We start from the raw sequence: 112525 nt of genomic DNA on the forward strand, positions 1-112525 counted from the left end.
CCGCTCGCCCATCATCGCCTCGTCCCTCCATCCGCAAGGACAACTGAATCAGGACTTCGGCCCAACAGCAACGCCGACTTTTTCAACGGAATCGACCCAAAGCGGATGTTGCAAGGCTGAGTTGGATTCGTCTGACATGGGGTGGGAAGCGGACTGGCGGCTCCAGGCCAATAAGTTGCGAGGTCAGCCATGGCGTGACGTCGCAGTCAGTGACGACCGCCAGCGAAGCTCAGAGGCCACTACGGCAACATCGGCTGGGGGGATTTTCGCTAGTCCCATAAGGTTGAAAATGAATGCCCCAAGACCTTGGATCCGCATAACGGATGGTTTGATGTCGGTTGGCCCAAATGCAACTTCACCGCCAACGTTTACCAGGCCTCGGTTGTATAGGTCATAACACTCATAAAGAACCTGCATAAGGTTCAGCGGGAATTCTCCCACATCTCGGTAGGCGCTGCTCCTAAGATTGTGCTGCGCAAGGCCAGAAAACAATGAGAGTAGACAGAGCTGCCTGTAGGTGAGAGCCTCCGCTGCTTTGACTATCTGATGAGCAAGTTGACCGTTTACCGAATTATCGAACGCCACATTCGTCAGCAGGTTCGCCATGTAAGGCAATTTTTTTTCTTCGGCTTCTCTCTGCGCCTTCAGGAGAATGCTTTCCGCCACCTCTTCTGCATCTGGCCTACCATCTGGCTTTGCGTCAAAAAAACCGTCGTCTCGAATTTGCTCCCCAGCCTGAACGCGTTCTTTGATTTTGGATGCCGACAAGGCAAGAACTCCGCCTACACGCACCTTCTCGCGCGGTCCCAAAAAACGACCAGCGATTTCCTCGCCGATGTGGCTAAGGGCCATCGCAGCCAATGCACCGCCTGCTCCCAGGGCGGCGGCACCCACTGGGCCCGCAGCCAGGAAGCCTAATGCTCCCCCGACAGCGCCACCAGCAATTTCGGCGCCACCCGAAATCAGCGAACGTAGGGGATGCCGATCTCTGGTCGCTTCATCACGCGTGTGCCCATCATCCATTCGAATCCCCATCCCATACAGCATTATTGCACGGAAGCTTTTGGGCTTCCGCAACACATCTTCTAACGCCCGAAATGGGGTCGGATGCAGAACGGCGGTTATCTGCAATGCGGCAGCCAAAACCGGCCAGTCCGCTCCCGGCCCCAAACCGGCCATTCGTCGTCGTCGCAGCTAACTTCTGCTTTTGGCGCGAACCAGCCCGATCGCCACCGCGCGCGACCGGCGGACCGCACGTCGCCCATAAGCCAGGCGCCGGCCAGGTGTCCGGAGAGACGACCGTCTCGATCCCCACCGTGAGCGCGGGCCGCGCCGCGGCCGAGATCGGCGAGCGCGGGCGCCCGGCGGTTCCGGGCTGAAGCCGGCTGGCGGCGACCGCGTCTTCGCCAGCGGGAAAACAGCGCCTCGCGCGCACTGGTCGTCGGCCGGGAGCCCGGCGCCCCTCCCGCAGCCCTCCCAACCACGACCTCCCCCCCTCACCGCGCGGACACGAAGCGCTCCAGTTTGCCGAGGGTTTGCTGGCCGAGTTCGACGGCGCCGAAGCCCTTGGCCTGCTGGAATTCGGCCTCGGTGCTGAACACCATGCCCAAAGTCACCTTGGTCGCGCCGTCCTGGTCCTCCAGCGCGGCCCAGGCGTCGGCGTGTTTCGGGCCGTTCTCGCCCCAGAGCAGCGCGTAGCGGATACGCTCCTCGGGGCGGACCTCGATATAGCGATGGTGGTTCGGGTAGATTGTGCCGTCCGGCCCGATCATGTCGAACAGCCATTCGCCGCCGGTCCGCAGGTCGATCCGCGCGGTGCGGCAGGAAAACCCCTCCGGCCCCCACCATTGCGGCAGCGTCTCGGCGTTCATCCAGGTGTTCCAGACGATGGTGCGCGGCGCGCGGATCACGCGCTCGAGCAGCATCGTCCGCCGCGCCACGCCGGCGAGAGTGTCCAGGCCGGCGCCGAAGCCCTGCCGGTAGCCGGCCGCGCTGTCCGCCGTCAGCGAAGAGAGCTGCACCGTCACGACCAGCCGGCTGCGATCCTGCGTGCCGGAGAAGGCGGCCGTCACCAGCGCCGCCGCTTGCGTGACGCCCTCGGACGAGATCACCTCGTAATTCACGCTGCGCAGCCCCGGCTGCAAATCGAGCCAGCCGCAATCGCAGCGGACATCGGGCCGACCCTCGACCTTGCAGAGCGAGACTTCTCGCCCGCCGACTCTGGTGTCGGCCTCCAGGAACTCCACGGTGACGGACGGCGTCGGCGCCGCCCAGACCGCGCGCGCGGCGGGGGCGGTCCAGGCCGACCACAGGACGGAGACGGGCACGGCCACGTCGCGCGCGAAGGTCAGCGTCGCAAAGCGGCCCTGCGCAGGATCGGGCGCCGCATGACTCTCATCCGGATTGAAGTTCGACGTCATCGCGGACCCTCCTTCATTGCCTTCATCGCCATGGCCTCCAACCGGTCGAGGCGGGAGTCCCAGAGCGCGCGCTGGTCATCGAGCCAGGTCCGGACCGGCCGCAGCGCCTCGGGCACGATCGCGCAGGTGCGCACCCGGCCATCCTTGGAACTGGCGATCAGGCCCGCTTCCTCCAGCACCGCCAGATGCCGCATCACCGTGGGCAAGCGTAGGCCGGTGGGTTCCGACAGGTCCGTCACCCGCGCCGCGCCTTCCGCCAGCCGGGTCAGGATCGACCGGCGGGTCGGATCGGCCAGCGCGTGGAAGAGCCGCGAGAGTTGGGGATCATGCTTAGCCATATTGCTAACTATCACCCGGCGCCCCGGCGGCGCAAGCAACACTTCGTCAATCTGCTAAGTGTTCGCGCACCGGCCGGCGGGCACGGTCCGCATGCGCAAACTCCGCCAGATCCCGCCGCCGCCCCCCGCTGCGCGCCTCAGGATCCGCCTGCTATGCTGGCGCGGCTCAGGGGCCGGCGATTCGCGGCGGGGCGAGGTGGAGCGGGTGAGGCCGGGGGAGCCCGGCGGCAAGGGCGTCGGCGGCGCGGCGCAGGGTGGTGACAGTGGTCCGATTCGAGAATGTCGGCTTGCGCTACGGCATGGGGCCGGAGGTGCTGAAGGACGTCACCTTCGGCATCGAGCCGAACTCGTTCCAGTTCCTCACCGGCCCGTCCGGCGCCGGCAAGACCACCTTGATGCGCCTGCTCTTCCTCTCGCTGCGGCCGACGCGCGGGCTGATCACTTTGTTCGGGCGCGACGTCTCCTCGCTCGATCCCGACGAGGTGGCGGTGATCCGCCGGCGGATCGGCATCGTGTTCCAGGATTTCCGCCTCCTCGACCATCTCACCACTTATGAGAATGTCTCGCTGCCGCTGCGCATTCTCGGCAAGGAGGAGCCGAGCTATCGCGGCGAGGTCTCCGAAATCCTGCACTGGGTCGGCCTCGGCGACCGCATGCACGTTCTGCCGCCGGTGCTGTCGGGCGGCGAGAAGCAGCGCGCCGCGATCGCCCGGGCGCTGATCGGCCGGCCGGAATTCCTGCTCGCCGACGAACCCACCGGCAATGTCGACCCGACCTTGGCGCGCCGCCTGCTGCGCCTGTTCGTCGAATTGAACAAATCCGGCACTTCGGTTCTGCTCGCCACCCACGATATCGCGCTGATGGACCAGTTCGACGCCCGCCGCCTCGTGATCGCCGACGGACGCCTCTATGTCTATGATTGACCCTGCCCGCCTCGATGCCGATCCGCCCGCCCGGCCGCGCCGCGCCGGGCCGCGCGGCCTGACGCCGATCGTGCCCCGCGCCACCGTGGCGGGGCGCGCTTTGGTGGCGGTGGTGGCGATCATGACCTTCCTCGCCGGCCTCACCATCGGCTCGGTGATGGCGGTGCGCGCCACCGCCCAGGCCTGGCGCAGCGACGTCGCCCGCGAGGTGACGATCCAGATCCGCGCCGGCGACCCGGCGGCGGTGGCGGCCCAGGTCAAGCTCGCGAGCGAGCTCGCGGCGCAGACGCCGGGGATCTCGGCCGCCAATGTCCTGACCGAAGACGAGACCGCCCGGCTGCTGGAGCCCTGGCTCGGCACCGGGCTCGATCTGTCGAGCCTGCCGGTGCCGCGCATCATCGTACTGCGGCTCGATCCCGCCGCCGCGCCCGACCTCACGCGGCTGCGCCGCACTTTGACCGACCGGATCCCCACCGCCACGCTCGACGACCATCGCGGCTGGTCGCGCCGGCTCGGCGCGGTGGCGGAAGGCGTGGTCGTGACCGGGCTCGGCCTGCTCCTCCTGGTCGCGACGGCGACCATTCTCTCGGTGGTGTTCGCCACCCGCGCGGCGGTCGCCACCAACCGCACCGTGGTCGAGGTGCTGCATTTCGTCGGCGCCCGCGACGGCTTCATCGCGGCGCAGTTCCAGCGCCACTTCCTGCGCGTCGGGGCCGAAGGCGGGGCGATCGGCGGGGCGGCGGCCGCCGCTCTGTTCCTGGCGGTGGCGCTGCTGCCGCGGTTCGGCGTCGGCGGCGATCCCGAGGCGCCCTCGGTCTTCACCTGGCTGCATCCCGGCCCCTGGGGCTTTGCCGGGATCGCGGCGGCGGTGGTGCTGATGGCCTGCGTCACCGCTTTGACCTCGCGCCTCACCGTCTACCGCACCCTGCGCGCGATCACATGAGCCCGGCCGGCCCGGCCGGCGGCAGGGATTTGGTCACCAAACCCCGCTGCGGCCGTGAAAAAATGGATTTTCCTCGCCACCGCCGCAATCCGCCTGCATGGTGAAGCGATGACGTCGCCGAGCGGAGCGTACGGACGAAGCGAAAAGCAAGGCGGGCCGAAGCGGCGGCGCCGCCCCTTGCTGCGTGCCGCGGCCTGGACCTTCGGCGGGCTGTTCGTCCTCGCCGGGGCGCTCTTCGTCGGCGGCTTCGTCGCCTTCACGTTCACCATCGCCAGCCGCGAGCCGGTCGCGCCGAAGCGCGCCGACGCCATCGTGGTGCTCACCGGGGGCGCCTCGCGCGTCGCCGACGGGGTGCAGCTCCTGGCCGAGGGACGGGGCCAGCGGCTGCTGATTTCCGGCGTCAACCGCGCCACCTCGGCCGACGAGCTGCGCCGCACGCTGCCCGCGGGCGAGGCGTTTCTCGATTGCTGCGTCGATCTCGGCAAGAAGGCGCTCAACACCTGGGGCAATGCGATCGAGGCGGCGGAATGGGTGCGCAGCCGGCGCTTCCGCTCGCTGGTGGTCGTCACCTCGGCCTATCACATGCCGCGCGCGCTGTTCGAACTCGGGCGGGCGCTGCCGGACGTCGAGCTGATCGCCTATCCCGTCGTCACCGACCGCATGCAGGATTCCGACTGGTGGACCGAGCCGCAGACCGCCAAGCTGCTGCTGAAGGAATATGTAAAATACATGATGGCGCAGGCGAAGATCCGCCCGCTCCAGGCGGTCGCCCCGGTGGCGCCGGCGGAGGACCCCGCGCGCGGTGCCGGGCCCAAGCCGTCGCCGGGGCCGCAGGCCGCAGCGCACTGAGATAGTGCCCGAGCCGGAAACGCGCTATCCAGACGCGCCTTTCACCGGCGCCGCCCGACGGGGACCGCTCTTGATCCTGCTGCGATCCATCCTGTTCCAGATCCTGTTCTACGCCGTGACGGTGGTCTACGGCATCGTGCTGCTGCCGCTTCTGGTCGCGCCGCGGCGCTGGCTGTGGCGCGGCGTGCTGCTCTGGATCCGCTCCACCCTCCTCGTTCTGCGCGTGACGACCGGCATCCGCACCGAGATCACCGGGCGCGCGCACATTCCCCGCGGCCCGCTTTTGGTCGCCGCCAAGCACCAATCGGCCTGGGAGACCCTGGCGCTCCTGCTGCTGTTCGACGACCCGACCTTCATCCTCAAGCGCGAGCTGACCTGGATCCCGATCTTCGGCTGGTATCTCGCCCGCGCCGGCATGATTCCGGTGGACCGCGGGGCGCGCGCGCAGGCCTTGAAGACGATGGGCGAGCGCGCCGCCGCCGAACTCGCCAAAGGCCGCCAGATCCTGATCTTTCCCGAGGGCACGCGGCGCCCGCCGGGCGCCCCGCCGCAATACAAGTTCGGCGTCGCCCATCTCTATGCCAGCCTCGGCGTGCCCTGCCTGCCGATCGCCCACAATGCCGGCCTGTTCTGGCCGCGGCGGCGGGCGCTTCGGCCCGGCACGATCCGCGCCGAGATCCTGCCGGCGATCCCGCCCGGCCTGCCCAAGGGCGTGTTCGCGGCCCGGCTGGAGCGCGAAATCGAGGCCGCCAGCACCCGGCTTCTGGCCGAGGGGCGGGCCGAGCTCGGAGAGACCGGCGGGCCGGCGGATTTATCCCCGTTTTCCAGCCCTGTGGAAAAGTCTTGATCGACTTCGGACCCTGTTCTAGTTTCGTTCTCATGAACGCGACTGATTCGTTTCTCGTCCCCTTGTCCGATGCGGGTCGGCTGTCCGGCCTGAAGGGCGGACCGCTCGGCCCCCGCTTCCGATTCTGGCGCGACCAGGACGGACGGCGCCACGTGTTTTCCGTCTACGATCCCGCCGAGGCGCCGGACTATTCCGACGCCCTGGCCGTGGTGGCGCGGCGTACCCCCGCCGGTCCGATCGCCCTCTGGGCGGGACCGACCGGCGCGCCCGCGCGGCGCGCCGCGGCACGTTTCCTGGCGGAGGAAATCCACGTCCATGTGTTCGGCGACGACCCGCCGGAGACGCTGCGCGCGCTGCTCGACCCGACGCTGCGCGGCGCCGGACGGCCCGACGCGCCGCGGCACGATGCAGTGTCCGGCGATGCCGCCTCGGCCGATCCGTCCCGCCGCCGCCCGGCGTGCGATCCGGCATCGCCCGCCTTCCACCGCTTCATCCCGCCGAGCCGCCGCCACGCGGCGTGAGCCGCGTCCCGCCGCGACTTATCCACATTTCGGCAGGTTCGGGCCTCACTCGTGCCCGGCCCGGAGCCGGTGGGCGATCCAGCCGAGGCCGGGATCGGCGAGGCCCATGGCGGAGAGCGTCCCGACGGTCTCCAGCACGTAATCGCGGTTCGGCCCCGATTTGCCGTGGGCCCGCCGGACCAGAGCGAACTGCGCCTCGAGATCGAGGCCCCGGGCATATTGCGGATGCGCGCGGTCGACCAGATAGACCACCGCCGGTGCCGCGCGCCGGGTGCCGTCGAGCAAATGGATGCGCCGGACCGCTTCGCGATAGACGCCGGAGATCTGTTCCCGCGCGGTGAGATAAGCATGGGTCTGCGGCCAGTCGGCGGCATCGACCCGATAGGCGATGCCGCGGCACGATCCCCCGAGGTCGAGCCCGAGCACCAGGCCCGGCTGCTCGGCGGTGCCACGGTGGTGGAAGGAATAGACGCACAGCGCCCGGTGACCACCGATCAGCCGCGCCTCCACACGCTCCGCATAGGCGAAGCCGGGATTCCACATCAGGGATCCATAGCCGAATACCCAGGTATCGGGGGCGGCATGCGGGGCGGGGTCGGAGGTCACGCTGCCATGCATTGACAAGAAGGCCGATCCCGTCGCCTAACAGGGCCGAACCCCCTTCGCAAGCCGTCCGGACACGCGCATGATTGAGACCAAGGCCCCGGCACGCCGCAGTGCGCCCTGGGTGATCGCCGTTCCCCTCCTTCTGGTGCTGATGCTCGCGGTGTGCTGGTGCGGCCTGTGGTTCTACGCCGCCGCCCACGCCGAACGCGAGATCGAGGCCTGGATGGCGCGCGAGAAGCTGGTGGGCCGGGAATGGGGCTGCGGCGAGCGGCGGCTCACCGGCTTCCCCTTCCGCTTCGAGCTGATCTGCACCGCGCCGACGCTGCTCACCCGCGGCGGCGATCCGCTGCGGATCACGGCGGCCTCGGCGCATCTCGTCGCGCAGGTCTGGTCGCCCAATCACATCATCGCCGAATTCGCCGCCCCGATGCAGATCGAGGACACCGCCACCGGCAAGCTCTATCGCGCCAGCTGGTCGCTCCTGCAGATGAGCGCGATCGGCGATATGAGCGGCAACCCCCATCGCATCTCGCTGTCCGCCGACCAGATTTCCGCGGACCTGCTGCCGGGGGCCGGCGCGGCGCCGGTTCCGGCCTTCACCGCCAAGCATTTCGAGGCCCACGCCCGGCGTGCCCCGGCTGCCGGCGGCCCCGAGGGGATCGACTATGCCGTCGGCCTGGTGGACGGCGACACGCCGGCCCTCGCCCAAGCCGGCGGCAGCGGGCCGATCAATCTCACCGTGCAGGGCACCGTCACGGCACTGACCGATCTGCGGCCGATGCCGGTCGCCGAGCGAATCCGCGCCTGGGCGCAGGAGGGCGGCAAATTCCGGCTCGACCGGTTCCAGCTCACGACGCCGAAGGCGGCCCTGTCCGCCTCCGGCGCGGTCTCGGTCGATCCGCAGGGCCGGCTGAACGGCACCGTCAATCTCGGCTTTTCCGGGGTCGACGAGCTGTTGAAGAATCTCGCCCGCAGCGGCGTGATCGCCCCCGAACTCGCGCCGGTGATCGGCGCGCTGGCGCTCGCCGGGAAGTCCGGCGACGTCGCCGGGCGGCAGGGCACCACCTTCGCATTGACCTTGAAGGACGGCACGCTCCAGCTCGGCAAGTTTCCGGTCGGCATCATCCCGCCGCTGTTCTAGCCCGGTCCGATCAGGCCCCGAGGCGGCGGGGTTATTCCGCCGCGCCGGGGGCGGGGCGGCGTCCGAAGTCCGGCGCCGCGGTCTCCTGACCCATCTCGATGATCGACCGGCGGATCGCCCGGGTCCGGGTGAAATGCGCGAACAGCGCTTCGCCGTCGCCATAGCGGATCGCCCGCTGGAGCGCCGAGAGGTCCTCGGTGAAGCGGCCGAGCATTTCCAGCACCGCCTCCCGATTGGTGAGGAACACGTCCCGCCACATGGTCGGGTCCGAGGCCGCGATGCGGGTGAAGTCGCGGAAGCCGCCGGCGGAGAATTTGATCACCTCGGAGGTCAGCGTCTCCTCGAGATGGGCGGCGGTGCCGACGATGTTGTAGGCGATGAGATGCGGCACATGGCTGGTGATGGCGAGCACGAGATCGTGGTGCCGCGCGGTCATCGCCTCGACATTCGCGCCCATGCCGCGCCACAAAGCGGCGAGGCGTTCGACCGCCTCCGGGTCCGCCCCCTCGGGCGGAGTGAGGATGCACCAGCGATTCTCGAACAAAGCGGCAAAGCCGGCCTCCGGTCCGGAAAATTCGGTGCCCGCCACCGGATGGGCGGGAATAAGATGCGCGTGCGGCGGCACGAAGGGGGCCATCGCCTCCAGCACCGCACCCTTCACCGAGCCCACGTCCGAGAGGATGGCGCCGGGCTTCAGCTCCGGCCCGACCTCGGCCGCGACCGCGCCGGACGCGCAGACCGGGACGCAGGCGATCACCAGATCGGCGTCCCGCGCCGCTTCGGCGGCGGTCTCGGCAACCACGTCGGCAAAGCCGAGCAGGCGCACGCGGGCGCGCACGCCGGGATCGGCGTCGCTGACCACGACCGTGTCGGCCAGCCCCTTCTCGCGCGCCGCGCGGGCGATCGAGGAGCCGATCAGGCCGGCACCGATGACGGCGAGGCGGGAGATCCGCGCCGCGCTCACGTCGCGCCCCCCACAAGCAGATCCGCGAACGCCCGGACGACGAGATTGTTCGCCTCCTCCGAGCCGACCGTGATGCGCAGCGCCGCCGGCAGGCCATAGGCGCCGACCGGGCGGGCGATCAGGCCGCGTGCCGTCAGGAAGCGGTCGGCGGCGGCACGGGCCTCCGGATCGGGGAAGTGGACCAGCACGAAATTGGTCACCGACGGCGTCACCGGCAGGCCGAGCGCGCGCAGCCCCGCGCTCAGCTTGGGCAGCCAATGGGCGTTGTGGGCCACCGCCCGCGCGACATGGTCGTGATCGGCGATCGCCGCGGCGCCGGCGGCGATCGCCGGGCCGGTCACGTTGAACGGCCCGCGCACCCGGTTGAGGGCATCGATCACCGGCGCCGGCCCGACCGCCCAGCCGAGGCGCAGCGCGGCGAGGCCATGGATCTTGGAGAAGGTGCGGGTCATCAGCACGTTCGGCGCCGCGAGTGCGAGCGCGAGGCCGGGATCGTAATCGGCCCGCGTGAGATATTCGCAATAGGCCGCGTCGAGCACGAGCAGCACGCGCGCCGGCAAAGCGGCGTGCAGCCGCAGCACCTCGGCATAAGGCAGATAGGTGCCGGTCGGATTGTTGGGATTGGCGAGGAAGACGACGCGGGTGCGCGGCGTGACGCAGGCGAGGATCGCATCGACCTCGGCGGTGTGGTCGCGCTCCGCCGCCACCACCGGCGTCGCGCCGGCGGCGAGCGTCGCGATCCGGTAGACCAGAAACCCGAACTGGGTGAAGACGCATTCGTCGCCCGGCCCGAGATAGGCCCGCGCGGCGAGCGCCAGCAATTCGTCCGAGCCGGCGCCGCAGACGATGCGGTCGGGATCGATGCCGTGGACGGCGCCGATCGCCGCGCGCAGCACCGCCGCGCTGCCATCCGGATAGTCCTGAAGGAACGGGGCGCAGGCGAGATAGGCATCCCGCGCGCGCGGGCTCGGCCCCAGCGGCGTCTCGTTCGAGGACAGCTTGAACACCTTGGCGACGCCCGGCGCCTGGCTGCGGCCCGGCACATAGGCATCGATGGCCAGCACGCCCGGCCGCGGCACGGGCGCGGCGGGGCGGGGATGATCGCGCAGCAATGCGGACATTCGGAAACTCCACCAATTCCACGGCCGGTCCGCGCCGGAAGGGGCGGCGCCCACGCGCGAACCGTCGCTCGTCATAAGTCCAGAACCGGACCCGAACCGCGTCAGGCGGCGTCGGCACCGAAGCGATAGGGCTCGGCATGGCTGCCGACCCGGACCGCGCCTTCGATCTGCGCCCCCGCTTCAGCCAAAGCGGCGAGCGCGGCGTCGCACGCGCCGGCCTGGACCGAGAGGAGCAGCGACGGGGCGAGGCCGCGCGCGGCGGCAATCAGGGTGCCGCGTCCGCCGAGCACGGCGGCGGCGCGCGCGCTCCAGCCGCTGGCGCGCACGCTCCACACCTCGATCTCGGTGACGGCGGCGTCGGCGATCGGGTGGCTCACCACGAACACGGGCAGGCCGGCGGGATGGTCGGCGCGCTCGACGAAGGGCAGCCGGGCGATGATCTTGGGCGCGTCCGCGCCTTCGAGGGCATGCCACCAGGCCGCGCCAGCAGGGAGCTGGGCGGCCGGCAGGAGGCCGAGATCGCCGCGCGAGGCGGCGACCGCCTCGATCACGCCGCGCGGTCCCATATGCGGGACGAAGGGGGTGGTGAAGCCGAAATGGAACCGCGCGCTGTCGCGCATGGTCGGCTCTCCGGCGGAGAGGTCGGCATGCACGGCGTAGGGCGCCTGGACGTAAGTGAAGGTCGAGATGATGACGCGCCAGATGCTCTCGACGGTGTCGAGCGGCAGCAAGCCGCCATGGCGATCGACCAGACGCCGCATCATGGCCGCCTCGCGCGCCGGGCGGAAGGCCGAACCGCCTTCGCCGCCCTGGCTGCGCTTCACCGCCACCAGCCGATCGATGATCTCGCCGCGCTCCATCAGGAGGCGGTGCATATGTTCGTCGATGCGGTCGATTTCGGCGCGCAGGGCGGCGAGATCGGGAGGGGAGGGGGGCGCGTTCATGGGATCAATCAGCCGGGCCGTTCCTGTAGCCTCCAAACGCGCCGGAACCAAGGTTTTTGTGCGTAAAGGCCGGGATCGGGCGCGCGCCGCGCCGTTGACACGGCCTTTGCGGGCTTCCCAATATCCCGCCGGCAGCGGCGGGAGGCGGCGAGATGGGGCAGGACGAAGCGGAGACCGAGGCGCGCTGGACGCCGGTCGTGGCGAGCCGCGCGGACCTGCCCGCCATCCATGCGCTCTACGAGACCATCTGGGGACCCGGCCGAAGCCGCGCCTATCTCGACTGGAAGCTGTTCGGCGCGCCCTTCGACCCGCTGCCGCCGGTGATCGCGCTGGACGGGACGCGCTGCGTCGGGGTCTATGCCGCCCTCGCCACGCCGCTGGTGCTGGACGGCGCGAAGGTGATGGGCTGCCAGTCGGTCGACACCATGACCCATCCCGACTTCCGGCGGCAGAACATGTCGGTGACGCTCGCCAAGGTCTGCTACGCGGCGGCGGAGGCGCGCGGCTTCAAGCTGGTCTACGGCATGCCGAACGAGAATTCCTACCCGATGTTCACCAAGAAGCTGGGCTGGACCCATGCCGACGAGGTGCAGCGCTGGGTCCGCCCTTTGGCCGCGCCGGCCCGCCTGCCCGGGCTTCTCGCCCGGCCGGTGTCCGCGCTGATGACCGGCTATGCCCGCGCCGGGCGGGATCCGCAGGCGCAGGTGCGGCGGGTCGAGGCGTCGACGCGCTTCGTCGTCCCGGCCGGCCCGCCGCCCGCCGCGCGCTGCCATGTCGACAAGTCGCCCGCCTGGTTCGCCTGGCGCTATGCCGCCGAACCGGACGGCGCCTATGAACAAATGATTTTCGGCGATCCCGACGCGCCCGATGCGCTGATCGTGTTCGAGGAGATCCGCGAGGCCGGCGCGGCCCCGGTCCTGCTGGTCCAGGAATGGCTGGCGGTCACCGCCAAGCACCGACTGCGGGCGATCAAGGCGCTGGCGGCACTCGCGGCCGCGCGTGGCTGCGCCTCCGTGGTGGTCTATACCAATGACCCACAGGCCGGCGTCCTGCTGCGCGGCGCGCTGTTCTTTCCCCGCGGCGGCATGCCGCTCGGGGTCGCGGGCTTCGGCCCGCGCGCCGACGCCGCGCCGCTCGGCAAGGGCGAATTGGTGGTGCTCGGCGGCGACAAGGACTAAACCGCCCTCGCACCCCCGGACCCGACCATGCCCGCCCCCCGCCTCTCGCCGCGCACCGCGACCCGGATCGGCCTTTCCGCCATCCTGCTCTGGTCGACCCTCGCGCTCGCCACCGCCGCGAGCGGGCGCGTGCCGCCCTTCCTCCTCACCGCACTGACCTTCGGCATTGCCGGCCTCGCGGGGTTGGCGATCGCGCTGCCGCGCGACGGTCTCGCGATCCTGCGCCAGTCGCCCGCCGCGTGGCTGCATGGGGTCGGCGGCCTGTTCGGCTTTCACTTCCTCTATTTCACCGCGCTCAAGCTGGCGCCGCCCGCCGAAGCGGGGCTGATCTGCTATCTCTGGCCGCTGCTGATCGTGCTGTTCTCCGCCGCGCTGCCGGGCGGCGGCCTGAGGCCGGCGCACGTTTTCGGCGCCCTTGCCGGCCTCGCGGGGGTGGCGACGTTGCTCGCCGGCAAAGGGGGGCTTTCGGGCTTCAGCCTCGCTTTCGTGCCGGGCTATCTCGCGGCATTGGGGGCGGCCTTGGTGTGGGCGGTCTATTCGGTCGCCTCGCGCTGGTTCCAGGCGGTGCCGACCGGCGCCGTCGCGGGCTTCTGCCTCGGCACCGCGGCGCTGGCGGTGCCGTGCCATCTCGCGCTGGAGCCGACGCTCTGGCCCGCCGGACCGGCGGAATGGGGCGCGGTCGCGGCGCTCGGGCTCGGCCCGGTCGGGCTCGCTTTCTATGTCTGGGACGTCGGCATGAAGCAGGGCGACGTCCGCTTTCTCGGCGTCGCCGCTTATGCCGCGCCGGTCCTCTCGACCCTGCTTTTGGTCGCGTTCGGCTATGCGCAGGCGCATTGGACGCTCGCCGCCGCCTGCCTGCTGATCGTCGGCGGGGCCGGGCTCGCGACCCGCGCGGCACCGCGCGACTTGTCAGAGCCAGGCTGAGGCTTTAGCACTCCGCGCCAAACACGATGCCGGCAGGGGCCGGCGCACGAGGAAAGTCCGATGGCGACTCACAAGCTCCTCCTTCTCCCCGGCGACGGCATCGGTCCGGAGGTCATGGCGCAGGTCAAACGCGTGGTGGCCTGGCTCGACCAGGAAGGCCTCGCATCCTTCGCGGTGGAAGAGGATCTGGTGGGCGGCTGCGCTTACGACGCGCACGGCGCGGCGATCTCGGAAGCGGCGATGGCGAAGGCGAAGGCCGCCGACGCCATCCTGCTCGGCGCCGTGGGCGGCCCGAAATGGGCGAACGTGCCCTATGAGGCGCGCCCCGAAGCGGGCCTGCTCCGCCTGCGCAAGGATCTCGCTCTGTTCGCCAATCTGCGCCCGGCTCTGTGCTATCCGGCGCTCGCCGACGCCTCGTCGCTGAAGCGCGAAATGGTCGAGGGGCTGGACATCCTGATCGTCCGCGAACTCACGGGCGGGGTCTATTTCGGCGAACCGAAGACGATCCTCGACCTCGGCAACGGCCAGAAGCGGGCGATCGACACCCAGGTCTACGACACCTACGAGATCGACCGCATCGCCCGCGTCGCCTTCGATCTGGCGCGCACCCGGCGCAACAAGGTGACCTCGTCCGAGAAGCACAATGTGATGCGCTCGGGCGTGCTCTGGAAGGAGGTCGTCACCGCGGTCCACGCCCAGGACTATGGCGACGTCGAACTCGAGCACCAGCTCGCCGATTCGCTGGCGATGCAGCTCGTCCGCTGGCCCAAGCAGTTCGACGTGATCGTGACCGACAATCTGTTCGGCGACATCCTCTCCGACATCGCGGCGATGCTGACCGGCTCGCTCGGCATGCTGCCCTCGGCCTCGCTCGGCGCGGTCGACGCCCAGACCGGCCGCCGCGCCGCGCTCTACGAGCCGGTGCACGGCTCGGCCCCCGACATTGCCGGACGCGGCATCGCCAATCCGATCGCCATGATCGGCTCGCTCGCCATGGCGCTGCGCTATTCCTTCGGCATGGGCGCGGTGGCGGACCGCATCGAGGCGGCGATCGCCGGGGTTCTGGCCGCGGGCAAGCGCACCAGCGACATCCGCACCGCGGGCGCGTCCGTGATCGGAACCGAGGAGATGGGCTCGGCGATCCTGTCCGAACTCGGCAAGGTCGACGCCTGACGGCGAAGGTCCTGCCCGACCGCGCGAGGGCACGATGAGCGACACGCCGCGGACGGCGCCGGCCCCGGAAGGTCCGGCCAGCCGCCTCGAGGTCGAACGGGTTCTCGGCGGGGGCGAGGGCCCGGTGCGCTTCGTCGGCTGGATGCTGGCGGGGGCGGATCTCAGCCGGCTCGATCTCGACGGCAGCGTGTTCGAGCGCTGCCGCGCGGCGCAGGTCGATTTTTCGCAGGCGCGGCTGACCGAGGCGCGCTTCCTGTCCTGCGATCTCAACAATAGCCGCTGGACCGGCGCGCGCCTGTCTTCGGCGGACTTCGCGGACTGCAAGCTCACCGGCGCGGTGATGGGCGACATCCAGGCGCTCGACCTGAAAATAGCGCGCTGCCTCCTGGTCAGCGCGCAGATGCCGGGCATGTCCTTCTATCGCTGCGCGCTGGACGGCGTCGATTTCGAGGATGCCGACCTGCGCAAGGCGGATTTTCGCGAGGCGGTGCTCACCGGATGCAGCCTGCGGGGCGCGAACATCGTCGATGCGCGCTTCGAGCGCACCGATCTGCGGGGTGCCGATCTCGGCGAATTGCGGCTCGCCGACGCCTCGAAATTCAAGGGCGCCATCATTTCCAAACACCAGGCCGCCCAGCTGCTCGCCGGGCTCGGCCTCAAGGTGGTGTGACCCCGGACGGGCCGAGCCCGTCCGGCGCCGCGCGGCTCAGCGGCCGACGAACACCTGGTCGAGGATTCCCCCCGAAGCGAACTGCTCGGCCTGGACCTTCGGCCAGCCGCCGAACACGTCCTCCACCGTCACCAGCCGGACCTCGGGAAACTGGCCGGGAAACTGGTCCATCACCTGCTTGTTGGTGACGCGGTGGAAGGCCTTCACCGCGACGGTCTGGCCGGCCGGGGTGTAGAGGAAGTCGAGATAGGCGGTGGCGAGCGGCCGCGAGCCGCGCTTGTCGACCACCTTGTCGACCACGGCGACGGGGAATTCCGCGAGCAGGCTCATCGACGGCACGACGGTCTTCACGCCGCGGTCCTTATAGACCAGCTCGATGGCGCGGGTCTCGGCCTCGAAGGTCACCAGCACGTCGCCGGTCTCGCGCTCGACGAACGTCGTGGTGGAGCCGCGTCCGCCGGTGTCGAACACCGGGACATTGGCGAGCAGCTTCTTCACGAAGGCCTGGGCCTTCGCCTGATCGCCTTTGTTCTGCTCCAGCGCATAGGCATAGGCGGCGAGATAGGTGTAGCGGGCATTGCCGGAGGTCTTGGGATTGGGGAAGACCACCTTCACGTCGTCGCGGACGAGGTCGCTCCAATCCTTGATGTTCTTGGGGTTTCCGGCGCGCACCAGGAAAGCGGGGAAGGAATAATAAGGCGAAGCGTTGTTGGGGAATTTTTTCTGCCAGTCCTTGGCGACGTAACCGGCCTTGGCGAGCACGTCGACGTCCAGCACCTGATTGAAGGTGACGACGTCGGCTTCCAGCCCCTCGATGATGGCGCGGGCCTGGCGCGAGGTGCCGGCATGGCTCTGATTGATCGTCACCTCCTGACCGGTCTTCTGCTTCCAGGCCGGGATGAATTCGGCATTTTCCGCGGCGAACAATTCCCGCGCGATGTCGTAGGACACGTTCAGCAGGGAATTCGGGCCCTTATAGTCGGACTGGGCGAAGGCGAAGCCCGGCGCCATCAAGGCGGCGAGGCCGAGGGTTGAAAAGGCGCGGCGGGTCAGCATCGGGCTCTCCTAATTACGTCATAATTACGTAATTTATATTATTCTACGAGCCACTGTTATCATGCGCGCCGGCGCGTTTCAAATCGGGATGCCGGGCGAGAGGGGGAACCTCACCGGCGCACGGGCGCCCGCGCGCGGGCGGTGCCGCGCGTGGGCGCATTCCCTGTCGGTGCGAAAGAGCGGCCGGGGCGCATCCCGGCCGGGCGGCCGTCAGGCGGCGGTCTTCTTGTTCTGGCGGTTGGTCACCAGATCGTCGACCACGCCCGGATCGGCGAGGGTGGAGGTGTCGCCGAGATTTTCGAACTGGTCCTCGGCGATTTTGCGCAGAATGCGGCGCATAATCTTGCCCGAGCGGGTCTTGGGCAGGCCGGGGGCGAACTGGATCAGATCGGGCGAGGCGATCGGGCCGATCTCCTTGCGCACCCAGGCGACCAGCTCCTTGCGCAGCTCCTCGCTGGGTTGGACGTCCGCCATCAGCGTGACATAGGCATAGATGCCTTGACCCTTGATGTCGTGGGGGAAGCCGACCACGGCGGCTTCGGACACGTTCGGGTGGGCGACCAGCGCACTCTCCACCTCGGCGGTCCCCATGCGGTGGCCAGACACGTTGATGACGTCGTCGACGCGCCCAGTGATCCAGTAATAGCCGTCGGCATCGCGGCGGCAGCCGTCGCCGGTGAAATATTTCCCCGGATAGGTCGCGAAATAGGTCTGCTCGAAGCGCTCATGGTCGCCATAGACCGTGCGCATCTGGCCCGGCCAGCTGTCGGCGATCACGAGATTGCCCTCGGTCGCGCCGTCGAGCACCTTGCCTTCGGCATCCACCACCTCCGGCTTCACGCCGAAGAAGGGATGGGTCGCCGAACCGGGCTTGAGCGCCGTGGCACCGGGAAGCGGCGTGATCAGGATGCCGCCGGTCTCGGTCTGCCACCAGGTGTCGACGATCGGGCAGCGGCCCTCGCCGACCACGCGGTGATACCATTCCCACGCCTCGGGATTGATCGGCTCGCCGACCGAGCCCAGCAGGCGGAGCGAGGCGCGCGAGGTCTTGCGCACCGGCTCCTCCCCGCTCTGCATCAGCGCGCGGATCGCGGTCGGGGCGGTGTAGAAGATGTTGACCTGGTGCTTGTCGATCACCTCCCAGAAGCGGGAGACGCTGGGATAATTCGGGACGCCCTCGAACATCAGCGTGGTCGCGCCGTTCGCGAGCGGGCCATAGACGATGTAGGAATGCCCCGTCACCCAGCCGACATCGGCGGTGCACCAATAGACGTCGCCTTCGTGATAATCGAAGACATATTGGTGCGTCATCGAGGCATAGACCAGATAGCCGCCGGTCGTGTGCAGCACGCCCTTCGGCTTTCCGGTCGAGCCCGACGTGTAGAGGATGAACAGCGGATCCTCCGCATTCATGTGCTCTGCCGGGCATTCGTCGCTCACGAGGTCGGCCGCCTCATGGTACCAGACGTCGCGGATCGGCTCCATATTCACCGCCCCGCCGGTCCGGCGCACGACGATGACATGGTCGACGCCGCCGCCGAGCCGCTCGATCGCGGCATCGACGTTCGCCTTCAAAGGCACCTTTCGGCCGCCGCGCAGGCCTTCGTCGGCGGTGATGATGCAACGGCTCTCGCAATCCGAGATGCGCCCGGCGAGGCTGTCGGGCGAGAAGCCGCCGAACACCACCGAATGGATCGCCCCGAGCCGCGCGCAGGCGAGCATGGCATAGGCCGCCTCGGGGATCATCGGCATGTAGATGGTGACGCGGTCGCCCTTCTGCACGTCGCGGTTGCGCAGGACATTGGCGAATTTGTTCACCTCGGCAGCAAGTTCGCCATAGGTGATCGTCTTCGATTCGGAGGGATTGTCGCCTTCCCAGATGATCGCCACCTGATCGGCGCGTTCGGCGAGATGACGATCGATGCAATTATAAGCGACGTTGGTGATGCCGTCCTCGAACCATTTGATCGAGACCTGGCCCGGGATGAAGGAGGTGTTCTTCACCGTGGTGAAGGGGGAGAACCAATGGATCCTTTTGCCGTGCTCGGCCCAGAAGCCGTCGGGATCGGCGACCGAGGCCTGATACATCGCGGCATATTCGTCGGCATCGAGGAAAGCGCGGGCTGCCCACTCGGCCGGAACGGGATAGGTCTTGTCGGACATGGGTCGTCTCCCCTCTTTGCATAGACGGGCCGCGCGCCGGCCACCGCCCCTTGGTTGCCGAGATTATGGTCAGCGGCCCGAGGCTCCACAAGGCGCCGCGAGCCAGACTTTGGGCGAAGGCGGGGCCGTTCCGGCGCGGTCCTCTTGCCGCACCCGGCGCGATGTCCGGCGCCCATCGCACCTTTTATAAAGGGACCGGTCCGCACGACGGGAACGCCGCATGATCCTCTGGCTCCGCATTCTGATGGTCGCCGCCGGCCTGTTCGGCGCCAGCGGCGTCGCCGCCGCGGCCGTCTCGGCCCACCTTGTGGGCGGCGCCTCGCTCGCGACCGCCGCGACCTTTCTCATGATCCACGCCGCAGCGCTCGCCGGCCTCTGCGCGCTCGCGCTGCATATCGGGCGCGGCCGCACCGCCCTCCTCGTCGGGGCGAGCGCCATCGCCGTCGGCACCATCCTGTTCTCGGGGGATCTCGCGCTGCGCGCCTTGATGGAAATCAAGCTGCTGTGGGGTACCGCCCCGACCGGTGGCAGCCTGATGATCGCCGGCTGGCTGGTGGCCGCGTTTGGCGGCGCGCGCCTCGCCCGGCGCTGACGCGGCGGGCCTTATTTTCCTGCGGAAACGATCGAGTTTCCGCAGGAAACGATCGGTGCGCCGGGACTGAGTCTACATGCGGAGCTTGGCATTCTCGCCGAGGTCGGCGCGCTTTTCCTGCAGGATCGCGGTCGCCATCTTGACCCCGGTCACCAGGCTGTTGTCGCCCTTCCAGATCTCGGCCTGATCCGGCGTCACCTTGATCAGGCGTGCATTGGGGTCCTCCGGGCCGCCCGGGAAGAAGGCTTCCATCGCCGAGGACCAGATCTCCTTCAGCTTCGCCACGTCGCGGACCACCTCGGCGGTGCCGGACACCGACAGATAGAAGCGGTCGTTCGGCTCGGCATAGGCGATGCAGACCTGCGGATCGCGTTCGATCTCGTCATCCTTGGCGGAGCGGACATCGGTGACGAACCAGACGACGCCGTCCGCCGGCTTCGCGACCGGCGCCATCGGGCGCGCGCGCAGCCGGCCGCCATCGCGGTCGATGAGCATGCAGGCGTGGCGCGCCGCCATTTCGTGCCAAATGTCCTGAACGTCCATGAAAGCACCTCTCCGCTTCGCCCCGCCCCGTCAGGCAACGGTACAGGCGCGGTGCGGTTCCCTTACAGGCCGCGCGGGCGCCAGACGCAGGTGTGCTTGATCTCCATGTCCTCGAGGTCGCGCGTCACCGGGACCCGGTATTCGGCGAGCATTTCCAGCCGGTCCTTGGGCAGATAGGTGCGGCCGGGATCACCGATCAGCACCGTCGCGCCGCGCCGCGCGAGCGCGCCGAGCCAGGCCGCGACGCGGCCCGCAAGGTCGCGCTCATAGCAGATATCGGCGGCGAGGATGACGTCCCAGCCGGCATCGCTGCCGACCAGGTCCCGCGTCTCGGTCTCCAGCGCCACCGCGTTCGCCGCCGCATTGAGTGCGATCGCGCCGTGCGCGAACCGGTCGATGTCGGCGCAGACCACCCGCGCCGCGCCGGCTTTGGCGGCGGCGATGCCGACCAGCCCCGAGCCGGATGCAAAATCCAGCACCACCCGCCCGGCCACCAGATCCGGCCGGTCCAGCACATAGCGCGCCAGCGCCTGCCCGCCGGCCCAGGCGAAGGCCCAGAAGGGCGGCGGCAGGCCCAGCTCTCCCAATTCCTCCTCGGTGCGGTGCCACAGGGGAACCGCCTCGTCGGCGACGTGGAGGCGGATCTCCGGCACCAGCGGCACGGGCCGCAGCCGCGTTTCGGCTTGGATGAAAGTGCGCGGATCAGGCCCCACTACATCGCGCCATAGGCGAGGATCATCTCCCATTCGGCGTCCGTGACCGGCTGGACCGAAAGGCGGGAGAATTTGACCAGCGCCATCTCTGACAGCCGCGGATCGCCCTTGATCGTCTCGAGCGTGACGGGGGTCTTCAGCGGCCGCACCGCCTTCAGGTCGACCATGACGAACTTGCCGCTCGGGTCGGAGGGGTCGGGATAGGCCGTGCGGATCACCTCGACGAGGCCGACGATCTCCTTGCCCTCGTTGGAATGATAGAAGAAGCCCTGCTCGCCGACCTTCATCGCCATGAGATTGAGCTTGGCGGAATGGTTGCGCACCCCGTCCCAATGGGTACCGCCGGCCCCGGCGGCGACCTGCTGGTCCCAGGACCATTTTTCCGGCTCGGACTTGTAAAGCCAATGGGCCATCCCGGCCTCCTCCCCTGCGGCGACCCCCGCCTTTAGCGAGGCCATGGCGGTCTTGGCAAGGGACCGTCTTCGAAACCGCTGCGGCGCCGCGGGCCCGGGCCTTCCACCCGGCGGAGCGGCGCAGTAGGGTCCCGCCGCGCGGGATGCCGGGCCGCTTCGCCCGGCGATCGCGCCAGGGAGGATTTCATGGTCTTTGAAATTGCGCAGCTCACCATCAAGGACGGCGAGGACGCCGCGTTCGAGGCCGGCGCCAAGAAGGCGGTGCCGCTGTTCCAGCGCGCCAAGGGCTGTCTCGGCATGCGCGTCGAGCGCTCGATCGAGCATCCGCAGAATTACACGCTGATCGTGGAATGGGAGACGGTCGAGGACCACATGGTCCATTTCCGCAATTCGGCGGATTTCCAGGAATGGCGCGCGCTGGTCGGCGGCACCTTCGCCGCCCCGCCGCAGGTGCATCATACGACCGTCGCGCTGGACGGCTTCTGACCCTGCGGGGTCCCGCGGGCCGTGCCGGAGGGGCGGCCCGCGGGCTCAGACCGCCGCGTCTCAGCGCGTGGGGACGGGTTTCTCGCCGCGATAATCGTAGAAGCCGCGCTGGGTCTTCCGGCCGAGCCACCCGGCCTCGACATATTTCACCAGAAGCGGGCAGGGGCGGTATTTGCTGTCCGCCAGCCCCTCGTGCAGCACCTGCATGATGGCGAGGCAGGTGTCGAGGCCGATGAAATCGGCGAGCTGGAGCGGCCCCATCGGATGGTTGGCGCCGAGCTTCATCGCCCGGTCGATCGCATCCACCGAGCCGACGCCCTCATAAAGGGTGTAGATCGCCTCGTTGATCATCGGCAGCAGGATGCGGTTGACGATGAAGGCGGGAAAATCCTCCGCCACCGCATAGGTCTTGTTCAGCCGGGTGACGAACTTCTTGGACAGTTCGAACGTGTCGTCGTCGGTGGCGATGCCGCGCACCAGCTCCACCAGCTCCATGAGCGGCACCGGATTCATGAAATGAATGCCGATGAAGCGCTCGGGCCGGTCGGTCGACGCGGCGAGGCGGGTGATGGAAATCGACGAGGTGTTGCTGGCGAGCAGCGCGTCCGGACGCAGAGCGGCGCACAGATCGGAGAAGATCTTGCGCTTCACCTCCTCGCGCTCGGTCGCCGATTCGATCACGAGGTCGCATTCGGCGAGGCCGTCGATGGTCGTCACGCCCGAGATCCGGGCGAGCGCCTGCTGCCGGTCCTCCTCGGTGACGGTGCCCTTCGCCACCTGCTTCGCCATATTGCCGTTGATGGTCGCGAGCCCGGAACGGACGCGGTCCGGATCGGCATCGTTGAGCATCACGTCATAGCCGGCCAAAGCGCAGACATGGGCGATGCCGTTGCCCATCTGACCGGCCCCGATCACCCCGACCTTCTTGATCTCGAGCGGCATGATGCTCTCGTCTTTCGCCTGCTTGAGGGCTCGCGGTGCCGTCAGCCCTTGACCTTGGCGATTTCCGCCTGGAACTCCGGCACCACCGAGAACAGATCGCCCACCAGGCCGTAATCGGCAACCTGGAAAATCGGCGCCTCCTCGTCCTTGTTGATGGCGACGATGACCTTGGAATCCTTCATGCCGGCGAGATGCTGGATGGCGCCGGAAATGCCCACGGCGACATACAGCTCGGGCGCCACGACCTTGCCGGTCTGGCCGACCTGGAGGTCGTTCGGCGCATAGCCGGCATCCACCGCGGCGCGCGAGGCGCCGACCGCCGCGCCCAGCGCGTCGGCGAGCGGCTCGATCACCTCGCTGAACTTCTCCTTCGACTGCAGCGCGCGGCCACCCGAGACGATGATCCGCGCTGCGGTCAGTTCCGGCCGGGTGGAGGCCGAGAGCGCCTCCTCGACGAAGGCGGAGACGCCGGGATCCTCGCCGGCCGAAGCCGGCTCCACGGGCGCCGATCCACCCTCGCCGGTCGCGGCGAAGGAGGCGGTGCGCACCGTGATCACCTTCTTGGCCTCGGCGCTCTGCACCGTCTGGATCGCATTGCCGGCATAGATCGGCCGCTCGAACGTGTCGGGCGAGACCACTTTGACGATGTCGGAAATCTGCATCACGTCGAGCAGCGCGGCGACCCGCGGCAAAACGTTCTTCACCATCGCCGTGGAGGGGCCGACGATCGCGTCATAGCCGCCGGCAAGGCCGACGATCAGGGCGGCGAGCGGCTCGGCGAGGCGGTTGGCATAAATCGGGCCGTCGGCCAGCAGCACCTTTTCCACGCCCGAGAGCTTGGCGGCCGCATCGGCGACGGCGGCGGCATCGGCGCCCGCGACCAGCACATGCACCGGCGCGCCCAAGGCGGCGGCGGCGGTCAGGGCCTTGGCGGTGACGCCGTTGAGGGTCTTGTTGTCGTGTTCGGCGATCAGCAGCGTCGTCATCAGATCACCCCAGCCTCGTCCTTCAGCTTCGCCACCAGCTCGGCGGGCGAGCTGACCTTCACGCCCGCCGTGCGGCCGGACGGTTCGGACGTCTTCAGCACCTTCAGGCGCGGCGTCACGTCCACCCCGTAGCTGTCGGGGGATTTTTCGTCGATCGGCTTCTTCTTCGCCTTCATGATGTTCGGCAGCGACGCGTAGCGCGGCTCGTTGAGGCGCAAATCGGTCGTGACGATGGCGGGCAAAGTGAGCTTCACGGTCTGCGCCCCGCCATCGATCTCGCGGGTCACCAGCGCGGCGTCCGCCTCGAGCACGACCTTGGAGGCGAAGGTGCCCTGGCCCCAGCCGAGCAGCGCCGCCAGCATCTGGCCGGTCTGGTTGGCGTCGTCGTCGATCGCCTGCTTGCCGAGGATGACGAGATCGGGCTTTTCGTCACCGACCACGCCCTTCAGAATTTTCGCGACCGCGAGCGGCTCGGTCCCGGCCTCGGTCTTCACCAGGATCCCCCGGTCGGCGCCCATCGCGAGGGCGGTGCGCAGCGTCTCGGACGCCTGGGCGGGGCCGATCGACACAACGACCACTTCGGTCGCCTTGCCGGCCTCCTTGAGCCGCAGCGCCTCTTCGACGGCGATCTCGTCGAACGGGTTCATCGACATCTTGACGTTGGCGAGTTCGACGCCCGACCCGTCGCTCTTCACCCGCACCTTGACGTTATAGTCGACGACTCGTTTGACGGGGACGAGGATCTTCATGCGGGCGCGCTCCCCTGGACCGGCTCTCTGGCGACAAGGCTTCGAACAAGGCTCCGGGAAGGACTCCCGAAGCGCGTTTGCCGCGGCGGAACCCGCAGCGCAGCAAACCTTGGGGGCGGCACCCTAGGAGTGCCCCCCGACCCTGTCAACGCCGAAGCCGACGCCCGATCCCGCCGGCCGGCGGGGACCGCTCACCGCTCCCGGAACGAGTGGGTCAGTGCGTCGGTCAGCGGCCGGGTGAGGTAGGACATGACGCTGCGCTCGCCGGTGTTGAACACGACTTCGGCAGGCATTCCGGGCCGCAGCCGCACCTTCATGTCGTCGGGAATGTCGGTCTGGCTCACCGCCACGACCGCCTGATAATAAGGCTGGTGCGTGGTCTCGTCGATGAGGCGGTCGGGGGAGATGGTGCGCAATTCGCCGAGGATCAGCGGCGTGGTGCGCGAATGGAACGCGGGAAAGCGCACCTCGACGCTCTGGACGCCATTGTGCAGCCGGTCGATGTCGGTGGTCGGCACCTGCGCGTCGACGATCAGTTCCGCGTTCTGCGGCACGATTTCGAGCAAGGTGTCGCCGGGCCGCACCACGGCGCCCACGGTGTAGATCTTGGGATTGATGTTCTGGACCACGCCGGCCCGTGGGGCGCGAATGTCGATGCGCTTCAGCACATTCTCGGAAATGTTCAGCTTTTCCTTCAGGTCGCTGATTTTCTGCCGGGTCTCGACGATGAGCTGCGCGACCTCTTCCTGCTGCTTCTGGGTGAGCTGCTGAATCTGCATGCGCATTTCGCCGATGGTCGCCTGCGCCTTCGCACCGTCGGCGATGTTGCGGCCGACCACGCCTTCGAGGCGTGCCTTCTCACGCTGGAGCTGGGCGAGGCGGGGCTTGGAGACGAGACCGCGGTCGCTCAGCTTCTGGATGCCCTGCAGCTCGTCCTCGATGAAATAGAGCTGCCGGTCGACCGAGGCGCGCTCGCGGCTGAGGCCGTCGATCTCGGTTTCGGCCTGCTCGATTCGGTTCTTCAGGATGCCGACCTGGCCATCCAGCGAGGCCTTGCGGTCCCGGAACTGCGCCTGCTGGTCGGAGATCGCCGCGCGCACCACGGGGTCGACGCTGCGCGCCATGAGACCCGCCGGAAAGACCACCGTGTCGGCCATCGCCCGCTCGGCCTCGAGCCGGGCCTCCTGGGCGAGCTGGACGTCGAGCTGAGCCCGCACGGAATCGAAATTGGCGAGCGAACTCGTCGGATCGAGCCGGAACAAGACCTGCCCCTCCGAGACCTGCTGGCCGTCGCGCACCAGGATCTCGGCGACGATGCCGCCTTCCAGATGCTGCACCACCTGGCGCCGGCTCTCCACCGATACCACGCCGGTCGCGATCACTGCGCTGTCGATCGAGGCGAGCGCCGCCCAGCCGCCGAACACGCCGAAAGTGAGGACGATGAGCCCGTAGCCCAAAGTCGCGACGCGGCGAAAATCGGCGTTGGGGACCGGCGCCGGAAGGCCGGAGGCGGGATCGGCGATCGCCGCTTCGCCGGGCGCGGCCGGGAGCAGCGCATCCTTCAGGCCCACGAGCCGCTGGCGCGCCGCCTGGACGAGCGGCCCGGCGGAGTGCGGCACCCGATCGGCGAGCGCGCCCTTCAGATCGGCGAGACGCTGCACCGGGGTTCTGGTTGGCTGGCTCATGTCACGCCTCCACCGTCGCGCCTTCGGGCCGGCCCGCGACGCGCGCGGGCCCGCCGCCTTCGGGTTTCACCAGACGCGGCCCCAGCACCTTGGCCAGCACCTCGTCCCGCGGCCCGAAGCCGTGGACGGTGCCCTCGTTGAGCAGCAGGATCATGTCGCACAGGCCGAGGCTGTTGGTCTTGTGCGTCACCAGGATGACGGTCGAGCCGGCCTTCTTGAGCGCCAGCACGGCGGCGCCGAGCGCCTGCTCGCCGGCCGCGTCCAGGCTGGCATTCGGCTCGTCGAGCACGATCAGCTTCGGCTTGGCGTAGATCGCCCGCGCCAGGGCGACCCGCTGGCGCTGGCCGCCGGACAGCGAGGCGCCGGCCTCGCCGATATCGGTGTTGTAGCCCTGCGGCAGGCGCTGGATCATTTCGTGGACGCCCGCCATCTGGGCCGCCTCGACGATCGCCGCCTCGTCCCGCTCGCCGAAGCGGGCGATATTGTCGGCGATCGTGCCGGCGAACAATTCGACGTCCTGCGGCAGATAGCCGAGCGAGCGGCCGAGCTGCTCGGGATCCCAATGCGAGAGTTCCGACCCGTCGAGCCGCACCGCACCCGCGCTCGGCGGCCAGACGCCGACCAGAACGCGGGCGAGGCTCGATTTCCCGGCCGCGCTCGGGCCGATCACGCCGAGCGTGGTGCCCGGCGGCACCGCGAACGACACGCCGCGCAGCACCGGAACGTCGCGCCCCGGCGCGTGGACGACGAGATTTTCGACCGAGAGGGCGCCGGCGGGATCCGGCAGGCGCATGCGGGGGGCGGGCGCCGGCGTCATGCGCATCAGCTCCTGCACCCGGCGATAGGCCGAGCGGGCCGAGACGATGCCCTTCCAATTGCCGATCGCGGTCTCGATCGGCTGGATGCAGCGGCCGACCACGATCGACGCCGCGATCATCATGCCCGGCGTGATCTCGCGCTCGATCGCGAGATAGGCGCCGACGCCGAGGATCACGCTCTGCATGAAGACGCGGTTGAACTTGGTGGCGGACACCAGGAAGGCCGCCCGGTCGGCGGCGAGCCCCTGCCAGCCGAGCGCGGCGCCGCGATGCTGGCCCCAGCGCTGGCGGAGCTGGCGCACCATGCCCATGGCCTGCAGCACCTCGGCATTGCGGAAGGTGGTCACGGCATGGTTGTTGGCGCTGATGTTCGCCTTGGTGGCGCGGTCGAGGATCGCCCGCGTGGCGCGGTCATTGGCATAAGCCAGCACGCCGGAAATCACGCAGCTCAGCACCGCCAGGATGCCGTAGACCGGGTGCAGCAGGGTCGCGAAGATGATGTAGATCGGCACCCAGGGCACGTCGCAGCAGGAGATCAGCCCCGGTCCGGCGAAGAAGTCGCGCACCGTGTCGACGTCGCGCAGTGCCTGGACATGGCTCGGCGAGGGCCGCCGCAGGGAGGCGCGCTGCACCGCATCGAAGGCGTGCTCCTTGATGCTGTCGTCGAACTTCACGCCGGCACGCACCAGGAGTTGGGTGCGGAACGCCTCCAGCGCCGAGGCCACCATGTAGAGAATGGCCACGATCAAGGTCAGCAGGACCAGGGTCTGAATGCTCCGGCTGGACAGCACCCGGTCATAGACCTGCATCATGTAGATCGAGCCGGTCAGGCCCAGAATATTGATGAAGAACGAGAAGGCGATGACCGTCCACATCGCCGGCTTGACCGCCCGGACGGCGAGGTCGAGGGGCGTGGGCGGCAGCGCGCCGTGGATCTGCGAAGCCGCGATCGGCTGTGTCATGGTCATTCCGCCCCCGAGGCCGCCCCCCGCGAGGCGTCGGTCTTCCTTCGGTCCCTCGCTTGTCGCCGCAAACCGGCCGACGTGCAAGTGTTGCACCGCCCACCTTCGGCGGGGATGCCGAATACTCCGTGAAGACGGCACGAATCTCGCCTGTGCCGGCACGCAACACCCCCCGCCCCTCTGCGACTTTTGCGCGATCTTAAGCGCGGTCACACGCCGTTCGGGCGTCGCAAGGGCCTTCGCACCTGCGAAAAACATTCTAGACTGGAAGTGTCTTTGGCGATCGGGGAGAGCGGCCCATGTCGAGCGCGGTCTGGGCGGCGGTCGAGCCGGCGGAAGAATCGAGCGAGAAGGATCGGCCGCTGCGGGACGACATCCGCCGCCTCGGCCGGCTGCTCGGCGACACCGTCCGCGCCCAGGAGGGCGAGGCGGTCTACCATCTGGTGGAGATCATTCGCCGCACCTCGATCCGCTTCCACCGCGACGCCGATGAGGGGGCGCGGCACGAGCTCGAAACCATACTCGGCGAATTGTCGCCGGACGTGGCGGTGCAGATCGTCCGCGCCTTCAGCTATTTCTCGCACCTCGCCAATATCGCCGAGGACGTGCACCACACGCGCCGCAACCGGGCCCACGAGATCGCCGGCTCGGCGCCGCGCCGCGGCACCGTGGCCGACGCTTTCGCCCGCGCCGCCGACGCCCGGCTGCCCGCATCGCAGCTGCGCGACTTTTTCGCCGGGGCGCTGATCAGCCCGGTTCTCACCGCCCATCCCACCGAAGTGCGCCGCAAGAGCACGCTGAACCGCGAGATGGAGATCGCCGAACTCCTCGACCGCGCCGAACGGATCCGGGCGACGCCCCGCGAGGCGCAGGCGCAGGACGCGCAATTGCGCCGCGCCATCCTCACGCTCTGGCAGACCGCACTGCTGCGCCGGATCAAGCTGACCGTGATGGACGAGGTGACGAACGGCCTGTCCTATTACGACTACACCTTCCTGGAGGAAGTCCCCCGCCTGCTCTGCGCCGTCGAGGACAAGCTCGCGGCGCTGGACGGCGGGGAGACGGCCGAGCTTCCCTCCTTCCTGCGCATCGGGTCCTGGATCGGCGGCGACCGCGACGGCAATCCCTTCGTCACGGCCGATATCCTCGGCAAGACGGTCGAAATGCACCGCGAGCGGGCGATGCGCTTCTACCGCGAACAGACGGCCGCCCTCGCCGCCGAACTGTCCCTCGCCGGCCGGCTGGTCACGGTGTCCGACGGCGTGAAGGCGCTGATGGCGACATCGCCGGATCAGAGCATGATCCTGCGCGAGGAGCCCTACCGGCTGGCTCTCTCCGTGGTGACGACGCGGCTCGATCGGACCGCCGCCGCGCTGCGCGGCGAGGCCGGTCCGATCCCGGACGGTCTCGGCCCCTACCCCTCCGCCGCCGCCTTCAAGGCCGATCTCGACCTCATCGCGCGCTCGCTCGAGGCGCACGGCTCGCGCGTCCTCGCCCATGGCCGGCTGCGCCAGTTGCGGCGCGCCGCGGGCTGTTTCGGCTTCCATCTCGCCGCGGTGGACCTGCGGCAGAATTCCGAGGTGCATGCGCGCACCGTCGCCGAACTGTTCGAGGCGGTGGCGCCGGGCACCGCTTATGAGACCCTGGAGGAAGAGGCGCGGATCGCGCTCCTGACCGAGGAACTCGCGACCGCCCGGCCGCTCGCCTCCCCCTTCGTCGCTTATTCCGAGGAGACGCGCGACGAACTCGCAATCTTCGCCGCCGCCGCCCGGGCCCATGCGGCGCTCGGCGAAGCGGTGATCCCGAACTGCATCATCTCCAAGGCCGAGGGCGTCTCGGACATGCTGGAGGCGGCGCTGCTGCTGAAGGAGGCCGGGCTGGTGCGGCGCGGGGCCGCCGCGCTCAACATCGTGCCGCTGTTCGAGACCATCGAGGATCTGCGGGCCTGCGGTCCCGTCATGGACCGGCTGTTCGAGATCCCGGCCTACCGCGCGCTGGTGGACAGCCGCGGCGGCGTCCAGGAGGTCATGCTCGGCTATTCCGACAGCAACAAGGACGGCGGCTTCGTCACATCCGGCTGGGAGCTGTACAAAGCCGAGATCGGCCTCGTGGAGGTGTTCCGGCGCCATGGCGTGACGCTGCGCCTGTTCCATGGCCGCGGCGGCTCGGTCGGGCGCGGCGGGGGACCGAGCTTCGACGCCATCCTCGCCCAGCCCGGCGGCGCCGTGAACGGCCAGATCCGCGTCACCGAACAGGGCGAGATCATCTCGTCCAAATATTCCAATCCCGAGGTCGGGCGGCGCAATCTCGAAATCCTGGTGTCAGCGACCCTCGAAGCGACCCTGCTTCAGCCCGGCGAGACCGTGCCGCGCGCCGATTTTCTCGGCGCGATGGAGGCCCTGTCGCAATCCGCCTTCGCGGCCTATCGCGGGCTCGTCTACGAGACGCCCGGCTTCGAGGACTATTTCTGGGGCTCGACGGTGATTTCGGAGATCGCGACGCTGAATATCGGCTCGCGCCCGGCCTCGCGGAAGAAGACCCGCGCGATCACCGCGCTGCGCGCCATTCCCTGGGTGTTCTCCTGGGCGCAGTGCCGGCTGATGCTGCCGGCCTGGTACGGCTTCGGCACCGCGGTCGACGCCTTTCTCGCCGACCGGCCGGGCGGGATGGCGGAACTCAAGGCGATGTACCGCGACTGGCCGTTCTTCCGCACCCTCCTGTCCAACATGGACATGGTGCTCTCGAAAAGCTCGCTGGCGGTGGCGTCGCGCTATGCCGAGCTGGTGGAGGACGCCGATCTGCGCACGCGCATCTTCTCGCGCATCACGCAGGAATACGAGACCTCGGTCGCTCGCCTGCTCGAAATCATGGGCCAGACCCGGCTGCTTGAGGGCAATGCCCTGCTCGACCGCTCGATCCGCAACCGCTTTCCCTATCTCGATCCGCTCAACCACGTGCAGATCGAGCTTTTGAAGGCGCACCGCGCGAACCAGGCCGCCGGCACCCCGCGGCCCGACCTCGACGACAAGGTGCTGCACGGCATCCAGCTCACGATCAACGGCATTTCGGCCGGCCTGCGCAACAGTGGGTGAGCCGTCGGCCCACCCGCCTCGGCGCGGTCCGCAGCCCCGGGGGCAAGCGAGACGATCCGCGCCTTGCCTCGCCGGGCGCGATCTTCTATGACGCCCCCTTAACGGCCCCGGACCAAACCGGGGCTTTGCTTTGTTCGCGCGGCGTCGCCCCCGAGGGGAAGACGCGCCGCGCCCGACGGAGGACCCCGCGGTGGCCAACGTGGTCGTGGTCGGCTCGCAATGGGGCGACGAAGGCAAGGGCAAGATCGTCGACTGGCTGTCGGAGCAAGCCGACGTGGTCGTGCGATTCCAGGGCGGCCACAATGCCGGCCATACCCTGGTCGTGAACGGCGCCGTCTATAAACTCTCTTTGCTGCCGTCCGGCGTGGTGCGGCCGGGCAAGCTTTCGGTCATCGGCAATGGCGTGGTCCTGGACCCGCAGGCGCTCGTGGACGAGCTGGACCGGCTCGCCAAACAGGGCGTGGTGGTGGGACCGGAGCGCCTGCGCATCGCCGAGACCACCCCGCTCATCCTGCCGGTACACCGCGAACTGGACGCTCTGCGCGAGAATGCGGCGAGCCCGGAGACCCGCATCGGCACGACGCGGCGCGGCATCGGCCCCGCCTATGAGGACAAGGTCGGCCGCCGTGCCATCCGGCTGGTGGACCTTTCCGACATGTCCACTTTGCCCGCCAAGGTGGAGCGCCTGCTCACCCACCACAATCTGTTGCGGCGCGGCCTCGGCCTGCCCGAGGTCGACCCCGCGGCGCTGATCGCGGAGCTGGAAGCCCTGGCGCCCAAGGTCCTGCCCTTCATGGACCGGGTGTGGGAGCTGCTGGACACCGCCCGGCGCGCCGGCAAGCGCATCCTGTTCGAGGGCGCGCAGGGCTCGCTGCTCGACATCGACCACGGCACCTATCCCTATGTGACCTCCTCCAACACGGTGGCGGCGGCCGCGGCGAGCGGATCGGGCGTCGGTCCCGGGGCGCTCGATTACGTGCTGGGCATCACCAAGGCCTATACGACCCGCGTCGGCGAAGGCCCCTTCCCCACCGAACTGACCGATGCGGTCGGACAGACGCTCGGCACGGTCGGCCGCGAGTTCGGCGTCGTGACGGGCCGTCCGCGCCGCTGCGGCTGGTTCGATGCGGTCCTGGTGCGCCAGACCGTGAAGACCTGCGGCATTCACGGCATCGCCCTCACCAAGCTCGACGTGCTGGACGGGTTCGACGAGGTGAAGGTGTGCGTCGGCTACCGGCTCGACGGGCGGGTCATCGATTATCTCCCGGCCGAGGGCGGCGCCCAGACGCGCGTGGAGCCGATCTACGAGACCATTCCCGGCTGGCGCGAATCCACCGCCGGGGCGCGCTCGTGGGCCGATCTTCCGGCCGGGGCGGTGAAATATGTCCGCTGGGTCGAGGAACTCATCGGCTGCCCCGTGGCGATTCTCTCGACGAGCCCGGAACGGGACGACACGATTCTCGTGCAAAATCCGTTTCAGGCTTAACCAAGGCTTTTCCATTTCGGATTCACCCTCGCTCGATGGCTGATTATTACCCGCTCCTGGTCCGTGCGATCGCCGGCCTCCCCCAGAATACGGGCGAGACGCGCCGGGTCGTGTTCGACCGGGCGCGGGCCGCGCTCCTGAAGCAATTGCGCGGCGTCGAGCCGCCTTTGCCGGAGGGCGAGATCGCCCGCGAGCGGCAGTCGCTCGAAGACGCGATCCATCGGATCGAGGCGGACTATGTCCCCGCCGAACAGCCGCCGGATTCGGACCAGCCGGCGGCCGAGGACCCATCGCCCCTGCCCGAGCCCGCGGCGCCGGACGTGACGCCGGCGGCCCCGCCGCCGGTCGGCCCTGCGGAGGCGTCGCCGCCGGATGCGATTGCCGAGCGCGATGTCGCCGTGCCCGAAGCGAAAGCGCCCGAGGCCGCCGAGCGGGACAGCATCGCCGACCACGAGACGCCCAGCCACCAGAAGGCCAACGAGGACCTCGAGGACGCGGCCGACGCCGCGACGGAGACCCCGTCGGATCAGCGCCCGACCCTCGGCCGCGGCAAGGCCGGAGGGCGCGGCGAGCGGCCGCGCGTTCCCGGCGAGCGGGACGTCCGCGCCCCGGCCTGGCGGCGCGCCGTGCTGCCGCTCCTTCTCCTCGCCGTTCTGGTCGCCGGCGGCGCCTATGCGGTGATGAACCGCGAAGCTTTGTTCGGCGAGGCCGGCCGCGAGAGCGCGAGCGCGCCCGCGCAGCCCGCCGCGCCCGAACCCGCCAAGACCGCAGAACAGCCCAAGAGCGCCGACCGCGTGGCGCAGGCCGATGGCAGCGACGTCCGGCGCGCCCCCACGGCCACGCCGCGCGCCGCCGCGACGACGCAGCGCGCCTTCCTGTTCGAAGAAGCGGCGGGCGGAGCCCAGGGCCTCCAGACCTACGAAGGCTCGGTGAGCTGGAAGACCGAGACCTTCGCCGCCGGTCCCGGCCTGCCGCCGGACGTCGGCATCCGCGCCGACATCCAGGTTCCCGGCCGGCTCTCGGCGACCTTCACCTTGCGGCGCAACACCGATCCGGCGCTGCCCGCCTCGCACACGATCGAGATCAGCTTCAACCTGCCGCAGGATTTCGCCTATGGCGGCATCAACAATGTCCCCGGCATCCGCATGAAGCAGACCGAGAGCGCCCAGGGGGCGCCGCTCGCCGGCCTCTCGGTGCGCGTCAGCCCGACCTATTTCCTGGTCGGCCTGTCGGCGGTGCCGGCCGACCGCGAGCGCAATCTGATGCTGCTCCAGGCCCGTCCCTGGATCGACGTGCCGCTGGTCTATACCAACAACAAGCGCGCCATCATCGCGTTCGAAAAGGGGCCGCAGGGCGAGCAGGTGTTCCGCGACGCCTTTGCCGCCTGGGGCGAATTGCTGCCGGCGGAGCCCCCGCCGATGGTGCCCGCGCCGGGCGGCGGCTGATCGCAATCCGAATCCGGACCCTTCCGCGGCCGTGCGCGCGCCCGCTCAGCCGCGGCGTGGCCGCAACGCTTTCAGCGCATAGATCGCCTCCAGCGCCGCGCGCGGCGTGAGGGCGTCGGGATCGATCGCATCGAGGGCGGCGGCGAGCGCGTCGTCCGCAGGCGCGGCCTCGGGCGGCGGCCGGCGGGCGGCGGCGAACAGCGGCAGTTCGTCGATCAGGCGCTGCGCCGGGGCGGCGCGCTCCGCCGCCTCGAGTTCCGCCAGAACCGCCTTGGCGCGCGCGATCACCGCCGGCGGCAGGCCGGCGAGCCGCGCCACCTGGATGCCGTAGGACCGATCCGCCGCGCCCGGAACGACCTCGTGCAGGAACACCACGTCGCCCTGCCATTCCGCCACCTTCACGGTGGCGTTGGCGAGACGCGCGCAGCGTTGCGACAGCGCTGTCAGTTCGTGGAAATGGGTCGCGAACAGCGCGCGGCAGCGGTTGATCTCGTGCAGATGTTCGAGGCTCGCCCACGCGATCGACATGCCGTCGAAGGTCGCGGTGCCGCGGCCGATCTCGTCCAGGATGACGAGGGAGCGGCGGGTCGCCTGGTTCAAGATGGCCGCGGTCTCGACCATCTCCACCATGAAGGTCGAGCGGCCGCGCGCCAGATCGTCGGCCGCGCCGACGCGGGAGAACAGCCGGTCGACCACGCCGAGCCGCGCCGACCGGGCCGGAACGAAGGCGCCCGCCTGGGCGAGCACCGCGATCAGGGCATTCTGGCGCAGGAAGGTGGATTTGCCCGCCATGTTGGGGCCGGTGACGAGCCAGATCTGTCCGCCCTCCGCGCCCTCGGGCGCCGACAGGTCGCAATCGTTCGGCACGAACCCGCCCTTGGCCTTGGCGAGCGCCTGCTCGACCACGGGATGGCGCCCGCCTTCGATCGCGAAATCGAGCGCGGCGGTCATGGTCGGGCGGACGTGGCGCTCGTCCACCGCGAGCCGGGCGAGGCCGGCATGCACGTCGAGCTCCGCCAGCGCCTCGGCGGCGGTGCGGATCGCGTCCGCCGCGGCGACCACCCGCTCGGCGAGGCGGTCGAAGATCGCCTGTTCCAGGGCCAGAGCGCGCTCGCCGGCCGAGGCGATGCGGCTCTCCAGCGCGGCGAGTTCCGGGCTGGTGAAGCGCACCGCGCCGGCCAGCGTCTGGCGGTGGGTGAAGGTGGCGAGATGCGGCGGCTCGCGCAGCCGGTCGGCATTCTGTGCCGTGACCTCGACGAAATAGCCGAGCACGGCATTGTGCCGGATCTTGAGGGTGCGCACCCCGGTCGCCTCGACATAGGTGCGTTCCAGTTCGGCGACCACGCGCCGGCTCTCGTCGCGCAGCGCCCGGGTGGCATCGAGGTCGGCATCATAGCCGGGGGCGATGAAGCCGCCGTCGCGCCGCAGATGCGGCGGCGCCTCGACCAGAGCGGCGCGCAAGTCGCGCGCGAGGCCCGGCTCGCAGCGTGCGAGGGCGGCGGCGCAGCGGGCGAGGTCGGCCGGCGGCGCCGCACGCAGCGCGTCCGCCAGAGCCAGGCCCTCCTCGAGCCCCTGACCGATGGCGAGGAGATCGCGCGGCCCGCCACGACCCAGCGAAAGCCGCGACAGCGCGCGGGCGAGGTCCGGCACGGCGGCGAGGCGGCGGCGCAGCGCGGCGGCGAGCGCGCCCTCCTCCACCAGATGCCCGACCGCGTCATGGCGCCCGCGGATCGCCGAAAGGTCGGTCAGCGGCTCGGCGAGGCGGCGCGCCAGGAGGCGCGCACCGGCCGAGGTCACGGTGCGGTCGACCGCCCCGAGCAGCGAGCCCCGGCGCTCGCCGGTCGTGGTGCGCACCAGTTCCAGATTGATCCGCGTCCCGGCATCGATCCGCAGCGTCGCATCGTCCGCGTCGCGCACCGGCGGGGCGAGCGCGGGCCGGGCGCCGAGCTGGGTGCGCTCGACATAAGCGACGATCGCGGCGGCGGCGATCAGCTCGGCCCGCCCGAAACTGCCGAACCCGTCCAGGGTGGCGACGCCGAAATACTGCGCCAGCCGGTGCTCGGCGCCCGCGCCTTCGAAGCTCTGGCGCGGCAGCGGCGTTATGGCCGGCAATTCGTCCCAGACCGGCCGCAGGTCGGCCTCTTCGAACAGCGCGTCCGACAGCAGCACCTCGGCCGGGTCGATGCGGGCGAGATCGGCGGCGAGCGCGGCCGCGCTCGAGGCGCAGACGCGGAACGTTCCGGTCGAGACGTCGGCGAAAGCGAGCCCATAGGCGAAGGCGTCCTCCCCCGCCCGCACCCGCGCCACCGCCAGCAGCACGTTCTCGCGCCGCGCATCGAGCAAGGCGTCCTCGGTCAGGGTGCCGGGGGTGACGAGGCGGGTGACGTCCCGGCGCACCACGCTCTTCGACCCGCGCTTGCGCGCCTCGGCGGGATCCTCGAGCTGTTCGCAGACCGCGACCCGGAAGCCGAGCGCGATCAGCTTGTGGAGATATTCCTCCGCCCGCGAGACCGGCACGCCGCACATCGGAATGTCGGCGCCGAGATGCTTGCCGCGCTTGGTGAGCACGATGCCGAGCGCCTGCGAGGCCTGCTCGGCATCCTCGAAGAACAATTCGTAGAAATCCCCCATCCGGTAGAACAGGAGGCAATCGGGATTGGCCGCCTTGATCTCGACGAACTGGGCCATCACGGGGGTGACGTGCCCGTCCTCGCGCCGGGCGGCGGACGCTTCGGGTGCGTCGTCGGGCGCGGGGCGCGGGGCCTCGGTCTCGGCGGGACAGGCATCGGCAACGGTCATCGCCGCACGCTAGTTTGCCCGACGGCGCCTGGGAAGCGCGCGCCCGGCAGCCATCCACGGTCCGCACTGGTTTCCCCCAGGCACGGCGCTCTTTCAGGGGCGAGGCGGACCATGTCCGCCCGAAACGCGAACGGCCCCCGAAGGGGCCGCCGCGCGGGTCGCTGTCGCGCCTCAGATGACGGCGCGCAGCAGCAGATAGAGGCCGCCCGAGAGCAGGATCGCCGCCGGAAGGGTGAGGATCCAGGCCATGGCCAGGTTGCGGATGGTCGACATCTGCAGCCCGGACCGGTTGGCCGCCATGGTGCCGGCGACGCCGGAGGACAGGACATGGGTGGTCGAGACCGGAAGGCCGTAATGGTCGGCCGCGAAGATGGTGCCCATCGCGACCAGTTCGGCGGCGCCGCCCTGGGCATAGGTGAGATGGGTCTTGCCGATCTTCTCGCCGACCGTGACCACGATGCGCTTCCAGCCGACCATGGTGCCGAGGCCGAGGGCGATCGCCACCGCCACCTTCACCCAGAGCGGGATGAATTTGGTGGCCTCGTCCAGCGAGCGCTCATAGGCAACGAGATTCTCGCGGGTCTGCGGATCGAAGGCCGGACGGCCCGACTTCACCATGATGCGGATGGTCTCGGATGCGAGATACATGTCGTTGCGCAGATTGGGCACGGCGACAGAGGGGACCTGCGCGAGGCTGGTCGTGGTGGCGACCGCAGCGCCGAGTTCGCGGGCGACCTGGGCGAGGGCCGGCACGGTGTCGGGGCGCACCTCATGGTCGCGGACATAGGTGGTGAGAATGGTGCGCGGATCCCCCGCGACGGGCGGCGTGCCGGGCGGCAGCGTGCCCGCCAGCGATTCGGCGGTCGCCAGGCTCAAGGCGCGGAAGGTCGCGACATCCTCCGGCGCCACGGCCCGGTTCAGGGCGTAGGCGGTCGGCACGATACCGATCAGGATCAGCATGATCAGGCCCATGCCTTTCTGCCCGTCATTCGATCCGTGGGCGAAGGAGACGCCGGTGCAGGTCAGAACGAGAAGACCACGGATCCACCACGGCGGCGCCTTGTGGGCCTTGGGCTCGCGATAGAGCGCCGGATTCTTCACCAGCGCCTTCAGCGAAAGCAGGAGCAACCCGGCGGCGATGAAGCCGACCACCGGTGAGAGCAGCAGCGAATAGCCGACATTGGCGGCCTGGCCCCAATCGACGCCGGACGTGCCGCTATGGCCCTGGACCAATTGATTGGCGATGCCGACACCGATGATCGAGCCGATCAAGGTGTGGGAGGACGAGGCGGGAAGGCCGAGATACCAGGTGCCGAGATTCCAGATGATCGCCGCGATCAGAAGCGAGAACACCATGGCCATGCCGGCGCCCGACCCGACATTGAGGATCAGTTCCACAGGCAGGAGCTGGATGATGCCGAAGGCCACCGCGCCGGAAGAGACCAGAACCCCGAGAAAGTTCCAGCAGCCCGACCAGACCACGGCGAAATGCGCCGGCAGCGAATTGGTGTAGATCACCGTCGCGACGGCGTTCGCCGTGTCGTGGAAGCCGTTCACGAACTCGAAGGCGAGCGCGATCAGAAGCGCGAGGATGAGCAGCAGAAACGGCAGAAGCGCCAGCGAGCCCGGTTCCGCCGCCTGCACGTCGGTCCAGATCGACCACACCACATAGGTCAGGCCGCCGACCAGCAGGGCGAAGAAGATGAAGACTTCGAGCATCCCGTTCTTGCGGTCCAGACCGGCATGCGAGCCCGATTTTCCGGACTTCCGGTGGTGAACCTGGCCCGGTACCGCGCCTGCCGTCTCGCTCATATCCGCCCCCCAGCGATCAAAGATAAGCTTGGATGCGCCATGTCGGTGACGCCCGCATGACGGTAGGGGGCTGAACGGACTTCACAAATCGCGCGGACACCGCTGCGAGAGCCGGCAAGGACTTCGCGGCGACGGTTCAGCCGGCGCCGAGCCGGCGGCAGAGATCGTCGAGCTGATCGAGATCGGAATAGCGGATCCGCAATTCGCCGGCCTCGCCTTTGGCCTGGAGCTGGACCGCCAGGCCGAGGGCATCCGACAGCCGCTTTTCCAGCGCCTTGGTGTCGGCGTCCTTCGGCGCGGCGAGCTTGCCCGCGAGGACGGCGCGGGTTTTTCCCAGCGCCTCGACGTCGCGGACGGTCAGGCCCTTTTCCAGGATCTGGCGGGCGAGCCGCTCGGGATCGTCATGGGCGAGGAGCGCCCGGGCGGCGCCCGCGCTCAGGCGTCCGTCGGCGAGATAGGCTTTGACCGCGTCCGGCAGCTTCAGCAGCCGCAGCGTATTGGCGATGTGCGGGCGACTCTTGCCGATCACCTTGGCGAGGTCGGACTGGCTGTACTCGAACTGCGCCATCAGCGCTTCGTAGCCCTGCGCCTCTTCCAAGGCGTTGAGATCGGCGCGCTGGACATTCTCGATGATGGCGATTTCCAGCGCCTCGCGGTCGCTGAGTTCGACCACGATCACCGGAACCTCGTGCAGGCCGGCGCGCTGGGCGGCACGCCAGCGGCGTTCGCCGGCGACGATCTCGAACCGGTCCGGCGCCATCGGACGGACCACGATGGGCTGGATGATGCCCTTTTCGCGGATCGAGGCGGCGAGTTCGTCGAGCCCCTCCTCGCGGAAGGTGCGGCGCGGATTGCGCGGGCTCGCCGCGACCTGGGCGATCGGCAGCCGGCGGTCGCCGCGCGCGCTCTTCTGCGGCGGCGCAGGCCGGCTGTCGTCCGGCCCCATGTCCCCGATCAGCGCCGCCAGGCCCCGCCCGAGCCGCGAACGGCCTTCCTCCGCCATGATGCCTTTTCCCTTTTTCCCGTTCACGCCCTTGCCGCCGATCTCAGGCCGCCACCGCGCGCGCCGCGCGCTCGCGCTGGATCACCTCCGAGGCGAGCCGCAGATAGGCTTGCGACCCGGCGCATTTCAGATCGTAGAGCAGCACCGGCTTGCCATAAGACGGCGCCTCCGAGACCCGGACATTCCTAGGGATGACGGTCTGATAGACCTTGTCGCCCATGAAGCTGCGGACATCCGCCATGACCTGGTCGGAGAGATTGTTGCGGTTGTCGTACATGGTCAGCACGATGCCGTGGATGGTCAGCTCCGGATTGAGCGCGGTGCGCACCTGTTCGACCGTCTTCAGCAATTGCGACAGGCCCTCGAGCGCGAAGAACTCGCATTGCAGCGGCACCACGATGGCATGGGCCGCCGCCATCGCATTGACCGTGATGAGCGAGAGCGAGGGCGGACAATCGATCAGGACATAGGTGATGCGCGGCGCCGCCGGGTCGGCGGCGAGCGCGGCGAGCGCGGTGCGCAGCCGGAAGGCGCGGTCGCGCTCGTGGGCGATTTCAAGCTCGAGGCCGGACAAATCGAGGGTCGAGGGGGCGACATACAGTCCGGGGACGCCGCTTTCCTGAATCGCCTCCGAAAGGCTCGCTTCGCCCGTCAGCACGTCATAGGTCGACACCGCCCGGCGCGCGCGGTCGATGCCGAGGCCGGTCGAGGCATTGCCCTGCGGATCGAGATCGATGACGAGCACGGTCTCGCCGATCGCCGCCAAAGCGGTCCCGAGATTGATCGCGGTCGTGGTCTTGCCGACCCCGCCCTTCTGGTTGGCGAGCGCAAGGATGCGTGGCGCGACGCCTTGGGAGGAGGCGGCGGAGATCAGAGGGTCGCTCATCGGGCGCGTGTCCGCATGTGGCTCATCGCGCCTTCGCCTCTTTCGAGGCGAGGGCCGCGGAGAAAGGGGCCGCTCTCGTCGCCCGGGCGACCCGCACGATCCGGCCGTCGGGATCGCTGAGGCTCGGGAGAAGATCGATGTCGAGTGTCCAGTCTTTGTGCGCTGCGGTCAATTCGGCCGCAAGATCCTTTCCTTTCGGAAACAATCCCATAGCCCCTGCCGCGAGGAACGGCGCGGCAAGATCGAGCAGCTTCGGCAGCGGGGCCAGCGCGCGGGCGGAGACGACCTCGGTTCCGGCGGCAAGCTCGCCCGCAACCTGTTCGATCCGTTGGGGATATACCCGCACGGGAAGCCCCGCACGGCGGGCCGCCTCGCGCAGAAAGGCGGCTTTGCGCGTGTCGCTTTCCACCAGAGCCACGCGCGACCCCGTGCGCTCGGCCAGACCGGCCGCGACGACGAGGCCGGGGAATCCGCCGCCCGACCCGAGATCGACCCAGGACAAGGCGCAGTCCGGGGCATGCCGGAGAAGTTGCAGGGAATCGGCGATATGGCGCGACCAAAGATGCGGAAGGCTCGCCGGCGCGACGAGATTTATCGTCTTCTGCCAATGGGTTAGAAGATCTGCGACAAGCTGGAGGCGGGCGAATGTTTCACGTGAAACCGCCGCCTCGACTGCTTGCATGGCTGCCCTGTCCGCCATTGACGCCCCTTGAACCGCCGGTGTCATCCCGTTGGCCGCCGCCGGATCCGGCACATCCACCCGGACACTCTGTTTCTACCCCACCATCCCCAATATTCACAGGAAGAAGACGGCACGGCACCGCGCACTTTATCCCGCCCCCGCCTCGCCCCGCGGTCTTTGCCGGCGCGCATGGGTGACGAGCAGAGCCAAAGCCGCCGGCGTCATCCCTTCCATCCGCCCCGCTTGCCCGACCGTACGCGGCCGGGTGCGGGCGAGACGCTGCTTCAGCTCGTTGGACAGGCCCGGCAGATCGCCGAAGGCGAGGTCGTCGGCGAGCACCAGATCCTCGTCGCGCCGCAGGGCCGCGATATCGGCGGCCTGCCGGTCGAGATAGACGGCATATTTGGCGTCGATCTCCAATTGCTGTGCGATAGCCGGCAAAATATCTCCCAGCTCCGGCCAGATCCGCGCCAGGACCGCCATGTCGATCTCCGGATAGGCCAGGAGGTCGAAGGCGGTGCGGCGCTGGCCGTCGCGGTTGAGGGCAAGCCCATAGGCGGCGGCGGCGTTCGGGGTGAGATTGAGCTCCTGCGTCAGCGCCCGGGCCGCGGCCAGCGCCGCGGCCTTCGCGCCGAAGGCGCGGGCACGCTCCCCGCCGACGAGACCCAGGGCGATGCCGCGCGGGGTCAGGCGCTGGTCGGCATTGTCGGCGCGCAGCGTCAGGCGATATTCGGCGCGTGAGGTGAACATGCGATAGGGCTCGGTGACCCCCCGCGTCACCAGATCGTCGACCATGACGCCGAGATAGCCCTCGGCCCGGTCGAAGACGACGCCCGCCCCGCCGCCGGCGGTACGGGCGGCATTCAGCCCGGCGAGAAGGCCTTGCGCCGCGGCCTCCTCATAACCGGTCGTGCCGTTGATCTGCCCGGCGAGGAACAGGCCGGGCGCCCGCTTCGCTTCGAGCGTCGGCCGCAATTCGCGTGGGTCGACATGGTCGTACTCGATCGCATAGCCCGGCCGCAGCACCTTCACCCTCTCGAGGCCGGGAATGGTGGCGAGCAGAAGATGCTGCACCTCCTCCGGCAGCGAGGTGGAAATCCCGTTGGGATAGACCGTCGGATCCTCGAGCCCTTCCGGCTCCAGGAAGATCTGGTGTCCTTCGCGGTCGCCGAACCGCACCACCTTGTCCTCGATCGAGGGGCAATAGCGCGGTCCGCTGCTTTCGATCCGGCCGGAATACATCGCGGAGCGGGCGAGATTGGCGCGGATGACGGCATGGGTCTCGGGCGTCGTGCGGGTGATGCCGCAGGCCACCTGCGGGTTGGGCAAAACAGTGGTGAGGGTGGAGAACGGCTCGGGATCGGCATCGCCCGGCTGCATTTCCAGCGCCGCCCAATCGATGGTGCGCCCATCGAGGCGCGGCGGCGTGCCGGTCTTCAAACGGCCGAGCGCGAGCCCGAGCCGCGCCAGCGCGCCCGACAGGCCGCGCGACGGGCGCTCGCCGAACCGCCCCGCCGGGATCTGCACTTCGCCCATATGAATCAGGCCGTTGAGGAAGGTGCCGGTGGTCAGCACCACGGCGCCGCAGGCGAAGGCCCGACCGTCTGCGAGGACGAGGCCGGCGATCCGCCCGTCCGCGACGACGAGATCGGCCGCCTCTCCCTCCAGGATGGCGAGGCCCGCCTGCTCGGCCAGGGCCGCCTGCATGGCGCGGGCATAGAGCGCGCGATCGGCCTGCGCCCGCGGCCCCCGCACCGCCGGACCCTTGCGCCGGTTGAGGAGACGGAACTGGATCCCGCCCTGGTCCGCGACCCGGCCCATCAGCCCGTCGAGTGCATCCACCTCGCGCACCAGATGGCCCTTGCCGAGCCCGCCGATCGCCGGATTGCACGACATGGCGCCGATCGCCGCCGGCTGCATGGTGACCAGGGCCGTCCGCGCGCCGAGCCGCGCCGCAGCGGCCGCCGCCTCGCACCCGGCATGCCCGCCGCCCACCACCATCACATCGAAAGTCCGGTCCATCGTCTCGCGCATCCGCTGCCTGTTCCCCTTTTCGAACGCCGTTTTCATGGCGCGGTCAAGGCGTCGCCGGCCCGCTTTCGGGCTGGCCGGCGCGGCGCCGCGCCCCGAGCCAGCGTCCCAGCCTTTGGCCCGGCACTTCCACCAGACGATAGGTGAGCGCCGAGACCGCCACCGTCAGCACCAGCGTCACGAGGAAGCGCAGCGGCAGGTTCTGGGGCATCCGATCCGCGGCGAGCCCGAGCACCGGCATGTGGGCGAGATAGAGGGAATAGGAGATCAGCCCGAGATATTGGATCGGGCGGTTGACCAGCAGGAGGTTCATCAGCCGAGAGCGGCGCGAGCCGAGCGTCACCAAAGCGAAGGCGAGGGCGGAGAACAGAAGAAGTTCGGCCTTGAGCGCGCCGATGACGATGCCGGGCCACGCCGCGACCAAAGGGACGGCGAGCGCGGCGGCCACCAGGGCGGCATCGCCCAGCCAGCCCGGCGCCGCCCATTTCTCGCGGATCCGGAAGGCGGCGATGCCCAGCGCGAAGCACAGGACATAAGGTAGAGGGCTCCACATATAAGCGAGCCCCTCATAGCCCGGCCGCACCGGGATGAGGCCGAGATTGGACAGGCCCAGCCGATAGAGCCCGTATCCGACACCGATCAGAAGCGCGATGGCGCCCCAGGACCGGACCCGGACCAGAACCAGCGGGACCAGCAGATAATAGACCATCTCGACCGGCAGCGACCATTCCACCCCGATCAGCGCATCGGCGATCCGATAATCGAGAAAGCTCAGAAAGGTGAAGTGCATGACGAGGTTGTAGGCATCCACCGGGACCTTGAAGACCTCGACCCAGTGGGCCGGCGGAACGAGGCCGAGGCCGACCAGGGCCAGCCAGAAATAATAGGGTGGCGCGATCCGCCAGAAGCGCCGGGCGAGATAGCGCCGGTAATCCTTGGCTTCGAGATACGAGGCGCTGACGCTGAACCCGGAAATGACGAAAAACACATAGACGCCGCCGCGCCCCGCCATCTCGACGAAATTGTCCCCGGCCACGCCCCAGTCGCGCAGGCCGGCGCCCCCTGCATGGAGCAGGATCACCGCGATCGCGGCCAGCGCCCGCAGACCGGTGATGAAGGTGGTGTCGCCATAATCCTTGATCATGCTCGGGGATATAGCGGGAGAGGCCGGGAAAGCGAAGCGAGGGATTGATCCCTCCGCACGGCACCCGCGAGATGTTTCACGTGAAACATTCCGCGGCGGCTCTCCGCTGCGCGGACTGCGCGGCGCAGGACTTCGCCGCACGACCCCCCGACGCAACGGCCCGTCCGGGGGCGCGCGCCGCGGTCATGTTTCACGTGAAACAGGGCGTTATTTGCCGATGCAGAAGGTCCGGAACAGAGCGTCGAGAACATCCTCGACATCGACCCGGCCGACCACTTCGTCCAACGCCCGCGCGGCGAGGCGCAGGTCTTCGGCGAGAAACTCCTCGGCCGACGCCACCCCCGCCCGCCGCAAATGGACGGCCGCCCCCGCCAGCGCATGCCGCTGCCGCGCCCGGGTCAAGAGCGCGGGCTCGCCGCCGGCCAACGCGTCCGCCCGGGTCGCGATCAACCGCACAAGATCGTCCAGGCCGGCCCCCGTGCGGCAGGAGATCGGAAGAGGCTCGCCTTCCACCATCACCCCGCCCTGCTCCCCGCCTCCGAGATCCGCTTTGCTGCGCACCGGAATGGCGGCGGCGAGACCGTCCGGCGGCGGCGCATCGTCGGGGCTCAGCCACAAAACCACGTCCGCGGCAGCGGCGCGGGAGGCCGCCCGGCGCACGCCTTCCGCCTCCACCGCATCCTCGGTCGCGCGCAGCCCGGCGGTGTCGAGAAGCGTGACCGCCTGGCCGGCGAGCTCAAGATGGACTTCGAGAACGTCGCGGGTGGTGCCGGGAATGGGCGAGACGATGGCGGCCTCCCGGCCGGCCAGCCAATTGAGCAGCGTCGACTTGCCGGCATTGGGCGGACCCGCAATCGCCACCACGAGACCGTCCCGCACCCGCTCGCCGCGCCCGGCCTCCGCCAGAGCGCGCTCGATCTCGTCGAGGAGCAGGGCCGCCTCGGCCCGGGCGGGTGCGCTCGTCTCGCCCGGCACATCCTCCTCCTCGGCGAAATCGACCCCCGCCTCCACCAGCATGAGGGCCCGAACCAGGCGATCCCGCCACCCGGAAACCCGCCGCGACAGCGCCCCGGAGGCGAGCGCGAGCGCCTGGCGGCGCTGCGCCTCGGTCTCCGCCGCGACCAGATCGGCGAGGCCCTCCACTTCCGCAAGGTCCATCTTGCCGTGCGAAAAGGCGCGGCGCGTGAATTCCCCGGGTTCGGCCGGGCGGAACCCCCGCCGCGCCGCGAGCGTTCGCAAAATGGCAGCCACGACGGCCCGGCCGCCGTGCAAATGCAACTCCACGACGTCTTCGCCGGTGGCGCTGGCGGGGCCGGGAAAGAACAGGACGAGCCCGCGATCGAGCGGCGCGCCTTCGGCATCGCGGATCGCACACAGCCGCGCGGCGCGCGGCTGTGGCACCGCGCCGGTCATGTCCCGCGCGGCTTCGGCCGCCGCAGGACCGGAAATGCGCACGACGGCGATTCCAGCCGGCCCTCGGCCGCTGGACAATGCGAAGATGGTGTCGGATGACCGCACGGGAAACCCTCTCCTCCAAGGAGCCGATGATGAGCGAGAATCGCCTGGTCGCCGAGACCAGCCCCTATCTGCTCCAGCATAAGGACAATCCAGTCCATTGGTGGCCCTGGGGACCGGAGGCATTCGCCGAAGCGCGCGCCAGCGGCAAGCCCGTCCTGCTCTCGGTGGGCTATGCCGCCTGCCATTGGTGCCATGTGATGGCCCATGAGAGCTTCGAGGACCCGCTCGTCGCCGGTGTGATGAACGCCTTGTTCGTGAACATCAAGGTCGACCGCGAGGAGCGGCCGGACGTCGACCAGATCTATATGGCCGCCCTCCACCAGCTCGGCGAACAAGGCGGCTGGCCTCTCACCATGTTCCTCGACGCCGACGGCGCGCCCTTCTGGGGCGGCACCTATTTTCCCCGCACGGCGCGCTATGGCCGGCCCGGCTTCACAGACGTCCTCCAACAGGTTTCGCAGGTCTATCAGGAAAGCCCGGACAAGATCCGCCAGAATCGCGACGCCATACTGGCCCGGCTCGAAGCCGCCGCCCGGCCGGAAGGTCAGGCCGCGATCGGATTGCCGGAGCTGGACCGTGCGGCGGTCCAGATCGCGGCGCTGTTCGATCGCACCCATGGCGGGCTGCGCGGGGCGCCGAAATTTCCGCAATGCGGGCTGCTGGAACTGATGTGGCGCGCCGGCGGACGCGGCGTCGATACGACCTTGCGCCCGACCGCCGCCTTCACCCTCAACCGCATGTGCGAGGGCGGCATCTACGACCATCTCGGCGGCGGCTTCGCCCGCTACAGCGTCGACGAGGCGTGGCTCGTGCCGCATTTCGAAAAGATGCTCTACGACAATGCCCAGCTCCTCGAACTGCTGGCGCTCGCTTCTGTCGAGACCGGGGATCCGCTCTTCCTGCAGCGCGCGCGCGAAACGGTCGGGTGGCTCGCCCGCGAGATGACGACGCCGGACGGCGCCTTTTCCGCCTCCCTCGACGCCGACAGCGACGGCCATGAAGGACGGTTCTATGTATGGACCGCGCGCGAGGTCGAAGCCGTGCTCGGCGCCGAGGACGCGGCCTATTTCGGCCGCTTCTATGACGTCACCGCGGAAGGCAATTGGGAAGGCGCCGTCATTCTCAACCGCACCGCGGTCGGCGATGTCGACGCGGCGGACGAGGTCCGGCTCGCCCCGATGCGGGCGGCCCTTCTCGCCGAGCGCGAAAAGCGGGTGCGGCCCGGGCTTGACGACAAGGTCCTGGCGGACTGGAACGGGCTCATGATCGCCGCCCTCGCCCGCGCCGGCAGCCTCCTCGGCGAACCCGGCTGGATCGCCCAAGCGGACCGCGCCTTCGCGGCGGTGGCCCGCCTCATGGTGCGCGACGGGCGCCTCGGCCATGCCTATCGGGACGGCAAGCTGGTGTTTCCAGGGCTCGCGACCGACCTCGCCGCGATGGCGCGGGCCGGCATCGCCCTGCACGAAGCGACGGGAGACCGCGCGCCCTTGGACGCCGCCGAGGGCTTCCTGGACGCGCTCGAACGGCACCATGCGGATCCCGCGTCCGGGGCTTATTTCCTCACCGCGGACGATGCCGACGCGCTCGTCGTGCGTCCGCTCGCGACGATGGACGAAGCCCAGCCGAACTATCACGGCGTCGCCGCCGAGGCGCTTGTGCGGCTGTCCGCCCTCACGGGGCGCGACGATCTGCGGGCGCGGGCCGACCGGATTCTCACCGCTCTCTCGGGGGTCGCCGCCAAGACCGCGCTGGCGCATGGCGCGCTGCTCAACGCCATCGATGCGCGGCTGATATTGGCGGAAGTGGCGGTGGTGGGCGCGGCGGCGGAGCGCTTCGCCGCCGAAGCGCAGCGGATCCCCTTCCTCGATCGGGTTCTCATCCGCGCGGGGGACGCCGCCGATCTTCCGGCGGGCAGCCTCGCCCGCGCTCAGCTGGACGCCGCGCCGCCCACAGGCGCCGCCTTCGTCTGCCGCGACGGGCGCTGCTCCCTTCCCCTGACCGCGCCGGAGCTGTTGGCTGCCGCGTTCGCGCGGTCGACCGGGACGGCCTGACGGCCCCGACACCCTCCGGGATGCGCGACGCGGTCCAATCGCACATCCCGGAGGCGCACGGCGACGCAGGAGACCGAAACCCGACTGAAATGGCCGAAACGGGTCCGAAGACGGCGTCAGCGGAGAATTATGACATCGCCGTCCGAAATAATGCCCGGAAAGGCCCCCTCATCGGGCGATTGCCTCTCGATGAGGTTTGCCTCGGACGAGCCATCGAACGGCCGCTGACAGGCCTCCCCTTCGATCAACTCAAGATTGTGCTTTGATTGATGCCGGGTCGTTTGCGTGTGTCTGAACGACGGCAAAGGTCCGCCGCCGTTCGGCCGCAGAGCCGGGCGGTTCGATTGTCCTCGAGACAGGGCGTGCCGCGCCGGGCCAAACCGGCAACCGCGTCACAGCGGCGAGCAGAGCGCCGTCCTGCTTGCGATCCTCGGGACGCCGCAAGAGATCGAGAATGACGGCCTCGACCACGTCGCGCCAGCCGAACCAGGTCAGGCCGGCGAGCCGCTGGCACAGGGCCGCATGCTGGTCCGGCGCCTCGAGGGCTTCAATCCGTGCGACCAATTGGGCCATGTCGGCAAAATAACAGTCCACGGGGCCGAGGATCTCGCGGGCGACCGGCGCGTCGCGCACCAGGACCGGCGTGCCGTGCGCGACCGCCTCGAGGAGCGGCAGGCCGAACCCTTCGGCGAGGGAACCGAAGAGCAGCGCATGGGCGCCCGCATAGAGGGCGGAGATGCTGGCATCCTGCAGCCCCTCGAACCAGAACAGACGAGTCCCGAGCCAGGGAGAGGCGCGGATGGCGTCGACGATCGGCTCGCTCATCCAGCCGTGCCGACCGGCCAGCACGAGCGGCCGCTGGTATCCGCGTCGCCACAGATGCTCGAACGCGGCGATCGCATCGCCGTGCCCCTTCTTGGGCTCGAGCGTGCCCACCATCAGCCAGGGCTTCTGTGTCAGCACATCCGCGACCGCCGGCAGGACCGCACCCCCGCCCGGTGCCGGAGGGTCGAAGCCGTTATAGGCGACGCTGCCGCGCACCTCGTGCCCCTGCCAGGCGCCGAAGGCGCGGACCTCGGACAGGGTCTGGCGCGAGATGCCGTAATAATGGCTCACCGTCCCGAAGGAGCGGGACAGGCGGCGCGCGAAATCCTGCCGCCAGGGATATTGGTAGTGCGTCGGCATGGTGACGGGCAGGATGTCGTGGACCAGGAACACGATTTCCGCGCCCTGCGCCCGGGCGCGCTCATAGACCTCCATGTCCATGTCGTGCCAATAGCCCGGGCAGAACAAGATGTCCCCCGCCCCGAGAAAGAAGCGCGTGCCCGGCTCGCGCCGGCGGTCGGAATCCTTCCGGCGCAGCGCGGACACCAGGCCGGCGCTCCAGCCGGCGATGGCGCCCATGGCCCGCCGGATCGGCCGCGCGGGCAGCAGCGCGCCGACCAGCTCCGCGCCATGGCGCAGGATGCGCGAGAGATAGCGGACCAGCTCGAGCACCACCTTGAAGGCGAAGCTCGGACGGTCGCGCCGGCTCGCGGGCGCCTCGGCGGGCACCGCGCCGCGCAGATGGTAGATGCCGTCGACGCATTGCGCCGCGACGAGGTCCACGCCCAGCCGCTTTGCGACCTCGGCCCCGTGGCGCACATAATGTTCGACGACCCGGGGGATGCCGGTCTGCGCGGGATGCGGCGTGATGAAGGTGCAATCCACGATGATGCGCCGCACGCGCCCGCTGGGGCCCGCTCCGCGCTCGTTCCCGGTCTCCATCGCCCGCACATCCCTGCCTTGGGCGCGCGCCGCGGCCGCCCGATCCATCACACCCACTCTGTCGCTATATGATTGACGGACGGTGGAGAGTCCCGTGCTTTTTGGCAACAAACTCGCCCATTCCGCCGCACGGGACGGCCGGATGATCAATAGACCGGCGCCGGAACGCCCGATCGGGCGAGGCAGGCCCGCACCAGGGCCGCGCGGGCTTCGCCATGTGCGGCGGGATCGCCCGCCGCCGGCGGAAGCCAGTTCGCGCGCGGCGCGCACGCGGTGCCGAACACCGGATCGGGCCGGCAGGCGATGCCGTTAGTGGTGTAGACGCCCGGCGCCACGAGCGTATTGGCCGAAACGTGGGGAAACGCCTGGAGGGCGAGCGCCGTGCACCGGCGCAGCGCAAGGTCGGCGGCGCGCTGCGCCCCGACAGGGGGCGGCGCCTCCGGCGCACAGGCCGCAAGGCCCAAGGCGGTGGCGGCCGACACGATCCGAAGCCAGGCGGTGCAGGGTCCGCAGCGGCCCGCCACGTCAACTGGAGGCGGGGGTCCAGCCGTCATTGAGCAGGCACGCCCGCACGATGGTCTCCCGGCCCGAGGCATTGGCGTCCTTGGTGCCATAGACCGCCGGGTTCCAGACCTCGCGCGGATTGCAATCATGGCTGCCATGGTCGTTCTTCACGCAGTTCATGCCTTCCCGGGACATGTAAGCGGGCCGCACCATGTAGGTGCTGGGTGCCGCGGGCAGCTGAGCCCAGGCCTGGGCCTCGCAGCGCGTGCGGGCGACGTCGTAATCCGCCTGGCTGGCGCCCGGCTTCGCCATCTTTTCGGGACCGCACGCAGCAAGAGCAACGGCGAGGGAAAGAAAAGTAAGGTAACGTAACCGCATGTCAGAAAGCCTATCCAATAGATGCGATATCTAGATAGACCTTCCGCGCGAAAGACTAAAGACACAATAAAACGGCGCCGCCTCGGGGAGGCGGCGCCGCGACACAAAACCCGGGTGGTGCGGGATCAGGTGTTCATGGAATCGAAGAAATCCGAATTCGTCTTGGTCTGGCGCAGCTTGTCCAGGAGGAATTCGATCGCGTCGACGGTGCCCATCGGGTTGAGGATGCGCCGCAGCACATACATCTTCTTGAGCACGTCGGCCGGCACCAGCAGCTCTTCCTTGCGGGTGCCCGAGCGGGTGATGTCGATGGAGGGGAAGACGCGCTTGTCGGAAACCTTGCGGTCGAGGATGACTTCCGAATTGCCCGTGCCCTTGAACTCCTCGAAGATCACCTCGTCCATGCGCGAGCCGGTGTCGATGAGCGCGGTCGCGATGATGGTGAGCGAGCCGCCTTCCTCGATATTGCGGGCCGCGCCGAAGAAGCGCTTGGGCCGCTGGAGGGCGTTGGCGTCGACGCCGCCGGTCAGCACCTTGCCCGAGGAGGGCACGACGGTGTTGTAGGCGCGGCCGAGACGGGTGATCGAATCGAGGAGAATGACCACGTCGCGGCCATGCTCGACCAGGCGCTTGGCCTTCTCGATCACCATTTCGGCGACCTGAACGTGGCGCGAGGCCGGTTCGTCGAAGGTCGAGGACACCACCTCGCCCTTCACCGAGCGCTGCATGTCGGTGACTTCCTCGGGCCGCTCGTCGATGAGCAGCACGATCAGGAAGCATTCCGGATGGTTGGCGGTGATGGATTTGGCGATGTTCTGGAGCAGAACGGTCTTGCCGGTGCGGGGCGGGGCGACGATGAGGCCGCGCTGGCCCTTGCCGATCGGCGAGACGATGTCGATGATCCGGGCGGAATAATCCTTCTTGGTCGGATCCTCGATCTCCAATTTCAGCCGCTCGTCGGGATAGAGTGGCGTGAGATTGTCGAAATTGATCTTGTGCCGGGTCTTTTCCGGATCCTCGAAATTGATCGTGTTGACCTTGAGGAGCGCGAAATAGCGTTCGCCCTCCTTGGGGGAACGGATCTGGCCGTTCACCGTGTCGCCGGTGCGCAGGCCGAAGCGGCGGATCTGCGAGGGCGAGACGTAAATGTCGTCCGGTCCGGGCAGGTAATTCGCGTCCGGCGAGCGCAGGAAGCCGAAGCCGTCCTGGAGCACCTCGACCACGCCTTCGCCGATGATCTCGGTTTCGCTGGCGGCGAGCTGTTTGAGGATGGCGAACATCAATTCCTGCTTGCGCAGGGTGCTCGCGTTTTCGACCTCGTTCTCTTCAGCGAAAGAGAGCAGTTCGACCGGGGTCTTGGACTTGAGATCCTGAAGTTTCACTTCCCGCATAAGGGAAAGCCTCGAAATTCTGAATTGTACCTGCGGCTTCGGAGGAAGCCGGGTAGATGGGAAGGGGGGATCGCAGGTCTTCAGGAGAGCCGGGCGCTCTGGCTCCGCCTGACGCGCCAACCCGATCTCTGACGGGACCGAGAAGCGAAGCGCGCGCCGCCTGCGTTTGGGAAAGCGGTAGAACCATAGCCGACGGACGCGGCACCGCGCAAGCCCCGCGTGTTCACAGGTGCGATATTGACGCACGGGCAGGGCCGCCCACCGCGGCAGCCGGCGTGGCGGGAGAGAAAAACAATCGTCGTTTCAAACACCTGCGGCGGTCGGAGCACCGCCCCGATCCGCCGCGGGCCATTCCCGTCGGGCAGCGGGAGCGGTGCCGGTCCGCCCTCGTCGAAGGGCGGATCCCCGTTCCTGCCGCCGAACGGCGCCGAATCAGAGAATGCTCGCGCCTTCCTCGAACGGCAGACGGGGCAAGCGATCGAACACCTTGGAGTGGTCGCCATGCCCGAGGGCCACGATGAAATTGGTCTTCACTTTCCCGTCCGGGAAGAATTCGGCATCCAGCTTGGCCGGATCGAAGCCGGACATCGGGCCGACATCGAGCCCGACGGCCCGGGCGGCCATGATGAAATAGGCGCCCTGGAGCGCGGAGTTGCGGAAGGCATGCGGCTCCACCATCCCCGGATTGTTCACGAACAGGTCGCGGAAGCCGGGATTGTGCGGGAAGAGCTGGGGAATCTTGTCGTAGAATTCCAGGTGGTAGCCGATGATGGCGATGACCGGCGCCGCCAGCGCCTTGTGGTTGCTCGGCGAGAGCGCGGGACGCAGCCGCTCTTTGGCCTCGGGCGTGGTCAGGAAGACGATCCGCGCCGGCTGGGTGTTGGCCGAAGTCGGCCCGTAGATCATCAGATCGTACAGCGCGCGCAGTTCCGCCTCGGAAACGGGCTCGGAGGTCCAGCCATTGTGCGAGCGCGCCTTGAGAAAGAGCGTGTCGATGGCAGCCGGGTCGATGCGATAGGTCATGAGATCACCAAATAAGGGCAGCCCGGACTGGGCCTGTCTTGCACCTAAGACGGCGGAAGGCACCTGCCAAGCCCGCGCCTTGCAAGTGTGGGCTTGCGCCGACGCAATAACGTTGCGTCAGAACCTCGTGCGCTCGGGCATGGGGGCGCGCAGGCCCCTGCCGGGGCGAGCGAATTTGCAAGGGTCGCCGCTCGGCTCTGAAAAATCGGCAGAGGCGCGGCGTCGCAAACGCCGCTATGGTCCGGCCGATTTTCCTTTCCGAGCGGCCGATGTCCCCGCCCCCTCCCTCCGCCCTGATCGACGCGCTTCGCCCTGCGGCCCGGAACCTGCCGGAAAGCGGGATCGTCGAGGTGATGAATTACGGACGGCTGAAGGACGGCCTGATCCCGCTCTGGGCCGGCGAGGGCGATCAGCCGACGCCGGATTTCATCTGCGCCGCGGCCGCGCAGTCGCTCGCCGCCGGCGAGACCTTCTATACGTGGCAGCGTGGCCTGCCCGATCTGCGGGCGGCTTTGGCGCGCTACCATGCCCGGCATTACGGCCTCGATCCGGACCCCGAGCGCTTTTTCGTCACCGGCTCCGGGATGCAGGCGATCCAGATCGCCTTTGCCTTGGTGCTGCGGCCGGGCGACGAGATCATCATCCCCTCGCCGGTCTGGCCGAACGCGCCCGCCGCCGCCAGCGCCGCCGGCGCGCACCCGGTCCACGTCCCGTTCCATTATGGGCCCGAGGGTTTCACCCTGGATCACGACCGGCTGGCCGGCGCGATCACGCCGCGCACCCGGGCGATCTTCCTCAATAGCCCGGCCAATCCCACCGGCTTCGTCGCGAGCCATGCCGACCTTAAGGCCGTCCTCGCTTTGGCGCGGCGCCATGGGCTGTGGATCGTCGCCGACGAAATCTATGGGCGGTATCATTTTGCCGGGGGCCGCGCGCCCTCGTTCCATGACGTCATGGATCCGCAGGACCGCATCCTGTTCGTGCAAACCTTCTCCAAGAACTGGGCCATGACGGGATGGCGCATCGGCTGGATCGAAGCCGATCCCGCGCTCGGCCAAGTGATCGAGAATCTGATTCAATATTCGACCTCCGGCGTCGCCGCCTTCATGCAGCGCGGTGCCATCGCGGCGCTCGATGCCGGCGAAGCGTTCGTCGCGGCGCAGGTCGCGCGGGCGCGGCAGGGGCGCGATCTGCTCTGCTCCGCTTTGTCGGCGACCGGACAGGTGCGGCTCGCCCCGCCGCCGGGGGCGTTTTATCTGTTCTTCGGCATCGCGGGCGAGGATGACGTGCGCCGTCTCGGCCTGCGGCTGGTCGACGAGGCGGGAATCGGGCTCGCGCCCGGCACCGCCTTCGGGCCGGGCGGAGCCGGCTTCATGCGGCTGTGCTTCGCCCGCAGCCCGGATCAGCTCGCGATCGCAGCGGCCCGGCTCGCCGCCTGGATCGAGGGCCGGCGCGCCTGAGCGCGCCGGCTCCCGTCATGGCGATCCGCTTCTCCCCCCACCGCTGGCGCGCCGCTCTGGTGCCGACGCTTCTCACGCTGGGCGTCGCGACGCTCGGGGGAATTGCCTTCTTCCTTCTCGCCCTGCCGGCGCCCTGGATGTCGGGGGCGCTGCTCGCGACGACGGCGCTTGCTTTGAGCGGCGCTCCGGTCCGGGTGCCGGAGGCCCTGCGCTTCGTCTGCTTCCTCATTCTCGGCTGTTCGATGGGCACCGCGCTCACCCCCGGCATGCTGGGGCAGGCCGCAACCTGGCCGGTCAGCATGGCCTGCCTCGCCCTCAGCCTGGTCGGCGTCATGGCCGGGGTCACGGTGTTCCTGATGCGGGTCGCCGGCTGGAGCCGGGAAACCGCCTTCTACGCCTCGGCTCCCGGCGCGCTCGCGGCCGTTCTGTCGCTCGCCTCGGCGAGCGGCGCCGACATGCGGCGGGTCGCCTTCGCCCAAGGCGTGCGCCTGTTCCTTCTGGTGGCGCTGCTCACCCAATTGCTCGGCACCGGCGGCACGCGCGGGCCGGCCTTCGCTCCGCCGCCGGCCTCCCCGCTGCTCGATATCGGCCTCCTTCTGGCGGCGAGCCTGGCGGGCGGGCTCCTGTTCGCCCGGCTGCGCGTGCCCGGCGGGATCCTCGTCGGCGCGCTCGCGGCGAGCGGCGCGCTGCATGCCTCCGGCCTGTCCGACGCTCAGATTCCCGACGCCTTGATGGTGCCGAGCTTCCTGGTGCTCGGCGCCGGCGTCGGCGTGCGGTTCCGCGGCACCACGCGCGCCACCTTGCGCGACTGTCTCTTCGCCTCCCTCGGCGCCTTTGTGGTGGCGATGGCGGTCTCGGTGGCCTGTGCCCTGCTCGCCGCCTGGCTCACCGGGGAAGATGCCGGCAAGCTGATCACCGCCTTCGCGCCGGGTGCCCTCGAGACGATGACGGTTCTGGGTTTCGCGCTCGGCTACGATCCCGCCTTCATGAGCGCGCACCACATCTTCCGCTTCGCGGGGCTGTCCGTCGTCCTGCCGCTGGTCGCCCATCTCCTCTTCCAGGCGCGCCCCAAGGACCCGGGGCCCTGACAGCCGCGATCACAATCATGTGTCGCGCCCCTGCATTGCGCCGCAGCATCGGGCGCCGGACAAGGCCGGATCGGCATCTCGGCCGTGGCCGTTTCGGGGATTCCCTGTGCTCTTCTTCGACAATCTCGCGCTCCTGGTCGGACGCATCCTGCTCGCGGTCCTCATCCTGCCCTCGGGCGTGAGGAAGCTGATGGATCTGGCGGGAACCACCGCCTACATGACGCGCATGGGCGTCCCCGCGCCGGACGCGATGGCCGTGGCGGCCGGCGCCGCCGAGATTCTTCTGCCCATTCTGCTCCTTCTCGGCCTCCTGCCGCGCCTCACCGCGGTGCTGACCGGCGGTTTCGTCCTGGTCGCGACCCTGACGGCGCATCGCTTCTGGGAATTCTCCGAGCCCGGCCCGGCCGCGATGCAGCAGATCCAGTTTCTGAAGAATCTGGGGCTGATCGGCGGCACCATGTTCTATTTCGTGGCGGGCGCGGGCGCCTATGCGGTCGGTGCCGGACGCCGGACGCGACGCTGATTACGGCGTGACCCCGTAGCGGTGGAGGCCTGCGCCGTGCGTGCGCAGCCAGGTCTCCGCCGCCCGCCGGCCGGGAAAGATCCGTTCCACGTTCCGCCAGTAGCGCGGACCGTGATTCATCTCCAGCCGATGCGCGACTTCGTGGGCGGCGAGATAATCGAGCACAAAAGGCGGGGCGAGGATGAGCCGCCAGGAGAAGGACAAGGCGCCGTCCGCAGAGCACGAGCCCCACCGGCTCGACGTGTCGCGCAGCGTGACCGGTCCCACCTCCACCCCCAAGGCCGCCGCATGGCGGCGGACGGCATCGAGGAGATCGGCGCGGGCCTGCCGCTTCAGGAAGTCGCGCACCCGCCGCGCCACGTGCGGGGCGTCGCCCGCGACGCAGAGGAGCGCCGTGCCGTCGTCCTCCGTCTCCAGCCAGCAATTGCCGCGTGCGCCGGGACGATGAACGATCCGGTGCGGATCGCCGCGCAGCGGGACGCTGGCGCCGTCCGCAAACGGAACGGGCTCCGGCAGTCGGCACAAGCGGGTGCGGATCCATGCGGCATGGCGCTGGACGAAGGCGTCCGCGGTCGAGAGCGAGATACCGAGGGGAGCCGTCACCGCCACGTCGCGCGTCGCATTGCGCACGCGCAGCGTCATGCGGCGGGCCGTTGGATGCCGGCGCAAGGCAACCTGCAGCGCTTCCCCGTCGAGCTGAAGCTCGATCCATTCCACCCGGGGCGCGGGCGTCTTACGATCCTGTCTGCGGAACAGCATGGGCTGCACGTTAAAACCCGGCGGCGCGAATCTTCGAGGCGAGACTAGAGCACGGCCGCCGCCGGTCGCAGTGCAAAACTTTACGAGTTGAACACAGATATGCGAGCGCCCGCCGCGCGATCAGGAGGGGACGATTCGCGGCCGCAGCGCCGAGATGGACGCGCCCTCGGCCTTGCCGGCCTTGCGCGGGACTTCCTGGCTCAGGATGAAATCCGAGATTCGCGGCGCGATTTCGGCCCGGAAGCGCGAGCCGTTGAACACGCCATAATGGCCGACTTCGGGCTGGAGCCAATGGGCCCGGCGATCGTCCGGCACGCCGGGGCACAGGCGGTGGGTCGCGTAGGTCTGGCCGACGCCGGAAATGTCGTCCTTCTCGCCCTCGACCGTCATCAGAGCGACATTGCGGATCGCGTCGAGCCGCACCGGCTCGCCGCGATGGGTCATCGTGCCTTTGGGCAAAGCGTGGGTGATGAAGACCCGCTCCACCGTCTCGAGATAGAAGTCCGCATCGAGGTCCATCACGGCGAGATATTCGTCGTAAAACTCGCGGTGCTTTTCCGCGCTGTCGCCGTCGCCTTGGATGAGATGGCGGAACAGGTCGTAATGGGCGATCAGATGGCGATCCAGATTCATGGTCATGAAGCCATTGAGCTGGAGAAAGCCGGGATAGACCGGGCGCATGGCGCCGGGATGCGGCCAGGGCACGCGGGTGATGACGTTGCGCCGGAAGAAATCGATGCCGCGCTCGACCGCGAGCTGGTTCACTGCGGTCGGCGATTCCCGCGTGTCGATCGGGCCGCCCATGAGGATCATGGATTTCGGCGCGAACGGATCGCCCATCGCCTCCATGCGCGCCACCGCCATCGCCACCGGGACCGCCGGCTGGCAGACCGCGAGGACATGGCAATCGCCGCCCATGCGGCGGAAGATGGAAATCAGATAGTCGACATAATCGTCGAGGCCGAACCGGCCCTCTTGGAGAGGCACCATCTTGGCGTCGGCCCAGTCGGTGACATAGACGTCGTGGGTCGGCAGGAAGGCCTCGACCGTCCCGCGCAGCAGGGTCGCGTAATGGCCCGACATCGGCGCGACGATGACGAGGCGCGGCTGCGGCCGGCGCGGCGGATGATCAAAGGCGCGCTCGAAATGCAGCAGGCGGCAGAAGGGGCGGACCCAGACCGGATTGATATGGACCGGAACCCGCTCGCCGCCCACCATCGTATAAGGCAGGCGCCAATCCGGCTTGGCGTAGCGCCGCGTCGCGCGCTCGAACAGTTCGAGCCCGGCCGCCACCGACTTGCCCATCGGCGTATGCGCGGCGGGATTCATCGGATTGTTGAAGAACAGCCGGCTGGCATCCGCCATGGCGCGCGAGGGATTGAGCGCCGCGTGCGCCATTTCGTACATGACGTAAAGCGGGCCCGAGAGGGTCGTTCCACTCACGGCCGGCTGCTTCACAGCACCGCCGAATTCACCGATCGCCATTGGCCGATTCTCATCCTCTTTTCGGGCGCCGAGAGTGTCGCGCAAGTGTCAAACGGTCAATCTCAACGAAAGATCCATGAGTTGTTTCGGCCCGTCATACACAAATATGCTTGCGCGAGGCCGACCATTCACTGCCGGATTGTGCAATGCGGCACGCGATCACACGCGTGTGCAGACTTCCCCATCTTTCCATAACTTCTTGAATAAAGACGCTTTCGCGCGTTTCCTGGTTCCCTACCCCTGACAGGCCGCCTTTCCATGTCGCTCGCCTCCTCCGCCTTCACCAATTTCCCCCATGGCCGCTCGCTCGGCCTGCGTCTGGACACGCTGATCCGGCTGCGCTGGCTCGCGGTGGCGGGGCAGACCGTGGCCTTGTTCGTGGTCTATGTGCTGCTCGGCTTTCCCCTGCCGATCGGTCCCGCCTTGATGGTGGTGGCGCTCTCGGCGGTGGTGAACCTGCTGCTGCGCGCCCGCTTTCCGGTGGCGCGGCGGCTCAGCGACATCGCCGCCGGGCCGCTGCTCGCCTATGACGTGCTCCAGCTCACCGCGCTGCTCTATTTGACCGGCGGGCTGAACAATCCGTTCGCCCTGCTCTATCTCGCGCCGGTGATGATCTCGGCCGCCGCTTTGTCGTGGACCGCGACCGTCATTCTGGGCCTGTTTGCCATCGCCTGCGCCGGCGCGGTCGGACTCTGGCACCAGCCGCTGCCTTGGGCGGGGTCGGAGGCGCCGGTCCTGCCGGACCTGTTCCTCGCCGGCATGTGGGTGTCGATCTCGGTCTCGATCGGCTTTATCGGCCTGCATTCCTGGCGGGTGGCGGAGGAGGCGCGCGAACTCGCCGACGCTTTGGCGGCAACCGAACTCGTCCTGGCGCGCGAGCAGCATCTCTCGCAGCTCGACGGCCTCGCCGCCGCCGCCGCCCACGAACTCGGCACGCCGCTCGCCACCATCGCCCTCGTGGTCAAGGAACTGGAGCGCTCGCTCGCCGCGGACGATCCCCATGCCGAGGACATCGCGCTGCTGCGCGACCAGGTGAAGCGCTGCCGCGACATCCTCCAGACCCTCACCTCGCTCGGCTCGGGCGACGCGCCCTTCGACCGCATGCCGCTCTCCCATCTGCTCGAAGAGGTGGTCGAACCGCACCGCAATTTCGGCATCGTCATCTCGGTCGCCCTGCCGGAGGATCGCGCCGACGAGCCGGTCCTGGCGCGCAATCCCGGCCTGATCTACGGGCTCGGCAATCTGGTCGAGAATGCGGTGGACTTCGCCAGCACCCGGGTCGACCTCGAGGCGCGCTGGACCACGACGCGGATGGAGATCGTGGTGCGCGACGACGGCCCCGGCTTCGCCCCGGAGGTCAGCGACCGGATCGGCCAGCCTTACGTCACGAGCCGCGCCCGCGACCGCCAGATGGGCGCCGAGGAGGAGAGCGGCCTCGGGCTCGGCTTCTTCATCGCCAAGACACTGCTGGAGCGCACCGGGGCGAACCTGTGGGTGGAAAACCGCCAACCGCCGGCCACCGGCGCCGAGGTCAACATCTCCTGGACCCGCAGCGCGCTCGCCCTCGAGGCATAAAGGCGCGACAAAACGCCACTGACCGGCCTATTCTCTCCTCAAACCGGAGTAAAAGCCGGCGCAAGGTCCGCGTCCCCGAGTGCCGCGTCCACAAGGAAGAACATCATGGCCGACCCGATTGTGTCCGACCTCGACGGCGAGCGCTCGGTGCTGCTCGTGGATGACGACCGCTCTTTCCTGCAGCGGCTCGCCCGCGCTTTGGAAAGCCGCGGCTTCGTCGTCTCGACCGCCGAAAGCGTCGCCGAAGGGCTCGCGCAGATGGAGAACGGCGCCCCCGCTTATGCCGTCGTCGACATGCGGCTGGGCGACGGGACAGGGCTCGACGTGATCTCCGCGCTGAAGAAGCATCGCCCCGGCGCCCGCGCCGTCGTGCTCACCGGCTATGGCAATATCGCGACGGCGGTGACGGCGGTGAAGCTCGGCGCGGTGGATTATCTCGCCAAGCCGGCGGATGCCGACGATGTCGTCGCGGCCCTGATGGCGAGCGGCGATCACAAGCCGTCGCCGCCGGAAAACCCGATGTCCGCCGACCGGGTGCGCTGGGAGCACATCCAGCGCGTCTACGAATTGTGTGGACGCAATGTTTCGGAGACCGCACGGCGCCTTTCCATGCATCGGCGCACACTCCAGCGCATCCTGGCAAAGCGGGCGCCGCGATAGGCGGTCCGCCGAAGACCGCATCGGAAAAGGCGCCGTCCGGCCGATCGCCCGGACGGCGAGCCATCCAGTTTGCGCCATCGGCCGTATGCAGAGGGTCTTGCCGCCTGCGGATGCCCTGCCGACGATGCCGGCGGGAACCCCAGACGCGATGCGGAGCTTCCTGCCCATGCTGACCGCTCTTCTACTCGCCTGTGCCATGGTCGCGGTGCCTGCCGCCGCCACCGCCCAAGGCGCGCCCCAAAGCGCGTCTCAGGATCTCGCCGCCTATCGCTGGAAGGCCCGGCCTCTGATCGTGGTGGCCCCCACCGCCGAGGCGGCCGCCTTCCGCCGGCAGATGACCCTCATCCAGGCCGACCGCCCGGGGCTCGCCGAGCGCGACATGGTCGTCCTCACGGTTACGACGCCGGACGATCCGCTCCGCCGCACCCTGAATGTGCCGGCCGGGGCGTTTCAGGTGATTCTGGTCGGGAAGGACGGGCATATCGCCGAACGCTGGACCGCGCCCGCGGAGCTCTCCTCGGCGTTCGCTTTGATCGACCGCATGCCCATGCGGCGCGAAGAGATGCGCCGCGGCCAGTAGCCGAACCGGCTAAAATTCGCCGAGGCCCAGCGCGTCGGGATCGTAAAGCCGTGCCAGTCGCCCGGCCCCGGCCCGCGCGAGCCGGATCAGCAGCGCCTTGCGGGTCGCCGCGGGAAGCGGGTGGAGCGGCGCGGGCCGCACAAGTTCGGCGCCGAACGCGTCGCCGACCAGAATACCCACCGCATCCGGCAGGATCTCCAGGGGAAAATCCGGCGCCACCGCAAAGAACAGACGGTCGCAATGGAGCCGGTAGTCCGGCCATTTCCGGTCGGCCCGAAAATCGGCGATGCAGGATTTGATCTCGACGATGGCGATCTCGCCCTTGGCGTCGAGCGCGGCGATATCGGCGCGCCGACCCGAGACGAGGCCGAATTCGGGAATGCCGACCAGCCCCAAGGCGGCGAGATGGCGCAGCACACCGCGCTGCAGCGCCAGCGCCGCCGGGGATTGGCGGCCGTCGGGCCGGAGCGCCGGCTCCCCCGTCACGCCGACACCTCAAGACCGTCCTCTAACGCCTTCCGGGCCCGACGCGCGCGCTCGATGGCGGCGTTGAACTCGCCGCCGAACAGGAAGATGGTCGCGGTCAGATAGAGGAAGACGAGCGCGATCATCACCGAGGCGAGGCCGGCATAAGTGGTGACGTAATTGGCCGGGAACTCGGCGAGATAGAAACCGAAGGCGGCGGCCGCGATCAGCCACAAAGCGAGGGTCACGCCGATGCCCGGTGCGATCTCGCGCAGCGTCCGGTGACCCGCCGGCAGCCATTTGTGCGCGACGACGAGCCCGATCACGAGTACGACCGAGGTTGCACCGTAGCGCGCCAGCGTGACCGCCGGAGCAAGATGGCGCACCGCCGGGAGATTGCTCTCCACGATGCGCCAGAACAGCGGTCCGAGCACCACGAGGAAAGAGAGCGCCAGCATACCGAGCGCGCCGATCAGCACATAAGCGATCGATTCCAGCCGCAGCCGGTACCAGGCCCGCTCCTCGCGCGTCTGGTAGGCGCGATTGAGTCCGATCCGCAGGCTTTCGACGCCGTTGGAGGAGAAATAGATCGCCAGCGCGACGCCGAAGGTCAGCAGGTCCGTGCGGACATGATTGACGACATTGTAGATTTCGCGGGCGATCGGCTCCGCCACCTCGTCCGGCCAGGTGTCGAGAATGAGCTGGATGGTCTCGTTGGCCAGCGGCCGCAGATCGAGAAAGGCGGCCAGCGAGGTCACGAAAATCAGGAATGGAAACAGCGACATCAGGATCGAGAGCGCGATGTGGCTGGCGATCGCCCAGCCGTCATCGGCCGCGAAGGTCCAGAATGCATCCATGACGATGTGATAACCGCGCCGCAACATGCCGCTCTTCCGCCCGAACCTACGGATCGGAAACGCTCCCGCTTGCTTGTCGATCGGGACGCTCCCTCATTTTTTCGTCAGGAGCGGCCGAAAGCGCTGGGGCGGAGGCGCCCCGCCCTGCTCCCGTCCGGCTCGGATACGCGATCATAGCACGGCCGCGCCGCACTCAGGCCGGGATCGCCCTTACCGCACCGGCACCCTCTTCCGGACGCAGATACGCGTGCCACAGCGCCTTGTCCCCGAGCCCGTCGACGAATGCCGCATGCACCGCGATCTCGGCGTCGGTCAGGCGCGGCGGCAGCGGCACCGGCCGCGGACGGGCGGCGAGAACAGGCGCCGCCACCAGACGCGGCGCGGCGGAGGTCTCTTCCACCAGCCCCACAAGCATCGCCTGGCGCCCGCCGAGCAGCTCGCTATAGACCTCGGCCAGCAATTCGGCGTCGAGAAGCGCGCCGTGCTTCACCCGGCGCGAACTGTCGATGCCGTAGCGGTTCATCAGCACGTCGAGGCTGTTCGGCCCGCCGGGATGCTTGCGGCGGGCAAGCGCCAGCGTGTCGATGACGCGGTCGCGCGCGATCACCGGTCGTCCGGACCGCTCCAATTCGGCATTCAGGAAGCCGATATCGAAGGCGGCGTTGTGAATGACCAGCGTGTCGTCGGCAATGAAGGCCAGGAACTCGTCCGCCGTCTGGGCGAATTTCGGTTTGTCCGACAAAAACTCGGCGGACAGGCCATGAACGTTGAACGCCTCCTGCGGCATGTCCCGCTCGGGGTTCAGATAGACGTGGAAGACATTGCCGGTGAGGATCCGGTTGACCATCTCCACGCAGCCGATTTCCACCAGCCGGTCCCCGCCGAGCGGATCGAGCCCGGTGGTTTCGGTATCGAGCACGATCTCACGCATGGCTGTCCCGTCTGTCTGATCCGAAGCGGCGGCCCGGCCCGGCGAGCGCCCGCACGATGCCGCGCACCTGATGCCGCGCCGCCGGAAAGCCGCGCCCGGTATCGATGACGAAATGGGCGCGGCGGCGCTTTTCCGAATCGGCCATCTGCTTGTCGAGGATGAGGGCAAATCGCTCCGGCGTCATGCCCGGACGGGCGAGGACGCGCGCCGCCTGCACAGATTTCGCCGCGCTGACGACCGCCACCGCATCGACCCGCCCAGCCCCGCCGGTCTCGAACAGGAGCGGAATGTCGAGCACCACGAGCCGCGCCGCCGCCGCCCGCGCCGCCGCCAGAAAAGCGGCTTCCTCTTCCCGCACCAGAGGATGGACGATCGCTTCCAGGCGCTTCATCGCCTCGGGATCGCCGAGCACCTGCCGCGACAAGGCCGCCCGATCGATCGCCCCGTCGCGCGCGACGCCCGGAAAGGCCGCCTCCACCGGCGCCACCGCCGCGCCGCGATAGAGCGCATGGACGCGCGCATCGGCGTCGTAGACGGGGATGCCCGCCTCGGCGAACAGGCCGGCGGTCGCCGATTTGCCCATGCCGATCGAACCGGTAAGCCCGAGCACCCACATGCTCATGCCTCCAACTGGCCTTTGGCGCGCAGATCAGCGACGATCAGCGCGCGCAGGCCGGCATCGACCTCCGGCTGCACCCCGAACCAGCGCGCGAAGCCCGGCACCGCCTGGTGGAGCAGCATGCCGAGCCCGTCCACCGTGGCGAGGCCGCGCGCTTTGGCGGCCTTCAGGAACGGCGTCTCGAGCGGGACATAGACCGCGTCCGTCACCACGGCATCCGGCCGGGCGGCGTCGAGGTCGATTTCCAGCGGGTCGTGGCCCTTCATGCCGAGCGAGGTGGTGTTGACGACGAGGCCCGCCTCCCGCAGCGGAGCCGCGATCGCGTCCCACGCAACCGGGCGGACGCGCGGGCCGAACAAATCGGCGAGCGCCGCGGCCCGGGACAAGGTGCGATTGGCGAGATCGAGCCGCGGGACGCCCCGCTCCAGCAGGCCATGGACGATCGCCCGCGCCGCGCCGCCGGCGCCGAGCACCAGAACCGGCCGGTCGGCCGCCCAGCCCGGCGCGCCGGAATCGAGATTGGCCATGAAGCCATAGGAATCGGTATTGCCGCCGACCATCCGGCCGGTCTCGAACCAGATCGTATTCACCGCCTCCAGCCGCTGCGCCGTGGCATCGGCGACGTCGACCGCCCGGAACGCGATCTCCTTGTTCGGCGCCGTGACGTTGCAGCCGTCATAGCGGGTGGCGAGGGCCGCGAAGAAGCCCGGCGCGACCTCCGGCGGCACGTCTTCCCGACCATAAGAGCCGTCGATGCCGTGGCGGGCGATCCAATAGCCGTGAAGAAGCGGGGATCTGGAATAAGCGGCGGGATGGCCGACCACGCAGACGCGGACCGTCACGGCAGAAGCTCCTCGCCGCGCAGGAAGCCGAGCAACGGCAGAAGCGGCAGACCGAGAATGGTGAAGTGATCGCCCTCGATGCGCTCGAACAGGTGCACGCCCAGTGCCTCGAGCTGGTAGCACCCGACCGAGGCGAGGGCGGCGGGGCCCGCCGCGTCGAGATAGTCCTCGATGTCCGCCGCGGAGAGCGGACGCATCGTCAGCGCGGCGCAGTCCAGCGCCTCGAACAGGATTTCCTCGTCGCGCACGACGCAGAGCGCGGCATGCAGCACATGGGTCCGTCCGGCGAGCCGGGAGAGCTGGAGCGCAGCCGCGGCCCGGTCCGGCGCCTTGTGGAACAGCGTCCCGCCGAGCGCCAAGGTCTGGTCGGCGCCGAGCACGTAGCGCTCGGGTCCGACCCGGGCCGCTCCGGCGAACGCCTTGGCGCGGGCGAGAATGCGCGCGATGTCGTCCGGCGCGGCCTCGGCGGCGGGCGCATCGGCTTCGATGCGGCGTTCGTCCACCACCGCCTCGACCGTCTCGACCGGCAGGCCGGCCGCTTCGAGAAGGGCGCGCCGCACTGCGCTCCGCGAGGCGAGCGCGAGCGGGGCGGTCCCGCGCCACAGGCCCGTACCCGGCCGGCTCATGTCTCGACGATGCTCCGCCGCCGCCGTTCGGAGAGATGTCCGATGATCGCCGCCGCCGTCTCTTCGATCGAGCGCCGCGTCACGTCGATCTGCGGCCAGCCGTGGCGGGCGCAGAGCCGGCGCGAATAAGCGAGTTCCTCCGACACCGCCTCGCGGTCGACATAGGACGCGCTCGGATTTGCGGCATTGAGGCCGAGTAGGCGGTTCTGGCGGATCTCCACGATCCGGTCCGGGCTCGCGACCAGCCCGACGACGAGCGGTTTCTTGAGCTTTTCGATATTGGCCGGCAGGGGCACGTTGGGCACCAGCGGGATGTTGGCGGTCTTTACCCCGCGATTGGCGAGATAGATCGAGGTCGGCGTCTTGGAGGTGCGCGAGACGCCGATCAACACCACGTCGGCCTGTTCCAGATCCTCGGTGAGGTGGCCGTCATCGTGCATGACGGTGAAATTCAGCGCGTCGATCCGCTTGAAATAGGTCGCGTCGAGCGCATGCTGGCCGCCGATGCGCGGCTGCGGCTCGCCGCCGAGATAGGCCTGGAAGAGCTGGACCACCGGCGCGAGCACCGAAAGAAAGGGCACGCCCAGCTCCCGGCAGCGCTGCTTCAGCCGCTCGCGGATCTCCTTGTCCACCAGCGTATAGAGCACGATGCCGGGATTGCCCTCGATCTCGATCAGGACCCGTTCGAGCTGCGTCATCGAGCGGACGAGCGGGTAGACGTGCTCGATCGGCAGGACGTTGGAATATTGCGCGCAGGCCGCCCGGCCGACATTGATCAGCGTCTCGCCGGTCGCGTCGGACACCAGATGAAGGTGAAAATAGGCCGGCTGCGCAACCTTCTCGCCGCTCACGCGTTCGTCTCCCGGCAAGCCTGTGGACAGCCGGTGCAGGAAGGCATGCCCGGCACGCCCATGCAAGCCGATCCTGAGAATAGCGGGCACCGTCATCCACATTTCGCGCCGCGGGGACAGGATCCGACCCCTGCCTGTGGAGCGGTGTGGACGGGCCGCATTAACCCTTTTTTAACCTGTGTGGCAGCGGGATCGGCCGCTGCGGGGCCGCGTCGAAACGCAGCGCTTCCTGTGGAGCGGTTGTCGACGGCGCTGCGAATGGTTAATCAACCGTGAAGACTCTACAGACTCTCTCTTTAAAGAAGATTCTCTTTTATTGGACGGGATGGGAATGATCCGCGCGCCGGCGACCGCTTCGCCCTTCCTCGCCGTGCTCGACGGATCGGTCTCCGATCCTCCGCCGCTCTGGATGATGCGCCAGGCGGGACGCTACCTTCCGGAATATCGCGACGTCCGCGCCAAGGCCGGCGATTTCCTGACGCTGTGCTACACGCCGGACCTCGCCGCCGAGGTGACGCTCCAGCCGATCCGCCGCTACGATTTCGACGCCGCGATCATCTTTTCGGACATCCTCGTCATTCCCCACGCGCTCGGCACCGGGCTGCGCTTCGAGGCGGGCGAGGGCCCGCGGCTCGATCCGGTGACCGACGGGGCGGGGCTCGCGCGCCTGTCCGAGACGCTGGATCCGGCGCGCACCGGGCCGGTCTACGAGGCGATCGCCCGGACCCGGGCGAAGCTCTCCGCCCGCACCGCCTTGATCGGCTTCTGCGGCGCGCCCTGGACGGTCGCGACCTACATGGTCGCCGGCCGCGGGACCGACGATCAGGCGCCGGCGCGGCTCGCCGCCCTGCGCGATCCGGACTTTTTCCAGGCGCTGATCGACCTCCTGGTCGAGACCTCGATCGCCCATCTCGCCGGCCAGATCGAGGCCGGGGCGGATGCGGTGCAGATTTTCGACACCTGGGCCGGCGTGCTCGATCCCCGCTCGTTCGAGCGCTGGTGCCTCGATCCCCTGGCGCGGATCGCGGCGGGACTGTGGGCGCGCCATCCCGAGGCGCGGATCATCGCCTTCCCGAAGGGTGCGTCGGCTGCGGCTTTGGCGCGGATCGCGGCGCTGGGCGTAAATGCGGTCGGGCTCGACTGGACCGCGGACCGCGTTTCGCTGCGCAAGCTTGGGGACAAGGTCGCGCTCCAGGGCAATCTCGACCCGCTGCGGCTGATCGCCGGCGGGCCGCAGCTCGACGAGGAAATCCTGCGCATTCGCAGCGACTTCGAAGGCGTCCGGCACATCTTCAATCTGGGCCACGGGATCAAGCCGGAGACCCCGCTCGCCCATGTGGACCGGCTGGTGGAGAAAGTCCGCGGACCGCTCTGAAACCGGGGATTGTGCGATCCCCGCTTGGCCGGGGCGGTGCAACCGTGGCAGAAATGGTGCGCTTCACCTCCGGCCGGACCGCGCATGCTCTATTTGTGGATCAAGGCCCTGCACATCGTCGCGCTGATCTCCTGGATGGCGACGCTGCTCTATCTGCCGCGCCTGTTCGTCTATCATTGCGGCGCGCCCGTCGGCGCGCAGCAATCGGAGACGTTCAAGCTGATGGAACGCCGCCTGCTGCGGCAGATCGGCAATCCGGCGATGATCGTGACCTGGCTCGCCGGGCTGTATCTGCTCTACGAAGGCGGCTGGATCGTCGCCGGCTGGATGCATGCGAAATTGCTGCTGGTGCTCGGGCTCTCCGCCTTCCACGGCCTTCAGGCGAAATGGCTGAGGGAGTTCGCGGACGACCGGCGCGACCGCAGCGCGCGCTTTTTCCGGATGGTGAACGAGATCCCGGCGCTGCTCATGGTGGGCATCGTCGTCCTGGTCGTGGTCAAGCCGTTCTGATGCGAGCGCCGTGACATGAGCCCCAAGCGCCAGATCCACGAGCCCGGTCACCGCCGCAAATTCCTCGTCATCGTCGACGAGACGCCGGAATGCGATCGCGCGGTCTATTATGCCAGCCGGCGCGCGGCGCGGACCGGCAGCGGGCTGGTCATGCTCGGCATTCTGGAATTGGCGGAAGTGCGCCAGCAATGGCTCGGCGTCGCCGATCTGATGCGCGCCGAGGCGACCGAAGCGATGCAGGAGCGGCTGGATCATTTCTCCGCACGGGCGCGGCAGATTTCCGGCGTCGCGGCGGAGCACGCGATCCGCGAGGGGCCGCAGGACGAGGCGCTGCTCGCGCAGATCGCGGAGGACCGCGACATCGCCGTCCTCGTTCTCGCCGCCGGCACGGATACGGAAGGGCCGGGTCCCCTGGTCGGCCTTCTGGCCGGTCCCGCCTCGGCGCGCTTCCCGGTCCCGGTCACGATCGTGCCCGGCGCCCTCTCCGACGAGGACCTCGACGCATTGGCCTGAGCCGCCATGCAGAAAGTTCGCCGCGCGGGCGTGCAACGCCGCGCCCAGCGGATAGACTCCCGCCAAGCCGGCATTCGGCCGATCGGGGAGGGTAAGCGTGAAGCTGTTCGAGGCGCGTCGGGCGGCGACGCTGGAGGATGTCTCCTGGCTCCGCAAGGCGCTGCGGCGCCGGTTCGCCGAACTCCGCATCGGGGCCGACATCGCCGACGAGATCGTGCTGGCAGTCGCCGAACTGGCGGCCAATCTGGTGAGCCACGCCGCTCCGGCGCCCCGCGAACTGGCGCTCGAAGCGGTTCTCGACGGCATCGTTCTCACCTTGACCATCGAGGATGACGGCGGGCCGTTCGACGCCTTCGAGAGCAAGTGGGCGCGCGCCTCGCTGGCCGGCGTCGAGGACGGCACGTCCGGCCGCGGCCTTGCTCTGGCGCGCCGCGCCCTCGACCGCGTCACCTATTCACCCGGCCCGCCGAACCGGCTGACCGCGCGGCGGCAATTGTCGCGGCGGCGGCCGCTCCTTCTGGTCGTCGAGGACGAGGACCTGCTGCTCGAAACCTATATGGACCTGCTCGAACCGCATTACCGCGTGCTCGCCGCCCGGACCTTGCCGGAGGCGCTCGCCCTCGCGCGCGACAGCACGGTCGACCTCATCCTCACGGATTTTCACCTGGGGACCGAGCCCGGCACGGCGCTCGTGACCGCCCTGGAGGACGACAGCGAGCGCCTGCCGGTGCCGATCGTGATGATCACGGGCGATTCGAGCGTGCGGGTCCAGGCACTGGAATTCGGCGTCGATACGTTTCTCACCAAGCCGGTCCAGCCGACCGCCCTGCTCGAAACGGTGAAGCTCGCTCTTCTGCGCGCGACCCGGCAGCGCGCGCGGCTGCTGCGCTATTTCGGCCTTGCGCTCGAAAAACTGGTCCGCCCGGCTTTGCCGGAACGGCTCGGGCCCTTCAATCTGGCACTGCAATGGGAGACCGCCGATATCGGCGGCGGCGATCTGGTGGTGCATCTGCCCCGCGCCGGGGCGGACCGGATCGTGCTCGCCGACATTATGGGCCATGGCATCGATGCGAAGGCCGGGGCGGTGGCGCAGGCGGCCATGATCCGCGCCCTCGATGTCGGTGCGCAGCTCGGGCCGTCGCACTATCTGACCCGCTGGTCCAACCTCGTGTTCTCGGAACCCGGCTTCGACGCGGCGATGGCGACCGCTCTGGTGATCGATCTGTGGGAAGACGGGGCGATCGAAATCGCCTCCGCCGGGCATCCCTATCCGACCCTGATCTCACGCGGCGGCGTGCGCAGCGTCGTGGTGGATGGCCCGCTCCTCGGCTTCGCGCCGAACGCCCGCTATGAAAGCGTCCAGCTTCGGCTGGAATGGGGCGATCGCCTGCTGCTCGCCACCGACGGGCTCGATCCCGCCGAACTCGCGAGCGGGGGCGCCTGTCCCGACTGGCTCATCGCGGTGATCCAGGCGAATGCCCGGAAGCCGCTGCGCACCGTGCTGCGCAATGCCGGCGCGCGCATCACCGACCGGCTGGGGCCGGACCCCGAGGACGACTGGACCCTGGTCCTGATCGAAGGCATTTCGGCGGCCCAGCGGGCGGGCGCCCTGCCGAGCATGGCCCTGCCGCCGCCCGATATGCCAGCGATCCCGCCCGGACCCCGCCTGGCCGCTCCAGTTGCGGAACCGGATCCGTCCGCTTCCGCAGCTTTGGCCGCGGCGCCGGATCCAAGCGGTGTCGGCGCGCTGCGCCGCGCGGTCGGCGAAGACAGTTTCCGCGGGCTCGCCTTGCGCTTCGTCGACAATGCCACCCGCCGGTTCGGCGAGTGGGAGGATCTGGTGGCCGAGGGCGATGCCGAGGCGCTGACGCCGACGGCGCATGCCTTTGCCGGCGTGCTCGGGCAGTTCGGCCTCACCGCGACCGCGGCGCTGGTGCGGCAGGTCGAGCACGAAACCGACCCCGCGATGCGCCTTGCGCTCGCGCGCCAGGTCGCCGCGCAGGGGCGTCCGGAACTGGTGGCGTTCCAGGCCTGGCTCGACTCTCCCCCCTCCGAGACCGTGTGATCGCGGCACTCTGCAAGCAGAAGTGCGTCTTGCCCTGGGGCTATCCGGGTGTCAAACCCTGTAACCCGTCGCCACTTGGAGCAGATGCATGGATGATCGCCCCAAGGTGCAAGAAGATACCTCCGAAACGTACCCTGAGATCGCGGCGACCGGGCGGAGGAAGCGCCGATGGGCGGCCCCTAAATGCATATTGATACCTCTCCCCGGGCTGACGCAGGGTGGTATCAACTTCGGACCGGAAGAACTCGTCCGCACCTCCTGACAGTGTTTTGGGCGCTGGCCAGGGGGGCCCGCATCAGGGCATGGCCTCCAGCGCCCGCGCGAAGAAATCCGGGCCGCCGAAATTGCCCGATTTGAGCGCGAACCGCATCTCCAGGGGCGCCCCGACGGTGGCGAGGACCGGCACGCCGGCGGCGATTTCCGGCCCCAGGAGAAAGGCGGGAAGGCCGAGCCGGTCGACCACCGCGCCCGACGTCTCCCCGCCGGCCACGACCAGCCGCCGCACGCCGGCCGCGACCAGACCTTCCGCGAGATCGGCGCTCGCCTGTTCGATGGCATGGCCGGATTCGGTGCGCCCGAACCGCGCCTGGAGCGCGGCGACCTCCTCCGGCGTGCCGCTCGCGGCAATCAGCACCGGACCGTGCGGCAAGCGCTCGCGCGCCCAGGCGAGCGCTTCGGCGACGGCGCGCGCGCGCTCCGTCACCAAAGCGGCGCCGGCGAGGCGCAGGACCGGCAGGACGGTCTCGGCGATGCGAATCTGTTCCAGGGTCGCGGCCGCGCAGCTTCCGGCGAGGATCGCCGCCGGACCGCCGAGCGCGGCGAGGGGCGCGGCCGCGGTTGCCCGGTCCGGGCCGGCGCGGCCCAGCGCCCGTGCCAGGCCGAGGCCGAGCCCGGACGCGCCCACCGACACGGGCTGATCGAGGGCGACGATTCCCATGACCTCCAGGTGCCGCTCGAACACGGCATCGGCGATCGCCGCGCCGATCCCGGTTTCCGCCAGCGCGGCACAGCGGGCGCGCACGGCCTCCGGGCCGGCTTCCATGGTTGCGAGGTCGATCAGGCCGATCCGACCTGCCGATTGCCGCGCCAGCACCCGCACGAGGTTGGAATCGTGCATCGGATTGAGGGGATGATCCTTGAGCGGGCTCTCGGAGAGCGGCACCGTGCCGACGAAGAGATGGCCCTGATAGACCGTCCGCTGGGTCTCGGGAAAGGCCGGCGAGACCAGGATCGTGGCGGCGCCGAGATCGGCCCGAAGCGCGTCCATGACCGGGCCGATATTGCCGGCATCGGTGGAATCGAAGGTCGAGCACACCTTGAACATCACATGGGCGGCGCCCCGCTCGGTCAGCCAGCCGCACGCGGCGCGCGACAGCGCCACCGCGTCGTCGGCGGGGATGGCGCGGCTCTTCAGGGCCACGACGACCGCGTCGACGTCCGGGAGCGCGAGCGCGGGGTCGGGCACGCCGATGGTCTGGACCGTGCGCAGGCCGGCCTTGGTCAGGGTGTTGGCGAGGTCCGACGCGCCGGTATAATCGTCGGCGACGGCACCGAGGCGCAAAGTCATGACTGGGGCTCTCCGGGAAGACTGACGCCGCCGAGCTGGGCATAGAGGCGGGCGAGCGAGGCATCGTCGTCGCGGCCCATGCCGGCGCCCGCCGCGGCGAGATAGAGCTGGAGCGCGGCGGCGGCGAGCGGCACCGGGAAGCGGGCGTCGCGGGCCATGTCCTGGACGATGCCGAGATCCTTGACGAAAATCTCGACCGCGCTGAGCGGCCGGTAATCACCGGCCAGCACATGCGGCATGCGGTTCTCGAACATCCAGCTGTTGCCGGCCGAGGCGGTGATCACCTCATAGACCTTGGCGAGGTCGAGCCCCTGGCGCGCGGCGAAGGTGAAGGCCTCGCAGGCGGCGGCGATATGGATTCCGGCCAGCAATTGGTTGACCATCTTGAAGGCGGCGCCGGTGCCGGGCTCCGGGCCCAGTTCGTAGATTTTCGCCGCCATCGCGTCGAGCGCGGGCCGCGCTCTGGCGAAGGCGTCCGGGCTGCCGGAGGCCAGCACCGTCAGCGCTCCGGTCGCGGCGCGGGCGGCACCGCCCGAGATCGGCGCGTCGAGATAGAGCCGACCGCCGTCGGTGACCCGCCGCGCCAGATCGCGCGCGCGCTCGGGATCCATGGTGGCGCAGGAGACGAACACCGCGCCGTCGGGCAAGGCCGCCGCCGCTCCGTCCGGCCCGAACAGCACCGCTTCGGTCTGGGCGGCATTGACGACGACGCCCACCGCGATTCCGGCGCCGTCCGCCGCTGCGGCGGGACTGGCCGCGCCCCGCCCGCCGGCGGCGACAAAGCGCGCGACCGCGTCGCCGGAAGGATCGAAGCCGACGACGTCGAAGCCGGCCCGCAGCAGGCTGAGCGCCATGCCGCTTCCCATCGAGCCGAGGCCGAAGACGGCCGCTCTGTGCAAATCAGGTTCCGCCATGGTGTCCTCCCGGCGCCGGGGGCCGGCGCCCGCGGGGTCTGCGCCCCTTGGACCCCTGGTTAGGCCGGCGCGCCCGCCCTGCCAAGGGCGGATGCGACGGGCCGTCTTGCGGCCGCGGGCGCGACGTGGAAGATGGCGGAAAAGGGGGCACCATCATGTCCGACGCCCGGCTGCGCGAGGAGATCTGCCGATTTGCCCGCTCGCTGTTCGAGCGCGGCCTCACGCCCGGCGCATCGGGCAACATCTCGGTGCGGCTGCCCGACGGCGGATGGCTGGCGACCCCGACCAACGCCTCGCTCGGCCATCTCGATCCGGCCCGGCTGTCCCGGCTCGACGCGCAGGGTCGGCTGGTCGCAGGCGACCCGCCGACCAAGGAATTGCCGCTGCATTCCGCGCTGTACGACACCCGCACCGGGGCGCAGGCCATCGTCCACCTGCATTCCACCCATGCGGTGGCGGTTTCGATGCTGCCGGAGATCGACCCGGCCTGCGTGCTGCCGCCGCTGACCGCCTATTCGCTGATGCGTGCCGGGCAGGTGGCGCTCGTGCCCTATTATCGGCCGGGGGATCCGGCGGTGGCCGACGCGATCAAGGGGCTGGCGGGGCGCTATGCCTCGGTCCTGCTCGCCAATCACGGGCCGGTCGTGGCCGGGGCGAGCCTCGAGGCGGCGGTGTTCGCGATGGAGGAACTGGAGGAGACGGCGAAGCTCCATCTCCTGCTGCGCAATCTCAATCCGCGCCTGCTGACGCCGGCGCAGATCGCGGACCTGGTCGAGGTGTTCGGCGTGGACGTGCCGGCGCCGCATGCCCACGGACCCGCGGCGGGCGGGGCGGGGACGGCGCCGCCGGAATAGGCCAAATAGGCCGCGGCGCCGCCCAAGCCGGCTATTGCGGCGGGCGGAAGCCCGTCTGGCCGACATAGCCGGCGGCGGCGATGCCGGCGAGGCAGCAGATTTCGTCATTGTCGGAGGTGTCGCCGGAGATCCCGACCGCGCCGATCACGTCGCCGCCGGAGAGGATCAGCACGCCGCCGGCGACCGGCACGAAGCGTCCGCCGCTCGCCGCCATCAAGGCGTTCATGAAGTGCGGGACCTTGACGGCCCGCTCGCCGAGTTCGCGCGAGCCGAAGCCCATGCCGAGCGCGCCCCAGGCTTTGCCGATGGCCACGTCCGGCCGCAGGATGCCGGAGCGGTCCTCCCGCTTCAGCGCGACGAGGTGGCCGCCGGCATCGAGCACCGCCACGGTGAGGGGCTCGAACGCCATTTCGCGCCCCTTGGCGAGCGCGGCGTCGACGATTTCGAGGGCCTTGGTCAGGGAAATGCTCACGGTGCGTCCTCCGTTCGGTTCCGCTCAGTCGCGGGCCTTGTTCGGCCAGTAGCCGGCCAGCATGGAGCCGTCCTTCTCGCCGAGCCCGCGCGCGGAGGCCTCGTCATAGACGCCGAGCGTCGCCGCCGTCACCGGCAGATCGATGCCCATCTCGCCCGCTTCGGCGATCATGGTGCGCAGATCCTTGCGGATGCCGTCGACCGAGAAGGCCGCGGCCCCGGTGTCGCCGCCGGCGAGCGCGACGGCGATCGGGTCGGCCCGCATCTTCAGCACGTTCATCCCGCCCGACGTGTCGGTGAAGAAATCCACCAGCCATTTGGTGTCGAGCCCGACCTTGCCGCACAGCGCATAGGCCTCGCCGAGCGCCTGATAATAGACCAGCAGCGGCAGGTTGATGGCGAGCTTCATGGCGGCGCCCGCGCCGACCGGGCCGACATGCTCGACGCGGCGGCAGAGCTGGTCGAGCAGCGGCTTCGCCCGGGCGAAATCCGCATCCGTCCCGCCGGCGAGGCCGAGCAGCTTGCCGGTGCGGGCGGGGCCGGTCGTGCCGCCGACCGGACATTCCACGAAGGCGGCGCCGGCGGCGCGGACCTTCTCGGCCAGCGCGACCGCCTCCTTCGACAGGACGGTGCTCATCTCGACCACCAGCAGGCCGTCCGGCCGGGCGGCGAGGATGCCGCCGTCGCCCTCATAGACGGCGCGCAGCGCGGCGCCGTCGAGCAGGCTGGAAACGATCACTTCGTTGCCCTCGACCAGGGCGCCCGGGGTGGGCACGGTCTTGGCGCCGGCATCGGTGAGGGGCTTCAGTTTGTCGGTGCTGCGGTTCCACACCGTGACGTCGTGGCCGAGCTCCAGCAGGTGCAGCGCCATCGCCGTCCCCATGCGTCCCATGCCCGCAAAGCCGATCTTCATTGGCCCGACCCTCCTCCGATTGCCGCCGGCGCGGCGGCTTTTTTGGCTTGCTAATTATCAACCGATCACTAGCATGTTCGCAAAGAAGCGCACAAACATGCGTCAAGAACAAGAAACAAAAGCTCTGGGAGGAGCAAAATGGCCACGATGCAAGCAGGGCTCACGCAGCCGGCCGCGAAGTCGAAGCAACCTTACCCAGCGTTCACCGAGACACGCGCCGGCATGCGGATCCTCTGGGACGTGCCGATTGCGATGGATGACGGCCTCGTCGTGCGCGCCGACGTGTTCCTGCCGATGGCCGAGGGCCGCTATCCGGTGATCCTGACCTACGGTCCCTATGCCAAAGGCCTCGCCTTCCAGGAAGGCTATCCCTCCGCCTGGCATCGGATGGCGGAAAAGCATCCCGACGTCACCGCCGGCTCGTCCAATCTGTTCCAGGCCTGGGAGGTCGTCGATCCCGAGAAATGGGTGCCGCACGGCTATGCCTGCGTGCGCGTGGACAGCCGCGGCTGCGGCACCTCGCCCGGCTATGTCGACCCGTTCGGCCCGCGCGAGCAGAAGGATTTCTACGACTGCATCGAGTGGGCCGCGGTGCAGGACTGGAGCAACGGCAAGATCGGGCTGAACGGCATTTCGTATTTCGGCTCGAACCAATGGCACGTCGCCAAGCACAAGCCGCCGCATCTCGCCGCCATGTGCATCTGGGAAGGCTCGGCCGACTGGTACCGCGACATGACGCATCATGGCGGCATCCTCTCGACCTTCTGGGCCAATTGGTACGACATGCAGGTCAAGACGGTGCAATACGGCATCGGCGAGGCCGGCCGGCGCAGCAAGGCGCACGGCCAATTGGTCTGCGGGCCGGAACTCCTCTCCGAGGACGCCCTGGCCGCGAACCGCTGCGATTTCGGCGCCGAGATCCGCGCCCACCCGCTCGACGACACCTATCACAAGGACCGCTCGCCGGTCTGGGACGACATCGAGGTTCCCTTCCTCTCGTCGGCCAATTGGGGCGGCCAGGGGCTGCATCCGCGCGGCAATTTCGAGGGCTTCGTGCGCGCCGCCTCCAAGGACAAGTGGCTCGAAGTGCACGGCATCGAGCACTGGACCCACTTCTACACCGATTATGGCCGCGAGCTGCAGCTGCGTTTCTTCGACCATTTCCTCAAGGGCGCGGACAATGGCTGGGACACGCAGCCCCGCGTCCTGCTCCAGGTGCGCCATGTCGGCGAGACATTCGTCGAGCGCGAAGAGCACGAATGGCCGCTCGCCCGCACCCAATGGACCAAGTTCCATCTGCACGCCAAGAATGGCCGTCTCGACACCGAGCCGGTGAAGGCGGAGCGCACTTTGTCCTTCGAGGCGATGGGCGCCGGCCTCACCTTCCTCTCCGCCCCCATGGCCGAGGACACCGAGATCACCGGCCCGATCGCCGCCAAGATCTTCGTGTCCTCCTCCACCCCCGACGCCGATCTGTTCCTGGTGCTGCGGGTGTTCACGCCGGATCTGAAGGAAGTCACCTTCCAGGGTGCGATCGACCCGAACACGCCGATCGCGCAGGGCTGGCTGCGGGCCTCGCACCGCAAGCTCGACCCGGCTTTGTCCGAGCCCTACCGCCCGTATCACACGCATGACGAGAAGCAGCCCCTGACGCCGGGCGAGACGGTGGAGCTGGACATCGAGATCTGGCCGACCTCGATCGTTGTGCCCAAGGGCTATCGGATCGGCCTCAGCGTGCGCGGCAAGGATTACGAGTGGCCGGGCGGTTCCGGCGGCAAGCTCTCCAATTTCAAGAACGAGCTGACCGGGTGCGGGCCCTTCCTGCACAACGATCCGCTCGACCGTCCGCCGGAGGTGTTCGGCGGCACCACGACGCTGCATTTCTCGCCCGATCGCGAGTCCTACGTCCTGCTGCCGATCATACCGGCACGCTGACGCCGCGCCCTCTGGCGCCGCTCCCTTGCGAGACCGGCCGCGCGCCAACGCGGCCCGGCTCGCCTCCCGGCCCGGCCCTCCGGACCGCCCACGACCAGAAGCCACATCGAAGCGAAGACAAATCGACAAGAGGCGGAACATCCGCCCGTCCACTGGGAAAGCCAAGGAGAAGAGCCATGAGGATAGATCGCAGAAGCGTTCTGAAAGGCATTGGCGCGGGCGTCGGCGTCGCCGCGCTCGGCGCTCCGGCCGTGCGCGCCCAGGCCAAGCCGGTGCGCATCGGCTTCATGACGGTGAAGACCGGGCCGCTCGCCTCGGGCGGCATCCAGATGGAGCAGGCGCTCAATCTCTATCTGAAAGAGCGCAACAACATGATGGCCGGGGTTCCGGTCGAGCTCTACACGGTCGATACCGGCGGCGCGCCGGCCGTCGCCCGCACCAAGATGCAGGAATTGGTCGAGCGCAACGGCATCGCCGCGATGATCGGCCCGCTCTCCACCCAGGAGGCGCTGGCGCTCGACGATTATATCCGCGAGACCAAGACCCCGACCATCTCGGTCGCCGCCGCCGACGACATGACCCAGCGCCGCGCCAATCCCTGGTTCGTGCGCGTCACCTCCACCTCCTCGCAATGCGCGCAGGTGATGGGCGACTATGCCGCCAAGGATCTGAAGTACAAGCGCTGCTCGACCATCGCCGACGACATCGCCTATGGCCACGAACAGAATTCCGGCTTCCAGCGGGTGTTCGAGGAAGAAGGCGGCAAGATCGTCCAGAAGCTCTGGCCGCCGCTCGCCGTCCCGGACTATGGAACCTATATCGCCCAGATCAATACCAAGGTCGACGGCATGTTCGCGGCCTTCGCCGGCTCGAACGGCTTCCGCTTCTTCCGCCAGTTCAACGAATACGGGCTCAAGGGCAAGATCCCGCTGCTCGGCGGCATGACGGCGTTCGACGAGAGCCTGCTCCAGCAGATGGGCGACGACGCCATCGGCCTGCTTTCGGTGAACTATTATTCCGCGACCATCGACACCGCGACCAACAAGAAGTTCGTGGCGGGCATGGTGCGGGACTACAAGGTCGAGCCCGGCTATTACGGCGCGGCGACCTATACGGCCGGAGCGGTGCTCGAAGCCGCGCTGAAGACCACCGGCGGCAAGGACGACAAGCAGGCCTTGATGAATGCACTGCGCACCAACAAGGTGGAGGACACGGTCCGTGGTCCCGTGGCCTTCGACAAATACGGCAATGCGGTCGGAAACATTTATATCCGGCGGGTCGAGAAACAGAACGGCCGGCTGGTGAATGCGGTCATCAAGACCTACGAGAACGTCAGCCAGTTCTGGAAGTACAATCCGGAAGAGTTTCTGAAGAATCCGGTCTATTCGCGCGACTATCCGCCGGCCAAGTTCCTCGAGAACTGAGGCCGGGCGCCCGTTCGGCGCCGACACCGACGATCATGGCCGGGGCGACCCGGCCATTGACGGCGCCGCGCAGGCTTGCGCGACGCCGCTCGCGCGGATGCCGGGCGCGCCCGGCTCGGATCGTGCTTCACCCTTCAGAGGACGACCAGAATGCAGTTCTGGCTCATTCAGACCCTCAACAGCATTGCCTTCGGCGGCCTGCTGTTCCTCCTGTCGTCGGGCTTCTCGCTGATCTTCGGCCTGATGCGCATGCCCAATCTCGCGCACGGGGCCTTCTTCATGCTGGGCGCCTATTTCGGCGCGACCTTCATGAATTGGGGGGCCAATTTCTGGATCGCGGCGCTGCTCTCCGGGCTCGCGGTGGGCGTGCTCGGCGTCATTCTGGAACGCGGTTTGCTGCGCAAGCTGGCCGGCAACGCCCAGGGCCAGGTGCTGGTGACGCTCGGCGTCTCCTTCATCATCGCCGATGTCTGCCTGATGGTCTGGACCGGGGATCCGGTTCCGGTCCCCGCCCCGCAATGGGCGCGCCCGCCCATGTTCCTGATGGGCTACGCCTTCCCGACCTATCGCCTGGTGGTCCTGGTGATCGCGGTGATCGCGGCCGTGCTGCTCTATCTGCTGATGGAGCGCACCCGGCTCGGCGCCATGATCCGCGCCGGCGTCGACGACATGGAGATGGCGCGCGGCGTCGGCATCCGCGTCTCGCTGCTCTTCATGATGGTGTTCATGCTCGGGGCAGCGCTCGCCGGGCTCGGCGGGACGATCGGGGGGCCGATCATGCAGGCCTATCCCGGGCTGGATGCGGACATGCTGCCGCTGGCGCTGGTGGTGGTGATCCTCGGCGGCGTCGGCAGCCTCATGGGCGCCTTCGTCGGCAGCTTCGCGGTCGGCTTCATCTATAATTTCGGCACCGCTCTGTTTCCCGATTTCGCTTACGTCATCCTGTTCCTACCCATGGTCGCGGTGCTCGTCCTGATGCCCGAGGGCCTGTTCGCGGGGTCGCGCCAATGACCCGCTCTTTCATCGCCCTCCTCCTCATCGCCGTCCTCCTGGCGCTCGTGCCGTTCATGATGGACGACTTCTTCATCAATCTCTGCAGCCAGATCCTGTGCTACGCGCTGTTCGCGGTGAGCCTCAATCTCATCGTCGGCTATGGCGGCATGACCTCGCTCGGCCACGCCGCCTATTTCGGCATCGCGGCTTATGCGGTGACCTGGCTGCACACGGTCGCCGGCTGGGATCATCTGACCTCGGCGATCGGCGCGGTCGGGGTCGCGACCGGGACCGCCGCGGTGTTCGGCGTGCTGGCGCTGCGCGCCAGCGGCCTGTCCTTCCTGATGATCACCCTCGCCCTCGGCCAGATCGTCTGGGGCGTCGCCTATCGCTGGGTGGCGCTCACCCAGGGCGACAACGGCATGCGCTTCCCCCAGCGGCCGGCCCCGTTCGGCATCGATATCAACGGCGCGATGAGCTTCTATTACTTCTCGCTGATCGTCTTCGCGGTGTCGGTCTATGTAATCTGGCGGGTGGTGAATTCCCCGTTCGGCGCCTCGCTGCGGGGCGCCCGCGACCAGCCTCGGCGCATGCGGATGCTCGGCCACGACGTCTGGATGATCCGCTGGGCGGCGTTCGTCATGTCCGGCTTCTGGGCCGCCGTCGCCGGACTGCTGTTCGTCTATTACCAGAAGTTCGTCAGCCCCTATGCGGTCTCGCTCCAGCAGTCCGCCGAGGTGCTTCTGATGACCATTCTCGGCGGCGCCTCGACGCTGACCGGGCCGATGGTCGGCGCGATCATCGTCACTTTGGTGAAGAATGTCGCCTCGACCTATGTCGAGCGCTGGAACGCGCTGCTCGGCCTGATCTTCGTGCTCGCGGTCGTGTTCATGCCGACCGGCCTGGTTCCGGGCTTCCGCCGGCTGATCAGCCGCAAGAAGCCCGCCGCCGCCCCGGCCGACGAGACGGCCACCCCGCCCGCCGCTGCGCCGGAGCGCGCCTCATGATTCCCGCCCTCGAAATCACCGGCCTGTCGAAGCGCTTCGGCGGCCTCGTCGTCACCCGCGACATCACGATGCGGATCGCCCCGGGCGAGCGGCGGCTGATCATCGGCCCGAACGGGGCGGGGAAGACCACCCTGTTCAACCAGATCACCGGAGATCTGCGCCCGGATGCCGGCTCGGTCCGGCTGTTCGGCGAGGAATTGCTGAAGCTGCGCACCAAGGACCGGGTGGCCAAGGGCCTCGCGCGCACCTACCAGATCCTCACTTTGTTTCCGCAGGACACGCTGCTGCACAATGTCGTCCTGGCGCTGCTCGGTCTGCGCGGCGAGCGCTGGGATTTCTGGCGCGCGCTGCGGCGCCGCTCGGAACTGTTCGACCTCGCGCACGACGCGCTCACCCAGGTCGGGCTCGGGGGGAGCGGCGACCGCCTGGTCGCCGAGACCTCCTATGGCGAGCGGCGCCGGCTCGAACTCGCCATGGCGCTCGCCCAGAAGCCCAAACTGCTGCTGCTGGACGAGCCGCTCGCCGGTTTGTCCCAGAACGAGCGCAATGCGGTCAGCGCGCTCCTCACCACCATTCCACGCGACGTCACCATCGTGATGATCGAGCACGACATGGACGTGGCGCTCGCCTTTGCCGAGCAGATCACCGTGCTGCATTTCGGCGAGGTGATCGTCGAGGGCACGCGCGCCGAAGTCGTGGCGGACCCGCGCACCCGGGAGATCTATCTTGGCGAGTGACATCCTCGAACTCACCGACGTGCACGCTTATTACGGCGACAGCCACGTCCTGCACGGCATCAGCTTCGCGCTGAAGGAGGGCCGGCTGCTCGGCCTGCTCGGGCGCAACGGCGCCGGCAAGACCACCTGCATGAGCACCATCATGGGCTTTCTCGCGACCCGCGAGGGGGCGATCCGCCTCAATGGCGAGAAGATCAGCGGCAACAGCCCCGAGGCGATCGCGCGCAACGGCGTCTGCCTGGTGCCGCAGGGGCGACGGATCTTCCGCTCGCTCACCGTGAAGGAAAATCTCCAGGTCGCCGCCCAGACCCCGGGCGGGCGCACCGCCTGGACGCTGGCGCGGGTGTTCGACATTTTCCCGCGCCTGAAGGAGCGCCAGAGCCAGTTCGCCGGCTCGCTCTCCGGCGGCGAGCAGCAGATGCTGGCGATCGGCCGCGCCTTGATGGGCAATCCCCGCGTGCTCTTGATGGACGAGCCGTCCGAAGGCCTCGCGCCCCAGATCGTCGCCGATGTCGGCCGCACCATCGCGATGCTGAAGGCCGAAGGCCTCTCGATCGTGCTGGTCGAACAGAACATCAAGATGACGCTGAACCTTGCGGATGACATCGTGATCATCAATACCGGACAAGTGGTGTTTTCCGGCTCCGCCGGAGACGCCGCGGCCGACCAGCGACTCATTTCGCAGCATCTCGGCGTGTTCTGACCCTCCGCCTTCTGGCCCATTTCACAGGACCCTTCCCATGACCGACGTTTGGAATTCCTACGGCCCGTCCGCCGGGCGCCGTCACGGCGCGACCCCCCGGCCCCAGGGCCTCACCTTCGACATGCATGCCCATGTCGCGGTGCCCGCCGCCGCCAAGATCGTGGAAGGCCATCTCGACATCCAGACCATCCCGCTCGCCCGCTATGGCAGCCCGGACACCAAGGCGCTGAACCAGAAGCAGGAGAAGGACCGCGCCTCGCGCATGACGCAATATGACGAGCGCCTGGCGGATCTCGACGCCGCCGGCATCGACCAGCAGCTCGTCATGTGCCCGCCCGGCCAGTGCTATTACACCGTGGCGGCCGACATCGCGGCCAAGGCCGCGCGCGTGGTGAATGACGGCATCGCGGAATATGTCGCCGGCAAGCCGGACCGCTTCGTCGGCTTCGGCACCGTGCCGCTCCAGGACGGCGCCATGGCCGCGGCCGAGCTGGACTATGTCGTGAACAGCCTGGGCTTCAAGGGCGTGCAGGTGCTCACGAACGTCCACGGCAAGGAGCTGTCGGATCCCGAATTCGCGCCCTTCTGGGCCAAGGCGGAGGAGCTGGGGGCGATCGTCACCCTGCATCCCAACGGCTTCACCGAGGCCAACCGCCTGTCGCGCTTCTATCTCAACAATGTCGTCGGCAACCCGCTCGAGACCACGCTCGCGATCCATTATCTGATCTTCGACGGGGTGATGGAGCGCCATCCCAAGCTGAAGATCTTCGCCGTCCATGGCGGCGGCTTCGTCGGCGCCTATTCCGCCCGCATGGACCATGCCTGGGGCGCGCGCTCGGACGTGAAGGTGATCCCGCACGCCCCGACCACCTATCTCAAGCGGATGTATTTCGACACCGTGGTGTTCTCGGTCGAGCAGCTCGAGGCGCTGGTGCGCCTGGTCGGCGTCGACCATGTCTTCATGGGGACCGATTATCCCTATGACATGGCGGACAGCGACCCGGTCGGCCACGTCATGGCGAGCGCGCTCGACGATGCCGCCAAGGCGGCGATCTGCGGCGGCAACGCCAAGGCGCTGCTCGGTCTGTGATCCGCCGCGCCCGTGCGGCGCAGCCTCGTCCCATGGCCGGCTCCGGCCGGCCATGGGAGCCATTCGGATCCGGCTTTCGGGAGGACAGGGACATGACGCTCCGCATGTACGGCTTCTGGCGCTCCATCGCCTCGTTCCGGGTCCGGGTGGCGCTCAACCTCAAGGGCCTCGCTTATGAGGAGGTCGCGCTCGACATCCTCGACGGCCGCCAGTTCACCCCGGACTTCACCGCGGTGAACGCGGCCCATGCGGTGCCGGCTCTGATCGAGGACGATGGCCATATCCTGGTCCAGTCGCTCGCCATCCTCGAATATCTCGACGAGATCCATCCCGCCCCGCCGCTGATGCCAGCGGCCCCCCGCGAGCGGGCCTATGCCCGCGCGCTCGCGCTCGCGACGGTCGCCGACACCCACCCGCTGATGGTGCCGCGCATCCGCAAGCATCTCGGCGACACGTTCGGCGCCGACGAGGCGGCGGTGAAGGCCTGGGTCGGGCACTGGATCGGCATCGGCCTCGGCACTTACGAACGCCGGTTCGAGCAGCGCCCGCCGGCGCCCTTCGCGCTCGGCGCGGCGCCGGGCATCGCCGACATCTGCATCGCCGGCCACGCCATGAGCGCGCGGATGTTCGGCCTCGACCTGTCCGCCTATCCCCGCTTCGCGGCGCTGACCGACGCCTGCTTCGCGCTTCCCGCCTTCGCCGACGCGCACGCCCTCAAGCAGCCCGGCGCGCCGACCTGACGCGCTACCCCTCGAGCAGCGCCGCCATGATCCGCTCGCGCGTGAGCGGCAGATGCCGCAGCCGGGCGCCGAGGGCGCGGGCGACGGCATTGCCGATCGCGGCGGCGGTCGGCCCCTGCGAGACCTCGCCGAGGCCGAGCGGCGGATGGGTGGGATCGCCGATCAGCCGGGTCTCGATCTCCGGCACTTCGGAAAAGCGCAGGATCGGATAGGTTTCCCAGCTGTTGGACGCGACCGCGCCGTCGGCGAACGTGACCTGCTCCTTCAGGGTCCAGGAGATCGCCTGGATCACGCCGCCCTCGATCTGGTTGCGCGCCCCGTCCGGATTGATCACCAGCCCGCCATCGACCGCGCACCACACGCGCGACACCCGCACCTCCTCCTCGACCGAGAGCTCGACCGCCATGGCGAGATAGGCGGCGACATTCTTGTAGCGGGAGAAGGCGAAGCCGCGCGCGAAGCCGTCCGGCGGCGGGCTGTCCCAGTCCGCCATCTCGGCCGCCGCCGAAATCACCGCGCGGGCGCGCGGGTCCGCCATCAGTTTCAGCCGATAGGCGACCGGATCGAGCCCCGCGGCCTCCGCCGCTTCGTCGATGAAGCTTTCGAGCGCGAACACATTGGCGAAGGCGCCGAGCCCGCGCATCGAGGAGGTGCGCACCGGCGGGGCGGGAATGAAGCGGTGGACCAGCTTCTGGTGCGGCAGGTCATAGAGCAGGAAGGCGTTGCGCGAGGCGCCGCCGCCCGCCGGGTCCGGCAGGTCGGCCGGCGCCGGCGCCGGGGGCGCATCGGCGAGCGCGGCGGCGCCGAGGAGGTTCACCCCGCCATGCGCGCCGGGCCGGCTGACATGGGTGGGGCTGACGATGTCGATGGTCCAGTCGACCGGGCGGGCGTCGGCGTCGAAGCCGGCGTCGAGGGTCACCACCATGGGGGCGCCGAACGGGGCGACGCCGAGTTCGTCCTCGCGCGTCCAGAGCACGCGGACCGGCCGCCCGGGACAGGCGAGGGCCGCGAAGGCGGCATCGAAGGCGGCATCGTCGGCGCCGTTATGGCCGTAGCAGCCGGCGCCCTGATGATGGATCACATGGACCGCCGACACTTCCAGCCCGAGCGCGCGGGCGATGCTCGACCGCAGGAAGAACACGCCCTGCGAATGGGTCCAGACGGTGAGCCGTCCGGCCTCGAACAGCGCGAGGCCGCAGGACGGCGCGATCGAGCCATGGGCGATATAAGGTTTGGAATAGGTCGCACGGAGCCGCCGCGCCGCCGGCAGGGGTGCGCCGCGTTCGACGATCCGCGGCGGCGCGGCCGGGCGGTCCAGCAGCGACAGCGCTTCGGCATCGCCGGGTCCGAGGTCGACGCCGCCTTCCCAGCGCGCGCGATCGCGCAAGCGCTGGAAGGCGGCCAGCACCTTGGCCTCGTCCGGCCCGATGAGGGCGACGAGATCGCCGGAGCGGTGCAGGTCCACCGCCCCGCCGCCGGCCTTCAATGCCGCCGCTTCATCGAGTGCCACGAGCCGGGCGCCGAGGCGCGGCCGGTGCAGCACGCGGGCATGGAGCAGGCCGTCGGGGGCGAGATCCTGGATGAACGGCGCGCCGCCGATCTTGGCCGGCAAATCGAGCCGGGGCACGTCGGTCCCCACCACTTTGAAGCGCGCCGCCGCCTTGGCCGGTGCCGCGCCGGAGGCGGTGCGGGTGAGATCGAGATCGTCCGCCACGGCCCAATAATCGAGGCCGGTCGGCAGGCCGTCCTTCAGGATGACGCCATCCTCGAGGGCGAGGGAAGCCGCGTCGCAGCCGAGGCGGCGGGCGGCCGCGTCGAGCGCCATGGCCCGCACCTCGGCGCAGACCAGCCGGATCGCGCCGCCGGACAGTTCGACCGAGCGGCTGCCGGCCGTATAGCCCTCGTCCGGCGTGGCGGCGGTGTCGCCGGTCGCGAGCTGGATCCGCGCGACCGCGACGTCGAGTTCCTCGGCCGCGATCTGCACCAGAGCGGTCAGCAGGCCCTGGCCGAGTTCCACCTTGCCGGTGCGCACCGCGACTCGGCCGGCCTCGGGAAAGCCGATCCATTGATCGAGCCGGGGATTGTCCTGGAGGCTGAGGGGGAGCGCGTTGGGGATCATGGCGTCTCGCCCCGAAGGGTGGCGGCGGCGCGGGCCACGGCGCGCAGCATGCGCTCGTGGGCGCCGCAGCGGCACAGATGAGGATCGAGCGCGGCGACGATCTCGGCGCGCGAGGGCGAAAGCGTGCGATCGAGCAGCGCCTTGGCCGACATCAGGATGCCGGAGAGGCAATAGCCGCACTGCCCGGCCTGTTCGGCGAGAAAGGCCGCGCGGAGCGGATGGTCGGCGAGGCCCTCGGCGGTCTCCACCGCGCGCCCCGCCGCCGCGCCCGCCGGCAAAGTGCAGGCATAGGCCGGCGCGCCGTCCACCAGCACCATGCAGGCGCCGCACTGTTCCGCGCCGCAGCCGAACCGCGTCGCCTTCAGATCGAGGACGTTGCGCAGCACATGGAGGAGCGGGGCGTCGTCGTCGGCGTGGGCGGTGCGCGGCGTCCCATTCACCCGGAATGCGATCTCAAGCGCCATAGGATCTCCTCAAGCGGGCGGGACAGGAGGCCGGGACGAAGCCGGCCGGTCAGGCTTCGCCCTGGGGCGGCACGCGATAGATGCGCAGACAGATGGCGAGCATCGAGTAATAGCCGAGCAGCCCGGCCAGCTCGACCACCGCCTTCTCGCCAAAGCGCGCCTGCGCCTGCGCGAACAGGTCGTCCGGCACGTCGTTGGTGGCGAAATAGGTCTTGGCGAAGCGATAGATGAGCGCGTCGTCGGCATCCTCGAAGACCGGCTCCTCGTCCTTCTCCAGCGCGGCGATCACGGTCTCGGGCAGACCCGCTTTGCGCGCCTCGTGCACATGGACCGACCATTCATAGACCGCGTCCCAATGGCGTGCCACCACCAGGATGGCGAGCTCCGACTGGCGCGGCGTGAATTCCGTGCCATAGCGGCAGAACACGCCGAGCGCCTGGGACTTTTCCGCCAGCTCCGCGCTGCCGAGGAGCAGATGATAGATGTAGGGCACGGTCTTGCGCGGGCCGGAGGCGATGGCGTCGAACACCTGCTTCTGGGCCGGGCTGAGGGCGGTGGGGTCGAGTTCCTTGAAGCGCTTGGTCACGCGAGATCCTTCCCGATGGGGCGCGGTCGCCGGGGGCCTGAGAAGGAGCAGCCGGCGCGCTTCTGCGCAAGCCCCGGCTCCGGCCCCGGCCGCGGCATTTTTCTGTTTATCGCTCGATAATTCTTGCCCGGCTTCGGCTTGTCAATTATGGCCGATGCCCTGAGGGCTCAGCCCCGCCGAAGCGAACACGCACATCAACGAGGAGCGTCCGAAGCGCCGCCAGATCGCGCCGGGCGTCGAGGAGACAAACATGAGCGGCACTGCGCAGCGCCCGACCGTGGGCGTGGTCGGACTTGGAATCATGGGCTTCTCCTATGCCCGCAATCTGCGGGAAGCGGGATTCCCGGTGATCGGATTCGACGTCGCCGAGGCGCCTCTGAAGGCGCTGGCCGAGCTTGGCGGAGAGGCCGCCGCTTCGCCCAAGGCGCTCGCCGAAAAGGCCGACGTGATCCTGATCGCCCTCGCTTCGGTCGATGCGCTCAAGGCGGCCTGCGGCGGTGCCGAGGGCATGATCCACACCATCCGGCCCGGAACGGTGGTGTGCGAGATGGGCACCTTCCCGATGTATGCCAAGACCTATGTGCGCGACCTGTTCGAGCCGAAGGGCGTGCCGGTGCTCGATTGCCCGGTGTCCGGTACCGGCGCCCAGGCGGCGGTGCGCGACCTCGTGGTCTATGCGTCGGGCGACGAAGCGGCGGCGGCGCGGATCCGTCCGGTGTTCGACGGCTTCGCCCGCAACACCCGCTATGTCGGGGCGTTCGGCGCCGGCATCAAGCTGAAGTTCGTCGCGAACCTGCTCGTCACCATCCACAATCTCGCGACCGCCGAGGCGCTGCTGATGGCCGAGCAGTCCGGGCTCGATCTCGACATGGTGTTCGAGGCGATCCGCGACGGCGCCGGCAATTCGCGCATGTTCGAGGTGCGCGGGCCGATGATGATCAAGGAGCAGTACCAGCCGGCGACCATGAAGATGGACGTCTACATGAAGGACCTGACGCTCATCACCGAATTCGCCCGCGACGTGCGCACGCCGACGCCGCTGATGAATGCCAGCGTGCCCTTCTATGTCGCCGCTCTCGCCGCCGGCCGGGACGCCGACGACACCGCCGCCCTCTATGCGGTGCTCAAAGAGATGACGCAGAAGAAGTGAGGCCCGCGCGCCGCCGGCATGTCCGGCGGCGTCAAGCCTTCGCGGGAGCGTCGCGGCGCCGGTCGAGCACCGACCGATAGCCGGCGAAGAAGACGTCCAGCGCGTCCGTGATCATCGCGGATTTCGGAAGATGGACCGGGGTGCGGTACACGAAGCGTCGCACCCCGTAATAGAAGATCCCGCCCTGAAGATGCCAGGCGATCTCCAGATCGTGCGGATCGAGCCGCTCGGGGGGGACCAGGCCGCACTCGCGCTGGAATTCCCGGAGGATGCGGCTGAGAATGCGTTCCTCGACGAGCGCGAGATAGCGCTCATTGATGCTCACGCCCTTGAGCCCGGCGAAGAAATAGATCCGCATCCACTGCGGGTTGAGGATGGCGTCGGTATAGTCCTCGTAGAAGATCTGGAGCCGCGCGCGCAGCGGGCGGGACGCGTCGGTCAGCAGATGGTCCCAACTCGCCTTCCACTGGTCGAGATAGACCACTTTGTAGATTTCCTGGATCAGCGCGTCCTTGTTCGGGAAATAGCGGTAGAGCAGAGGCTGGGTGGTGCCGAGATGGCGCGCCAGTTCGCGCGTCCCGCCCTCGAAGCCGACCTTGGCGAAATATTCGATCGATTTCGCAACGATTTCCCGCCGCCGGTCCGAGGCCGACAGGCGCCGCTTGGGCGCAGGCGCGGGCGGCGGGGACTGTGCCGGCTTCGCCGCCGCCGTCCGGGGGCGCGGCGGCTCCGAACTGTCCGGTTTGCGGCTGTGCGCCGTGCGGCCCATGCGTGCTTGGCTCCCTGTTGCGCCTCAACTCATAGGCGACGGGGAAGCGGCGGGCGACCAGAATATTTGCCGGCGGAAGCCCGCACGCCCGCGGCGCGGGACGCTCGCCCGGTGCGCGGGATCTTGCGCGCCGCGGCCCATGTTGTATTTATCGATCGATAACAAGCAGGGAGATGCCCGATGAAAGTGAACCGCGCCGCGATCTATGAAGCCGCGGAAAAGCTCTCCAACTGGGGGCGCTGGGGCGCCGACGACCAGATCGGCACGCTCAACAACGTCACGCCGGAAGATGTGGTCAATGCCGGCAAGCTGATCAAGAAGGGCAAGGCCTTCGCGCTCGGCCTCTCGCTGAAGGAGCCGATCCAGTCCGGCCTGTTCGGCGGCCGCTGGAATCCGATCCACACCATGCTCGCCACCGGCACCGACGCCGCGGCCGGCGTCCAGGACAGCCCGGCGCCGTATCTGCGCTATGCCGACGACGCCATCAACATGCCCTGCCAGGCCTCGACCCAGTGGGATGCGCTCTGCCACATCTTCCTCGACGACAAGATGTACAATGGCTACGACGCGCGCCTCGTCGACGTGAAGGGCGCCAAGAAGCTCGGCATCGAGCATGTGCGCAACAAGATGGTGGGCCGCGGCGTGCTGCTCGACGTCGCGCGCTTCAAGGGCGTCGAATCGCTCGATGACGGCTACGCCATCACCAATAAGGACCTCGACGACACCGCCGCCGCCCAAGGCGTGGAAATCCGCAAGGGCGATTTCGTGATCGTGCGCACCGGCCACCAGGAGCGCTGCCTCGCCAAGAAGGACTGGAGCGGCTATGCCGGCGGCGGGGCGCCGGGCCTCGCCTTCGAGACCTGCTACTGGATCCGCGAGAAGGACATCGCGGCGATTTGCGCCGACACCTGGGGCTGCGAGGTGCGCCCGAACGAGACCGACGAGGCGAACCAGCCCTGGCACTGGGTCGTGATCCCGGCGATCGGCATCTCGATGGGCGAGATCTTCTACGTCAAGGAGCTGGCGGAGGACTGCGCCGCGGACAAGGTGTATGAGTTCTTCTTCTCCGCGCCGCCGCTGCATCTGCCGGGTGCGGCCGGATCGCCGATCAATCCCCAGGCGATCAAATAGGAGGGCACGCCAATGGCCGAATTTCTGAAGCGCGGCCGCGACGCCGCCGCCCGCGCCGAGGACCAGGCGAAGGTCCGCGCCACCGTCGAGGGTATCCTGGCCGACATCGAGGCGCGCGGCGATGCCGCCGTGCGCGAGCTCTCGGTCAAGTTCGACGGCTGGGACCGCGAGGATTTCCGGCTCTCCGAGCAGGAGATCGAAGCCTGTCTCGGCAAGCTCACCAAGCGCGATCTCGACGACATCCGCTTCGCCCAGGAGCAGGTGCGCAATTTCGCCCAGCATCAGCGGGACGCGCTGCGCGACGTCGAGGTCGAGACGCTGCCCGGCATCGTGCTCGGGCACAAGAACATCCCGGTCAATTCGGTCGGCTGCTACGTGCCGGGCGGCAAATATCCCCTGCTGGCCTCGGCCCACATGTCGGTGATCACCGCCAAGGTGGCCGGGGTGAAGCGCATCATCACCTGCGCCCCGCCGTTCCATGGCGAGCCGGCGCCCGCCATCGTCGCGGCCCAGCATCTCGCCGGGGCCGATGTGATCTATTCGCTCGGCGGCATCCAGGCGGTCGGCGCGATGGCGCTCGGCACCGAGAGCATCGAGGCCGTCGACATGCTCGTCGGCCCCGGCAACGCCTTCGTGGCGGAGGCCAAGCGCCAGCTCTACGGCCGGGTCGGCATCGATCTGTTCGCCGGGCCCACCGAGACCCTGGTGATCGCCGACGACAGCGTCGACGGCGAACTCTGCGCCACCGATTTGCTCGGCCAGGCCGAGCACGGCCCCAACTCGCCGGCCATCCTCCTCACCACCTCGATGAAGCTGGCGAAGGAGACCATGGCCGAGGTGGAGCGCCTCCTCACCATCCTTCCCACCGCCGAGATCGCCCGCAAGGCGTGGGAGGATTATGGCGAGGTGATCGTCTGCGAGAGCGATGCGGAGATGGTCGTCGAAGCCGATCGGATCGCCTCGGAACACGTGCAAGTTATGACGCGAGATCCGGATTATTACCTCGCGAACATGACGAATTACGGGGCGTTATTTCTGGGTCCGCGCACCAATGTGTCGTTCGGCGACAAGGTGATCGGCACCAACCACACTTTGCCGACGCTGAAGTCCGCCCGCTATACCGGCGGGCTCTGGGTCGGTAAGTTCTTGAAAACATGCACCTATCAGAAGGTCCTGACCGACGCGGCGTCGGCCATGATCGGCGAGTATTGCTCGCGCCTCTGCATGCTGGAAGGCTTTGCAGGCCATGCCGAACAAGCCAATATCCGCGTCCGCCGCTATGGTGGTCGCAATATTCCCTACGCCACAGCGGCGGAATGAGGGGTTGAGCAGCAGGTGAAATCTTCGGGGCTCGCCGATTGCGAGCCCCTTTTTCTTGCCGATTTTAAGCCGATACCGCAACGCGTTCAACAAAAGCCAGAGGAGAGCGGGATGGACCTGCCGAAGACGCCAAGCTTTACCCTTCCCGGCAAGCGCGCCCTCGTCACCGGCGCCGGGCGCGGCATCGGCCTCGCGGCCGCCGCCGCCCTCGCCCAGGCCGGCGCCGAGGTGACCCTCGCCGCCCGCACCCTCGCCGACGTCGAAGCCGCCGCCGCCGCCCTGCGCGCGCAAGGCCTTGCGGCGCAAGCGCTTTCGCTCGACGTCACCGACCTGACGCGCATGCAGGAGGAGCTGGACGCGACCGAGCCGTTCGATGTCCTGGTCAACAATGCCGGCACCAACCGGCCGAGCGCGTTCCTCGACGTGACGGTCGAGAATTTCGACCTGGTCATGAACATCAATGTCCGCGCCGCCTATTTCGTCGCCCAGACCGTGGCGCGGGGCATGGTGAAGGCGGGGAAGGGCGGCTCGATCATCCACATTTCCTCGCAGATGGGGCATGTGGGGAGCGCCCGGCGCTCGATTTATTGCGCCTCAAAATGGGCCATGGAGGGCTTCTCCAAAGCCATGGCGATCGAACTCGCGCCGCACAAGGTGCGGGTCAACACCCTGGCGCCGACCTTCATCCAGACGCCGATGACCAAGCCGTTCTTCGAGGATGAGAAATTCCGCGCGAGCGTGGTCGGCATGATCAAGCTGGGGCGGATCGGCGAGGTCGAGGATCTGATGGGCGCCATCGTCTTCCTGGCGAGCGACGCCTCGGCGCTGATGACCGGCTCCTCGCTGGTGGTGGATGGCGGCTGGACCGCGGAATAGGCGCGGCGCCCTCCCCCGGGTCGGGGGAGGGGCTTCAAGGCTTCACTGCGCCTTGATCTTGTCCAGCCACGGCTTCGCCTGCGGGAATTCCTTCAGAAGGGCCGCATATACGTCGGGCGCGGTGGCGCGGAAGGTGGCGAGGTCGGGCTCGACGATCTGCACCTTGCCGCCGGCCTTCATGGTCTCGATGGCTGCGGCATAGTCCTTCTTGTAATGGCCGATGGCGAAGGTCACCGCCTCGGCCGCCGCCTCGCGGAAGATCTTCTGCTGGTCCGGGGTGAAGCCGTCCCATTTGGCCTTCGAGATGATGATGAGGGCCGGCATATACATGATCTTGGTGAAGGAATAGGTCTTCGACACCTCGATGAACCGGTCCTGGAGGAACAGGTCCGGGGAGTTCTCGCCGGCATCGACCGCGCCGTTCTGGAGCGCCATATAGAGCTCGGTATACGCCATCGGGGTCGGCTGTGCGCCGAGCGCCTTATAGGCGGTGACATAGCCGGGACCCGGGATCACGCGGATCTTCAGGCCCTGCATGTCGGCGGCAGTCTTGATGACGCGGCCATTCGTGAAGACGTTGCGCTCGAGCGCCGAGATGAAGCCCAGCCCGACCATGCCATATTGCGGCAGAAGCCCCAGCATCTCCTTGCCGATCGGACCCTGGAGGGTCTTGTTCGCCTCGTCCACCGAGGAGAACAGATAGGGGAAGGAGAAGACGGTATAGTCCTTCACCGTGTTTTCGAGCGGCGCCTCGCCGGTGACGACGATGTCCTGCGTGCCGGTCCGCACGGACTGGATCATCTTCACCTCGCCGCCGAGCTGCGCGGCGGGGAAGACGTTGATCTTGATCTGGCCTTTCGACTTCTCCGCCACCAGTTCGGCGAGCTTGGCCGCCGCGGCATGATAATGGCTCGCGGTGGTGAGAACGTGCCCGGCATTCAGCTCGATCGTCTGGGCAGAAGCGCCCATGGACCCGCCGAGCGTGCCCGCGAGGAGCAATGCGGAGGAGATCAGATATCGCGCGGTTCGCAGCATGGAGGTGTGTCCTTCTCTGGTCGGTTCTCTTGAAGCGGAAATCGCGGTGTTGCGGGCGGCCGCCGGGGGCGCGATCGGGGTCCGGTGCGCACGGGTCACAGCAGCGCCAGCGAGAGGGCCGGGACGTAGGTGATGATCAGGACGTCGACGGTCAGCACGGCGAGAAAGATCAGGACCGGCTTCGTCATCTCGTCCATCGAGACGCCGGAAATCTCGGAGGCGATGTTGAGGTTGACCGCCACCGGCGGCGTCACCATGCCGATGGCGATGTTGACGATCATCACCATGCCGAAATGCAGGGGGTCGATGCCGTAGCTGAGCGCGATCGGGGCGAGGATCGGCCCGAGGATGAGAATGGTCGCGAGCGCCTCCATGAAGGTGCCGACCACGAACAGGAGCACGTTCACCAGCAGCATGAACATGATCGGCCCGCCCGCCACCTGCGCGACCAGCTCGGCGAAATAATGCGGGATGCGGTTGATGGTCATGGCATGGCCGAACAAGGCGGCGAAGGCGACGATCAGCATGACCATTCCGGTCATCACGGCGCTGTCGTTGAGGATCTTGATCAGGTCCCGGAAGCCGATCTCGCGATAGACGAAGGCGCCGACGAGGAAGCCATAGATCACCGCCACGACCGACGCCTCGGTGGCCGTGAAGACGCCGGAATAGATGCCGCCGAGGATGATGACCGGCATCAGCAGGGCGAGAAACGACTCCTTGCCGGTCTCCCACACGTCGCGCGCCCAAGCGGCGAATGAGACCGGCTTGGTGCGGTCGAAATCGTTCAGCTTGGCGACGATGCTGATGGTGAGGATGAGCGACAGACCGATGAAGATGCCGGGCAGGATGCCGGCGATGAACAGGCCGCCGATCGAGACGTTGGCGACCAGCCCGTAAATCACCATCGGCAGCGAGGGCGGGATGATGGCGCCGAGTTCGCCGCCGACCGCCACGGTGGCCGCGGCGAAGCGCTTGGGATAGCCCTTCTTCACCATGGCCGGGATCATGGTGGAGCCGACGGCGGCGGTGGTGGCCGAGGACGAGCCGGATATGGTCGAGAAGAACATGCAGGTCAGGATGGCGGCCGCTCCCACCCCGCCGCGGATCCAGCCGAGCAGCGCACTGGCGAGCCCGATGAGGCGGCTGGAAATGCCGCCCACCTTCATGATGTTGCCGGCCAGGACATAGAACGGGATCGCCAGGAGGGCGAAGGAATCGAGCGATTCGAACACGTTCTGCGGCACGGCGATGAGGTTGATGCCGCGCTCCATCAGCGCCACCACGGCCGAGAGCCCCATCACCGCGAAGATCGGCACGGAGAGAGCGAGGGTCAGCGCCATGGTGCCGAACAGGAGGGCCATGCCGGTCTCCTCAGACGATCGAGGCTGCGGGATCCTGATCGAGCGCCGCCCGCGCCTCGCGGCGCTCCAGACGGCGTTCGAACAGGAGCGCGGCAAGGTTGACGATGGAGACGGCGGCGCCGACCGGCATGGCCGCATAGACCCAGGCCATGGGCAGCGCCATGACGGTCGAAGTCTCGGCCAGGCCGAACTCCACCCAGCGCAGACCCAGCCAGAAGAGCAGGGCGAAGAAGCCGATCGTGAGGAGGAGGGCAAAGGTGCGCACGATATGGCCGAGCGCCGGCGGCAGGGCATCGGGCAGCGAATCCATGCAGATCAGCGCCCCGGTCCGCGTTGCCACGGCGGCGCCGACGAACACCGCCCAGACCAGGAGATAGCGGGCCAATTCCTCGGTCCAGGGCGCGGCAGCGACGATGCCGAGGCGCGGCAGGACGAAGCGGACACAGATCTGGATGGCGACGGTGACCACCATCACCCCCAGCACCGCCCCCACCGCATGGCGCAAGGCGTGGTTCATCACATCGATGATCCGAAAGATGGTTTTCAACTTCGCCCCTCGCTGCCGGCCGGATGGCGGGTCACGCCACGTTCGACGGCGTCTTGCGGCTCTCGCCGATGGACAGGACCAAATTCTCCGCCACGCGCTCGATATGATCGCGCAACAGCTTCACCCCGCCGTCCACGTCGCCGAGCCGGGCGAAGGCGAGCAGGTTGCGGTGATCGACGAGTTCGTGCTCGACATCCGCCACCACCGCGAGCTGGAGATTGATGTAGCGGTTGGCATTGTCGTGGACGGTCTTCAGCAGCTTCAGCGCGATGGTGCGGCCGGAGGCGGCGTAGAGCGCGGAATGGAAGCGCCAGTTGAAGTCGCCCCAGCTGTCCACCGCGCTCGCCGCGCTCTCGGCGATGATCGCGTCGGCACGGGCGAAATCGGCCTCCGTCATGCGGGGGATGGCGAGCGCGAACAGGAAGGTCTCGAGCTGGACTCGGATCTCGAACAGCTCCTCCAGCTCGGCGAGCGAGAGCGAGGAAACGACGGTGCCCTTGTGCACCTCCGACACCACCAGCCCTTCCGCCTCGAGCTGCCGGATCGCCTCGCGCAGCGGGACGCGCGACACGCCGAGTTCGGCCGCCAGCTTCTCCTGACGCAGCGGCGTGCCTTCCGCCAGCTCGCCCGAAATGATCCGGCGGCGCACCTGGCTCACGATCTGATCGGTGAGGGACTGTCGGCCCAGCTTCGTCACGTCAGGCTCCAAATTGAATACGATATTCAGTGACACGGCCGTCAGGGCGGCGGCAAGCTCAGATTTTAGCGCATTCATGCCTGAAAAATGCGCATTCTCTCGGCTTGTCCCGTGAAACGCCTGATGATAATCGAATATTGTATTCAATTTTAGACGAAGGCAAGGGGCTCTCCATGACGTGGCGCGGCGTATTCCCGGCGGTGACGACCAAGCTCAAGCAGGATGGCGCCCTCGACCTTCCCGCCCTCCAGCACAGCGTGGACCGGCTGATCGTCCACGGCGTGTCGGGGGTCATCCTGCTCCCCATGCTGGGGGAAAACGCCTCGCTCTCGATGGACGAGCGGGCCCAGGTTCTCACCGCCGCAAAGGAAGCCGTGGCGGGACGGGTGCCGATGCTGAGCGGGCTGGCGGAGGTCTCCACGCACGCCGCGGCCGAAGCCGCCCGCACCTACGAAAAGCTGGGTGCCGAGGGGCTGATGGCGTTCCCCTCCATCGCCTATAAGAGCGACAAACGCGAAACCGTGAAGTGGTACAAGGACCTAGCGGCAGCCTCGAGCCTGCCGATCATGATTTACAACAACCCCATCGCCTATGGGGTGGATGCAACGCCGGACATTCTGGAGCAGCTCGCCGACACGCCGGAGATCGTCTGCATCAAGGAGGAGAGCGGCGACATCCGCCGTGTCACCGACATCTACAATGCCTGCGGCGACCGTTTCGCCGTGTTCTGCGGCGTCGACGATCTCATCCTGGAGAGCGCCGCGCTCGGGGTCACCGGCTGGGTGTCGGGCATGACCAATGCGTGGCCGGAGGAATGCGTGCGGCTGTTCGACCTGTGCCGCGCCGGGCGATTCGAGGAAGCGCGCCCGCTCTATCGCCTGCTCACCCCGGCCTTCCACCTCGATACCCATGTCAAGCTGGTGCAGTACATCAAGCTCGCCGAGCATTTCGTCTATGGCGCGCCGGAATGGGTGCGCGCCCCGCGCCTGCCGCTGGAGGGCGAGGAGCGCGCGCATGTCGGCGCGGTGATCCGCGACGCCATCGCGCAGCTCCGTGGCCGTGCGGCGGCGTAAGGCCCCGCAGCGCGCCTCGAGGCCGGGTTTGCCCCGGCGCCTCGCATGACCTGCGAACCCGCTCCCGGCGTGGCCGGGGGCGGCGTAGATGTCAGTGCCGCGCTTCGTGGTGCCAGCGCAGCAGATAGGCTCGCAGCCGCTCGACGCCTTTCACCACCACCGCCCCGAGCAGCGCGATTTCCACGATCCCGGCGAACACCCCGACGGAATCCGCGAAACGCCCGGCTGCGATCATGCTGCCGCCGATGCCCGGCCCGCCCATGAGCATCTCGGTGACGACGGTCGTGATGAGGCCGACCGGCACGGCGATCTGGATGCCGGTCAGAATCTGCGGCAGCGCCATCGGCAGGACGACCTCCCGCAACACCTGATTGGGGGTGGCGCCGAACGACCGGGCGGACCAGATCACCCATTTGTCGACGCCGAGCGTGCCGGAATAAGTCGCGCTCACCACCGGGAAAAAGCAGGAAAAGGCGATCATCACGATCTTGGACGTGTCGAAGATGCCGAACCACAGGATGAAGATCGGCAGGAAGGAGATCTTCGGCATCGGGAAGCCGATCGAGATCAGCGGATCGAAGAACCAGCGCACCGCGGTGTTGCGCGCCATCAGCACGCCCAGCGGAATGGCAATCGCGGTGCCGATCAGGAACCCGGTCGCGGCCCGGTAGAGGGTCAGGCCGAGATCGGTGAACACCTTTCCCGCCAGCATGTTGTTGAAGATGCGCTCGAGCACCGCCGAAAGCCGAGGCAGCAGAAAGGGGTGGACGAGGCCGAGCCGCGTCACGGTTTCCCAGCCGATCAGAAGCACCGCGATGACCAGGATCTGGATCATTGCATCCCCGGTCAGGCGCCGGTAGACGCCGCGCCAGATGCCGGCGACCGGTGCGTCGGGACCCGGCGCCGTACGGCCGGTCGTGCGCGCCGCCGGAAGCGAGGGGGAGGCGGAGCGGGTCATGGTTCCCTCCAGCGCAGCTGGTGGCGGACGAAGGCGCCATAGAGCCGGTCGGCGGTAAAGCCCACCATCGCGACGACCAGGATCACCGCGAACATGGCGGCATAGGCGCCGCCGTCGCCGAGCTGGCTGATCAGATAGCCGAACCCGTCCTTGGCGATCACGAATTCGGAGGACACCATCAGGATGAAGGCGAAGGCGAGGGCGGTGCGGATGCCGTTGAGAAGCTCCGGCATGGCCGCCGGCAGCACGATCTGCACCAAGGTCGTGGCGCGCGAGGCCCCGAGGCTGCGCGCCGACCAGATGAGGAACGGGTTCACGCCGCGGGCGCCGTTATAGGAGGAGATCACCACCGGCAGCAGGCAGCCGATGAAGATCAGCACGATTTTCGACATGTCGCCGAGCCCGAACCAGATCATCATCACCGGGATGAGCGCGGATTTCGGCATCGGGTAGAAGATCTGGACGATCGGATTGACCAGAAGCCGCACCGGCCGGAAGGTGGCCATCAGCAGCCCTGCCGCCGAGCCCACAATGATGGCGAGGCCGAAGCCCATCGCCGCGCGATAGAGCGACCGCAGCCCGTGATTGACGATCTCGCCGTCGAGGATCAGCGCCCACAGCGCTTCCGCGACCTGCTTGACGTCGGGCAAAAGCTGGTTTGCGAACGGCCCGGCCGTCGCCACGATCTCCCACAAGGCGAGACAGATCAGCAGCGGCGTATAGCGCCACAGGATCGAGGCGGTGGCGCCCATCAGTGCGCCCCCCGCGTCGCCGCGATCGCCTGGTCGCGGACCAGGCCCCAGATATGTTCGCCGATCTCGACGAATTCGGGCCGCTTCATCACTTCGTCGCCGCCCGAGCGGTCGACCGCGACATCGAGCACGTGCTGGATGCGGCCCGGTCGGGCGCTCATGATCGAAATCCGGTCGGCGAGAAACACCGCCTCCTGCACGTCATGGGTGACGAAGACGACGGTCTTGCGGGTGCGCTCGAAGATCGCGCGCAGCTCCTCCTGCATCACCCGGCGCGTCTGCGCGTCGAGCGCGCCGAACGGTTCGTCCATGAGCAGGATTTCGGGATCCACCGCGAGCGTGCGGGCGATCGCCGCGCGCTGCTGCATGCCGCCGGAGAGCTGCGAGGGATAGGCGTTCTCGAACCCCGTGAGATGGACGAGGTCGATGAAATGACGCGCCCGCTCCTCCCGCTCCTTCTTGGGCAGGCCCAGTTTTTCGAGGCCGTAGAGGGCATTCTGGAGCACCGTCTTCCAGGGGAACAAGGCGAAGTTCTGGAACACGATGCCACGCTCCGGGCCAGGACCCGTCACGGTCCCGCGCGCGGTGGCGATGGTGCCGGACTGGACCGGGATGAAGCCGCCGATCAGATAGAGCAGGGTGCTTTTCCCGCATCCCGACGGCCCGAGCAGAGCGTGGAACTCGTTCGGCCGGATCTGCAGGTTGATATGGTCCAGGGCGGTGACGCCGCCCTGGCCATTTCGCCCGCCATAATGATGGCTGACATCGCGGATCTCGATGCCGACCTCATCGGCCGGAAGCGCGGACCCGCTGGAGCTTTGTCCGCTCATTGGGTCTTGCCCTCATTGGCCTGCACGCGCTTCTTGGCTTCTTCGATGAAGGTGAGGTCGGCATATTTCGGTGCGACCTGGAACGCCGCCGGCAGTGCCCCCGCCTTCACCGAGGCATCCACCATGGTCTGGATGTTCTTGACGTTCGGCACCATGTAGGGATCGCGGAAATAATCTTCCTTGGTGAACATATAGGCGAAATTTTCCGGCGGCTGCTTCATGAACTTTCCGATGATCTCGCTGCCGGCTTGCTTGTTCTTCGGGTCCATGAACCAGCGGATCGCGGTGACGTGATCCTCGAAGAAGTCCTGCACCGCCTGCTTGTTCTTGGCGAGGAAGTCGGCGCGGGCGGCGAGAAAGACGAGTTCGGACGGACCGACCGCGTCGGAGACCGAGAACAGCTTGCGGTATTTGCCGCTCTTCACGAGCTTGCCGTACATCGGCTGGAGCACCGGGCCCATGTCGACCTTGTCCTCCTCGATCATCGCAGGGATGTTCGGGAAGGCCACCTCGATCGAGGTGAAGTCGCGCTTGTCGACCATGCCCTTGTTCAGCAGCATCACCCGCATGCCGGTATCTGAGGCCGAGCCGATCGCATTCGTGGCGATGCGCTTGCCCTTCAGGTCTTCCACCGTCTTGATCGGCGAATCCGCCTTCACCAGGAAGGCATCGGAATGGTGCCCGTCGACCCCGTCCTGGATGATGTCGGCCACCACCTTGACGTCGAGCCCGGCATTGGTGGCCGCGAGCGCGAGCGAGGTGGCCGAGAAGGCGCCCATGTCGATCTCGCCCGCCGCCATGGCGGTGATCTGCGGGGTCGAGCCGCGGAACAGGATCGGCTCCACGACATAGGATTTGCCGTAATGCTTCAGGATCGAGGGATTGGAATAGAGCACCGGGATCATGTGGCCCGGCATGGTGGCCCAGCCGATGCGGATCTTCACCGGATCCGCCAAGGCCGCGGTGGCGGTCAAAGTGGCCGTGGCGATGAGACCAAGGCGGGCGAGCCGCCCGAAAAGCGTCTTCATGTTTTCCTCCCGACGTCCTTCGCCGCCGTGGATCGGCGGTCGACACTATGATGGGGCCGGGTGCGTCTCAGCTTGCGCCGGCCCGCTCTTCCGATGGCGCGTTGGCGTTCGCGCTTGATCAGAATGTTAGAAATTTTGCATTTCGTTCGGCTTCGATCTTCCCGTTCTGAATTTCGCCTGTCAACCGGATAATTGAGCGACCGATCACTAGCGCGAGACGCTGATGCCCCGGAGGCCGCGTGCGGCCGGTAGGGGCCGTCACGTGCAGGCGCAGGCGAAAAGGTGGGTTCGGCTCCGAGGGATCGGCTTTCCCGCCACGCCAGGACGTCCGACGCCCATGCCTATTAAAAGTTATGTATTTCAATCGGATGCGGGCGCACCGTCGATCCGCCCGTGGTTTCAGGTTGGCCCGAAGGACGCAGGCCGCCCAAGCGTTCCGAGAGCAGCCTTCTGCATCACGCCCGCTTGCGGTTGGCGAAGCTCTCCATCTGCTCGGTGACGTTCCGCAGGCTGCCTTCATAGTGCGTCTGCAGCATCGCCACGGCATCGTCGGCGCGCCGTTCGAGGGCGGCCTCGGCCATGGCGCGGTGCTGGCTGCGCACGGCATCGAACAGGGAATAGGACTGCGCCATACGCAGCACCGTGAAGCGGCGATAGCGCTGGAACTGGTCCGACAGGGTGGCGCAGAAATGCAGCAGCCAGCGCGAGCCACAGGCCGCGACCAGGCTGGTATGGAACCGATCGTGCCGGCGCTCCCATTCGTCGATGGAGGCGTCGTCGTCGAACGAATTGGGCAGCGGGCTGCGCTCCAGCCGATGCAGCGCGACCAGGATTTCGTCCTCCCAGTCCTCGCCGCCGCGCTCGATCGATTCGCGCAGCGCCCGGCACGAGAGATCGACCCGCAACCGGCAGAGATCGTTGAGGTCTTCCAGCGACAAGGGCGCCGCCATGAAACCGCGCTGGCCCTCGAACGCGACCAATTGCTCGGAGGCGAGACGCACCAAGGCCTCGCGCAGCGGGCCGATCCCGACCTTGTAGCGCGCGCTGAGCTGACGGAACGGCATGCGCGATCCCGGCGCGATCCGGCCGGCGATCAGATCCGAGCGAAGCCGGGCATAGGCGCCCTCGCCGATGGTCTTGGCGTCGGCTTCCGGCCGCGGGCCCTCGGACCTTTGCGCCTCGGACCTTTGCGCCTCGGATCTGGGCGTCTCCGACTTGGCCGGTTCGAGGCGCACCACCGCCGGCGCCGGCACCTTCCGGACGCTCGGGGCCTTCGCCTTCGCGCGCTGCATGGGGGCTCCGTATCAAAACCTCCGCCGGGCAAGGCGGGTGAGGCAGGGGATCAGGGCGACGACTTTATGCCATTCCGCGCATTCGTCAAAAATTTCGTACAAACGCCCCTTGATAGAACGCCCGCGACTTGAGAGAAGTCCGTGGCGTGCATGCGGTGTCGGCACGCGAACTGACGAACGCGACATGCGCTGCGGCCGTGCGCCGCCCTTACGCCGAGGATCGATCATGCTGACCACCCAGGACCGCCCCGCCGAAGGCCAGGGCTCGACGCGGAACTTCAAGCTCATCGCCCAGCACGAAATGGGCGGCTTCGGCGGCATGGGCGAAGGCATGTCGATCCAGATCGCCAAAGACGGACGCCGCATTCTGTGGCTGGCCCACGAGAGCGCGCCGAAGAATTTCACCGGGCTCGACGTGACCGACCCGAAGAATCCGAAAATCGTGGTGCAGACCGACCTGCCCGTCGCCCATATGCGCTCCAATTCGCTGGAAGTCTCCGGCGACATCATGGCGGTCGCGTATCAGACGCAGAAGCAGGGCATGCAGCCCGCCGGGATGGAGCTGTTCGACATTTCGGTGCCGGAAAATCCCCGCTCCATCTCCTTCATGGATGCGTCCGGCCCGACCTCGCGCGGCGTCCACCAATTGTGGTTCTGCGACGGGGAATATGTCCACATGGCCGCGGGCGCGCCGGATTTCGCCGCGCGCAACCCCAAAGACGACCAATTCTACCGCATCATCGACGTGAAGAACCCGTCCAAGCCGACGGAAGTCGGGCGCTGGTGGCTGCCGGGCACCCGCGAGGGCGACACCGATGCGCCTCCGGTGCGGCACGAGGCCGGCAAGGATTTCGGCTTCCGCGCCCACAACACCAACGTCTATCCCCAGCGCCCCGACCGCTGCTATCTCGGCTATCTCGATGCCGGGATGATCATCATGGACATCTCCGACAAGACGGCGCCCAAGCCGATCTGCCGTTGGGACAATTCCCCGCCTTATTGGGGCTTCACCCACACCGTCCTGCCGCTCTTCGACCGCGACCTCCTCGTCGTGACCGACGAATCGGTGCTCGATGGCGGTGCGGACTGGCCGAAGCTGATCTGGATCCTCGACGCGCGCGACGAGGCGCATCCGGTGCCGATCTCGACCTGCCCGACGCCGAGCCGCGACGTCTATGCCGGCCGTGGCGGGCGCGTCGGGGCGCATAATCTGCACGAGAACGTGCCGCTGCCCACCTCCTGGTTCTCCGATCAGGTGATTCTCGGCACCTTCTTCAATGGCGGCTTGCGCGCCTTCGACATCTCCAATCCCTACCAGCCGGTGGAAATCGGCCATTTCGTGCCGCCGGCGCCGCGCCTGTCGCCGGTCGGCGCGGTGCAGATCAACGACGTGTTCGTCGACGAGCGCGGCATCGTCTACACCGTCGACCGTCATACCGGCGGCGTCTACATCCTGGAGATGGACTTCTGAGCATGCGCGATCCCGCCGCTCTGTTCGGCTCCCGGCCATTCGGCCGGGCGCTGAGCCGGCCGGGAGCTGGCCGTATTCCCGTAACGGTGGTGACGGGTTTTCTCGGCGCGGGCAAGACGACCTTGATCCGCGCCGCCCTCGCCCATCCCTCCGGCGCGCGCACCGCGGTCATCGTCAACGAGTTCGGCGAGGCCGGGATCGACGATGTGCTGCTGCGCACGTCGTCCGAACAGGTCGCGCTGATCGGCAATGGCTGCATCTGCTGCGCCGCCAAGACCGATCTGCACCGCGCCTTGCGCAATCTCGCCGCCGAGCGGGAGACCGGGCTCGTGCCGCCGTTCGATCGGGTGGTGGTGGAGACCTCCGGCGTCTCCGAGCCGGGTCCTCTGATCCAGAGCTTCGCCACCGACCGCACGGTCGCGACCCATTACGCCCTGGAAGGGCTGGTGACGGTGGTCGACGCGGTGCTCGCCGCGCGCACCCGGGAGATGGCGCCCACCTTCACCGAGCAAGTGGTACTGGCGGATCGGATCCTCCTCTCGAAGACCGATATCGCCGCGCCGGGCGTGGTCGCGGACCTGCGGCTCCACCTCGCCGCGCTCAATCCCGAGGCGCCGATCCTCGATGCGGCCGAGATGCGGGCCGACCCCACCGCCTTGTTTTCCGGACGGGCGCTGAAGCGCGCGCCGTTCCACTGCGACGCGCCGACCGCACCGGCGGACAGCCTCTACGACACCTTCAGCCTGGAGTTCGATGCGCCCTTCGACTGGCCGGTCTTCACCCGCATCATGGACACGCTCACCGGCCTGCGTGGCGACGATCTTCTGCGTGTGAAAGGCTTCGTCCAGGTCTCGGGCTGTCCCGGCCCTGTCGTGGTGCATTATGTCCAGCATCTGTCGGCGCCGCCCGAGGAGCTGACGGCCTGGCCGGAGGGCACGCCGCGCACGCGGCTCGTCTTCATCACGCGCGGGCTCGGCCGGGCCCGCATCGCGGCCGTGTTCGCCGCGGTGCTCGCGCTGGCCGGCCTCGCGCCCTGAGCGGTCGCTGCCGCGGCGCCTACCCCCCTTTGGCGAGGAAGGGCAGGAGCGCGGCGAGGGTGGCCTCGGGGGCTTCCTCGGGGACGTAATGGCCGCAGCCCGGCAGCGTCACGGTCGTCACGTCGTTCGCCACCAGCCGCATCTGGTCGCCGACCCGCTCGCCGAGGCCGAGCGCGCCGCCGATCGCGAGCACCGGCATCTCGAGCATGCGCGCCTTGCGGGCGGCATTGAGCGCGATGTTGGTCTCGATGCAGCGATAAAATTCGAAGCAGGCGTGCAGCGCCGCCGGGCTTGCTTTGATCGGCGCGATATAGATCTCCGCCACTTCGGCGGGAATGGCGTCGGGCGTCGCGCCCTTGGAGGCGAGCTGGTCGCCGAAATAGATTTCCTCGCGGCCCGCCACCATGCGCTCGTTGAGGTCGTCCAGCCGGTTGAAGGCGAAATGCCAGAGCCGGCGGTTCAAGGCCGCCTCGGAGAACAGAGGAGGGGAGGGCAGGACACCGGGAATGTTGGCGTCCATCACCGCGAGGCGTGTCACCTTCTCGGGAAAGTCGGCAGCCAAAGCGTAGCCCGCCCACATGCCGATATCGTGCCCGACCACGCCGAAGCGCGGATGCCCGAGCGCCGCCATCAGCGCCACGAAATCGCGGGCGAGGATGCCGGTGTCGTATCCGGTCGGCGGCTTGTCCGAGAGGCCGAGGCCGCGGGGCTCGGCGACGACCAGGCTGTAGTGCTCCGCCAGAACGGGCATCAGAAAGCGCCAGACATACCAGGTCTGCGGCCAGCCGCTGATCAGCAGAAGCGGGGGCCCCTCGCCTCCGGTCACGGCATGGAGCGTCACGTCTCCGCAGGCGATGCGCCGGCTTGTAAAGCGTTGCCAGAATGTCTCGGGAAGCCCGGGAAGGGAGGAGGGGTCGGTTGCCAGACGATCTGTGGCCATGGGTGTCATTCTCCCTGAGGTCTGGCACCTGAGCGAGCGGGATCGAACCCGCTGCCGCGTGGGCCGTCTCGTTTCGTGATGGGCTCAGAGCGCCTCGCCGCGCAGCAGCTTCGGCACGGCGCCGGTAAGGCCCGCCGCATCCTTGATGAACAGGCCCTTGAGCCGCGGCAGGCGGTCGACCAGGCCGAGCCCGACGTCGCGCATCAGGCGCAGCGCGTCGGAGCGGTTGGAGAACAGGCGGTTCAGCCCGTCGGTCGCCACCCCCATGGCGAGGGTGTCGAAGCGCCGCCAGCGCTGGTAGCGCTCCAACACCGAGGGACTTGCGAAATCGAGCCCGAGGCGCGCCGCGTCGGTGATTGATTCGGCGAGGGCCGCGACGTCGCGCAGGCCCATATTGAGCCCCTGTCCGGCGATCGGGTGGATGACATGCGCGGCGTCGCCGACCAAAGCGAACCGCTCGGCGACGAAGCTGCGCGCCATCGCGAAGCCCAGCGGATAGACCTGCGGCCTGGTGACGGGGCGCACCCAGCCATAACCGTGGCCGAAGCGCTGTTCGAGCTCCTCCTGGAACAGGATGTCGGGCAGGCCGACGATCCGCGCGGCATCTGCGGCCCGTTCGGTCCAGACGATCGAGCAGCGATTGCCCGGCAGCGGCAAGGTGGCGAACGGCCCGGCAGGAAGGAAATGCTCGTCCGCGCGGCCCTCGTGGGGACGCTCGTGTTCGACCGTGAAGGTGATGGCGGACTGCCCGTAGGCCCAGGAGACGGTCTGGATCCCGGCCATTTCGCGCAGCCGCGAGCGGGCGCCGTCGCAGGCGACCAGCAGGCTGGCACGCAACCGGCCGCCTGCCCCATAGGCGATGTCCGCGACGGCCGGATTGGTGGTGAAGCCGTGCACCGGCTCGGCGACGAGGACGATCCCGGCGCGCCGGGCGGCGTCGGCCAGCGCGCCTTGGAGGGCAGCGTTCGGCACCATATAGGCGAACGGCTCGCCGGGCTCGACGTCGCCGTCGAAGGTGAGGAAGACCGGCCGCGCGACATCCCGCGTCCGGCTGTCGGTGACGATCATGGAACGGATCGGTTCGGCCGCATCGGCAAGGCCGTCCCAAACACCGAGCACGCTCAACAGGCGGCGCGCGCCCGCGGCGATGGCGGAAGCGCGGGCGTCGCCGGCCGGGTCGCGCGCCAATCCGGGATCGAGCACGACGATGCGCACGTCGGAGCCGAGGCCGTCGCGCAATGCGAGCGCGAGGCTGAGCCCGGCGAGGCCGGCGCCGGCAATGGCGATATCGGCCTGATCCGGCAGGATTGCGGAGGTTTCGGTCGGGGTCATGTGGGTGGCACCTTCTCGCGGCTCGGTCGATCCATGCGGTGCTCCGGGCGTCCCGCCCCGTCTTGACGGCGCAATCCGTGCATGGCTCCAGTCGCACCACGCGGGACGCTCCCGCAGCTTCGCGAGCCCGCCGCATGATCAACGACGTCTCGACCTTGCTCCGCATCCTCGACCTGGAGCCGCTCGAAATCAATTTGTTCCGGGGTCGCAGCGCCAATCCGGGGGGCGGCCGGGTCTTCGGCGGGCAGGTGGTGGCGCAGGCGCTTGCCGCCGCGCTGCGCACCGTGCCGGAGGACCGCGTCGCCCATTCGTTGCACGGCTATTTCCTTTTGCCGGGCGATCCCGACGCCCCGATTCTCTACGATGTCGAGCGGATCCGCGACGGCCGCAGCTTCACCACGCGACGCGTCGTCGCGATCCAGAACGGCCGGGCGATCTTCTTCACTTCGGTCTCGTTCCAGGTCGAGGAGGCTGGATTCGAGCATCAGATCCCGATGCCGGACGTCGCCATGCCGGAGGATCTGCCGTCCGACGAGGTCTGGCGCGAGCGCCTTCTCGCCCGCTATCCCCATGCGTCGGCGCGCGCGTGGATGGCGATGCGCCCGCTCGAAGTAAAGCCGACGGGCCGCGATTCGCCTTATATCGGCGGAACCGACCACCCGCCGCATCCCAGCCTCTGGGTGCGCGCCCGCGGCGCCTTGCCGGACGCGCTCGGGAGCCACCAGGCGGTCCTGGCCTATGCGTCCGATCTGTCGCTGCTCCAGGCGGCGCTGCTGCCGCACGGCAAGAGCGTGTTCGATCCCGATATGCAGTGCGCCAGCCTCGATCACGCGCTCTGGTTTCATCGGCGGTTTCGCGTGGATGAATGGTTGCTCTATGTCCAGGAGAGTCCGGCGGCGGCCGGTGCCCGCGGCTTCTGCCGTGGCGCTTTCTTCACGCGGGAGGGGGTCCTCGTCGCGTCTGCGGCTCAGGAGGGATTGATGCGGCAGGTGGAGAAACCCTGAGCACGAATGGTGCAATTGACTAATTTTTAAGCGCAAACTGAGGCAGTCTTGCGTCTCCGTCGTGGCAGCGGCGGGCATGGCGAGAAAATAAGCACCCCGGACCGGAACTTTCGTCGTTTGGCACGGTCCTTGATTCCCCCTCCGACAGGCCTGTCTGCCGCGGCGGGGAATTTCCCCATCCCGCTCGGCGCAGCCCGAGAGAAAACGCTCGAACGCGGCCCGGATTTCGCCGGCGCGGCGACGGGCATCATGGGGATAGGGACCGATCCATGAAGATCGTCATGGCTATCATCAAGCCGTTCAAGCTGGAGGAGGTGCGCGACGCCCTCACCGGTATCGGAGTGCACGGGCTGACCGTGACCGAGGTGAAGGGGTACGGCCGGCAGAAAGGACACACCGAGATCTATCGCGGCGCCGAATACGCCGTCAGCTTCCTGCCCAAGCTGAAGATCGAGGTGGCGGTGGCCACCGACCATGTCGCGAAGGTGGTCGAGGCGATCACCGCCGCTGCCAAAACCGGCCAGATCGGCGACGGGAAGATCTTCGTCTTCCAGATCGACCACGCCGTGCGCATCCGCACCGGCGAGACCGACGCCGACGCGCTTTGAGAATTCCTCAATTGACGGAGCCTTCTTCCATGACGTTCAAGACCTGGTCCCGTGTGGGACTGCCCACTCTCTTGATGGCGGCCGCGGTCGCCCTGCCGGTGCTGGCGCAGACCGCCGCGCCAGCACCCGACGCGGTGCCCGCCGTCGTCGGTCCGTCGATCAACAAGGGCGACACGACTTGGATGCTGACCTCGGCGCTGCTGGTGCTGATGATGTCGGTCCCCGGCCTCGCTCTGTTCTATGGCGGCCTGGTGCGCACCAAGAACATGCTGTCGGTGCTGATGCAGGTGATCTACAGCGTCTGCATCGTCGGCATCATCTGGGTGCTGTACGGCTATTCGCTGGCCTTCACCGGCGGCTCCGACTTCATCGGCGGCTTCGCCAAGGCCTTCCTGAGCGGGGTCACCACGGAATCGGCGGGCGGCACCTTCTCGGTCGGCGTCGCGATTCCGGAACTCGCCTTCGTGGCGTTCCAGATGACCTTCGCCATGATCACCCCGGCCCTCATCATCGGCGCCTTCGCCGAGCGGGTGAAGTTCTCGGCGATCGTGCTGTTCATCCCGCTCTGGGTGACGTTCATCTATTTCCCGATGGCGCACATGGTCTGGTATTGGGCCGGCCCGGATGCGGTCGACGCTGCCGCCAAGGCTCTCGCCGCCGCCACTGACGGCGCTGCAAAGACCGCCGCGCAGGAAGCGCTCGACGCGGTCCTGGCGGATGCCGGCTACATCTACAAGCTGGGCGCGCTGGACTTCGCCGGCGGAACCGTCGTGCACATTAATGCCGGTATCGCGGCGCTCGTCGGCTGCTTCATCGTCGGCAAGCGCACCGGATACGGCCGGGAGCAGTTCTCGCCCCACTCTCTGACCCTCACTTTGGTCGGCGCCGGCCTGCTGTGGGTCGGCTGGTTCGGCTTCAATGCCGGCTCCAACCTCGAGGCCAACGGCCTGACCGCTCTCGCCATGATGAACACCTTCATCGCGACCTGCGCGGCGGCTCTGTCCTGGATGATCATCGAATGGCTCGCCAAGGGTAAGCCCTCGATGCTCGGCGTGGTGTCCGGCGCGATTGCCGGCCTCGTCGCCGTGACCCCGATGGCCGGGTTCGCGGGCATCATGGGCGCGATGATCTCGGGTCTGATCGTCGGCGTGGTCTGCTTCTTCTTCTGCACCACGGTGAAGAACGCATTCGGCTACGACGATTCGCTCGACGTGTTCGGCGTCCACGGTGTCGGCGGCATCTTCGGCGCCATCGCCACCGGCATCGTCGTGAGCCCCGCTTTGGGCGGCACCGGCGTGTTCGACTACACCACCGGCGCGGTGGCGGAGTACAACATGGCCACCCAGGTGATGGCGCAGCTCAAGGCTGTCGGCGTCACCCTCGTCTGGTCCGGCGTCGGCTCGGCCATCCTGTTCTACATCGTCAACGCCGTCGTCGGACTGCGGGCTTCGGTGGAGAAGGAGCGCGAGGGTCTCGACATCACCGAGCATGGCGAGCGCGCCTACCACAGCTGATCGCAGCTTGCGGACGCGGCGCAGGGTCGCCGCGTCCGGCACACCGATAAAAGAGGGGAAGGAGCCCCGGCCTCGTGCCGGGGTTTCCTGTTTCTGGGCCTCGGGCCACACTTTCCGAACGGCGTGTCGCCGCTCTCGCCGTCGGGCTTTTCCACAGCCGCGCGGCCTGCTAGAAGCCGCAAATGGCTGTCTCGATCTTCTCGGTTCGGCGCGCGCGGTCGCGAATTACCGGCCCGGCCTCCCGTCGGCTCTAAGCGCGCGGGTTCGCCGGGCTGTTCGATCGCGCCCTCGCTTTTCGATGGAGGCGGATCCTGCGTCCGCCCGCGCCGCACAGCGGCCCGGGCCGGATGCATCCTCCTCCGGGATCTCTCACCGAGCCCGACCCATGACCGACAAGACCCCGCCCCAGACGGACTATTCCGCCACCCTGTTTCTGCCGCAGACCGCTTTCCCGATGCGCGCCGGCTTGCCGCAGAAGGAGCCCGAACTGCTCGCGCGCTGGGCGCGCCTCGGCCTCTATGAGCGCCTGCGCGCCGTCGGGCGCGGCCGCCCGCGCTTCGTGCTGCATGACGGGCCGCCTTACGCCAACGGCAACATCCATATCGGTCACGCCCTCAACAAGATCCTGAAGGACGTGGTGACGCGCTCGCAGCAGATGCTGGGGCACGATTCCAATTACGTGCCGGGCTGGGACTGCCACGGCCTGCCGATCGAGTGGAAGATCGAGGAAGAGAATTACCGCAAGAAGGGCAAGGCCAAGCCGGACCTCACCGACAGCGCCGCCATGATCGCCTTCCGCCAGGAATGCCGAGCCTATGCCGAGCATTGGCTGGACGTGCAGCGCGCCGAGTTCAAGCGGCTCGGCGTCGAGGGTGACTGGGACCACCCCTACACCACGATGAGCTTTGCCGGCGAGGCGCAGATCGCCCGCGAAATCATCAAGTTCGCCGAGAACGGCCTGCTCTATCGCGGCTCCAAGCCGGTGATGTGGTCGGTGGTCGAGAAGACCGCCTTGGCCGAGGCGGAAGTGGAGTACCACGACCACACGTCGGATACGGTGTGGGTGAAGTTTCCGGTTCAGATGGTTGTACGCGACGGCGCTGTTTTAGATCCTGCCGGCCCGCGATGGAATGATCTTGGGAAACTTGCCCCGGTCGGAGAAAATCTCGCGCCTGCGTCAGTGGTGATCTGGACCACGACACCCTGGACGATACCTGGCAACCGGGCCATCTCCTTTTCGTCCAAAATCTCTTATGGACTCTACGAAATCACGGATGCACGGCCCGACAATTGGGCGAAGGTCGGCGAGCGACTGATCCTCGCAGACAAACTGGCGGATGACGTCTTCAAACAGGCTAGAGTGTCCTCATACCGTCGTCTGCAAGACGTCACTCCCCATGCGCTTGCGATTGGCTGCACCGCCCACCCCCTGGCCGACCTCGGCTACGGCTTCAAGGTCCCCCTCCTCGACGGCGACCATGTCACCGACGAGGCCGGGACCGGCTTCGTCCACACCGCCCCCGGCCACGGCCGCGAGGATTTCGAGATCTGGACCCAACACCGCCGCTGGCTGGAGGAGCGCGGCATCAGCCCCGCTATCCCCTATACGGTCGACGAGGACAGCTTCTATACCGAACAGGCCCCCGGCTTCGCCGGCAAGCGGGTGATCACCGAGGCGGGCGAGAAGGGCGACGCCAACCAGGCGGTCATCGACGCTCTGGTGGCGGCCGGCAACCTGCTCGCGCGCGGCCGGCTGAAGCACCAATATCCCCATTCCTGGCGCTCCAAGAAGCCGGTCATCTTCCGCAACACGCCGCAATGGTTCATCGCCATGGACCAGGACATCCGCGATGCGGACGGCAGGCCGGCGCCGCGTCCGGCGACGCTTGCCGGCAACGCCCCCGACACCCTGCGCGCCCGCGCGCTCGCCGGCATCGAGAGCGTGCAATGGGTGCCGGAGGTCGGCGAAAACCGCATCACCGGCATGATCGCCAACCGCCCCGACTGGGTCGTCTCGCGCCAGCGCGCCTGGGGCGTGCCGATCGCCGTCTTCGTCAAGGAGACGGGCGACGGCGAGGTCGAGATCCTGAAGGATCCCGCGGTGAACGACCGCATCGCCGCGGCCTTCGCGGCGGAAGGCGCCGACGCCTGGTACAAAGAGGGCGCGCGGGCGCGCTTCCTCGGTGATCGCGCTGGCGAGGGCTGGCAGAAGGTCGACGACATTCTCGACGTCTGGTTCGACAGCGGCTCGACCCACGCCTTCACCTTAGAAGTGCGGCCCGATCTGAAGGCGGACCGCCCGCCCGCCGGCCCCGACCGGGTGATGTATCTCGAAGGTTCGGACCAGCATCGCGGCTGGTTCCATTCCTCGCTTCTGGAAAGCTGCGGCACGCGCGGCCGCCCGCCTTACGACGCGGTGCTCACCCACGGCTTCGTGCTCGACGAGGACGGGCGCAAAATGTCCAAGTCGCTCGGCAACGTGGTTGCGCCGCAGGAGGTCATCAAGGCGTCCGGCGCGGATATTCTGCGCCTGTGGGTCTGCGCCTCCGACTATGCCGACGATCTGCGCATCGGCCCGGAAATCCTCAAATCGACCGCCGACACCTATCGCAAGCTGCGCAACACGATCCGCTGGCTGCTCGGCTCGCTGCACCATTACCGCGCCGCCGAGCGGGTGGCGGTCGAGGCCATGCCGGCGCTCGAACGGCTGATGCTCCACCGCCTTCAGGACCTCGACGGCCAGGTGCGCGCGGCGTATGCCGCGTTCGATTATAAGAAGGTCAACGCGCTGCTCACCGCCTTCATGACCACCGA

General features: G+C 68.4%; 104 protein-coding genes (1 of these 104 cut by a window edge). 46 read left to right on the forward strand and 58 right to left on the reverse strand.

Going from position 1 to position 112525, the window contains the following annotated elements:
• Nucleotides 1-183: 183 nt before the first annotated feature.
• From EDC64_RS06360 to EDC64_RS06370, 3 genes are all read right to left on the reverse strand, one after another.
• Nucleotides 184-1179: a hypothetical protein gene (locus tag EDC64_RS06360; RefSeq protein WP_132030440.1), complete on the reverse strand. Its 996-nt coding sequence runs from the start codon at nucleotides 1177-1179 to the stop codon at nucleotides 184-186.
• 317 nt (nucleotides 1180-1496) lie between these two features.
• Entirely contained in the window at nucleotides 1497-2420 is a 924-nt protein-coding gene (locus tag EDC64_RS06365) for an SRPBCC family protein (protein WP_132030441.1), read from the reverse strand.
• Nucleotides 2417-2758: an ArsR/SmtB family transcription factor gene (locus tag EDC64_RS06370; RefSeq protein WP_207915931.1), complete on the reverse strand. Its 342-nt coding sequence runs from the start codon at nucleotides 2756-2758 to the stop codon at nucleotides 2417-2419. The genes EDC64_RS06365 and EDC64_RS06370 overlap by 4 nt, the downstream gene beginning before the upstream one ends.
• 263 nt (nucleotides 2759-3021) lie before the next feature.
• Between EDC64_RS06370 and ftsE the strand changes: the two genes are divergently transcribed.
• The 5 genes from ftsE to EDC64_RS06395 all read left to right on the forward strand — a co-directional run bounded on the left by ftsE (nucleotide 3022) and on the right by EDC64_RS06395 (nucleotide 6841).
• Entirely contained in the window at nucleotides 3022-3681 is a 660-nt protein-coding gene (gene ftsE, locus EDC64_RS06375) for a cell division ATP-binding protein FtsE (RefSeq protein ID WP_132030770.1), read from the forward strand.
• Nucleotides 3668-4624, forward strand: a complete 957-nt coding sequence (locus EDC64_RS06380) for a cell division protein FtsX (RefSeq protein WP_132030442.1) — start codon at nucleotides 3668-3670, stop codon at nucleotides 4622-4624. The genes ftsE and EDC64_RS06380 overlap by 14 nt, the downstream gene beginning before the upstream one ends.
• 177 nt (nucleotides 4625-4801) lie before the next feature.
• Entirely contained in the window at nucleotides 4802-5473 is a 672-nt protein-coding gene (locus EDC64_RS06385; RefSeq protein WP_165933661.1) for a YdcF family protein, read from the forward strand.
• Nucleotides 5474-5543: 70 nt separating this feature from the next.
• Entirely contained in the window at nucleotides 5544-6320 is a 777-nt protein-coding gene (locus EDC64_RS06390) for a lysophospholipid acyltransferase family protein (protein WP_132030444.1), read from the forward strand.
• 32 nt (nucleotides 6321-6352) lie between these two features.
• Nucleotides 6353-6841, forward strand: coding sequence for a hypothetical protein (locus tag EDC64_RS06395; RefSeq protein WP_132030445.1), 489 nt, complete (start codon nucleotides 6353-6355; stop codon nucleotides 6839-6841).
• A 45-nt stretch (nucleotides 6842-6886) separates the two neighbouring features.
• On the opposite strand, the gene EDC64_RS06400 is transcribed toward EDC64_RS06395, so the two are convergent.
• Nucleotides 6887-7459 (reverse strand): gamma-glutamylcyclotransferase, encoded by a 573-nt coding sequence (locus tag EDC64_RS06400; RefSeq protein WP_132030771.1) that lies wholly within the window; start codon nucleotides 7457-7459, stop codon nucleotides 6887-6889.
• Between the two features lie 67 nt (nucleotides 7460-7526).
• Between EDC64_RS06400 and EDC64_RS06405 the strand changes: the two genes are divergently transcribed.
• Nucleotides 7527-8588, forward strand: a complete 1062-nt coding sequence (locus EDC64_RS06405) for a DUF2125 domain-containing protein (protein ID WP_132030446.1) — start codon at nucleotides 7527-7529, stop codon at nucleotides 8586-8588.
• 31 nt (nucleotides 8589-8619) lie between these two features.
• Here EDC64_RS06405 and EDC64_RS06410 read toward each other — a convergent pair whose 3' ends face one another.
• The 3 genes from EDC64_RS06410 to EDC64_RS06420 all read right to left on the reverse strand — a co-directional run bounded on the left by EDC64_RS06410 (nucleotide 8620) and on the right by EDC64_RS06420 (nucleotide 11617).
• Nucleotides 8620-9552, reverse strand: a complete 933-nt coding sequence (locus EDC64_RS06410) for a prephenate/arogenate dehydrogenase family protein (RefSeq protein ID WP_132030447.1) — start codon at nucleotides 9550-9552, stop codon at nucleotides 8620-8622.
• Complete coding sequence (locus EDC64_RS06415) at nucleotides 9549-10673, reverse strand: pyridoxal phosphate-dependent aminotransferase (RefSeq protein ID WP_132030448.1); 1125 nt, start codon at nucleotides 10671-10673, stop codon at nucleotides 9549-9551. Before EDC64_RS06415 ends, EDC64_RS06410 begins: the two co-directional genes overlap by 4 nt.
• A 101-nt stretch (nucleotides 10674-10774) precedes the next feature.
• Complete coding sequence (locus EDC64_RS06420; protein WP_132030449.1) at nucleotides 10775-11617, reverse strand: chorismate mutase; 843 nt, start codon at nucleotides 11615-11617, stop codon at nucleotides 10775-10777.
• Between the two features lie 152 nt (nucleotides 11618-11769).
• Here EDC64_RS06420 and EDC64_RS06425 point away from each other — a divergent pair, with 152 nt between their 5' ends.
• From EDC64_RS06425 to EDC64_RS06440, 4 genes are read left to right on the forward strand one after another with little or no spacing between them, the layout of a single operon-like run.
• Nucleotides 11770-12795 (forward strand): GNAT family N-acetyltransferase, encoded by a 1026-nt coding sequence (locus tag EDC64_RS06425; RefSeq protein WP_132030450.1) that lies wholly within the window; start codon nucleotides 11770-11772, stop codon nucleotides 12793-12795.
• A 27-nt stretch (nucleotides 12796-12822) separates the two neighbouring features.
• Entirely contained in the window at nucleotides 12823-13719 is an 897-nt protein-coding gene (gene yddG / locus EDC64_RS06430; RefSeq protein WP_132030451.1) for an aromatic amino acid exporter YddG, read from the forward strand.
• A gap of 60 nt (nucleotides 13720-13779) precedes the next feature.
• Nucleotides 13780-14892 carry a 3-isopropylmalate dehydrogenase gene (gene leuB, locus EDC64_RS06435; protein ID WP_132030452.1) on the forward strand — a complete coding sequence of 371 codons (1113 nt, stop codon included), beginning with the start codon at nucleotides 13780-13782 and terminating at the stop codon, nucleotides 14890-14892.
• Between the two features lie 34 nt (nucleotides 14893-14926).
• The gene (locus EDC64_RS06440) at nucleotides 14927-15562 is read left to right on the forward strand and encodes a pentapeptide repeat-containing protein (protein ID WP_132030453.1); all 636 of its coding nucleotides are present in this window, start codon (nucleotides 14927-14929) and stop codon (nucleotides 15560-15562) included.
• A gap of 36 nt (nucleotides 15563-15598) precedes the next feature.
• On the opposite strand, the gene EDC64_RS06445 is transcribed toward EDC64_RS06440, so the two are convergent.
• Together EDC64_RS06445 and acs are read right to left on the reverse strand one after the other, a co-directional pair.
• Nucleotides 15599-16618: a sulfate ABC transporter substrate-binding protein gene (locus tag EDC64_RS06445; RefSeq protein WP_132030454.1), complete on the reverse strand. Its 1020-nt coding sequence runs from the start codon at nucleotides 16616-16618 to the stop codon at nucleotides 15599-15601.
• 210 nt (nucleotides 16619-16828) lie between these two features.
• Entirely contained in the window at nucleotides 16829-18781 is a 1953-nt protein-coding gene (gene acs, locus EDC64_RS06450) for an acetate--CoA ligase (protein WP_132030455.1), read from the reverse strand.
• Nucleotides 18782-19001: 220 nt separating this feature from the next.
• Between acs and EDC64_RS06455 the strand changes: the two genes are divergently transcribed.
• On the forward strand, nucleotides 19002-19373 hold the full coding sequence (locus tag EDC64_RS06455; RefSeq protein WP_132030456.1) for a DUF423 domain-containing protein: 372 nt from the start codon (nucleotides 19002-19004) through the stop codon (nucleotides 19371-19373).
• A gap of 72 nt (nucleotides 19374-19445) precedes the next feature.
• On the opposite strand, the gene EDC64_RS06460 is transcribed toward EDC64_RS06455, so the two are convergent.
• From EDC64_RS06460 to EDC64_RS06470, 3 genes are all read right to left on the reverse strand, one after another.
• Nucleotides 19446-19916, reverse strand: coding sequence for a pyridoxamine 5'-phosphate oxidase family protein (locus EDC64_RS06460; RefSeq protein ID WP_132030457.1), 471 nt, complete (start codon nucleotides 19914-19916; stop codon nucleotides 19446-19448).
• A 62-nt stretch (nucleotides 19917-19978) separates the two neighbouring features.
• On the reverse strand, nucleotides 19979-20662 hold the full coding sequence (locus EDC64_RS06465; protein ID WP_132030458.1) for a class I SAM-dependent methyltransferase: 684 nt from the start codon (nucleotides 20660-20662) through the stop codon (nucleotides 19979-19981).
• On the reverse strand, nucleotides 20629-21042 hold the full coding sequence (locus EDC64_RS06470; RefSeq protein ID WP_132030459.1) for an EVE domain-containing protein: 414 nt from the start codon (nucleotides 21040-21042) through the stop codon (nucleotides 20629-20631). Before EDC64_RS06470 ends, EDC64_RS06465 begins: the two co-directional genes overlap by 34 nt.
• A gap of 186 nt (nucleotides 21043-21228) precedes the next feature.
• Here EDC64_RS06470 and EDC64_RS06475 point away from each other — a divergent pair, with 186 nt between their 5' ends.
• A complete protein-coding gene (locus EDC64_RS06475; protein WP_132030460.1) occupies nucleotides 21229-21528 on the forward strand; it encodes an antibiotic biosynthesis monooxygenase family protein in 300 nt (99 codons plus the stop codon).
• A gap of 60 nt (nucleotides 21529-21588) precedes the next feature.
• On the opposite strand, the gene EDC64_RS06480 is transcribed toward EDC64_RS06475, so the two are convergent.
• The 5 genes from EDC64_RS06480 to EDC64_RS06500 all read right to left on the reverse strand — a co-directional run bounded on the left by EDC64_RS06480 (nucleotide 21589) and on the right by EDC64_RS06500 (nucleotide 27670).
• Complete coding sequence (locus tag EDC64_RS06480) at nucleotides 21589-22470, reverse strand: 3-hydroxybutyryl-CoA dehydrogenase (RefSeq protein WP_132030461.1); 882 nt, start codon at nucleotides 22468-22470, stop codon at nucleotides 21589-21591.
• A 41-nt stretch (nucleotides 22471-22511) separates the two neighbouring features.
• Entirely contained in the window at nucleotides 22512-23456 is a 945-nt protein-coding gene (locus tag EDC64_RS06485) for an electron transfer flavoprotein subunit alpha/FixB family protein (RefSeq protein WP_132030462.1), read from the reverse strand.
• On the reverse strand, nucleotides 23456-24205 hold the full coding sequence (locus EDC64_RS06490; protein ID WP_132030463.1) for an electron transfer flavoprotein subunit beta/FixA family protein: 750 nt from the start codon (nucleotides 24203-24205) through the stop codon (nucleotides 23456-23458). Before EDC64_RS06490 ends, EDC64_RS06485 begins: the two co-directional genes overlap by 1 nt.
• A gap of 191 nt (nucleotides 24206-24396) precedes the next feature.
• Complete coding sequence (locus EDC64_RS06495) at nucleotides 24397-25890, reverse strand: HlyD family type I secretion periplasmic adaptor subunit (protein ID WP_132030464.1); 1494 nt, start codon at nucleotides 25888-25890, stop codon at nucleotides 24397-24399.
• A 1-nt stretch (nucleotide 25891) separates the two neighbouring features.
• Nucleotides 25892-27670, reverse strand: coding sequence for a type I secretion system permease/ATPase (locus tag EDC64_RS06500; protein ID WP_132030465.1), 1779 nt, complete (start codon nucleotides 27668-27670; stop codon nucleotides 25892-25894).
• A 299-nt stretch (nucleotides 27671-27969) separates the two neighbouring features.
• On the opposite strand from EDC64_RS06500, the gene ppc reads away from it, so the two are divergent.
• The 3 genes from ppc to EDC64_RS06515 all read left to right on the forward strand — a co-directional run bounded on the left by ppc (nucleotide 27970) and on the right by EDC64_RS06515 (nucleotide 33693).
• The gene (gene ppc, locus EDC64_RS06505) at nucleotides 27970-30762 is read left to right on the forward strand and encodes a phosphoenolpyruvate carboxylase (RefSeq protein WP_132030466.1); all 2793 of its coding nucleotides are present in this window, start codon (nucleotides 27970-27972) and stop codon (nucleotides 30760-30762) included.
• A 190-nt stretch (nucleotides 30763-30952) separates the two neighbouring features.
• Complete coding sequence (locus tag EDC64_RS06510) at nucleotides 30953-32248, forward strand: adenylosuccinate synthase (protein ID WP_132030467.1); 1296 nt, start codon at nucleotides 30953-30955, stop codon at nucleotides 32246-32248.
• A gap of 35 nt (nucleotides 32249-32283) precedes the next feature.
• Nucleotides 32284-33693 (forward strand): hypothetical protein, encoded by a 1410-nt coding sequence (locus EDC64_RS06515; protein ID WP_132030468.1) that lies wholly within the window; start codon nucleotides 32284-32286, stop codon nucleotides 33691-33693.
• Nucleotides 33694-33738: 45 nt separating this feature from the next.
• Here EDC64_RS06515 and mutS read toward each other — a convergent pair whose 3' ends face one another.
• The 8 genes from mutS to mnmE form a co-directional block, all read right to left on the reverse strand.
• On the reverse strand, nucleotides 33739-36492 hold the full coding sequence (mutS, locus tag EDC64_RS06520) for a DNA mismatch repair protein MutS (protein WP_132030469.1): 2754 nt from the start codon (nucleotides 36490-36492) through the stop codon (nucleotides 33739-33741).
• Between the two features lie 171 nt (nucleotides 36493-36663).
• The gene (locus EDC64_RS06525) at nucleotides 36664-38211 is read right to left on the reverse strand and encodes an inorganic phosphate transporter (RefSeq protein ID WP_165933689.1); all 1548 of its coding nucleotides are present in this window, start codon (nucleotides 38209-38211) and stop codon (nucleotides 36664-36666) included.
• Between the two features lie 229 nt (nucleotides 38212-38440).
• Nucleotides 38441-39307 (reverse strand): ParB/RepB/Spo0J family partition protein, encoded by an 867-nt coding sequence (locus EDC64_RS06530; protein WP_132030471.1) that lies wholly within the window; start codon nucleotides 39305-39307, stop codon nucleotides 38441-38443.
• A 43-nt stretch (nucleotides 39308-39350) separates the two neighbouring features.
• A complete protein-coding gene (locus EDC64_RS06535; protein WP_132030472.1) occupies nucleotides 39351-40193 on the reverse strand; it encodes a ParA family protein in 843 nt (280 codons plus the stop codon).
• A 22-nt stretch (nucleotides 40194-40215) separates the two neighbouring features.
• On the reverse strand, nucleotides 40216-40875 hold the full coding sequence (gene rsmG, locus EDC64_RS06540) for a 16S rRNA (guanine(527)-N(7))-methyltransferase RsmG (protein WP_245504568.1): 660 nt from the start codon (nucleotides 40873-40875) through the stop codon (nucleotides 40216-40218).
• A gap of 147 nt (nucleotides 40876-41022) precedes the next feature.
• Complete coding sequence (mnmG, locus tag EDC64_RS06545; RefSeq protein WP_132030474.1) at nucleotides 41023-42897, reverse strand: tRNA uridine-5-carboxymethylaminomethyl(34) synthesis enzyme MnmG; 1875 nt, start codon at nucleotides 42895-42897, stop codon at nucleotides 41023-41025.
• Between the two features lie 55 nt (nucleotides 42898-42952).
• Complete coding sequence (locus tag EDC64_RS06550; RefSeq protein WP_132030475.1) at nucleotides 42953-44050, reverse strand: acyltransferase family protein; 1098 nt, start codon at nucleotides 44048-44050, stop codon at nucleotides 42953-42955.
• 207 nt (nucleotides 44051-44257) lie between these two features.
• Nucleotides 44258-45568, reverse strand: coding sequence for a tRNA uridine-5-carboxymethylaminomethyl(34) synthesis GTPase MnmE (gene mnmE / locus EDC64_RS06555; RefSeq protein ID WP_132030476.1), 1311 nt, complete (start codon nucleotides 45566-45568; stop codon nucleotides 44258-44260).
• Here mnmE and EDC64_RS06560 point away from each other — a divergent pair.
• The gene (locus EDC64_RS06560; protein ID WP_245504569.1) at nucleotides 45559-47619 is read left to right on the forward strand and encodes a thioredoxin domain-containing protein; all 2061 of its coding nucleotides are present in this window, start codon (nucleotides 45559-45561) and stop codon (nucleotides 47617-47619) included. The two genes, mnmE and EDC64_RS06560, sit on opposite strands and share 10 nt — an antisense overlap.
• 249 nt (nucleotides 47620-47868) lie before the next feature.
• Here EDC64_RS06560 and EDC64_RS06565 read toward each other — a convergent pair whose 3' ends face one another.
• From EDC64_RS06565 to EDC64_RS06585, 5 genes are all read right to left on the reverse strand, one after another.
• Entirely contained in the window at nucleotides 47869-49434 is a 1566-nt protein-coding gene (locus EDC64_RS06565; RefSeq protein ID WP_132030477.1) for a glycosyltransferase family 4 protein, read from the reverse strand.
• Nucleotides 49435-49532: 98 nt separating this feature from the next.
• Nucleotides 49533-49868, reverse strand: a complete 336-nt coding sequence (locus tag EDC64_RS06570; RefSeq protein ID WP_132030478.1) for a hypothetical protein — start codon at nucleotides 49866-49868, stop codon at nucleotides 49533-49535.
• A 43-nt stretch (nucleotides 49869-49911) separates the two neighbouring features.
• A complete protein-coding gene (locus tag EDC64_RS06575; RefSeq protein ID WP_132030479.1) occupies nucleotides 49912-50202 on the reverse strand; it encodes a hypothetical protein in 291 nt (96 codons plus the stop codon).
• Nucleotides 50203-50393: 191 nt separating this feature from the next.
• Nucleotides 50394-51659 carry a transcription termination factor Rho gene (rho, locus tag EDC64_RS06580; RefSeq protein WP_132030480.1) on the reverse strand — a complete coding sequence of 422 codons (1266 nt, stop codon included), beginning with the start codon at nucleotides 51657-51659 and terminating at the stop codon, nucleotides 50394-50396.
• 432 nt (nucleotides 51660-52091) lie between these two features.
• On the reverse strand, nucleotides 52092-52682 hold the full coding sequence (locus EDC64_RS06585) for a malonic semialdehyde reductase (RefSeq protein ID WP_132030481.1): 591 nt from the start codon (nucleotides 52680-52682) through the stop codon (nucleotides 52092-52094).
• Between the two features lie 269 nt (nucleotides 52683-52951).
• Here EDC64_RS06585 and EDC64_RS06590 point away from each other — a divergent pair, with 269 nt between their 5' ends.
• From EDC64_RS06590 to EDC64_RS06600, 3 genes are all read left to right on the forward strand, one after another.
• The gene (locus tag EDC64_RS06590; RefSeq protein ID WP_132030482.1) at nucleotides 52952-54142 is read left to right on the forward strand and encodes a pyridoxal phosphate-dependent aminotransferase; all 1191 of its coding nucleotides are present in this window, start codon (nucleotides 52952-52954) and stop codon (nucleotides 54140-54142) included.
• A 17-nt stretch (nucleotides 54143-54159) separates the two neighbouring features.
• On the forward strand, nucleotides 54160-55230 hold the full coding sequence (locus tag EDC64_RS06595; RefSeq protein ID WP_132030483.1) for an AbrB family transcriptional regulator: 1071 nt from the start codon (nucleotides 54160-54162) through the stop codon (nucleotides 55228-55230).
• A 106-nt stretch (nucleotides 55231-55336) separates the two neighbouring features.
• Nucleotides 55337-55753, forward strand: coding sequence for a DoxX family protein (locus EDC64_RS06600; RefSeq protein ID WP_165933662.1), 417 nt, complete (start codon nucleotides 55337-55339; stop codon nucleotides 55751-55753).
• Here the strand turns inward: EDC64_RS06600 and EDC64_RS06605 are convergent, their stop codons facing one another.
• On the reverse strand, nucleotides 55754-56512 hold the full coding sequence (locus tag EDC64_RS06605; RefSeq protein ID WP_132030485.1) for a M48 family metallopeptidase: 759 nt from the start codon (nucleotides 56510-56512) through the stop codon (nucleotides 55754-55756).
• A 120-nt stretch (nucleotides 56513-56632) separates the two neighbouring features.
• The gene (locus EDC64_RS06610; RefSeq protein ID WP_132030486.1) at nucleotides 56633-57997 is read right to left on the reverse strand and encodes a polyhydroxyalkanoate depolymerase; all 1365 of its coding nucleotides are present in this window, start codon (nucleotides 57995-57997) and stop codon (nucleotides 56633-56635) included.
• A 258-nt stretch (nucleotides 57998-58255) separates the two neighbouring features.
• Here EDC64_RS06610 and EDC64_RS06615 point away from each other — a divergent pair, with 258 nt between their 5' ends.
• The 3 genes from EDC64_RS06615 (at nucleotide 58256) to EDC64_RS23460 (ending at nucleotide 60812) form a co-directional block, all read left to right on the forward strand.
• Nucleotides 58256-59572, forward strand: coding sequence for an ActS/PrrB/RegB family redox-sensitive histidine kinase (locus tag EDC64_RS06615; RefSeq protein WP_132030487.1), 1317 nt, complete (start codon nucleotides 58256-58258; stop codon nucleotides 59570-59572).
• Between the two features lie 105 nt (nucleotides 59573-59677).
• On the forward strand, nucleotides 59678-60232 hold the full coding sequence (locus EDC64_RS06620) for an ActR/PrrA/RegA family redox response regulator transcription factor (RefSeq protein WP_132030488.1): 555 nt from the start codon (nucleotides 59678-59680) through the stop codon (nucleotides 60230-60232).
• 166 nt (nucleotides 60233-60398) lie between these two features.
• Entirely contained in the window at nucleotides 60399-60812 is a 414-nt protein-coding gene (locus tag EDC64_RS23460; RefSeq protein WP_165933663.1) for a DUF4174 domain-containing protein, read from the forward strand.
• A 9-nt stretch (nucleotides 60813-60821) separates the two neighbouring features.
• On the opposite strand, the gene EDC64_RS06630 is transcribed toward EDC64_RS23460, so the two are convergent.
• The 7 genes from EDC64_RS06630 to EDC64_RS06660 form a co-directional block, all read right to left on the reverse strand.
• Complete coding sequence (locus EDC64_RS06630; protein ID WP_132030490.1) at nucleotides 60822-61298, reverse strand: MmcB family DNA repair protein; 477 nt, start codon at nucleotides 61296-61298, stop codon at nucleotides 60822-60824.
• Nucleotides 61295-62161, reverse strand: a complete 867-nt coding sequence (locus EDC64_RS06635; RefSeq protein WP_132030491.1) for a YihY/virulence factor BrkB family protein — start codon at nucleotides 62159-62161, stop codon at nucleotides 61295-61297. The genes EDC64_RS06630 and EDC64_RS06635 overlap by 4 nt, the downstream gene beginning before the upstream one ends.
• A 166-nt stretch (nucleotides 62162-62327) precedes the next feature.
• On the reverse strand, nucleotides 62328-63065 hold the full coding sequence (gene dnaQ / locus EDC64_RS06640; RefSeq protein WP_132030492.1) for a DNA polymerase III subunit epsilon: 738 nt from the start codon (nucleotides 63063-63065) through the stop codon (nucleotides 62328-62330).
• On the reverse strand, nucleotides 63058-63681 hold the full coding sequence (coaE, locus tag EDC64_RS06645) for a dephospho-CoA kinase (RefSeq protein ID WP_132030773.1): 624 nt from the start codon (nucleotides 63679-63681) through the stop codon (nucleotides 63058-63060). Before coaE ends, dnaQ begins: the two co-directional genes overlap by 8 nt.
• Nucleotides 63682-63683: 2 nt before the next feature.
• Entirely contained in the window at nucleotides 63684-64526 is an 843-nt protein-coding gene (locus EDC64_RS06650) for a shikimate dehydrogenase (RefSeq protein ID WP_132030493.1), read from the reverse strand.
• Nucleotides 64523-65152, reverse strand: a complete 630-nt coding sequence (locus EDC64_RS06655) for a Maf family protein (RefSeq protein WP_132030494.1) — start codon at nucleotides 65150-65152, stop codon at nucleotides 64523-64525. Before EDC64_RS06655 ends, EDC64_RS06650 begins: the two co-directional genes overlap by 4 nt.
• Nucleotides 65149-66003 (reverse strand): pyruvate, water dikinase regulatory protein, encoded by an 855-nt coding sequence (locus EDC64_RS06660; protein ID WP_245504570.1) that lies wholly within the window; start codon nucleotides 66001-66003, stop codon nucleotides 65149-65151. Before EDC64_RS06660 ends, EDC64_RS06655 begins: the two co-directional genes overlap by 4 nt.
• 331 nt (nucleotides 66004-66334) lie before the next feature.
• On the opposite strand from EDC64_RS06660, the gene hemE reads away from it, so the two are divergent.
• From hemE to EDC64_RS06680, 4 genes are all read left to right on the forward strand, one after another.
• Nucleotides 66335-67378, forward strand: coding sequence for a uroporphyrinogen decarboxylase (gene hemE / locus EDC64_RS06665; RefSeq protein WP_132030496.1), 1044 nt, complete (start codon nucleotides 66335-66337; stop codon nucleotides 67376-67378).
• Nucleotides 67379-67462: 84 nt separating this feature from the next.
• Nucleotides 67463-67888: a protoporphyrinogen oxidase HemJ gene (gene hemJ / locus EDC64_RS06670; protein ID WP_132030497.1), complete on the forward strand. Its 426-nt coding sequence runs from the start codon at nucleotides 67463-67465 to the stop codon at nucleotides 67886-67888.
• Nucleotides 67889-67903: 15 nt separating this feature from the next.
• On the forward strand, nucleotides 67904-68401 hold the full coding sequence (locus tag EDC64_RS06675; RefSeq protein WP_132030498.1) for a universal stress protein: 498 nt from the start codon (nucleotides 67904-67906) through the stop codon (nucleotides 68399-68401).
• A gap of 97 nt (nucleotides 68402-68498) precedes the next feature.
• A complete protein-coding gene (locus EDC64_RS06680) occupies nucleotides 68499-70466 on the forward strand; it encodes a SpoIIE family protein phosphatase (RefSeq protein WP_132030499.1) in 1968 nt (655 codons plus the stop codon).
• A 295-nt stretch (nucleotides 70467-70761) separates the two neighbouring features.
• On the opposite strand, the gene otnK is transcribed toward EDC64_RS06680, so the two are convergent.
• The gene (otnK, locus tag EDC64_RS06685; protein WP_132030500.1) at nucleotides 70762-72033 is read right to left on the reverse strand and encodes a 3-oxo-tetronate kinase; all 1272 of its coding nucleotides are present in this window, start codon (nucleotides 72031-72033) and stop codon (nucleotides 70762-70764) included.
• A complete protein-coding gene (ltnD, locus tag EDC64_RS06690; RefSeq protein ID WP_132030501.1) occupies nucleotides 72030-72947 on the reverse strand; it encodes an L-threonate dehydrogenase in 918 nt (305 codons plus the stop codon). Before ltnD ends, otnK begins: the two co-directional genes overlap by 4 nt.
• 155 nt (nucleotides 72948-73102) lie before the next feature.
• Between ltnD and otnC the strand changes: the two genes are divergently transcribed.
• Nucleotides 73103-73801 (forward strand): 3-oxo-tetronate 4-phosphate decarboxylase, encoded by a 699-nt coding sequence (gene otnC, locus EDC64_RS06695; RefSeq protein ID WP_132030502.1) that lies wholly within the window; start codon nucleotides 73103-73105, stop codon nucleotides 73799-73801.
• Between the two features lie 31 nt (nucleotides 73802-73832).
• Here the strand turns inward: otnC and EDC64_RS06700 are convergent, their stop codons facing one another.
• Both EDC64_RS06700 and EDC64_RS06705 read right to left on the reverse strand, forming a co-directional pair.
• The gene (locus tag EDC64_RS06700) at nucleotides 73833-74273 is read right to left on the reverse strand and encodes a GlcG/HbpS family heme-binding protein (protein ID WP_132030503.1); all 441 of its coding nucleotides are present in this window, start codon (nucleotides 74271-74273) and stop codon (nucleotides 73833-73835) included.
• Nucleotides 74274-74297: 24 nt separating this feature from the next.
• The gene (locus tag EDC64_RS06705) at nucleotides 74298-75185 is read right to left on the reverse strand and encodes an NAD(P)-dependent oxidoreductase (RefSeq protein ID WP_132030504.1); all 888 of its coding nucleotides are present in this window, start codon (nucleotides 75183-75185) and stop codon (nucleotides 74298-74300) included.
• Between the two features lie 138 nt (nucleotides 75186-75323).
• Here EDC64_RS06705 and EDC64_RS06710 point away from each other — a divergent pair, with 138 nt between their 5' ends.
• From EDC64_RS06710 to maiA, 8 genes are all read left to right on the forward strand, one after another.
• On the forward strand, nucleotides 75324-77120 hold the full coding sequence (locus tag EDC64_RS06710; protein WP_207915938.1) for a CocE/NonD family hydrolase: 1797 nt from the start codon (nucleotides 75324-75326) through the stop codon (nucleotides 77118-77120).
• Nucleotides 77121-77296: 176 nt separating this feature from the next.
• Nucleotides 77297-78544: an ABC transporter substrate-binding protein gene (locus EDC64_RS06715; protein ID WP_132030505.1), complete on the forward strand. Its 1248-nt coding sequence runs from the start codon at nucleotides 77297-77299 to the stop codon at nucleotides 78542-78544.
• Nucleotides 78545-78694: 150 nt separating this feature from the next.
• Nucleotides 78695-79555: a branched-chain amino acid ABC transporter permease gene (locus EDC64_RS06720; protein ID WP_132030506.1), complete on the forward strand. Its 861-nt coding sequence runs from the start codon at nucleotides 78695-78697 to the stop codon at nucleotides 79553-79555.
• Nucleotides 79552-80544 (forward strand): branched-chain amino acid ABC transporter permease, encoded by a 993-nt coding sequence (locus EDC64_RS06725; protein WP_132030507.1) that lies wholly within the window; start codon nucleotides 79552-79554, stop codon nucleotides 80542-80544. The genes EDC64_RS06720 and EDC64_RS06725 overlap by 4 nt, the downstream gene beginning before the upstream one ends.
• Nucleotides 80541-81281, forward strand: a complete 741-nt coding sequence (locus EDC64_RS06730) for an ABC transporter ATP-binding protein (RefSeq protein ID WP_245504571.1) — start codon at nucleotides 80541-80543, stop codon at nucleotides 81279-81281. Before EDC64_RS06725 ends, EDC64_RS06730 begins: the two co-directional genes overlap by 4 nt.
• Nucleotides 81271-81984 carry an ABC transporter ATP-binding protein gene (locus EDC64_RS06735; protein ID WP_338023386.1) on the forward strand — a complete coding sequence of 238 codons (714 nt, stop codon included), beginning with the start codon at nucleotides 81271-81273 and terminating at the stop codon, nucleotides 81982-81984. The genes EDC64_RS06730 and EDC64_RS06735 overlap by 11 nt, the downstream gene beginning before the upstream one ends.
• Nucleotides 81985-82021: 37 nt before the next feature.
• Complete coding sequence (locus tag EDC64_RS06740; protein WP_132030508.1) at nucleotides 82022-83074, forward strand: amidohydrolase family protein; 1053 nt, start codon at nucleotides 82022-82024, stop codon at nucleotides 83072-83074.
• A gap of 92 nt (nucleotides 83075-83166) precedes the next feature.
• Complete coding sequence (gene maiA, locus EDC64_RS06745) at nucleotides 83167-83814, forward strand: maleylacetoacetate isomerase (RefSeq protein ID WP_132030509.1); 648 nt, start codon at nucleotides 83167-83169, stop codon at nucleotides 83812-83814.
• A gap of 4 nt (nucleotides 83815-83818) precedes the next feature.
• On the opposite strand, the gene EDC64_RS06750 is transcribed toward maiA, so the two are convergent.
• The 3 genes from EDC64_RS06750 to EDC64_RS06760 are packed head-to-tail and all read right to left on the reverse strand — an operon-like array spanning nucleotide 83819 to nucleotide 86983.
• Nucleotides 83819-85933, reverse strand: coding sequence for a xanthine dehydrogenase family protein molybdopterin-binding subunit (locus tag EDC64_RS06750; RefSeq protein WP_132030510.1), 2115 nt, complete (start codon nucleotides 85931-85933; stop codon nucleotides 83819-83821).
• Nucleotides 85930-86397: a (2Fe-2S)-binding protein gene (locus tag EDC64_RS06755; RefSeq protein ID WP_132030511.1), complete on the reverse strand. Its 468-nt coding sequence runs from the start codon at nucleotides 86395-86397 to the stop codon at nucleotides 85930-85932. Before EDC64_RS06755 ends, EDC64_RS06750 begins: the two co-directional genes overlap by 4 nt.
• 49 nt (nucleotides 86398-86446) lie before the next feature.
• Nucleotides 86447-86983: a carboxymuconolactone decarboxylase family protein gene (locus EDC64_RS06760; protein WP_132030512.1), complete on the reverse strand. Its 537-nt coding sequence runs from the start codon at nucleotides 86981-86983 to the stop codon at nucleotides 86447-86449.
• A 250-nt stretch (nucleotides 86984-87233) separates the two neighbouring features.
• Between EDC64_RS06760 and EDC64_RS06765 the strand changes: the two genes are divergently transcribed.
• On the forward strand, nucleotides 87234-88133 hold the full coding sequence (locus tag EDC64_RS06765) for an NAD(P)-dependent oxidoreductase (RefSeq protein ID WP_132030513.1): 900 nt from the start codon (nucleotides 87234-87236) through the stop codon (nucleotides 88131-88133).
• Nucleotides 88134-88164: 31 nt separating this feature from the next.
• On the opposite strand, the gene EDC64_RS06770 is transcribed toward EDC64_RS06765, so the two are convergent.
• Complete coding sequence (locus EDC64_RS06770; RefSeq protein WP_132030514.1) at nucleotides 88165-88902, reverse strand: TetR/AcrR family transcriptional regulator; 738 nt, start codon at nucleotides 88900-88902, stop codon at nucleotides 88165-88167.
• A gap of 180 nt (nucleotides 88903-89082) precedes the next feature.
• Here EDC64_RS06770 and EDC64_RS06775 point away from each other — a divergent pair, with 180 nt between their 5' ends.
• The 3 genes from EDC64_RS06775 to EDC64_RS06785 all read left to right on the forward strand — a co-directional run bounded on the left by EDC64_RS06775 (nucleotide 89083) and on the right by EDC64_RS06785 (nucleotide 92229).
• Entirely contained in the window at nucleotides 89083-90033 is a 951-nt protein-coding gene (locus EDC64_RS06775) for a cyclase family protein (RefSeq protein ID WP_132030515.1), read from the forward strand.
• A 12-nt stretch (nucleotides 90034-90045) separates the two neighbouring features.
• Entirely contained in the window at nucleotides 90046-91353 is a 1308-nt protein-coding gene (gene hisD, locus EDC64_RS06780) for a histidinol dehydrogenase (protein ID WP_132030516.1), read from the forward strand.
• 111 nt (nucleotides 91354-91464) lie between these two features.
• Entirely contained in the window at nucleotides 91465-92229 is a 765-nt protein-coding gene (locus EDC64_RS06785; RefSeq protein ID WP_132030517.1) for an SDR family NAD(P)-dependent oxidoreductase, read from the forward strand.
• A 42-nt stretch (nucleotides 92230-92271) separates the two neighbouring features.
• On the opposite strand, the gene EDC64_RS06790 is transcribed toward EDC64_RS06785, so the two are convergent.
• The 4 genes from EDC64_RS06790 to EDC64_RS06805 all read right to left on the reverse strand — a co-directional run bounded on the left by EDC64_RS06790 (nucleotide 92272) and on the right by EDC64_RS06805 (nucleotide 95872).
• Nucleotides 92272-93264 carry a TRAP transporter substrate-binding protein gene (locus EDC64_RS06790; RefSeq protein WP_132030518.1) on the reverse strand — a complete coding sequence of 331 codons (993 nt, stop codon included), beginning with the start codon at nucleotides 93262-93264 and terminating at the stop codon, nucleotides 92272-92274.
• 95 nt (nucleotides 93265-93359) lie between these two features.
• On the reverse strand, nucleotides 93360-94628 hold the full coding sequence (locus EDC64_RS06795; protein ID WP_132030519.1) for a TRAP transporter large permease: 1269 nt from the start codon (nucleotides 94626-94628) through the stop codon (nucleotides 93360-93362).
• A 10-nt stretch (nucleotides 94629-94638) separates the two neighbouring features.
• Complete coding sequence (locus EDC64_RS06800) at nucleotides 94639-95175, reverse strand: TRAP transporter small permease (protein WP_132030520.1); 537 nt, start codon at nucleotides 95173-95175, stop codon at nucleotides 94639-94641.
• Between the two features lie 31 nt (nucleotides 95176-95206).
• The gene (locus EDC64_RS06805) at nucleotides 95207-95872 is read right to left on the reverse strand and encodes a GntR family transcriptional regulator (protein ID WP_245504572.1); all 666 of its coding nucleotides are present in this window, start codon (nucleotides 95870-95872) and stop codon (nucleotides 95207-95209) included.
• Between the two features lie 173 nt (nucleotides 95873-96045).
• Here EDC64_RS06805 and EDC64_RS06810 point away from each other — a divergent pair, with 173 nt between their 5' ends.
• Nucleotides 96046-96945, forward strand: a complete 900-nt coding sequence (locus tag EDC64_RS06810; RefSeq protein WP_132030522.1) for a dihydrodipicolinate synthase family protein — start codon at nucleotides 96046-96048, stop codon at nucleotides 96943-96945.
• 91 nt (nucleotides 96946-97036) lie between these two features.
• Here the strand turns inward: EDC64_RS06810 and EDC64_RS06815 are convergent, their stop codons facing one another.
• The 5 genes from EDC64_RS06815 to EDC64_RS06835 all read right to left on the reverse strand — a co-directional run bounded on the left by EDC64_RS06815 (nucleotide 97037) and on the right by EDC64_RS06835 (nucleotide 101805).
• A complete protein-coding gene (locus EDC64_RS06815) occupies nucleotides 97037-97903 on the reverse strand; it encodes an ABC transporter permease (protein ID WP_132030523.1) in 867 nt (288 codons plus the stop codon).
• Nucleotides 97900-98655 (reverse strand): ABC transporter permease, encoded by a 756-nt coding sequence (locus EDC64_RS06820; protein WP_132030524.1) that lies wholly within the window; start codon nucleotides 98653-98655, stop codon nucleotides 97900-97902. Before EDC64_RS06820 ends, EDC64_RS06815 begins: the two co-directional genes overlap by 4 nt.
• Complete coding sequence (locus EDC64_RS06825) at nucleotides 98655-99485, reverse strand: ABC transporter ATP-binding protein (RefSeq protein ID WP_132030525.1); 831 nt, start codon at nucleotides 99483-99485, stop codon at nucleotides 98655-98657. The genes EDC64_RS06820 and EDC64_RS06825 overlap by 1 nt, the downstream gene beginning before the upstream one ends.
• On the reverse strand, nucleotides 99482-100513 hold the full coding sequence (locus EDC64_RS06830; protein WP_132030526.1) for an ABC transporter substrate-binding protein: 1032 nt from the start codon (nucleotides 100511-100513) through the stop codon (nucleotides 99482-99484). Before EDC64_RS06830 ends, EDC64_RS06825 begins: the two co-directional genes overlap by 4 nt.
• A gap of 455 nt (nucleotides 100514-100968) precedes the next feature.
• Entirely contained in the window at nucleotides 100969-101805 is an 837-nt protein-coding gene (locus EDC64_RS06835; protein ID WP_132030527.1) for an FCD domain-containing protein, read from the reverse strand.
• 226 nt (nucleotides 101806-102031) lie between these two features.
• Here EDC64_RS06835 and EDC64_RS06840 point away from each other — a divergent pair, with 226 nt between their 5' ends.
• The gene (locus EDC64_RS06840; RefSeq protein WP_132030528.1) at nucleotides 102032-103276 is read left to right on the forward strand and encodes an LVIVD repeat-containing protein; all 1245 of its coding nucleotides are present in this window, start codon (nucleotides 102032-102034) and stop codon (nucleotides 103274-103276) included.
• 2 nt (nucleotides 103277-103278) lie between these two features.
• Nucleotides 103279-104313, forward strand: a complete 1035-nt coding sequence (locus EDC64_RS06845; RefSeq protein ID WP_132030529.1) for a CobW family GTP-binding protein — start codon at nucleotides 103279-103281, stop codon at nucleotides 104311-104313.
• A gap of 19 nt (nucleotides 104314-104332) precedes the next feature.
• On the opposite strand, the gene EDC64_RS06850 is transcribed toward EDC64_RS06845, so the two are convergent.
• A complete protein-coding gene (locus EDC64_RS06850; RefSeq protein ID WP_207915940.1) occupies nucleotides 104333-105253 on the reverse strand; it encodes an alpha/beta fold hydrolase in 921 nt (306 codons plus the stop codon).
• Nucleotides 105254-105337: 84 nt separating this feature from the next.
• The gene (locus EDC64_RS06855) at nucleotides 105338-106585 is read right to left on the reverse strand and encodes a ubiquinone biosynthesis hydroxylase (RefSeq protein WP_132030531.1); all 1248 of its coding nucleotides are present in this window, start codon (nucleotides 106583-106585) and stop codon (nucleotides 105338-105340) included.
• Between the two features lie 134 nt (nucleotides 106586-106719).
• Here EDC64_RS06855 and EDC64_RS06860 point away from each other — a divergent pair, with 134 nt between their 5' ends.
• From EDC64_RS06860 to ileS, 4 genes are all read left to right on the forward strand, one after another.
• On the forward strand, nucleotides 106720-107589 hold the full coding sequence (locus EDC64_RS06860) for an acyl-CoA thioesterase (protein ID WP_132030532.1): 870 nt from the start codon (nucleotides 106720-106722) through the stop codon (nucleotides 107587-107589).
• 269 nt (nucleotides 107590-107858) lie between these two features.
• Nucleotides 107859-108197: a P-II family nitrogen regulator gene (locus tag EDC64_RS06865; RefSeq protein WP_132030533.1), complete on the forward strand. Its 339-nt coding sequence runs from the start codon at nucleotides 107859-107861 to the stop codon at nucleotides 108195-108197.
• Nucleotides 108198-108226: 29 nt separating this feature from the next.
• Nucleotides 108227-109711: an ammonium transporter gene (locus tag EDC64_RS06870; protein ID WP_132030534.1), complete on the forward strand. Its 1485-nt coding sequence runs from the start codon at nucleotides 108227-108229 to the stop codon at nucleotides 109709-109711.
• A 385-nt stretch (nucleotides 109712-110096) separates the two neighbouring features.
• On the forward strand, nucleotides 110097-112525 hold the 5' portion of the coding sequence (gene ileS, locus EDC64_RS06875) for an isoleucine--tRNA ligase (RefSeq protein ID WP_132030535.1). Its footprint extends 640 nt past the window's final position; only the first 2429 of its 3069 coding nucleotides appear in the window; the start codon lies at nucleotides 110097-110099; its stop codon lies off the right edge, out of view.

This window comes from Aquabacter spiritensis, assembly GCF_004346185.1.
Lineage (GTDB): Bacteria > Pseudomonadota > Alphaproteobacteria > Rhizobiales > Xanthobacteraceae > Aquabacter > Aquabacter spiritensis.

Bases quoted from the DNA above. Each gene is read 5' to 3' on its own strand.
- EDC64_RS06550 (WP_132030475.1), bottom strand. From the start codon at position 44,050: ATGATCAAGGATTATGGCGACACCACCTTCATCACCGGTCTGCGGGCG.
- EDC64_RS06420 (WP_132030449.1), bottom strand. From the start codon at position 11,617: ATGAACGCGCCCCCCTCCCCTCCCGATCTCGCCGCCCTGCGCGCCGAA.
- EDC64_RS06380 (WP_132030442.1), top strand. From the start codon at position 3,668: ATGTCTATGATTGACCCTGCCCGCCTCGATGCCGATCCGCCCGCCCGG.
- EDC64_RS06425 (WP_132030450.1), top strand. From the start codon at position 11,770: ATGGGGCAGGACGAAGCGGAGACCGAGGCGCGCTGGACGCCGGTCGTG.
- EDC64_RS06360 (WP_132030440.1), bottom strand. From the start codon at position 1,179: ATGGCCGGTTTGGGGCCGGGAGCGGACTGGCCGGTTTTGGCTGCCGCA.
- EDC64_RS06815 (WP_132030523.1), bottom strand. From the start codon at position 97,903: ATGACCCGCTCCGCCTCCCCCTCGCTTCCGGCGGCGCGCACGACCGGC.
- EDC64_RS06605 (WP_132030485.1), bottom strand. From the start codon at position 56,512: ATGCTGTTCCGCAGACAGGATCGTAAGACGCCCGCGCCCCGGGTGGAA.
- EDC64_RS06635 (WP_132030491.1), bottom strand. From the start codon at position 62,161: ATGTTGCGGCGCGGTTATCACATCGTCATGGATGCATTCTGGACCTTC.
- ltnD (WP_132030501.1), bottom strand. From the start codon at position 72,947: ATGGCGGAACCTGATTTGCACAGAGCGGCCGTCTTCGGCCTCGGCTCG.
- mutS (WP_132030469.1), bottom strand. From the start codon at position 36,492: ATGACCGTTGCCGATGCCTGTCCCGCCGAGACCGAGGCCCCGCGCCCC.
- EDC64_RS06610 (WP_132030486.1), bottom strand. From the start codon at position 57,997: ATGGCGATCGGTGAATTCGGCGGTGCTGTGAAGCAGCCGGCCGTGAGT.
- EDC64_RS06405 (WP_132030446.1), top strand. From the start codon at position 7,527: ATGATTGAGACCAAGGCCCCGGCACGCCGCAGTGCGCCCTGGGTGATC.
- EDC64_RS06785 (WP_132030517.1), top strand. From the start codon at position 91,465: ATGGACCTGCCGAAGACGCCAAGCTTTACCCTTCCCGGCAAGCGCGCC.
- ppc (WP_132030466.1), top strand. From the start codon at position 27,970: ATGTCGAGCGCGGTCTGGGCGGCGGTCGAGCCGGCGGAAGAATCGAGC.
- EDC64_RS06495 (WP_132030464.1), bottom strand. From the start codon at position 25,890: ATGAGCCAGCCAACCAGAACCCCGGTGCAGCGTCTCGCCGATCTGAAG.
- maiA (WP_132030509.1), top strand. From the start codon at position 83,167: ATGACGCTCCGCATGTACGGCTTCTGGCGCTCCATCGCCTCGTTCCGG.
- EDC64_RS06795 (WP_132030519.1), bottom strand. From the start codon at position 94,628: ATGGCCCTCCTGTTCGGCACCATGGCGCTGACCCTCGCTCTCTCCGTG.
- EDC64_RS06575 (WP_132030479.1), bottom strand. From the start codon at position 50,202: ATGGCGAAGCCGGGCGCCAGCCAGGCGGATTACGACGTCGCCCGCACG.
- EDC64_RS06415 (WP_132030448.1), bottom strand. From the start codon at position 10,673: ATGTCCGCATTGCTGCGCGATCATCCCCGCCCCGCCGCGCCCGTGCCG.
- EDC64_RS06730 (WP_245504571.1), top strand. From the start codon at position 80,541: ATGATTCCCGCCCTCGAAATCACCGGCCTGTCGAAGCGCTTCGGCGGC.
- EDC64_RS06740 (WP_132030508.1), top strand. From the start codon at position 82,022: ATGACCGACGTTTGGAATTCCTACGGCCCGTCCGCCGGGCGCCGTCAC.
- EDC64_RS06595 (WP_132030483.1), top strand. From the start codon at position 54,160: ATGGCGATCCGCTTCTCCCCCCACCGCTGGCGCGCCGCTCTGGTGCCG.
- EDC64_RS06560 (WP_245504569.1), top strand. From the start codon at position 45,559: ATGACCGCACGGGAAACCCTCTCCTCCAAGGAGCCGATGATGAGCGAG.
- EDC64_RS06490 (WP_132030463.1), bottom strand. From the start codon at position 24,205: ATGAAGATCCTCGTCCCCGTCAAACGAGTCGTCGACTATAACGTCAAG.
- otnK (WP_132030500.1), bottom strand. From the start codon at position 72,033: ATGACTTTGCGCCTCGGTGCCGTCGCCGACGATTATACCGGCGCGTCG.
- yddG (WP_132030451.1), top strand. From the start codon at position 12,823: ATGCCCGCCCCCCGCCTCTCGCCGCGCACCGCGACCCGGATCGGCCTT.
- EDC64_RS06530 (WP_132030471.1), bottom strand. From the start codon at position 39,307: ATGGCGGAGGAAGGCCGTTCGCGGCTCGGGCGGGGCCTGGCGGCGCTG.
- EDC64_RS06790 (WP_132030518.1), bottom strand. From the start codon at position 93,264: ATGCTGCGAACCGCGCGATATCTGATCTCCTCCGCATTGCTCCTCGCG.
- EDC64_RS06840 (WP_132030528.1), top strand. From the start codon at position 102,032: ATGCTGACCACCCAGGACCGCCCCGCCGAAGGCCAGGGCTCGACGCGG.
- EDC64_RS06825 (WP_132030525.1), bottom strand. From the start codon at position 99,485: ATGAGCGGACAAAGCTCCAGCGGGTCCGCGCTTCCGGCCGATGAGGTC.
- EDC64_RS06865 (WP_132030533.1), top strand. From the start codon at position 107,859: ATGAAGATCGTCATGGCTATCATCAAGCCGTTCAAGCTGGAGGAGGTG.
- EDC64_RS06590 (WP_132030482.1), top strand. From the start codon at position 52,952: ATGTCCCCGCCCCCTCCCTCCGCCCTGATCGACGCGCTTCGCCCTGCG.
- EDC64_RS06465 (WP_132030458.1), bottom strand. From the start codon at position 20,662: ATGGGAGATGATCCTCGCCTATGGCGCGATGTAGTGGGGCCTGATCCG.
- EDC64_RS06365 (WP_132030441.1), bottom strand. From the start codon at position 2,420: ATGACGTCGAACTTCAATCCGGATGAGAGTCATGCGGCGCCCGATCCT.
- EDC64_RS06440 (WP_132030453.1), top strand. From the start codon at position 14,927: ATGAGCGACACGCCGCGGACGGCGCCGGCCCCGGAAGGTCCGGCCAGC.
- otnC (WP_132030502.1), top strand. From the start codon at position 73,103: ATGTCCGACGCCCGGCTGCGCGAGGAGATCTGCCGATTTGCCCGCTCG.
- EDC64_RS06615 (WP_132030487.1), top strand. From the start codon at position 58,256: ATGTCGCTCGCCTCCTCCGCCTTCACCAATTTCCCCCATGGCCGCTCG.
- EDC64_RS06485 (WP_132030462.1), bottom strand. From the start codon at position 23,456: ATGACGACGCTGCTGATCGCCGAACACGACAACAAGACCCTCAACGGC.
- EDC64_RS06715 (WP_132030505.1), top strand. From the start codon at position 77,297: ATGAGGATAGATCGCAGAAGCGTTCTGAAAGGCATTGGCGCGGGCGTC.
- hemE (WP_132030496.1), top strand. From the start codon at position 66,335: ATGATCCGCGCGCCGGCGACCGCTTCGCCCTTCCTCGCCGTGCTCGAC.
- EDC64_RS06705 (WP_132030504.1), bottom strand. From the start codon at position 75,185: ATGAAGATCGGCTTTGCGGGCATGGGACGCATGGGGACGGCGATGGCG.
- EDC64_RS06820 (WP_132030524.1), bottom strand. From the start codon at position 98,655: ATGGGCGCCACCGCCTCGATCCTGTGGCGCTATACGCCGCTGCTGATC.
- EDC64_RS06810 (WP_132030522.1), top strand. From the start codon at position 96,046: ATGACGTGGCGCGGCGTATTCCCGGCGGTGACGACCAAGCTCAAGCAG.
- hemJ (WP_132030497.1), top strand. From the start codon at position 67,463: ATGCTCTATTTGTGGATCAAGGCCCTGCACATCGTCGCGCTGATCTCC.
- acs (WP_132030455.1), bottom strand. From the start codon at position 18,781: ATGTCCGACAAGACCTATCCCGTTCCGGCCGAGTGGGCAGCCCGCGCT.
- EDC64_RS06470 (WP_132030459.1), bottom strand. From the start codon at position 21,042: ATGGCCCATTGGCTTTACAAGTCCGAGCCGGAAAAATGGTCCTGGGAC.
- EDC64_RS06720 (WP_132030506.1), top strand. From the start codon at position 78,695: ATGCAGTTCTGGCTCATTCAGACCCTCAACAGCATTGCCTTCGGCGGC.
- EDC64_RS06855 (WP_132030531.1), bottom strand. From the start codon at position 106,585: ATGACCCCGACCGAAACCTCCGCAATCCTGCCGGATCAGGCCGATATC.
- EDC64_RS06535 (WP_132030472.1), bottom strand. From the start codon at position 40,193: ATGAGCGACCCTCTGATCTCCGCCGCCTCCTCCCAAGGCGTCGCGCCA.
- EDC64_RS06655 (WP_132030494.1), bottom strand. From the start codon at position 65,152: ATGAGCCGGCCGGGTACGGGCCTGTGGCGCGGGACCGCCCCGCTCGCG.
- EDC64_RS06565 (WP_132030477.1), bottom strand. From the start codon at position 49,434: ATGGATCGGGCGGCCGCGGCGCGCGCCCAAGGCAGGGATGTGCGGGCG.
- EDC64_RS06750 (WP_132030510.1), bottom strand. From the start codon at position 85,933: ATGATCCCCAACGCGCTCCCCCTCAGCCTCCAGGACAATCCCCGGCTC.
- EDC64_RS06370 (WP_207915931.1), bottom strand. From the start codon at position 2,758: ATGGCTAAGCATGATCCCCAACTCTCGCGGCTCTTCCACGCGCTGGCC.
- EDC64_RS06515 (WP_132030468.1), top strand. From the start codon at position 32,284: ATGGCTGATTATTACCCGCTCCTGGTCCGTGCGATCGCCGGCCTCCCC.
- leuB (WP_132030452.1), top strand. From the start codon at position 13,780: ATGGCGACTCACAAGCTCCTCCTTCTCCCCGGCGACGGCATCGGTCCG.
- EDC64_RS06525 (WP_165933689.1), bottom strand. From the start codon at position 38,211: ATGCTCGAAGTCTTCATCTTCTTCGCCCTGCTGGTCGGCGGCCTGACC.
- EDC64_RS06445 (WP_132030454.1), bottom strand. From the start codon at position 16,618: ATGCTGACCCGCCGCGCCTTTTCAACCCTCGGCCTCGCCGCCTTGATG.
- EDC64_RS06765 (WP_132030513.1), top strand. From the start codon at position 87,234: ATGAGCGGCACTGCGCAGCGCCCGACCGTGGGCGTGGTCGGACTTGGA.
- EDC64_RS06455 (WP_132030456.1), top strand. From the start codon at position 19,002: ATGATCCTCTGGCTCCGCATTCTGATGGTCGCCGCCGGCCTGTTCGGC.
- EDC64_RS06620 (WP_132030488.1), top strand. From the start codon at position 59,678: ATGGCCGACCCGATTGTGTCCGACCTCGACGGCGAGCGCTCGGTGCTG.
- coaE (WP_132030773.1), bottom strand. From the start codon at position 63,681: ATGTGGGTGCTCGGGCTTACCGGTTCGATCGGCATGGGCAAATCGGCG.
- EDC64_RS06475 (WP_132030460.1), top strand. From the start codon at position 21,229: ATGGTCTTTGAAATTGCGCAGCTCACCATCAAGGACGGCGAGGACGCC.
- hisD (WP_132030516.1), top strand. From the start codon at position 90,046: ATGGCCGAATTTCTGAAGCGCGGCCGCGACGCCGCCGCCCGCGCCGAG.
- EDC64_RS06585 (WP_132030481.1), bottom strand. From the start codon at position 52,682: ATGACCTATCGCATCGACCCGGCTGCCATCGACACGCTCTTTCTCAAG.
- EDC64_RS06870 (WP_132030534.1), top strand. From the start codon at position 108,227: ATGACGTTCAAGACCTGGTCCCGTGTGGGACTGCCCACTCTCTTGATG.
- rho (WP_132030480.1), bottom strand. From the start codon at position 51,659: ATGCGGGAAGTGAAACTTCAGGATCTCAAGTCCAAGACCCCGGTCGAA.
- EDC64_RS06460 (WP_132030457.1), bottom strand. From the start codon at position 19,916: ATGGACGTTCAGGACATTTGGCACGAAATGGCGGCGCGCCACGCCTGC.
- dnaQ (WP_132030492.1), bottom strand. From the start codon at position 63,065: ATGCGTGAGATCGTGCTCGATACCGAAACCACCGGGCTCGATCCGCTC.
- EDC64_RS06770 (WP_132030514.1), bottom strand. From the start codon at position 88,902: ATGGGCCGCACGGCGCACAGCCGCAAACCGGACAGTTCGGAGCCGCCG.
- EDC64_RS06725 (WP_132030507.1), top strand. From the start codon at position 79,552: ATGACCCGCTCTTTCATCGCCCTCCTCCTCATCGCCGTCCTCCTGGCG.
- EDC64_RS06835 (WP_132030527.1), bottom strand. From the start codon at position 101,805: ATGCAGCGCGCGAAGGCGAAGGCCCCGAGCGTCCGGAAGGTGCCGGCG.
- EDC64_RS06400 (WP_132030771.1), bottom strand. From the start codon at position 7,459: ATGCATGGCAGCGTGACCTCCGACCCCGCCCCGCATGCCGCCCCCGAT.
- EDC64_RS06845 (WP_132030529.1), top strand. From the start codon at position 103,279: ATGCGCGATCCCGCCGCTCTGTTCGGCTCCCGGCCATTCGGCCGGGCG.
- EDC64_RS06675 (WP_132030498.1), top strand. From the start codon at position 67,904: ATGAGCCCCAAGCGCCAGATCCACGAGCCCGGTCACCGCCGCAAATTC.
- EDC64_RS06775 (WP_132030515.1), top strand. From the start codon at position 89,083: ATGAAAGTGAACCGCGCCGCGATCTATGAAGCCGCGGAAAAGCTCTCC.
- EDC64_RS06850 (WP_207915940.1), bottom strand. From the start codon at position 105,253: ATGGCCACAGATCGTCTGGCAACCGACCCCTCCTCCCTTCCCGGGCTT.
- EDC64_RS06830 (WP_132030526.1), bottom strand. From the start codon at position 100,513: ATGAAGACGCTTTTCGGGCGGCTCGCCCGCCTTGGTCTCATCGCCACG.
- EDC64_RS06860 (WP_132030532.1), top strand. From the start codon at position 106,720: ATGATCAACGACGTCTCGACCTTGCTCCGCATCCTCGACCTGGAGCCG.
- EDC64_RS06755 (WP_132030511.1), bottom strand. From the start codon at position 86,397: ATGGCGCTTGAGATCGCATTCCGGGTGAATGGGACGCCGCGCACCGCC.
- EDC64_RS06480 (WP_132030461.1), bottom strand. From the start codon at position 22,470: ATGCCGCTCGAGATCAAGAAGGTCGGGGTGATCGGGGCCGGTCAGATG.
- mnmG (WP_132030474.1), bottom strand. From the start codon at position 42,897: ATGGACCGGACTTTCGATGTGATGGTGGTGGGCGGCGGGCATGCCGGG.
- EDC64_RS06395 (WP_132030445.1), top strand. From the start codon at position 6,353: ATGAACGCGACTGATTCGTTTCTCGTCCCCTTGTCCGATGCGGGTCGG.
- EDC64_RS06710 (WP_207915938.1), top strand. From the start codon at position 75,324: ATGGCCACGATGCAAGCAGGGCTCACGCAGCCGGCCGCGAAGTCGAAG.
- rsmG (WP_245504568.1), bottom strand. From the start codon at position 40,875: ATGCAAGCAGTCGAGGCGGCGGTTTCACGTGAAACATTCGCCCGCCTC.
- EDC64_RS06500 (WP_132030465.1), bottom strand. From the start codon at position 27,670: ATGACACAGCCGATCGCGGCTTCGCAGATCCACGGCGCGCTGCCGCCC.
- EDC64_RS23460 (WP_165933663.1), top strand. From the start codon at position 60,399: ATGCTGACCGCTCTTCTACTCGCCTGTGCCATGGTCGCGGTGCCTGCC.